The following is a 115,343-nucleotide window of genomic DNA, read 5'->3' as shown; positions in this document are numbered from 1 at the left end:
GAGCTAATGCCTATCCGCCAAGTGGACTAGTGCCTGAAGGCAAATGGGTGGGTGACTCGATGCCGTGACAAGCAAAGGGGAAAGTGAATTGTTGTCATATAGGTAACGCTCATAAAAAAAGCCGTCACAAAAGTGACGGCTTGTCAGCCCAAAAACAGGAGGGGAACTTATCCGCCCCGACGCATCATTTCAAAGAACTCTGCGTTGTTTTTCGTGGCCTTCATCTTGTCGAGGATGAACTCCATCGCTTCGATTTCATCCATGCTATACAGCAATTTGCGCAAGATCCAGATCTTCTGCAGCTGATCCGGCTTGATCAGCAATTCTTCACGACGGGTGCCGGATTTGTTGAGGTTGATGGCTGGATAGACGCGTTTTTCGGCAAGGCGGCGTTCCAGGTGGACTTCCATATTGCCTGTGCCTTTGAATTCTTCGTAGATCACATCATCCATACGGCTGCCGGTTTCGATCAGTGCCGTGGCGATAATGGTCAGGGAACCACCTTCTTCGACATTACGTGCAGCACCGAAGAAGCGTTTTGGACGTTGCAGCGCATTGGCATCCACACCACCGGTCAGTACCTTGCCAGATGCAGGGATGACGGTATTGTAGGCGCGCGCCAGACGGGTGATGGAATCCAGCAGGATGACCACGTCTTTTTTCATTTCGACCAGGCGCTTGGCTTTTTCCAGCACCATTTCAGCGACTTGTACGTGACGGGTGGCGGGTTCATCGAAAGTCGATGCAACCACTTCACCGCGTACGGAACGCTGCATTTCTGTTACTTCTTCCGGACGTTCGTCGATCAGCAAAACGATCAAAGTAACATCAGGATGATTGGTGGTGATCGCGTGTGCTACGTGTTGCAGCATGACGGATTTACCGGATTTGGGTGATGCCACCAGCAAACCGCGTTGGCCACGACCGATAGGGGCAATCATGTCGATGATGCGGCCGGTGGTATTTTCTTCGCCGCGCATTTCGCGTTCGAGTGTCAATACCTTGTTCGGGTGCAACGGTGTCAGGTTTTCAAACAGGATGCGGTGCTTGGACGCTTCCGGCGATTCGCCGTTGACCTTGTCCACCTTCACCAGTGCAAAATAGCGCTCACCATCTTTGGGAGTGCGTACTTCACCTTCTATCGAATCGCCAGTGTGCAGGTTGAAACGGCGGATTTGAGAAGGGGAAATATAGATATCGTCAGTGGATGCCATATAGCTGGCATCGGGCGAGCGCAGGAAGCCAAAGCCATCAGGCAATACTTCAAGGGCGCCATCGCCAAAAATTTGTTCGCCTGATTTTGCACGTTTTTTCAGGATCGCGAACATCAATTCCTGCTTGCGCATACGCGCAGCGTTATCGATATCGAGTCCGATGGCCATCTCCAGCAAAGCGGATACGTGTAAGGCCTTTAATTCAGATAGATGCATGGTGAGTGTCCCGGGATGGGATTATGAGGTGGGGGAGTGAGCGGAGGAACTACAGAATAAACAGGATAGAAAGAAGTTCTGTCGTGGTTTAAATTTTAGTTTGAACTCGGGTCTAAATTAATCGCAACCGGGTAATGGGTAATTACCGCGAAGCTGTATTTCACATGCAAGCGCCGTAAGTAAAGTTCTTTTAGTTCTTTTACTTACGGTGTTTGCTTCAGACCGTGATAATACCTTAAATATTACTGTCAATGAAAGTGGTTAATTGCCCTTTTGCCAGCGCGCCAACTTTTTGCGCTGCAGCAGTACCATTTTTAAACAAAATCAGGGTAGGGATGCCACGAATGCCGAATTTGGCTGGAACAGCCTGGTTGGCATCAACGTCCATCTTGGCAACGATGATTTTGCCATTGTATTCTTTGGCAACTTCTTCCAGGATAGGGGCGATCATCTTGCAAGGGCCACACCATTCGGCCCAGAAATCGACCAGGACTGGTACATTGGAATTGATTACGTCAGCTTCGAATGAAGCATCGCTTACATATTTGATGTTTTCGCTCATGGAATCCTCAACGAGAGGGAAAAATTAAGGGGGTAACAGCGCCACTGAATGTCGGTCTATCGAACAGCGCCGCATTCTGGTATGAATCTGGGGGTGATAATCACGAATTCAATGGTATTGAACAGTGTATCAGCATGACTACAACAAGAGTCGGGCGTGGCTGGCTATGCGGTGATAATAACCTATTTTTAAATAAAGTGTGATGCCCGCAGCTAAATTGCCTATGCTGTCGCATAGTATACTTGCTCTACAGACAAAATTCATCTTTGCTTATTACTGTACTTATTACTACCCTCTCTATGCTGCGTCCACCCGAACTGATTCCTGCTTCTCCTGATTTTTGGCCCCGGCTTGCACAAGCCTTCCTGCGTATGGCCAGGGCCGAGGGCTGGGGACTGGAGCAGGGACGTGATTATTCCGCCGTGCGGATAGTGGTGCCTACTTACCAGCATGCCAATTCGCTGCTAAGGGCATTGGGTGCCAGTTTGCAGGGGAATTTTATTCCGCCACGTATCCATACCCTGTTTGCTCTGCTTGAAATGCAGGCGCCCGATAGCCAGGGCCAGCCAGGTACAGATGCCAGTGAGCGTTTGATGGGTTTATATGCCGAATTGCGGCAACACCCATGGTTGAAGAAATTATTCGGGGCGCGCAGCAATACTGATTTATTGCCGCTGGCACAGACTCTGTTGACCCTGTCTGACGAACTGACCGCCGCCCTGTTGCCGCTTGCGGTCAAGGGCAGTGCTACCAATAGAACTGCGGCCAACAAGGCAAAGCTGGAACGCGAATGGCAGGCGGCGCTGGCACAGTTGCCTGCACCGGCGCAGGCCATGCTGTCAGAAGAATCGCAACTGGTGTGGTCAGTCTGGCAGGGGCAACTGGATGGCAATGACCCCATGCTGCAACGCTATGGCCGCCTGATGCAACTGGCCAGCCAGGCCGCCGAGCCTTTATTGTGGATCAGCCCGACAGCACCAGATGCGATGGAAGCAGCGTTTTTGCAGGCATGGGCAAAAAACCAGACTGTCATGCAATGCACGCTGGACTGGCGCGCCGAAACCCTGCCGCAACCGTATTACCATGCCTGGCCGGGTTTGCAGGATGCAGGCGGCCCCAGCCATCAGCAAGCCCTGACGGAATATGTGGATACCTCGCATATACGTCTGTGCTGTGCCGCCTCGCTGGAAGATGAAGCCGTACAGGGCGCACAGACCATCATCAACTGGCTGCAGGCGGGCAAGCAAAATGTGGCCGTGGTGGCGCAGGACAGGGTGGTGTCGCGCCGCATGCGTGCGCTACTGGAAAGAGCACAGATCATGGTCGCCGATGAAACTGGCTGGAAGCTGTCAACCACCCGCGCTGCTGCCGCCATCGCCGCCTGGCTGGAAGTGGTGGCAACACGTGCCGATACCATGACCCTGCTGGATTTTCTGAAATCACCTTATGTGATCTGGAAAGACAGTGAACAGGATACAGAATTAGCCGATGCTGATGTCGAAAGCCGCGACAAGGCTGACATCGTTATGCGTATAGAAAGCGTGCTGCGGCGCGCGAATATTCTGGGTGGATGGGAGGCAGTATTGTCTGCGCTGGATGGGGCACAGGACACGGTGGCAGCGCGCCGCTGGCTGAGAGCGATTGCCAGGCAGGCGAATCAGTTCACAGGTCGTCGCAGCCTGCCGGAATGGTGCGCGCTTAGCCTGCAGTCTTTTTTTGATCTGTCCATGTTCAATGCCTTTCAGGCTGATCCTGCCGGCGCGCAGATTATCCAGCTACTGCAAAAAATGCAGATGTCTTGTGAAGACATGAAAGCCGGGTTCACTTTTGCAGAATGGCGCTCGCTGATGAGTCTGCAAATGGAAAGCACACCCTTTGTCGTTACCCATGCCGACAAGCGGGTAGTGATGCTGCCTTTGAATGGTGCCCGCCTGCGGTCTTTTGATGCAGTCTTGCTGGTTGGCGCCGATGCCCGGCACTTGCCGTCTCAGGCCAGCGAGGTCTTGTTCTTTGCCAACGCCGTGCGGCGTGAATGCGGTCTGGAAACACGCGAATCCCGTCAGCAACAGCAGTTGAGGGATTTTGCCGAACTGCTGTTAAGCAATACCGATGTGGTGCTGTCCTGGCAGGGCAGTTTGAATGGCGAACACAATCCCGTCAGCCCCTGGCTGGAACAACTGGGCCTGACGCTGGAAAGAACTCAGCAGGCTATGCTGGATAGTCTGCCGCTGGCCTTGCCTGTCACGTGCCTGCCAGTTTTGCCGCAACAAATGCCGGCACCATCCGCCGCAGCACTATTGCCAACCAGCCTGTCTGCCAGTGGCTATACCAGTCTGGTGGTGTGCCCTTACCAGTTTTTTGCCGGCCGCATGCTGGGGCTGAGTGCCATGGATGAATTGTCCGACATGCCTGAAAAACGGGATTATGGCGACTGGCTGCATGCAATATTGAAGCGCTTTCATGAACAGCTGAAAACCGCCATGCAGGAGCAGGGCCAGGAGCAAGGCCAGGTGGACAAAGAAGCCTTGTTAAGATCAGTGTCTTCTGAATTTTTTGCTGATGTGCTGCAAAAAAGCCCGGCAGCACTGGCCTACAGTGTGCGCTGGGAAAAGGTGATACCTTCTTACATTGCCTGGGTGCAGGCGCGTGAAGACGATGGCTGGCAATTTGATATGGGTGAAATCAAGGCGGAGAAAATGCTGGAATGGTCAGGCGGGAGCCTGACCCTGAAAGGGCGTATAGACCGTATCGACAAACATCAGAGTGGTGAATTGGCTGTGCTGGATTACAAGACAAAAAATGCCAATGATTTGCGCAAGCGCCTGAAAGATGGGGAAGACCATCAGTTACCGTTTTATGGCCTGCTGACGGAATTGCCGGTCAGTTCTGCCAGCTATGTCGCGCTGGAGCTGAGTCAGGGTAAAACCGGACAAACCGATGCCGACGACTTTGAGCGCTGGGTGTCTGAGCTGGCGCAGTCAATCAGGAACAGCATGGCCGCCCTGCAGCAGGGTGCAGCCTTGCCTGCTCATGGGGTAGAGCAGGCCTGTCAATATTGCGAGATGCGTGGTCTGTGTCGTAAGGGAGCATGGTAATGACGGACATGACATCTGCCACATCTGCCACATCAAGCACATCTACCATCCAGGCTACACATGCCTATGAAATTGACGGTGCAGCGGTTAGCCATGCACAGTTCACGGGGGCTGCCTGCAATCCGCGCCATAGCGTAGTGGTGGAAGCCTGTGCCGGTAGCGGCAAGACCTGGCTGCTGGTATCGCGCATGTTGCGCCTGCTGCTGGCGGGCGCGGAACCCGCAGAGCTGCTGGCCATTACCTTTACCCGTAAAGCGGCGCAGGAAATGCGTGAGCGCCTGATGAGCCTGCTGCATGAACTGGCCTTGGCCGATATCGCCCAGGTACATCAATTGCTGGCAGAGCGTGGCGTACAGGAAGCCGAAATGCCACAACTGATACCGCTGGCGCGCAGTCTGTATGAAAAGGTATTGTCCAGCCCGCAATCCCTGTCCATGGATACTTTCCATAGCTGGTTCGGGCGCTTGCTGCAACTGGCACCGCTGGCTTCCGGTGTGCCGCATGGCTTTAGCCTGGTCGAAGCCAGTGGCGACATACAGCGTGAAGCCTATGGCCAGTTGATGCAGATGATCGCCCGGGAAGAACATATTGAGATCAGGGAAGCACTGCTGTTTCTGTATCAGGAAATCGGTGATTTTACTGCCCGCGAAATGCTGGAAGCATTTCTGGACAAACGGGCAGAATGGTGGGCATCAAACCAGGCATCCGATGCTGGCGATCCGCTGCAATGGTTGCAGGATTTATGCGGGGCCGATGCCTACCGCGATGCCCGTCTCAGCCTGTGGGAAGATGCCGGTCTGTATGACCGCATCAGCAAACTGGCGCTGATTCTGGGACAGGGTTCGAAGCAGAATCAGGGTAATGCAGTCAAGATTGAACAGGGGCTGAGTGAAGGGCCGTCATTGCCAGCGTTTGAGTTATTGTGTACAGGCTTTTTTGACAGCCGTGGTTCTGCACGTTCACACAATACCAAAGGTAAGGCATTGCTGGTATCCATAGACAAACATCTGGGACCAGACCATGTACTGGCATTTGAAGATGAATGCCAGGCCATCGTGGATGCATTGAATTCCCTGCAAAAACGCAGCGCTGAAAAAATGGTGCTGCAACTCAATGAAGCTCTGTTCAAGGTCGGTGCGGCTTATCTGGATTGTTATCAGGACTTGAAATCAGACCAACGGGTTTTTGATTTTGCTGACCTGGAATGGCAGGCCTATCGCTTGTTGAGTAATGATGAATATGCCGCCTATCTGCATAGCCGGCTGGATTCACGCTACAAGCATATCTTGCTGGATGAATTCCAGGATACCAATCCTTTGCAGTGGGATATCGTGCAGGCATGGTTGTATGCCTATGGTGATGATGCATCCCGGCCTACGGTATTTATTGTGGGTGACCCCAAGCAATCGATTTATCGTTTCCGGCGCGCCGAACCACGGGTGTTCACCGCAGCCCGCACCATGCTGGCACAGCAGGGAGCCAGGGTCTTGCGCACCAACCAGACCCGCAGGAATGCACCTGCAATCGTCAGCATGTTGAACCTGAGTATGCGCGGCAACCCCCTGTTTGCAGCGCAGACTACGGCGTCTGATCAAACCGGCGATGTCTGGCGTTTGCCACTGATAGGTATAGATACCGCAAGCGTCGAAGGCACATCACCCGATGCTGCCGATGCTGCCAATGCTGATATGGTGGCTGTGACCAAAGGACGTTTCCCCTTACGTAATTCACTGACGACCCCGCTGGAAGAGGCTGAAAACCTGCAACGCTATGAAGAAGGGCGTCAGCTTGCACAAACTCTGCTGGAACTGCGTGCGCAGCAGGGAGCAGATACTTTCCAGTGGTCGGAAGTGATGTTGCTGGTCAAGCGTCGCACCCATCTTTCTGCCTATGAAAAAGCATTGCGGGAAGCGGGCATTCCCTTTGTATCAAGTCGTCGTGGTGGTTTGCTGGATGCGCTGGAGGTGCTGGACCTGATTGCCCTGCTGGGCTTTCTGATGACGCCGGGGGATAACCGGGCGCTGGCGCATGTCCTGAAATCACCCATCATGGCTGCCAGTGACGCCGACCTGATGCTGATGGCCCAGGCAGATGGCACAACCTGGTGGAAGCGTCTGCAAGCCTGGCATGGACATGCAAGCCACGATAATCCGCGTTTGCAGCGAGCCTGCAGCCTGCTGCAACAATGGATGGAAGCTTCCCGCTATCTGCCGGTACATGATTTGCTGGACCGCATCCTGCATCAGGGCGATGTGCTGCAACGCTATGCCCAGTGTGTGCCGGCAGCGCAGCGTTCACAGGTGACAGGCAATATCCATAGCTTTACTGAACTGGCATTGAATCTGGATGGCGGACGCTACCCCAGTCTGCCAAAATTTATCGCGGCTCTGCATGCCCTGCGCCGTGCCGGTGACAGTGATGCGCCGGATGAGTCTGCAGTGGACAGTGCGGCCGATGCCTTGCGCATTTTGACCATACACAGCGCCAAGGGACTGGAAGCAAATATCGTGGTGATGCTTGATACCAATCACAGCGAATCACTGAAAGACAAGATTGGTGTCCTGTGCCAGTGGCCTTTACAAGAGGGGGAGACACGTCACTTCTCCGTCTTTGGCAAGAAAGACCAGCGTGGTGCCGCGCGTGACCACTTGTTTTTGCAGGAGGAACGGCAGGCCATGCAGGAAAATTGGAACCTGCTCTACGTCGCAATGACCAGGGCCAGGCAATTATTGATCATCAGTGGCGTGGTCAGCGGCAAGAAACAGGCCAACCCCAGCTGGTATGGCTATCTGGAAGGTGCAGAACTGAAAACCCCAGGTGCAGGCATGCAGACTTTAGGTAGTCATACTAGTGCAGAATTCAGCCTGGCTGTGTTTAACCCGCCTGCCATGCCGGTTGCGGACCTGGAGCCAGAAACCGTCAGCGACGAGCAGATTGAGGGTATCGCCCTGCATACTTTGATGGAACGTCTGACCAATCCTGGCCAGCCCTGGCCAGTGGTGTTGCCGGCAGCAGAGACCATAGCCGCCTGGTTACCCTGTGCGACCAGCGTCGCCCAGACCATACGGCAGCAGGCAGAAGGTATTTTTGCGAACACACAGTTGCAGAAATTTTACGATAGGGCTGGATTCGAGTATGCACGCAATGAAATGGATGTTTTGGTAGACCAAAAATTGATGCGGTTGGACCGCGTGGTGGTTTTTTCTGATACGGTATGGGTGCTGGATTACAAACGTCAGTTATTGGCTTTAGAGGAAACTGTCTATCGCAACCAGTTACAGGCCTATGTCAGTGCCTTAAAGCCGGTATTTTTCAATAAAAGTGTCCACGCCGCACTTATTTTGAGCGATGGCAGCATGCGAGAACTGCTCTGAAGGAAAATTTACTCGTATAATTAAAGGCTGAGTTCCAGATCCTTACTACCGAGACATGATGATTTCCGATTTCGAATTGCTTGCAGAAAAAGTAGCGCGGCTTGCCGAGCTGGCTCATGCCTTACGCAGCGAAAATGCGGGGCTGAGGAATGACGTGACGTCCCTGACGACGCAAAATGCAGACCTGCAACAACGCATGCATCAGGCGCACGATCGTGTTGCTGCCTTGCTGGCCCAATTGCCAGCCGAGGTATTGAATGACAAGGAAGCAGCATGAGCGAAGCCAAACTGATACAGGTCGACGTCACCATCATGGGGCAAAGCTATAAGCTGAGTTGCAAGGAGGGCGAAGACCGTGCCCTGCGTGAAGCCGCTGCCTATCTTGACGGCAAGATGTCGACCATACGCGATGCGGCCAAGGTCAAAGGCAATGACAGGATTGCTGTCATGGCTGCACTGAGCATGACGACCGAGTTGCTGGCAACCAAATCACCCGAGGGCCCGCTCTCTGGTATGTCATTGGCAGAAGTCAAGCAAAAGATTAATGACATGCACGAGACCATGGATCACGCGCTGACCCCACAAGAAAAACTATTTTGATTGCATCCGCTATTATTTAATTTAATCAAAATAGCTGGCAGAAAACTGCCATTTGGGGTTACACTTTAGATCCCTACCGTGTTCGCCAATGCCATATATTCCTTGAACCATTTATGTGCATAGGCCGTGGAAATTGTTCGATTGGTGTGAGCGTCGCTAGTCCGATGAACCCGAAGTTGAACTGACTGTGGCCAACTTGAACCGCCAGGTTCAGGATGCCGGCATAGCGGCATCGGTGGGGACTTATATCAGAACGGCTGTCATTCAATGACAGCCGTTTTTCTTTGCCTGTCTATTTTTTCGCGATATTGCTGATGACGGCATGTGATCGTATGACCTCTGTCACTTCCGGTATTCACACGGAGCATATAGCCGTCATGTTCTGATGTAAGGGGGGAGAACGTTGTTCTGGATTTGGTGGGCACGCGCGGGAGACTGTCTGCAAGAGCGTGCGGCTTATTTCTGTCCATCCTTGTGCCTTGAATGAAAAAACATTAAGAAATGTGCGACAATTTCCTTTTGATTTTTCAACTATTCTGCCATGGCCTATTGGTTAATGAAGTCTGAACCGGATGAGATCAGCATCGATGATGTGCTGGCGCTGCCCAGCATCCCCTGGTTTGGTGTGCGCAATTACCAGGCGCGCAATTTCATGCGCGACGGCATGCGTGTCGGTGATGGCGTGCTGTTCTATCATTCCAGTTGCCCTGAACCTGGTATCGCCGGTCTGGCTGAAGTGGCCAGCACGGCTTACCCGGATCACACCCAGTTTGAAAAAGACAGCAAATACTTTGACCCCAAGGCTGCGCAGGAAACCCCGCGCTGGATGATGGTGGATGTCAAGGCCAAACGTAAAACCCGTTTGCTGAGCCTGGCCGAACTCAGGACCTATCCGCAATTGGAAAACATGACGGTGCTGCAAAAAGGCAGCCGTTTGTCGATTACCCCGGTAACGGCGGATGAATGGCGTTTCATCCTGAAACTTTTGGAGAAAACGGTTTGAAGTTCTTGCCATTTAACGCTACCAGCGCCACAGACCTGACAGACATGGCCGAGCCCCTGGCTGCCGCCAAATTCATCAAAGAGATAGGGCGCGGCAAGGATGGTGCACGCAGCATGACACAGGCCGATGCCGCCACCTTGTATACCGCCATGCTGGCGGGCAGGGTTTCTGACCTGGAGATGGGCGGAATCTTGCTGGCCATGCGAATCAAGGGCGAATCGATAGAAGAAATTGCAGGTTTTTTGCAGGCAGCGCAGCCGTATATGTTGCCCATGCAGGCACCGGCAGGCAGCGCTTATGCACCAGTCATCATTCCTACGTATAACGGAGCACGCAAAAAAGCCAATCTGACGCCTTTGCTGGCCTTGCTGCTGGCAAAACGTGGCGTGCCGGTACTGGTACATGGGGTTCGTACCGACACGGGTCGTGTCGCCACTGCTGAAATATTCCAGGCTTTGGGTTTGCCCCTGGTAACGACCGCAGAACAGGCGCTGGAACAGATGCAGCAACTGCAGCCTGCCTTCATGCCGGTTGATGTCTTGTCGCCTGCCATGGCCCATTTGCTGAGCCTGCGGCGTATTCTGGGGGTGCGCAATTCCACCCACACGCTGGTGAAGATCTTGCAGCCTTTTGCTGTGCCGGCCCTGCGCCTGAGTTCCTACACGCATCCGGAATACCTGATCATGCTGAAAGACTATTTTTCAGGTTGCGCACCGGTTGAAGCCGGTGATGTCTTTTTGATGCGTGGTACCGAAGGCGAAACCGTTGCCAGCACCGGACGCGCACAACAAATAGACTGGTTCCATCAGCGGCAACTGAGGACTCTGGTGCCCGTGCAACAAGAACCCCTGGCGGAAGTGCCACAGGTGCCCGAAAGCATTGAGGCAGCTACCACCGCGGCCTGGATACGGGCCGTGCTGGCAGGTGAAGTTGCCGTGCCAGAGAATATCGCTGCCCAGGTCGAGCATTGCGTCACGGTGGCGCAATCACTGCAAGAACAGACGTAACCCCCCGACTTAAAACCCGACTTAAAACCCGACACATCATGGAACTGGATTTGGCCGATACCAACATCAACCCCATCAGGGATGACCCGCGTCTGAAAACAGTCCTGCGTTTTCTGGACCGGATCGGTGTCGAGGTCATAGAGCGCGAGTTATTGCACACCACATTTTTACCTGGCCTTGATCTGGGTCCAGGCTGTATTTATGTAGACTATGGCCGGCTGAAATATCCCGGTGACATGGTGCATGAAGCGGGGCATCTGGCGGTGACACCCTCATCCCAGCGTGCCTTGATCGGCAGTGCACAGCAGGATAAGGACTGGCCACCGCAGGGGGAAGAAATCGCCGCCATATTGTGGTCGTTTGCCGCTGCGCGCGAACTGGATTTGCCGCTGGATTTTGTGTTTCATGGCGACGGATATAAAGATGATTCAGCCTGGTTGATCGAGACCTTCGAAGCGGGAACATATATTGGTTTGCCGTTTTTGGAATGGGCGGGATTGAGTCTGGGAGCGGTGCGGGCGGAGAAGGAAGGGAAAGAAGCTTTTCCTGCCATGATAAGGTGGATGAGGGAGTGAGTTGTTGAAGGCAATACTCAACTAAACTCAACCAAAATCAACTCAACTTAACTAAATGACTGATGTACAGACATAAAAAAACGCCGGAATAATCCGGCGTTTTTTATGCTTAACAGACTATCAGAAGTTGGCCTTGAATTGCACGCCGTAGCTGCGTGGTTCGTTCAGGATACCTGTGAGGTTGTTGAAATCAATAGCGGCAACGACCTGTTGCTTGTTGGTGATGTTGCGACCATAAGCTGCCAGTTCATACTTGCCGTCTGCCCACATATAGCCTACACGTACACCGCCTTCCAGCAGGGACTTGGCACGGTATTCCTTGGCTTCATACAGGAACATGTTGTAGCTGTCCTTGTAAGACCAGTCGGTGTTGGCGTACAACATGCCTTCGCCGATCTGTGTGGAATAACGCAGTGAGAAGTTACCTACCCACTTCGGTGCGCGTGGCAGAGGATTGCCACCGATCAGTACCGTGCCTTTGACCGGACCGGCAGGATTGGTGACTGTACAGCCGTTACCGCATGGGGCGACGAACAGTTTGTCGTCCTTGATTTCAGTATCGTTGTAGCTGACGCCAACTGTGGTTTTCCAACTGCGGTTCAGGTTGGCCTGCAACTCCAGTTCAAAGCCCTGACCGACGGCTTTGTCAGCATTCACCAGTTTATTCTGGTTCACGCCGCCGCTACCTGCGGTCAATTGCAGGTCTTTCGCTGTGTACTGGAATACCGTAGCGCTGACACGTGCTGTGTTATCCAGGATGTCTTTCTTGATACCGGCTTCGAAAGACAGGGTTTTCTCAGAGTTGGCTACAGAGATGCTGTCACCAAACAGAACGCGGCCCTGGATACTTGGGGCACGATAGCCGGTGGCGATACGCGCAAAGACGGACGTTGCCTTGTCCAGCGTGTAATTGGCACCCAAATCCCAACTAATGTTGGTGGCAGATGGATTGGCCCTGAGTACTGGCGTGCCTGGTGTACCGAATGCGGTGCCCGGTGTCCAGGTACGTTGTGCATCAAAGTCTTTTTTGTCGCTGGTATAACGCAAGCCGCCGCGCAGTTTGAACTGTTCAGTTACTGCATAGTTGACAGTACCGAAGGCTGCCCAGGATTTGGCATTCTGATGTTGTACTGCATAACCATCTTGTGGATTGCCCGGTGCCAGGGAGTTGAAATCAAAACTGTCTACTTGCAGTTCTTCGCTGAAATAATACAGACCACCTATCCATTGCAATGGGTCTTTGGTATTCGATTCAACGCGGAATTCTTGCGTGATCTGTTTCAGACTAGGCAAGCCATCGGCTGTTTCAGATGGGAAGGGAATAAAACCTGGGCCCATGGTGGATGCGAAGGATGCGCCGTAACCACCGTCAACGTCAGCGCGGCTGTAGAACTTCGCTTTGTCATAAGCTGTGATGGAATGCAGGCTGATGCCTGGCAAATCCCAGCGCAGACGCAGACTGCCGCCGGACGATTTCAGGGTCTGAGTGTTCAGACCGTCAGTCGGGTAGCTGCCATAGTCGAAACCAGGCACCAGTTCATTCGTACCCTTTTGAATGATGTTGGCGCGAAACAGGGTTGCATTGCCGGACATGTCACGGCCATGCAGATTGATCAGGGCGCTGAAGTCACCATTTTTGTACGCGAATTGCAGGCGTGCTGCATTATCGCGATAACCTTCGAGGTTTTTCTCACCGGTGGAACGTGGATTGGTGACGCGGTCATCACGGGTCTGTGACTGACCAGAGAAGCGCATTGCCCAGTCTGGACTCAAAGGAACGTTGACGGCACCTTCCAGATTGATGGCCTTGTAATTACCAAAACCGACGTTGGCATAACCTTCAAAGCGGCGGGTTGGTTTGGCAGAGTCAAACTTCAATACACCGGCAGGGGAGTTACGGCCAAACAATGTACCTTGTGGGCCCCGCAGAATTTCAACCTGATCCACGTCAAATACAGGGAAGCCTTTCAGCATCGGGCTTTCCTGTACGACATCATCATAGACCAGACCTACTGGCTGGGATGCATTCAAATCGAAATCGGTGTTACCCAGGCCGCGGATATAGAAACGCGGGAAAGTACGACCGAAGTCGGATTCCACGTTCAGGCTGGGTACGCGGGCTGCAAGGAAGCGAATATCCTGGCCGCTGGCATTGTAGGTATCCAGTGCTTCGCCTTTGATGGCGGAAATCGACATCGGAACTTCTTTGATGTTTTCTGCGCGGCGGTTAGCAGTAACGATCACTGTTTCCAGTTGTGTGCCGTCATTTTTGGCTTCAGGCTTGGCGTCCTGGGCCCAGGCAGCTTGCATGGGGAAGGCGGCGGCAACGGCCAAAGCGATGGCGCTCAGTCCGACTCCCTTGTGTAGTTGCTGAGAAATAGTTTTGCGCATAGGTATGTTCCCAAAATGATGTTAATCGAGGGTGTTCCGGCATGGTGCATATGCACCATCCCTGAAATGGGGCGTGGTGAAATCAAGATTTCGCTACAGGAGCCATCGCAATCGTTTGCGTAATCGTTTGCGTGGCTGCGTTGTTGTTATCTCTCTTGGCCAGAAACAAGTCAAGAATTACTTATTTGATTATAAGTAAATGCGCTTTTTGGAAGAAATATGTTGTGTATTTCAAACAGGGATACGCTTGATTTGACGCAAAATTGCTTTGCGTTTTTTTGGTGCGTCAGGCGGGTGATTTGGTGCGTCTGATTTAATGGATACGCGAAACGATGACACAGTTTTCAAATCAATTATGACATTGGAAAAATGAGCAGCATTTGTGTATCAAGATGTTACAGCAATGGGTTTTGTTTTCTGATGCATGCAGGGGATGAGTGCTGTAAAAATCAGGCAATGAGTTTGCTTGCCAAGTAGCTTGATCGGTAGCTCTATAACCGGCTCTATAACCCACTCAATCAGCTTGATTCGTACTCAGGAATTATTCCGGATTGGAATGTAAGGCTTCCTGTTTGCGGACGAGCCCGCATGCCCTGCGCTACAATCTCGCCTGAATTTTGTGAAAGTAAAAAGCCATGAGCAAACAGTTTGATCTTGCCGTTATCGGCGCCGGTGCTGCCGGTTTGATGTGTGCAGCAGTCGCTGGTCAGCGTGGCAAGCGCGTGGTGTTGATAGACCACGCAGATCGCCTGGCAGAAAAAATCCGTATCTCTGGTGGTGGCCGCTGCAATTTTACTAACCTGCATGCAACACCTGCTAATTTTTTGTCAGAGAATCCGCACTTTTGTAAAAGTGCACTCTCACGTTATACCCCGCAAGACTTCCTGACGCTGATGAAGCGTCATCACATTGCATGGCATGAAAAGCACAAGGGGCAGTTGTTTTGTGATGACAGTGCAGAAGATGTCATACGCATGCTGAAAGCTGAATGTGATGCCGGTAAAGTGGAATGGCGCATGGGCTGCAAGGTGGACGATGTACAGCAAGATGGCCAGGGATTTATCTTGCATACTGGAGCCGGTGAAGTGAAGGCAGGGCAGGTGGTGATTGCTACTGGTGGCTTATCCATACCGAAGATAGGTGCAACTGATTTTGCCCATAAAATTGCGCGTCAGTTTGGCCTGAAAATCATAGAGACGCGCCCGGCGCTGGTGCCATTGACTTTTGACGCCACTGCATGGGAGCCATTTGTGCCCTTGTCCGGTATTTCGCTGGAGGTGGATATAGAAACCGGTGAGAAAAAAGCACGTACCGTATTCAGGGAAGATTTATTGTTTACCCACCGTGGCTTGTCTGGTCCGGCGGTCTTGCAGATATCCAGCTTTTGGGAGCCGGGCAAAGCCTTGCGCATTAATCTTTTGCCCGAAATCGATGTGGCGCAGGACCTGGTGGAAAACAAGACCATGATCAAGAAAAATCTGGCCAATCATTTATCACAATACCTGCCGGCCCGGCTGGTGGATGGCTTGCTGCTGGCGCACGGTTTTACCGGTGACGCAAAGGTGGCCGATATGCCTGACAAGCGCCTGCGCCTGATAGGTGAAAAACTGAATCGCTGGGAACTGGTGCCGAATGGTTCTGAAGGATATCGCAAGGCCGAGGTGACACGAGGTGGTGTTGATACGCGTGAATTGTCACAGCAAAGCATGATGAGCAATAAAGTGCCTGGCCTGTATTTTATAGGTGAGGCGGTGGATGTGACTGGTTGGCTGGGGGGATATAATTTCCAGTGGGCCTGGGCATCGGGTAGCGCTGCTGGCCTGTCGGTGTAATGGAGCCTGAGGGGACCTGGCGTTGTGTTTTTGCATAAGACCTTGATTTGCTTTATACTGTAGGGAGTATAAATTTCAGGCTATTGTTGCAGGAGGGGAAGCGGTTAAGTATTTTCCTATACTCCCCCATAAATCAAGGAAGAACAGGGATGTTTATCTGACGTTGCGCAGGCTTTTATTACCCGGCCCTGCAAGTATTTGCGCAAGATTTAATCAAGCTTCTTCCATTAATCTATTTTTCCTGTTAATATCTCGGTCTTCCTATAAATCTTTCCATGGTTTGAACTTACATGACCACAATTCGCCTTAAAGAAAACGAGCCGTTCGAAGTCGCCATGCGCCGCTTCAAGCGCACTATCGAAAAGACCGGTCTGTTGACCGAATTGCGCGCTCGCGAGTTCTACGAGAAGCCAACAGCGGAACGCAAGCGTAAGCTGGCTGCTGCTGTTAAGCGTCACTACAAACGTATTCGTAGTCAGCAATTGCCTAAGAAGATGTACTAATCCTGTTGTTGTGTTCGGCGGTCGGTTTGCCGGGTACATCGCGGTTATCTGCTTAGGTTTGCATGCCCGCTCCGGTCAGCCGCAGCGGGCTTTGTTGTTTTTGTCGAAATGTTATTCGACGATTGTTTGACTACTATTTGATTAATTGATATCAGGGGTTGGCCATGACTTTAAAAGAACAGATCACCGACGACATGAAGGCCGCAATGCGTGCCAAAGAAACAGCCAAACTGGGTACTATTCGCCTGCTGACTGCCGCCATGAAGCAAAAAGAAGTGGATGAGCGCATAGAGCTGGACGATGGCATGGTGTTGGCGATCATAGAAAAAATGATCAAGCAGCGCAAAGACTCCATCACGCAGTTTGAAGCCGGTGGTCGCCAGGATCTGGCAGACATAGAAAAAGCTGAACTGGAAATTTTGTCGAAATACATGCCTGCTGCACTGTCAGATGAAGAAGTGCAGGCTGCTGTGGCCACTGCTGTCGCTGAAACCGGTGCTGTTGGCCCGCAAGACATGCGTAAGGTCATCGATGTATTGAAAGCCAAGCTGGCCGGTCGTGCCGATATGGGCAAGGTGTCTGGTTTGGTCAAGGCGGCATTGGCAAAATAATTTGCCGGCGTCGCGCGTGTTGAATTCATTTGCTGGCATCCTGCTTTGATACCTCAGAGTTTTATCCAGGATCTACTGGCCCGCGTTGACATTGTCGACGTGGTGGGTAAATACGTGCAATTAAAAAAAGGTGGCGCAAACTACATGGGTTTGTGCCCCTTTCATAATGAAAAATCCCCCAGTTTTACAGTAAGTCCAACCAAGCAGTTTTATCATTGTTTTGGTTGTGGTGCGCATGGCAGTTCCATCGGATTTTTGATGGAATATTCCGGCCTCAGTTATGTCGATGCGATTCGCGATCTGGCGCAAAGCAATGGCATGATCGTGCCGGAAGAGGATCGCATGCTGCCGGCACAAAGGGCAGAAGTGCAGGCAAAAAGTCTGGCCCTGTCCGAAGTCATGACCAAGGCCGGTGAATATTACAAGCAGCAATTGCGTACTGCGCCACAAGCTATTGCGTATCTGAAAAAACGTGGTTTGACCGGTGAAGTGGCGGCACGTTTCGGGCTGGGTTTTGCACCTGATGCCTGGGATGGTTTGCGTTCTGTCTTCAATGATTATGGCGATGCTTCGCTGGTTGAGGCTGGTCTGGTGATAGACAAGAGCGAAGAAGAGGGCGGTGGGCGCAAGCGCTATGACCGTTTTCGTGATCGCGTCATGTTCCCGATCCGTAATACCAAAGGGCAGGTGATCGGTTTTGGCGGTCGCATTATGGAGCAGGGCGAACCTAAATACCTGAATTCGCCAGAAACCCCCTTGTTTCAAAAAGGCTTTGAGTTATACGGTCTGTTTGAAGCGCGTCAACCGATACGCGAAGCTGGCTATGTGTTGGTGACAGAAGGTTATATGGATGTGGTGGCATTGGCGCAAATGGGTTTCCCGCAAGCCGTGGCCACCTTGGGAACGGCCTGTACGCCGACTCATGTGCAAAAACTCTTGCGCCAGACGGACCACGTGATTTTCAGTTTTGATGGTGATAGTGCCGGGCGTCGTGCTGCAAGGCGTGCGCTGGATGCCTGTCTGCCGCATGCAAACGACGACAAGATTATCAAGTTTTTGTTCTTGCCGACCGAGCATGATCCCGACAGTTTCATTCGTGAATTTGGTACCGAAGCCTTTGAGCAGGAAGTGCATGATGCCATGCCGCTGTCGCAATTTTTCATGCGTGAAACCATAGGCGATAATGACCTGACAACGGCAGAAGGGCGAGCCAGAACCCAGTTTGATGCCAAGCCTTTGTTGCAGGCGATGCAGCCTTCCGGCCTGCGTTTGCAACTGGTGCGTAATTTGGCGCAGGTGACGCAGACCAGTCCGGCAGAAATTGAAACCATGTTTGAATTGAGTCAACCCGTGGCGCGCCAGAAACTGGCGCCGCCCAAATCCAAGCGAAGTGCGCCTGTGGGGCTGGAACGACAGATTATCCGTATTCTGGTGGCGCATCCTTCATTGGCGTTGATGCTGGACGAAAACATGCTGGCCGATGCTGCCATGCTGGCACCGGATGGTGCGGCCATGCTGGGGCAACTGGTAGCCATTGCGCAAAGCATGGGTGAGCACGCCCAGTTTGCTGCCCTGGCAGAACAGTTGCGGGCCAGTGGGTCTGATTTTGATGCGCTGATTGCCGAAGTGGCTGAGCAGACTGAAACCGATATCGACATGGTCAGGCAGGAATTGTCTGGGGCCATACGCCAGGTGCGTTTTCAGGTATTGCGGTCAGAGCTGGACGCGCTGGCTGCGCGTGGCCTGCGTGAAGAAGCAGATATTGCCCGCTATCGCGAAATTATGTTGTTGCAGGGGCAATTGCGTAAAGAGGCAGAGGCTGAAGCCGCCAATCGATGAAGTGGTGGTTTGAGCTCGTTTATCCTGCCTCTGTGTTGCTTTTAGATAAATTCCAGAGGTTTTTTCGTTGCTGGCTTGATGATTGCTTGACCTGGCCCTTGTTATTGCGGCTTTCGCCATCAATTGCTGTGCATACTTGAAGAATTAACGCGCTGATTGCACATTTTGCTAAACCATTTGGCAATTTTTTGTGTGCAAAACTGTATTGAAATGCCTGTAACTGCTGTGATATTGCCTAAATTTTGTTCAGGAAATAGCTATATGGCATAGTCTTGGGCTGGAGTAAAGTACGCTCGCGTGTTATAATTAAAGGCTTTCGATTCAAGGTCTTAGGTTGTTTCATTCTGGGCAAAGCTCTTGGCATTTGCGTGGAATGTGTTGTTTAGGTGAGTGTAATGCTCCTCCGAGTAACCCAAAACACTGGCGCTGAGACTCGGGAAGTCTGAAACAAACAAGAGTTTGCTCTGCGATGCAGGTCGCAAGATCTGATGGCAGCGCATTTTCTTTTTTGTGAAATCCAAACAGGCGACTTCCTCAGTTCCGGATGGTTTGATTCAATGGCTAACGCAATGAAGAAACCCGCGAAAACCCTGGCATCCACTACGGTTAAGAAAACCGTGACTACCGCGCCCAAAAAAGCGCAGGCCACGGCCGTAACAAAAACGGTAAAGACCGTTGCCAGCACCGCGAAAGCGGCAAGTGCAGGCAGCAATGCAGCAGCGAAGGCATCTGTAAAGGTGGTTGCCGGCAAGCCGGGTAAAACCGCTGTCGTTACGCTGCCCGCATCAAAGTCCGGTAGCAAGCAGGTGAAGACTGCGGAAAAAGTGCTCGAGAAAAAAGGGGTTGCGAAAGACGTTAAAGCGCCTAAAGTAATAAAGAATACGGTTGCAGTGACACCACAGGCAACGAAACAGGTAGCAAGTAAAGCAGTATTGAAGGCGGCAGCAAAAGCCAAAGACGTGGATGTTGAAGAGTCCAGGTCTGCGACAAAAACGGCTGGTAAGGACGTGAGCGGCAAGAATGCGAAACCCCCGGCAAGAAAAGAGAATTTGCCTGCAGAAGCGGCCAGTTCTCAGGCAAGTGGAAAAGCCAAGAGTGCAGCACTAGCCAGGCCTCAGCCAGAACCAGTATCCGTATCATCGAAAGCTTCTGTGACAATTAACAAAACCGATTCAAAGACAGTGACTAAGCCAACCAAGAATTCAGCAAAAGCTGCACCAGAGGTGCAGGAAATCAAGACCGGTTCTGCGCCTACCGTAAGCCAGACTACCGATGCTGCGGTGCTTGCCGCCATTGACACTTCCGGCTACGTATTGCCTGGAGTGAAGGTGCCTGGTCGTCGTGGTCGCAAGCCTAAAGAATATCAGCCTGAGAATGAAGAAATCGCTGCATTGAACGCGGTAGAACGCGCCGAGATGAAAGCCATAGACAAGGCCAAGGCAAAAGATCGCAAAGCCAAGGAAAAAGCCTTGCTGAAAGATGCTTTCTCATCTGATCCGGAAGCCACAGAAGAAGAGCTCGAACGTCGTCGCCAGAAACTGAAAACCCTGATCAAACTGGGTAAGGATCGCGGCTATCTGACGTTTGCTGAAATCAATGATCACTTGCCGGAAAACGTCGTTGATCCGGAAGCGATTGAAGGCATTATCGGTACCTTCAATGACATGGGTGTGGCTGTGTATGAACAGGCCCCCGATGCAGAAACCCTGTTGTTGTCGGATAACGTTGTCACTGTCACGACCGATGATGACGAAGTGGAAGCCGCTGCTGAAGCTGCGCTGTCCACGGTCGATTCCGATTTTGGTCGCACCACTGATCCAGTACGCATGTATATGCGTGAAATGGGTTCGGTTGAGTTGCTGACGCGCGAAGGCGAGATCGTCATCGCGAAAAAAATCGAAGAAGGCCTGAAAGACATGATACAGGCGATTTCTGCCTGTCCAACCACGATTGCTGAAATCCTGGCTGCGGCTGACCGTATTGCTGCCGATGAAATCAAGATCGATGAAATCGTCGATGGCCTGGTTGACCCGAATGCGTCTGAAGAGTCTGCACCTGTCGTTGCTGCTGTCGTCGTCGAAGAAGAGTCAGAAGAAGACGAAGAAGAAGACGAAGAAGAAGACGAGGAAGATGATGATGGCGGTGCCGCTGGTGCTGCTGCCATCTCTGCAGAACAACTGGAACAACTGAAACGTGATTCGCTCGCAAAATTCGAAATCATTGCGACGAATTTTGAAAAAATGCGCAGATCCTTCGAAAAAGAAGGGTATAACTCCAAGGCTTACATCAAGGCACAGGAAGCGATTTCCGGTGAATTGCTGGGCATACGCTTTACTGCCAAAGTGGTTGAAAAACTGTGCGATACCTTGCGTGGTCAGGTAGATGAAGTACGCCATGTGGAAAAACAGATACTCGAAGTAGTAGTTAATCGCTGCGGTATGCCGCGTTCGCATTTCATCAAAGTCTTCCCTGGTAATGAAACCAATCTGAGCTGGGTTGAAGGCGAAGTGAATTCCGGTCATTCCTACAGTGCTGTGCTGGGTCGTAATATCCCTTCAGTACAACAACTACAGCAAAAACTGATCGATTTGCAGGCCCGCGTTGTATTGCCTTTGCCTGATCTGCGCAACATCAATAAAAAGATGTCTGCCGGTGAAATGAAGGCGCGCAAGGCCAAGCGTGAAATGACCGAGGCTAACTTGCGCCTGGTAATTTCCATCGCTAAGAAATACACGAATCGCGGTTTGCAATTCCTGGATCTGATCCAGGAAGGCAATATCGGTTTGATGAAGGCAGTGGACAAGTTTGAATACCGCCGTGGTTACAAGTTCTCGACGTATGCCACCTGGTGGATACGTCAGGCGATTACCCGTTCTATCGCTGATCAGGCACGTACCATCCGTATTCCAGTGCACATGATAGAAACGATCAATAAAATGAATCGTATCTCGCGCCAGATCTTGCAGGAAACAGGTGTTGAGCCTGATCCGGCTACCCTGGCGATCAAGATGGAAATGCCGGAAGATAAGATTCGCAAGATCATGAAGATTGCGAAAGAGCCAATTTCCATGGAAACACCTATTGGTGACGATGATGATTCGCACCTGGGTGATTTCATTGAAGATAACCATACACTGGCTCCGGCTGATGCGGCTCTGCATGCATCCATGCGTAATGTCGTCAAGGATGTGCTGGATTCGCTGACACCACGTGAAGCGAAAGTACTGCGCATGCGTTTTGGCGTTGAAATGTCTACCGACCATACTCTGGAAGAAGTGGGTAAACAATTTGACGTGACCAGGGAGCGTATTCGTCAGATAGAAGCCAAGGCATTGCGTAAATTACGTCATCCTTCGCGTTCTGATAAGCTGAAGAGCTTCCTAGAAGGTAATTAATGTTGTACAATGGGCGTCGGTTTTTTCGGTGCCCATTCAATTGATATTGTGCTGAGTTTTTAGTAGGTAGGCACAGTATTTTGCAGGTGGCAGCATCGGGCTTTTCCTGCAAACCTGAAGTATTTTTCCAATCCTGGATTATCCTCAGATTAAAGCAGGCAGAGCTTGCAGAAAGAATTGGGCCTCTAGCTCATGTTGGTTAGAGCAGCGGACTCATAATCCGTTGGTACCGTGTTCGACTCACGGGAGGCCCACCAAATACCATGACTGATATCAAGTCCCCAGCTATACCTGTCCCCGAGCAAACTACGCCAGACGTGAAGTTTGCTGATTTCGGCCTGTCGCCGGATATTTTGCGTGCCCTGACTGATCAGGGTTATGTCCACCCCACACCCATACAAGAACAGGCTATTCCGGTTGTTCTACAAGGGCGTGACGTCATGGGCGCGGCACAAACCGGCACTGGCAAGACCGCCGGCTTTTCCCTGCCTATTATCCAACTGCTGCTGGCCCATGCGAATACCAGTGCATCACCGGCACGCCACCCGGTGCGTGCGCTGATACTGACGCCTACCCGTGAGCTGGCTGATCAGGTCGCTGAAAACGTGAAAGCCTATTCTCGTCATACGCCCCTGCGTTCTACCGTGGTGTTTGGCGGCATGGACATGGCACCGCAAGTTGCGGCACTGCGTTCCGGCGTTGAAATCGTGATTGCCACTCCTGGGCGCTTGCTGGATCACGTGCAGCAAAAAACCATCAACCTGTCACAGACCGAGATCCTGGTCATGGACGAGGCTGATCGCATGCTGGACATGGGCTTTTTGCCTGATCTGCAACGCATCATCAATCTGCTGCCTAAAAAGCGCCAGAATCTGATGTTCTCCGCTACCTTTTCACAGGAAATCAAAAAGCTTGCAGCCAGTTTTTTGACCAATCCGCAGACGATAGAAGTGGCGCGCAGCAATGCCACGGCTGACAATGTCACGCAGATTCTGTACAAGGTGTCGACGGAAGAAAAACGCGATGCCGTATCCTTTATCATCCGCGAACGCGGCTTGAAACAGGTCATTGTCTTTTCCAATACCAAGATAGGTGCATCACGTCTGGCCGTACATCTGGTCAAGCAGGGTGTCAAGGCATCGGCGATTCATGGTGACAAGTCACAGCAAGAACGCATGGCAGCACTGGAAGCCTTCAAGCAGGGCGAAGTTGAAGTGCTGGTGGCGACTGACGTGGCTGCACGCGGACTGGATATTGCAGAACTGCCTTGCGTCATCAATTTTGATTTGCCATATAACGCCGAAGACTATGTACATCGCATAGGCCGTACTGGCCGTGCCGGTGCCAAAGGGGATGCGATTTCTCTGCATACCGATCAGGATGAGCGTCTGTTGATCGATATCGAAAAAATGATCAAGCAAAAGATCGTGCGCCTGAACCTGGCTGGTTTTGTTGCTACATCCCTACATCAGGCTGAACACCGTGCGCCGCGTGAACGCGCTGACCGCAATGGCGACAGAGGTGCTGATCGTTCTGCTGAGCGTCCTGAACGCACAGAACGGACTGATCGTGCCGACAGAAGTGACAGGCCAACACGCAGTTTTCAACCGCCAAGAGAAAAAATTGACCCCTGGTTCCTTAAGCCTTACGAACCTAGCGCCTCTGCCGCCACACCAGTGGTAGATGCAACAGACGGCAAGGCAGGCACTACAGCCAAGCCACAAAGAAAAGCAGCCTTGCTTGGTGGCTTCTCCAAGACCTGATCAGCACTGCCCCATCTGGCTACTCAGCCATGCTGGCTGACTTGAACGAAAAATGGCTGCATGACGCTCAGGCGTTGGCAGCCAGACTTTCCCAAACCAGGTTGGCGGCACATAAATCTTCTATCGCCGTTCCCACCGATTTAAACACACTGATGTCTGTTGCTTGCGTTCTTCCGGGATGTTGGCCTGCACAGAGTTCGGCCAGTTCCGCAACGATGGCTGATCTGGCAAGGCTGCCATTGGTCAGGGTTTGTGTCAGGTCCCCCGCTTCTGTCAGCGCGCCTGCATACGTATCCACGTAGACAGTGGCCTTGTGCATCAGGGCATCGTCCACTTCACGCATATCGGGGCGAAACCCACCCACCAGATCCACATGTGTGCCTGCCTTCACATGTTCTCCCAGTACCACCGGGGTCTTGCTGGTGGTTACACAGGAGATGATGTCGGCCTGCGCGCAGGCAGCTGCCAGGTCACTTACCACTTCAATATGGACAGTTGCAGGCAGCTCGGCATGTTCACGCAGCGTCCTGGCAGTCAGTGCAGATTTATCGCCTGATCGTCCCCAGATGCTGATATGGCTGACAGGCCGGGTATGGCAATGTGCAACCGCAATGTGTGGAGCCAGGCTGCCATTGCCGACCAGCAGCAGACGCTGACTGTCGCTTCGGGATGCAAACGATGATGCCAGTGCTGAAGCGGCAGCAGTACGACGCAGGGTCAGTTCTTCGCCATCCATCAGGGCCAGCGGCGCACCGGTTTGCGTATCAAACAAAACAAAGATCGCATGTACCGAGGGCAGGCTGGTATTGTGCGGGGCAACCGTCACCAGTTTCACTCCCAGGTGCCCATGGCTTTGCCAGACCGGCATCAGCAAAAGACTGGAACTATCCGCCTCTGACAGGGTATGCGCATGTCGCCTGGGGGCGATCATGTCTTCGGTGAACGCCTGGCGCAAGGCAGGAATCAGTCTTGCGTAGGGCAATGCAGCACGGACTTGTTGCTGGCTGTAATGGGGAATCATGGTCTTCATCTGGTCTGTCTGGCTTGTCTGATCTATCAGGTGAATCTATATTAAGGGCTGGTAATCGACCATGCTGGTTCTTGCTGACCTTGCTTGCGTACTCCAGGGACAATAACACTCGCAAACCAAAGCTTGGCTAGCATGCGACTATGAGCAATTGTAATTGAACGCGTTTTGCTGGTGATGGACTCAATGGCTGGATGTCGCATTAGTTTTGCTTTCCGCAGGCATTGCTTCAAACTGTGCCAGTGTCTTTAAGAAATGCCTGGTCTGTTTATAATCTTCGCCTGCCAGCGAATCGGTAAGCGCCTGGAAGCTTGTCGAGCGACTCAGCCGTCCTGACAGCAGCTTGGAAATACCTATCGCCAGCGGGATGAACATCAGGCTGACCATCAGGCTGGGGAGGATGAAGTTCTCGGTTTTTTGATACAGGTCCACGCCAAACACACCCTTGAAAAGCACCAGCAAAAACGGAATGAACCAGACAATTTGCCCCAGCAGGAACGCCCATTTGAATAGCTTGAGCCGCCCGGCTTTTAGTTCTGCCAGTTGTCTTTGCACGCTAGTGATGGGCTGTGCAAAATCCAGGTCTTGCAAGGCATGCCGCTGTTGATGGTTAAGAAGAGGCATGGCGATGGTCCATGCCAGTATGGTCAGGGCAGGCAGGGCAAATTTCAGGTCCGTGATGTAATGCGACAGAAACCAGATCAGGTAAATCAACACGGGGGTGCCGGCAATGATTTCATATTTGTCTGTCCAGCCCCATTTGCGGATGTCGCGCCTGTGCTGTTCCAGCAGGGATAATCGCAACATCTGGGTATTCAGCCTGACAGCCTGTTCCAGGCCCTTATCCCTGGCTTGCCATTCGGTTTTTAAAAGATCGAGATTCATCTTAATTTCCTTCTGCAAAACGACTTTGTAATTTCTGTTTGATACGACTCATGCGGGTCGCGACATTGCTGGTAGTCAGTCCCATAATGGCGGCAATTTCATCATTGCTGTAACCATCCATGAAGAGCAGGATCAGGGCGCGATTGAGTTCATCAAGTTCGCTGATGAGTTTGTCCAGGGTGCGCATATTGTCGCTTTGTGCATTGAAGAGCTGATCTGCTTCTGCAATGTCCAGGCCAAATTCTTCCAGTGGCAAGGTGTCACGCAATTGCCGTGTTTCGCTGCGGTAGTGCGAAATGGCGACATTCATGGCGATGCGGTACATCCAGGTGGAAAACAGGACGCGCTGGTCAAAGCTGCGAAACGAACGCCACAACTGCATCACCATGTCCTGCACCAGATCGCGCCGGTCTTCTGTATTACGGCAATAACTATAGGCAACCTTGTACAGCAGACGCTTGTGCGCTGCCAGTTGTTGCAGGAAGAGTGCTTCATCCATGTTATGGGGCCCTGTTTGTTCGCTGGGCACGTTTGCCATTCAACACAGCACCCAGCCAGGTGTATCTTACCAGCCAGTGATAGCTGAGCAGTGTCAGCAATAAAGTGTTGCCCATAATTACCGTCAGTTTGAATAGCCAGTGCCAGTCGCTGCGTGACACACATGCCTGGGCTGCCATAACCAGCGGCAGATGCATCAGGTAAATCCAGTACGACGCATCAGCAATATAGCGCAGTACCGGCTTGTACTGGTTCAGGTAGCGCAAGCCCAGACCCGTAAGCCCAAAGCAGAAATGCCATGCAGCAGCGGCATACAGGAAGGCGTATAGCAGCTTGTTCAAGTCGTGGGGTGCTGGCATCAGTCGTGGCACCATGCCAGCAAGCAGCAGGCAATAACTGGTGAGAGAAAATGCCATCAGCAGATGCCAGGCCCAGCGTTTTTTCCATACAATAAAAACACTTTGCTCAGACCATAGCAGCCAGCCAAGACCGAACGCCATACCGAAACTGACCCAGGCCGCTCGCCCCGGATAGAGTGACTGATCTGGTGTGGGTACACCAAACCAGTTGATCCAGTAAGGCGTATAAAACAAAGCCAGGGCAACCGGCAGGGCCAGCAGGAAAGGGGCCGCCCAGCCAGTCAGGCTGGCCATGATCAGTGTATCGGCCTTGTTCAGCCACCTGACCATAGCGCTGGTTTGCCAGCGTGTCCAAATTGCCCACAGCGCTACAGATGGTATATACAACAGCAATAGCATGTACAGAAACCACAGATGAGCCAGCGGGAAACTGTCAGGTGTGAAGCGCGGGCCTGGTGGAGATTGCCTGGACAAGTTGCCGCCCGATTTGATCCAGGTTGCCAGCACCACGGCTGCAATGATGCCGCTGAAGATCAGCGGCCAGCCTGCGAGCAAGGGCAGGGCGATGCGTCGGCCCCTGTCTTTGATGAAACCGGACACACCTTTTTTCTGTAAACCCATATGCGCAAAAAAACCGGCAAGCATGAAAAACAAAGGCATCCTGAAAACATGAATCATGAAAAATACAGGTCCCAGGACAGCACTTTTTTCATGATCACTGACTACCCAGAAAAACTGTGCACCCGGCAGGAAAGACATGCTTGCATGCAAGAGTACACCCAGTAACAGGGCAAATGCGCGCAGGGCATCCAGCCCATGCAGACGGTCTGCACTGCTGGTGGCTAAAGCGGTATGCTGCGCGCGCGTATGTGTGATGGAGTGCATGGCAGTGTGCATGAAAGTTTCCATGTCAGAAGTAAGGTCTGTGGCAATTCAATTGCCCGCCGGGCGCTGAAAACGGGAAGCTGCAATCACGGGGTTGTTCTCTACCTTGTCTATGATCATGCGCATGCGCTGACTTGCACCTTTGGTACCGATTTCTATGCGAAAGGGTAGTTGCAGTCCATCCTGCTTACGGTAATCCATGCTGAAGATTTCCAGCTCTGTCATCTGTCCCATCACAGATCGTTTTTGTACCCGTTTTACTTCGAGAAAATTGCTGGCATCCAGATAAATGCTGGATTCACCTGTGCCCGGTAGGCTGACTTTAATGACATGGACAGACTTGCCGTCAAGTTTTTCTTCCCCCTGATAGCGTAGCGGGAATCCGGATTTTTGTGCCGCTATCAGGATGCCGTCAAAATAGGCTTCTTCAATCAGCGCAGGCAGTTCATCAGTGGGCATGTTGACGGCTTGTTTGCCGCTGGAAAGAAAAGGGTCTATTTTCCAGGCATCCTTACCATCGTAGGCGCTGCTTTGCACCTGCCCCTGTAGAAAGACATCACGCCGTAACAGATTGGGGCGCTTTGCTTCTATCGTGCTTGGTATTTCAAACGGCGCCATACCGATGATGCGCAATTTGACACGTCTGGACTGTAGCCTGGAAAAATCACCTGTCGCTGCATAGTGTTGTTGCAGGATAGAGTCCAGGTTTGGTAGAGCAGTGCCAGCAGCTTGTCCGTTTGCATGGATAACATGCAGGCAAAGAAAGATGAAAAATACAATACGGTATAAAACAGACATGACTTCTCCCTGTCGCATGTGATATGCATCAAATGCGTGTCAAATAAGAAAATAAATGTTCAGCGGCCTATTCGATTGCTGTAATAACTACAAGTGCTGCAATTGCCGAACTCATATATATTTATTCGCCAGGGAAGAGAAAAATTCACAGCTGCTTGAAAATAAATTTTTAATCTTTTTACCGGCAGACTGGCATCAGGCGTCGCCAAGCTGCCATCTTGGTTATAATCCTGCCATGCGCATTTCCTACCGACTCCGGCACTTCACCATATGGCTTGCATGTTTTGCATTGCTGTTCAGTGGATTGTTGCCATCGCTGGCGACAGGTATGGAGTCAAGCTCTGCCGCTGCTGGTCGAGTGTCTGGCCTGATTGAGTTGTGCAGCGCCAGCGGTAAAAAACTGCTCGATACGGCAACCGGTAAAATCGTCAAACTTGCTGAAGACAAAAGTGATCAACCGAAAGGCCATAGCTTCAGCCACTGTGGGCTGTGCCTGCCGCTGAATGATCATTCCGTTTTCCTGCCGCCTTCATTTCCTGAGCGTGCTGACAGCAAGTTCAGTGAACATTTCCCCCCTCTGTTTTATCATGCGCCGGTCACGCTGACCGCTTGGACGCATGCACAGCCGCGCGCCCCGCCCGTCTTTCATAGCTGATTCCCTCAAGTACATGCCGGTGAGCATGGCATGGCCGCATTGCTGCCATGCGCGCTGCCATCTGGCATAGGATCGCTTCAATTCAAGCCTGGATGGGCTTGTTAAGACGGATATGCAAAGGACAAAGAAATGAAACGTCGCTCTGCCATGGAGTTGCTTGGTCTGCTTGGACTGGGCAGCATGGGTTTGCTGGCCTGTCAACGCACGCCGTTGACATTTAACGGTATTGATATTACGGGTGCTGAGTATGGGGCAGATTTTCATCTGCAAGGACATGACGGCAAGGCCTATTCCCTGAAAGATTTCAGAAACAAATACCTGCTGATCTTTTTTGGTTTTACACAATGTCCGGATATTTGCCCTACTGCCTTAAGCAGGGCAGTATTGATACGTAAATTGTTGGGCAAGGATGCCAGCCGTTTGCAGGTCATCTTTATTACCATTGACCCAGAACGTGATACCCCGGAATTGCTGGCGCAGTATATGCGGGCATTTGATCCCGGATTTTTGGGTTTGTGGGGTAATCTTCAGCAAATAACTGAAGTGGCCAAGGCTTTCCGTGTGTTTTTCAATAAGGTGCCAAGTGGAAGCTCTTACACCATGGACCACACTGCCATCAGTTATGTTTATGATGGCAATGGAAAAATTCGCCTTGCTCTGAAGCATGAACAAACGGCCGAACAATGTGCAGAAGATTTGCGTAATCTGATGCAGTCTGCGGCTTAGAAATAAAATATTCATCATGCTGGAAATTGCATGAATTCTGGATTACTTGAAAAGGAATAAATAAATGAAAAACTTCAATAAACTGGCAGTACTTGCTGCCTTGTTTTCTGGCCTGATCACTTCAGTGCAGGCGCAGGTAGCCGTAAAAGAAGCCTGGGCGCGTGCAACTGTGGTCCAGCAAAAAGCCAGTGGCGCTTTCATGCAGATCAGTTCTGTCAAAGATGCAAAATTGGTAGAGGTGCGTTCACCGGTCGCTGGCATTGCAGAAATGCATAAAATGGAAATGAGTGACAACATCATGAAAATGCGCCAGGTAGACAGCATTGATTTGCCCGCTGGTAAAACGGTGGAGCTGAAACCAGGTGGATTTCATATCATGCTGATGGATTTAAAGAGCCAGATCAAGGATGGTGACATCGTACCGCTGATACTGGTCGTCGAAGGCAAGGACAAGAAACGCGAAACGCTGGAAGTGAAGGCAATCGCAAAGCCCTTGAACCAGACTACGCATCATTGATTGGCGGCTACCATGAACATGATGAAAAACAAGCCGGGTCACTTGTTACCAGCACTGCGCTGTTTCAATGTAGCGGCTATCTGCGCCCTGGCAGTCTGGCATGCCTATGCGTTTTATTTGCACCAGGCCATAGCACGCGAGTCTGTAATGCCGGGACATGAATTGCGTTTGTTGCCTCAGTTACCTCAGTTACCTCAATTACCTGAACAGACAATACCTTCAGATTTAAGGAGAACAGTATGAAAAAAACGGGTTTCATTTTACTGGCCGCCATGTTCGCGCAGGCCGCATCTGCACACATTACCCTGGACCAGGCAAAAGCGCCTGCTGGCAGTTATCAGAAACTGACATTCAAGGTGGGACATGGTTGCGATGGCAGTGCCACGCATACCCTGAAAGTCATCTTGCCGGAAACCGTGAGTGGTGCCAAACCCATGCCCAAGGCCGGCTGGAAAATTGACACGTTGATTGAAAATCTCAGCACACCTTATACCTCACATGGCAAGACCATCAGCCGTGACGTACGTGAAGTCAGCTGGACCGGAGGTCCTTTGCCGGATGCTTACTATGATGAATTTTCCATACAGGTAAAGCTGCCTGATACTGCAGGCAAGCTGGCTTTCAAGGTGCTGCAATTATGTGAAAAGGGCAGGCTTGACTGGGTGGAAGTACCTGCCGAAGGGCAGAGCGGCAAGAGCCTGAAAACACCGGCTCCGGTACTGGAACTGGTGAACCAGCCTGAGGCCGAGCATCATCATTGATGTTTCCTAATGCAGGAGTCTCGTCAACGGAACCTCTTGCAAACTGTTTTAAAAAGCGGTGGACTGAGCACGCAAATCCATGCGACCGTTGACGCGCTAGGTAATTAGATAATCCAGTCAATTTTTGTGTAACACAAGGCCAAGTGTCTGACCTGAAAGGAGCCGAAGTATTGATTTCTGAATTAGCGGCACCCGTAGTACTAGCAGACAAAGCTTATTATGCGCGATGCGCACATAATAAAACCGCTAGTGGCTGCGGGAAGTAGGGTGGTCTTTCCGCCAAAAAAGAACAGGAAACAAGTGCGTGAGCATGACAAACATCTTTATAAAGAGTGTCATCTGGTTGAGCATTTCTTTTGTGAGCTAAAACAATTGAGAGCGATTGCAACACGCTATGACAAAACCGCACAAAATTTCCTGGCCGCGATTTATTTGGCTGCTGCATTCATATGGCTCGCTTATTACAGCGAGCCATCTCTGAATTCTCAGAAAATAGCGCCTAAGAAACGTTGCTGAATGCAATAATATAACGGCAAGATCAGCTTCTGCGGGAGGTAAGCCACTGGTTCGATGTCAGTGCTGCGGCCGTGACGCGCAATTCGCCTATTTTCCCAAAAAAGCCGTCTGCACGAGCGCCATCCCACGAACCGCCACCCACCACCCATGGAGAAGAAGCCGATAATGTGGCAAGACCAACTACGTTGCTGCTATTGCGCAGTACAGGTGCGCCTTCCACATACATGATGGTGTCATGCGTCGTTGGATCGTTGACGATAGCAATATGTACCCAGTTCCCTGCGATTATCTCACCGGACCAGCTCGCCAAAGCGTCGCGTTGACCAGTAATATCTGGTACGACTTCCCATTGGACTTCGCGTAGACTAGAAATAGCAAACAGTAGCGGCGGCGATTCTGGATCGCCACCGTTGAAACCTGCCAAATCCCCGCGTTTGCCATCCCGTGTCATGATGTTCATCCAAGCGTGTTTAGCCTTGACCCATGCCGGGTCGATCTTGATGAACGCCTCAATTGTGTAACCACTGGAGGCAAAGGTCTGCCTATTGATGACCGCATTAGCGTCCGTCAGGAAGTAGCTGAGGCGAGGGGCATTTTTGTCCGTGTTGAGGAAGCTGGCAGAGCCCGGCGCAGAGGAAAGTCGGTGATGATCGTTGCTCCATACAATGTCACCCGCGTCAGCACCAACGATACCACCCTGATTGAGTTGGTCACGCGTCAAAGGATTAGCACCAGTGACATCCGCGATTCGCGTGCCTGGCGCAATGGCCGCGCCATCAACACCACCGTAAAACCGCCAGTGCGCTACTGTCGATGCCACTTTAGGGTAGTCCTCAGTGTCTTTGGGCAAGACTTGTTCAACCACTGCCTGCTCGGTGTAACCCTTTAATACCAATGCCTTCGCCTGATCAACTAGAGACGAAGTTACGATTGCCTTACCAGCATTAAATGTGGTGTTGAAGCGGGCAAAGCGCTTCGCGAAATTGATGTTGATGGTGAAGTTGTGATTGCTTTCTGTTAACACTGCTCGATCGAAAGTATTTAGCGTAACTGTTGGCTTCATCGGCACCCAAGGAGAGAATGACAACACCTTGATCTGATTATTAGTTAGATCAAATTCATAAAGGCGCATAAGGCCGTTGCCACCTTGGTAGGCCATCTGGTAATCGACCACCATTTCTTCAACAGCGTTGCCGAAGTCGTTAATCTTGGTAAGACGCGCGCCGCCGTGATGGTGACCGTTAAGCGTCATAAATATTTGATCGTTATCACGAATAAGCTTCTCCCACAACATTTTCCCGTATCCGGTTTCAAGTGGGCTAACAGCGTCTGCCGCTATATTAAGTAACTGATGGTTGACTAAGATCACAGGCAAAGTCGGATGATCAGCCAATACCTTACGCGCCCAGACGATACCTGCGTCAGAAATACGCCATGACAACGACAGCACCAGAAACTGCTGATCCTGAGCAGTGAAGATGTGATACTCATGGAAGCCAGTGCTGTCTCGAGCGCCAAACGTGGCTTGGCGTTGTGCTCGCTTGGTACTGAACCATTGCAGGTAAGGCTCATTAGTCAATACTCGTTGGGTGTCTGTGCCCTTGGTTGTATCAGTATCAAAGTCAATGTCGTTCAGGACGTCATGGTTACCTGCCAGAATAGAGTATGGAATTTTTGCCACCTCTAATACTTGCATGGCGCTGTCGGCAACCTTCCATTGTTCCGGTTTTCCGACTTGATCGACCACATCACCAAGGTGAATCAGAAATGGAATATTTAGTGACTGCGCATTGCGAGCGACCCAATTGGTCTGCGCAGAAAACGGTTCGTTGCCATAATGGCGTTCATACTGATTGCTTTCGGCCGAAGTTGCGTACCGAGAATAGAACTGAGTATCCGGTAAAACCGCCAGCGCGAAACTAGATATCATCTTATTGGTTACAGCTGTATCAGCTTTCGTTTCGCTACTGCCGCCGCAACCGGTTAACAAGCCACTAACAGCCAAGCTTGACGCAACACCAAGTTTTAATACTGAACGTCGTTGTGTATTTTGCATTTTGCAAGCACTATCTTTTTTCATTCTCAGCCTTATATATTTTAAATATATTTAAAGACTGATATGTTATTCACTTAAAGTTACGATAGCGTGACAAGTAAAGTACAGCAGTTGTAGCATCTCTATGAGGTTCTAAAGTGAGCGTACTGTCTTCGCTTTCTTGAGCGTGGAACTGATTTGATTGATTACCTCAGTACTGGCGGACAAAGCTTATGACGCTGATGCGTGCATGATGGAGCCGCTAGAGGCAACGGCAAGAATGATGTTCATTCCACCGAAAAAAAACAGGAAGCAAACGCGTGAGCATGACAAACATCTTTATAAAGAGCGTCATCTGATTGAGCTTTTCTTTTGTAAGCTAAAACAATCGAGAGCGATTGCAACACGCTATGACAAAACCGCACGAAATTTCCTGACCGCCTATTCATTGGCTGTTGCATTCATATGGCTCGCTTAACACAGCCAGCCATCTCCGAATTCTCAGAAAATTGAAAACCTGTTAATTGAGCACAGCTTCTGGTGTAGTAGCATGAAAAAATCCCCAGTCAGATCAATATTGATCATTGCTGACGGGGGATTTTTTACAGCTTATGCCGTCATCAGGCGGCATATTTTTCTGCGGTATTACAGAATATTCAAAGTCACATCAATATTGCCGCGTGTGGCGTTGGAATATGGGCAGACTTCATGTGCCTTGTGTACCAGTGCTTCGGCTGCTGCATGATCCAGGCCAGGCAGGCTGACATTCAGTGTCACGGCCAGACCAAAACCACCCTTGCCATTCGGGCCTATGCCCACCAGGCCATTGACGGATGTATCTGCTGGCAGTGCTGTTTTCTGGGCTGCTGCGACAAATTTCATGGCACCGATGAAACAGGCGGAATAACCGGCAGCAAACATTTGTTCTGGATTGGTGCCTTCACCACCTGCGCCACCCAGTTCTTTTGGGGTCGTCAGTTTGACTTCCAGCTGATTGTCGCTGGAAACGGCGCGGCCATCACGACCACCAGTGGCTGTTGCATTTGCTGTGTAAAGTACTTGCATTATCTTGCTCCTTGTTCGGGTTGATTGAGTGGCTACGAATGCCATGGATGAACTATATCGCGCAATTAAATTGTGTGCAATCTAATTTTTCATTGTTTTTTCTATAGGCATCATAGTAGGCATATGTGTTTATTCAAGGGCTTGTTACACAATCAATAGAAAAAGTCCTTGTTGAGTGCATCTCATGACCTGAGAACCTGCCTACGATCTGTAGCGAGCAAGCGAGCGTGCTTCAGCGGGATGGGGGCGGTAATATTCATGACAACCAAGCGCAGCGCAAAAGTGGAATGTACTCTGATGTACTCTGGTACATGCGCATTTTGATCAGCACATGAACCCTGCGTGAACTCTATTGCGCACATTCGCTACAGATCGCAAACGGGTTCCAAGATGCTTCAGGTATTGAGCAACTCTGTCCTCAAAGCGCTCAGGCTGGTGCGCAGGTCTATCAGGGTTTCCTTGCTTTGTCCGCTGGCACAGAGGATTTTTTGCGGGATGTCCATGGCCGCCTTCCTCAACTCCCTGCCAGCTGTTGTCAGTGTAATTCTGACCTGGCGCTCATCTGCGTCATCGCGCTGGCGCTGCAACAAACCATTTGCTTCCAGCCGTTTCAGCAAGGGGGTCAGGGTGCCGGAATCCAGGAACAGGGCGTTGCCGATCTCCTTGACCAGTAGCTTGTCCTGCTCCCATAAAACCAGCATGACCAGATACTGCGGATAGGTAAGTCCCAGTTCATCCAGCAGGGGCTTATACGCCTTCGTCAGGGCCAGGGATGAAGAATACAGGGCAAAGCAGAATTGATTTTCCAGTGCCAGCATGTTGATGGGGGGATCAGCAGGTTTTTTCATCATGGCACTCGTGGTGATAGGGGAGCCGTGGGGCGGCAAAAAAGTCTTTGTCAGTCATGATAAACAGTTTCTTCAAGCTGTAGCAAACTTGCTGCAAGATGTTTGTTCGCCGGGATGGGCCCGGTTTGAGATTGGCCAGGGGCGGCAAGGTATAATGTCGGTCATCATGCGTGGCTTTGCCACCGTCTACCGTATGAGGACAATGTGAGCTTTATCGAGAAACTTTCTGCCGCCTGGACGGCAAACAATTCCCTGCTGTGTGTAGGGCTGGACCCGGATGTCAGTCGCTTTCCGCCAGAGCTGGCAGGCAAACCGGATGCCATATTTACATTTTGCAAAACCGTGATTGATGCGACGGCAGACCTGGCCTGTTCATTCAAGCCACAGATCGCCTATTTTGCCGCCCTGCGTGCAGAAGATCAACTGGAAGAAATTTGCCGTTATATCAAGACGACGTATCCGCATATCCCTGTGATTCTGGATGCCAAGCGTGGTGATATCGGCGCAACTGCCGGTCAGTATGCACGTGAAGCATTTGAACGTTATGCAGCCGATGCCGTGACCGTCAACCCCTACATGGGTTTTGACTCCGTTGCGCCGTATCTCGAATGGCAAGACCGCGGCGTCATCATACTTTGCCGTACATCGAATGCCGGTGGCTCTGATCTGCAATTTCTGGATGTCGGCGGCAAGCCTTTGTACCAGCATGTGGCGCAATTGGTGGCCGATAAATGGAATACCAATGGCCAGTGTGCCCTGGTGGTCGGCGCGACTTTCCCAAATGAGCTGGCGCAGGTGCGTGCCTTGACGGGGGATATGCCCTTGCTGGTGCCAGGCATCGGTGCACAGGGAGGAGATATTGCTGCGACGGTGCAGGCTGGCAAGACAGCAAACGGTACTGGCATGATGATCAATTCTTCACGCGCCATTTTGTATCCGGTACAGCAAGCAGGTGAAAGCAATGTCGCTGCGATTCGCCGGGTTGCGCTGGAAACCCGCGACACGATCAATACTTACCGCTAAGTTGCTTCGGTAATACAACAAGCGTAATACAACAAGCTTCTTGTATTTGCTGCCTGGACGCTTGTTGTAAAAGATCATACGTGTCACCGGTCCACTCACTTTTTATACGTGGATCGGTAACGTGAAGCGCATTTCCACAAACATCCTTGTGAAATTTTGCTGAACGCACTTCACTGCCTGACGTTCTTTTTAAAACTTGTTTACGGTCTGTAGCGAGCGAGCGTCAGCGGGGTAAGGGTAACCAAGCGCAGCGCAAAAAGCGGAATGTACTTTGGTACATGAGCATTTTGAGCAGCACATGAGCCCCGCACAGACTCCGATTGCGCCCGCGCAGTAAGATCGTAAACAGGTTTTTAGAAACTGTGGCGTACGCCCAGATGCAGGGCCTTATCACCAGAACCGGCTTCAATGGCACTACCTACGGTATAGCCGGCACCATTCTTGTTATCTATCTTGGCATAAGCCGCATACAGATCAGTACGCTTGGACAGAGAGTACAGGTAGGCCACAGCCAACTGGCTGGTATCCTGGTTTTTTACTGTCTTGTCGTCTTTGCGGATATAGGAAGCCAGTATCTTGTTGCTGCCAAACGGTACCGTCACACCTACCAAAAAATCAGTGGAATCTGTTGATGCTGTTGGTGCCACCAGGCTGCCGAAAGGATTGGCGGTATTGCGCAGTGGTGAGCTGTTCAGGCCCTTGTTGATACCGTAGGCCAGATGCGCTTTGGCCACACCAAAATCATAGGTGGCAGCCAGCAGGGTGGTTTTGCCATCTTCCGTATTTTTAAGTGTTGCCGTGTCATTGTTGCGGTTGTGGTAGCCCAGACGTACTGCAAATGGGCCGGATGTATAGGCAATTGCCGCACCCAACTGACGACTGGCAGAGGTATCGCCGGCAGTTTCGCCAAAGCCGTAGGCCAGTTCACCAGTCAGGCCATCAAAAGAAGGCGTGACGTATTTCAAGGTGTTGTCCATACGGCTGGCACCGGTGCCAGAGTTAGGCATGATATTGGCAGCATCGCCAGCAAAGCCGGTACCGAAGGGATCAGCAAAAGCCAGTGTCAGGTATTCTGGCGTGTACTGACGACCTGCAGTCAATGTACCAAAATCTCCCTTGATACCCAGATAGGCCTGGCGACCAAACATCAAGCCACCCTGGCCTGATGAACCGGTATCGACGTTGATGCCGCTTTCCAGCAGGAAGAAAGCAGACAGACCGCCACCCAGGTCTTCAGTGCCTTTGAAACCCAGACGCGAACCCGAACCAATGCCGCTGGTCAGCTTGCTGACAGAACCGGCGCTGCCGCCATTTTCTATGGCAATGCCGGTATCCACGATACCGTAAATGGTGACGGAAGACTGGGCCGAAGCAGAGCCGGAAAAAGTGCCAATAACGCCAAGTAAGGCAAGTGCAAGAAACGTCTTTTTCATTTGATTCTTTCAAAAAATAGGTAAGGAAACAATTTCGCTGCCAAAAGAATCGCCTGTTGCCGGGATGCCCCATCGTATGAATGCGACATCTGTGCTGCGGTGTTCAAGCTATACCGGCAATGCCAACAACAAGGGCGATATGGGTACTGAGGGTGCTAATGGTGATACAGGTACTTACCGACAGGATTTCCTGTCATCGCAGTCGGTAATTTATTATCGATGAAAAATAATATGTTTACATATATATTATTTATAAATCGTTGATAAAAAATAGATGAAACGTTGTTAAAAAGTTGAAATTGAGTTTGGGGAAATATTTATGGAATATCCGTATGCTGGCGACGGAGGGTAATTATTTTGTCGCAGATGATGAAAATAAAAATGGCCGGTGATGACTTCATCACCGGCCATTTCTTCAGGCGCCTTCAGTTAATGCAAAGGTAGTTGGTAGTGCCGCTTGCAATGCTTCTGGCCATGCGCATCATGCTTTACCGTAGCCACCCCCACCTGGCGTTTCAATCACGAAGATATCGCCTGCCTGCATGTCGGTGCTGGCGACAAATCCCAGTTCCTCAGTCTTGCCATCATTTCTGATGACATAGTTTTTACCGCAGGCGCCGTCACCGCCGCCTGCTGTACCAAACGGCGCATACACACGATTATTAGACAGGATGGAAGCAGTCATGTTTTCCAGGAAGCGTATCTTCCTGACGCCACCATTACCACCATGCCAGCGACCTGCACCACCTGAACCTGGCTTGATTTCATAGCTTTCCAGCCTGACCGGATAACGCCATTCCAGAATCTCCGGATCGGTAAGACGTGAATTCGTCATATGTGTCTGCACCACATCCGTACCGTTGAAACCTTCGCCTGCGCCTGAACCACCAGAGATAGTTTCATAGTATTGATAATCATCATTACCGAAGGTGAAATTGTTCATGGTACCCGGGGATGATGCGACCACACCCAGCGCACCATACAGTGCATTGGTAATACAACTTGAAGTTTCCACATTGCCGGATACCACCGCAGCAGGGTAACGCGGATTAAGCATCGAACCTTCCGGGATGATGACTTTCAGCGGTTTCAGGCAACCGGCATTGAGCGGGATATCGTCATCGATCAATGTACGGAATACATACAACACCGCTGCCATGCAAATCGCGCTGGGTGCATTGAAGTTATTATTCAGTTGTGGTGACGTGCCGGTAAAATCTACTTCGGCAGAACGTGAAGCATGATCAACCCGGATGGCAACCTTGATGATGGCACCGTTGTCGAGCCTGTATTCATAGTGGCTGTCCTGCAAGGCCGTGATGACACGTCTTACAGCTTCTTCTGCATTGTCCTGTACGTGACTCATATAAGCCTGTACCACATCCAGCCCGTAGTGCTGCACCATCTTCAGCAACTCATCGACGCCTTTCTGGTTGGCGGCAATCTGTGCCTGGAAGTCGGCCAGGTTTTGATGGATATTGCGGCATGGGTATTTACCTGAAGAGAGCAGGGCGATGGTTTCTTTCTCCAGGAACTTGCCAGCACTGACCAGTTTGAAATTATTGATCAGTACCCCTTCTTCTTCCACCACTGTGCTGTCTGCCGGCATTGAGCCTGGTGTGATGCCACCTATGTCGGCATGGTGGCCGCGTGAGCCCACATAGAACAGAACTTCGGTGCCCGCGGCATTGAAGGCCGGGGTGATAACCGTAACGTCAGGCAAGTGCGTGCCGCCGTTATACGGGTCGTTGAGCATATACACATCGCCCGGCTGCATGCTGCCGGCATTGGCGCGGATGATGGTCTTGATGCTGTCACCCATAGAGCCAAGATGCACAGGGATATGTGGTGCATTCGCAATCAGATTGCCTTCTGCATCAAACAGTGCACAAGAAAAATCCAGGCGTTCTTTGATGTTGACCGAGAAGGCTGTATTTTGCAGGCGCAGGCCCATCTGTTCGGCAATACTCATGAACAGATTATTGAATACCTCCAGCATCACCGGATCTGCTTTGGTGCCTATGGCCTGGCGTTTCGGACGTGCTTCCAGGCGCGTGAATACCAGGTGATCCAGGGCCGTGACTTCGGCACCCCAGCCTGGCTCTATGATATTGGTGGCATTTTTCTCGGCAATGATGGCCGGACCCCTGATGTGATCACCCGGGCGCATGTCTTCCCGTGCGTACAGACCGGTGTTATGCCATTTCCCGCCAGAAAAGAGCTGGACGATTTCTACCGGTTTCAATGCCTGATTATTTTCTCGGGGTGGCAGATAGTCGACGCTTTCATTACCTTCCCCCGAATTGCCTATGGCTTCTACCGAAATTGCTTCGATCACCAACTGCTTGTTCGGCATCAGGAAGGAATAGCGTTTTTTGTAGGCAGATTCAAACTGATAAATCATGCCGGCGATATCCTGCATGCCAACCACGATGACAGAATCTGTGCCTTCATAGCGCAAATGCACACGCTGTTTGACACTGAGGTTTTCTATTAACACGCCTTGCTCAAGCAAATCATTTTTTGCCGAGACAGACAGACGGGTCAGGTGTTTTTCCAGTGACGGCAGGGAAGTCGGTGCCAGCGGCAATTCCATGGCCTGCTCGCGCATCGCAGTCTGGTCTGCCAGGCCCATGCCATATGCGGACAGTACGCCAGAGAATGGATGGGCAAATACTTTTGTCATGCCCAGTGCATCTGCCACCAGGCAGGCATGTTGACCACCGGCACCACCGAAAGTGGTCAGAGTATAGTCAGTCACATCATGGCCGCGCTGTACCGAGATGAATTTGATGGCATTGGCCATATTGCCGACGGCAATTTCAATAAAGCCTTCGGCTACTTCTTCTGGTGATTTGCGTATGCCGGTAGCTTTTTCTATTTCTGCAGCCATGGCAGTAAATTTTTCCACCACGGCGTCGCGGTCCAGCGACTGGTCGGCTTTCGGGCCAAACACCCTGGGGAAATAAGCTGGCTGGATTTTCCCCAGCATGACATTGCAATCGGTCACAGCCAGTTGGCCGCCACGCCGATAGCTGGTGGGGCCAGGATTGGCACCGGCACTGTCAGGGCCAACGCGATAGCGGGTTCCATCAAAATGCAGGATGGAACCACCACCGGCGGCGACCGTATGGATGCTCATCATTGGTGCCCGCATCCTGACACCGGCAACCTGGGTTTCAAATTCACGTTCAAATTCACCGGCGTAATGGGATACATCCGTCGATGTGCCGCCCATGTCAAAGCCAATGATTTTATCGAAGCCGGCAGTCTGCGCCGTGCGTACCATGCCAACGATGCCACCGGCCGGACCGGACAGGATGGAGTCCTTGCCCTGGAAACGATGGGCATCTGTCAGACCACCATTGCTTTGCATGAAGAACAGACGCACGCCATCCATCTTGCTGGCAACCTGATCGACATAGCGTCGCAATATGGGCGACAGATAGGCATCGACCACCGTGGTATCGCCACGCGAGATCAGCTTCATCATCGGGCTGACCTTGTTGGAAATGGAAATCTGTGTGAAACCAGTTTCCGCCGCCAGCCTGCCTATACGGTCTTCATGCTGGGTATGGCGATAGCCATGCATGAGCACAATCGCCAGCGCGCGATAACCGTCCTTATATAAGGCAGCCAGTTCTGTTTTGACGGCATCTTCATCCAATGCCTGCAACACATTGCCCTGGGCATCGATGCGTTCATCGACTTCCACCACTTTTCCATACAACAGTTCTGGCAATACGATATGGCGGTCAAACAGGCGCGGCCGGTTCTGGTAGGCGATGCGCAAGGCGTCACGAAAACCTTTGGTTATTATCAGTGCAGTCGGGTCGCCCTTGCGTTCCAGCAAGGCATTGGTGGCAACCGTAGTTCCCATCTTTACGGCAGAGACCAGTGCGGGTGAAATATTCTGTTCTGAACTTAAACCGAGCAGACCCTGTATACCAGCGACGGCAGCGTCTTTATATTGCTCTGGGTTTTCTGACAATAATTTATGTGTCAGTAGTTTTCCATCCGGACGGCGCGCCACGATATCGGTAAACGTACCACCGCGATCTATCCAGAATTGCCAGCGTTGATCTTCAGGCAGATCTTCGTGCGCTTGTTTCTGTTCGTTCATTTTGCAACCACCTTTCATAAAGAGATGTTGCCGTCCACCGGCAAAGTCTAATCTCGGTTTGATCCGTCATCCACATCCAGGGCAACAGTCCTTGTGTCAAAAATCAGACAGTTCCCATATTTAACTGTTGCACGAAGGCAGCAAGTGGAATGGATTTCCAGTACTAAAAAAACAAAAAACATCACTGTTCTTGTGCATCTCCGCCAAAGCGTGGTGCAGTTTTTTAAAACAGATTCAGAGTAGGAAAAAAACTTTATAAACATCTTGTGGATTTTTCCTTTAATGATATTTTAGTGTTTATTGAGATTAAATGTAATATATTTTATTGACGTTTTATCGATAAAACGTTTACGATATAAAACATCGAAAGGGTAAATGATGTCTGACTTAAAGCAATATAAGTTGATCTTGTCCTCGTCATATGCCCGCTTTCGATCAGGTATCAAAGGGTTTGCAGGGCTATCCGTCGCAGTATCAGTAACCGTATCAGTAACCATATTGATGATGGCCTTGCCCTGTCAGGCAGAAGAGACAGAGGTACGTTTCGCCACTGCTTATGCTGCCGATAATTTTCAAACCTTGAATTTGCAGCAATTTGCCAAAGACGTCATGGCAAGCACCGGGGGAAGAGTGAAGATGAGTATCTTTGCTGCTGGCACCTTGTTGAAGCCGGCAGAAATTTTTGCCGGTGTCATCAGCGACAAAGCCGAGGCAGGGGAAGTCATCATGTCCAGCCTGGCAAAAGATATACCGGTATTTGGTGTGGATTCGCTGCCATTTACCGTCAGGGGTTATGAAGATGCTTATAACCTGTGGATGGCGTCAAAACTGGAAGTTGAAAAAGCGCTCAATAAACGGGGTTTGAAGTTGCTTTATACAGTGCCATGGCCACCGCAGAACCTATACTCAAAAAAGCCCTTGAGTTCACTGGCAGATTTCAAGGGCATGCGCATGCGCAGTTATAACCCGGCCAGTGAAAGGATCGCTGAATTGGCGCTGGCGACGGCAGTACCGGTGCAGGTGATTGATCTGGAAAAGGCGATTGCCAGTGACAAGCTGGACCTGATGATCACCTCAAGCTGGACCGGGGTGGAAACCAGGGCGTGGAGCAAGATGCAGTATTACTACCGGGCCAATGCATGGATACCAAAGAACATGGTCTTCATCAGTCAAAAGGTATTTGCCCGATTTGACGCGGATACGCAAAAGAAAATCATGGATGCGGCCCAGCATGCCGAAAAACGTGGCTGGGATATGAGCAGGGACAGTGATGCCGGTTTTGAAAACCAGTTGCGTAACAACAAGGTCAAGGTAGACCGGGTAGACGCACTTTTAAGAAATAACCTGGACAGGCTGGGTGAACAGTTTGTCAGGGAGTGGTTGAAAACAGCAAGCAGTGAAGAAGTATCGATTTTATTGAAATACACGACCGAAAGGTCGATGAAGTAAATCTTTGGCTGGCAGGTCCGGTAAATGCGGACCAATGCAGGCAAGGACAGGAGTTGCAGCATAGGAAACGGCTCTCATCACGGTAGCAGAGGGCTTACATTTAATTAAATTGGAGCGTTTAATAATGTTTACAAATACCATCAAGAGAATTGCCCGCGCCGGTCTTCTGGCCAGTCTGGGATTGAGTTTTTGCTACTCTGCCTATGCGCAGCAAGAGATCAAGATAGGCGTCATTTATCCATTGTCCGGTGCTGCGGCATCGTCAGGTAGTGAAATGAAAAACGCGCTGGAACTGGCCGCCGACATCGTCAACAATGGCGCAAAAAGCGTTCCCAATCTGCCATTTTCTGCCGGCGGTGGTTTGCCAAACCTGAAAGGTGCCAAGATCAAATTGGTATTTGCTGATCATCAGGGCAACCCGCAAATTGGTGCGACTGAAACCGAAAGACTGATCACCCAGGAAAAAGTGGTTGCCATTGTCGGTGCCTACTTCAGTAATGTGACGGCGACCTCCAGCCAGGTGGCTGAGAAATACAAGATTCCCTATGTCAATCCGGAGTCTTCTTCTTCCACACTGACACAGCGCGGCTTCAAATGGTTCTTCCGTACCACGGCCCATGATGATTTGTTTGTGCATAATTTCTTTGACTTCTTCAAGGAGCTGGAAGCCAAAAAAGGTATCAAGGTCAAGCAACTGGCAACCTTCAATGAAAATACCCTGTGGGGCAATGAAACCACCAAGCTGGAAACCAAGCTGGCAGCAGAAAAAGGCTATAACCTGGTGAAGACCATAGTCTATCCGGCGAAAAGCACACAACTGACATCCGAAGTGCAGCAATTGAAATCAGCCAGCCCGCAAGTGGTGATGCAGTCTTCCTATCTGGGTGACGCCATCATGGCGATGAAAACCTATAAGGAACTGGGTTTTTCACCTGACATGATCCTGGCCAACAATGCCGGGTTTACCGATACAGAATTCCGCCGCACCCTGGGCAAGGATGCTGATTATGTCATCACACGCGAAGTCTGGTCGCCAGATTTGGCGAAGAATAATCCGCTGATCAAACAGGTCAATGATTTGTTCAACAGTAAATACAAGATCGACTTTACCGGCAATTCTTCCCGCACCTTTACTGGTCTGATGACTCTGGTTGATGCCATCAATCGCGCCGGTTCCACGGAACCGGAAGCAATCCGCAAAGCCCTGACGGAAACCAATATTCCTGCCAACAAGCTGATCATGCCGTGGAAGGGTGTGAAGTTTGATGAAAATGGTCAGAACGTCCTGGGTTCCGGCATTCTGGTACAGATCATCGACGGCAAATACAACACGGTCTGGCCTTTCGACCTGGCGACCAAAGATGTCGTCTGGCCTATGCCGAAGTGGGATCAACGCAAGTAACAAGCACAACAAAAAAGAAGCATGTTTGCCCGGCCATCTGGCCGGGCAAGAGAAAAGATATTCAGTAAAAAATACCTGGCGATACCTGACGTCGGTTTTACATAGCTATACATAATAGGAAGTGCGAGGAGAAATATGTCCCTTGAAATTATTATTCAAACCCTGGCGTCAGGGATCTTGATCGGATTGATCTATGCGCTGGTCGCGATTGGTTTGACGTTGATCTTTGGCGTCATGGATATCGTCAATTTTTCGCATGGTGAGTTTCTGATGTTCGGCATGTATTCCAGTTTCTGGATGTACTCGCTGTTTGCACTGGACCCCATGTTTACCCTGCCATTGACCGCATTGTTTCTGTTTGCGCTTGGCGTGATCCTGTACAAACTGATCATCAGAAAAATCACCAATGCGCCGATGCTGTCGCAGATTTTTACAACCTTCGGCCTGATGATGCTGTTCCGCGGTCTGGCCCAGTTTTTCTGGAAGCCGGATTTCAGGACAGTAGACCATTCTGTCGTATCCGGTGCGGTGCAGGTATTCGGCATACAGGTGGGTATGCCGCAGGTGACTGCAGGTGTCGGGGCAATTCTGGTGACGATGGGTATTTACCTGTTCCTGACCAAGACCCGTGCAGGGGCAGCGCTGGAAGCGACTGCTGCAGATAAAGAGGCAGCACAACTGATGGGCATCGACTCACAGAAAATGTTTGCCATGGCCTGGGGCATTGGTGCTGCATGTGCGGGCGTGGCCGGGGCATTGCTGTCGACCTTCTTTCCCATCTTCCCTGAAGTGGGGGCGAACTTCATCCTGATCGCGTTTGTGGTGGTGAATCTGGGTGGCTTTGGCAGCGTCATCGGTGCATTGTTTGCCGGAATTATTGTCGGTGTCATTGAAGTCATGGGTGGCTTTTTGATTGGGCCGCAATACAAGCTGGCATTGGTACTTGGATTGTTCCTGGCGGTGTTGATGTTCCGTCCGCAAGGACTGATGGGTAAGCAGTAAGGTGAAAAATAAGGTGAAGCTATGAACATACAAGAAAAAACCGTGACATCGGCGCATGAATTGCTGGCGCCAGATTCTCATGGAAAATCCTCGGTTAAATACATACTGTTATCGCTATGTGTAATTTGTGCTTTGCTGGTGCCCGTCGTGGTCAAGGATCCGTCGCACCAGAATCTGGCGATATTGATTTTGATGGCGGCGCAACTGGGTGTGGCCTGGAATATCGTCGGTGGTTATGCCGGTCAGGTGTCGCTAGGGCACGTCGCCTTTTACGGACTGGGCGCTTACACCTCAACACTGCTGCTGACGCAATGGGGCATGAACGCGTGGCTGGCAATGTTATGTGGCGGCATACTGGCAGCACTGATTAGCCTGGTCATAGGCTGGTCATGCTTTCGCCTCAACGGTCATTACTTTGGCATGGCAACCATCGCCGTGGCTGAAATCATCCAGATCATTTTTACCAACTGGGAATATGCAGGTGGCGCCGTCGGCCTGACCCTGCCCATGGATCAGCAAGGCTGGAGCAATATGATTTTTACCGACAAGGCACCGTATTACTACATTGCCCTCGGTCTTTTGTTGCTGACGCTGGCGGTGAATTACTGGATAGAACACAGTTACCTTGGTTATTACTTCCGCGCCATCAAGGATGAGCCGGATGCCGCACGTAGCCTGGGTATCAACCTGAGCCGCTACAAGCAGATTGCCTTTGCCGTCAGCAGTTTTTTTACCGCCATCGGTGGCAGTCTGTATGCACAGAAGGAATTGTATATCGATCCGGGTTCGGTCCTGCATACCGGCCTGTCGATCAAGATGGCCCTGGTATCCATATTGGGCGGAGTAGGCACTTTGCTGGGCCCCGTCATCGGTGCAGGTGTCTTGACTTTCATTGAAGAAGGTACACGTGCCCTGTTTGGTGGTTCTGGCCGTGGTACGGATCTGGTGATTTATGCCGCATTGATCGTGGTGATTGCGGTCTACTATCCGACCGGTGTGATGGGCTGGATCAAGCAATTTTTTGCGCGCAGAAAAGCGGTCAGAGCGCAAAAGGTACAAGATGCACAAGATGCACAAAACACGACAGGCACACAAGCCGGCAAGGAGGCAGCATGAGCTTATTGCGAGTAGAAAGCGTCAGCAAACGCTTCGGCGGTATTACCGCCAATCAGGATGTGTCATTTGAAGTCGGCGCTGGCAAGATCGTTGGTCTGATAGGCCCCAACGGTGCTGGCAAGACCACCATGTTTAACTGTATCGCCGGTTATGCACCACCGACTACCGGTGAAATCTGGATGAATGACATCAAGGTATCCGGCATGAGCCCGGAGCAATGTGCGCGTGCCGGTATAGGCCGCACCTTCCAGGTGGCAAGGACCTTCACCAGCATGACCGCTCTGGAGAACGTTATGGTTGGCGCATTCCTGATCAACAAGAATGTGGCTGATGCCAGACAAAGCGCCGCGAAATTACTGAGCTTTGTGAATCTGGGGCAGTTTAAAGACAAACCGGCAGGCAGCATGACCATCAGTGAGCAGCGCCGTCTGGCGGTTGCCCGCGCACTGGCAGTCAGGCCACGCCTGTTGCTGATGGATGAAGTGATGGCTGGTTTGAACCCGACGGAAGTCAAAGAGACGGTGGATGTGGTCCTGAAAATTCGTGAAGAAGGTATTTCCTGCCTGATAGTTGAACACGTGCTGGAAGGCATCATGCCGATTGCCGATGCCATCGTCGTACTCGATTACGGTAAGAAGATCGCCGAAGGCAGTCCTGAACAAGTATCGAACGATCCCAAAGTGATCGCCGCTTATCTGGGAGATGAATGATGCTGCAAGTAAGAAATCTGAGAGTCAGTTATGACGGTGTGCTGGCCTTGTCCAAGGTCGATATTGATGTCGAAAAGGGCAAGATCGTTGCCCTGGTTGGCGGTAATGGCAATGGCAAATCCACCACCTTGCGTGCCATCGCCGGTTTGAACACGGCCGATGCCGGTCAGATCATATTCGATGGCAAGCCACTGGAAAAAATCCCGGCCAGCAAGCGCGTGGGCCTGGGTCTGTCACTGGTGCCGGAAGGACGACGTATCTTCGCGCGCCTGACGGTAGAAAGAAATCTGCAACTGGGTGCCTATACCCGTCGTGACGATGATGAAGTGGCTGAATCCATAGACACCATGTACAGCCTGTTCCCCATTCTCAAGGAAAGACGCCACCAACTGGCTGGCACCATGAGTGGTGGTGAACAACAGATGCTGGCGATTGGCCGTGGCCTGATGGCAAAACCCAAATTGCTGTTGCTGGATGAACCTTCCTGGGGAATCGCTCCCAAGTTTGTCACCAAGGTGCTCGACACCATACAACTGATCAATGAACAGGGTATGTCTATCCTGCTGGTGGAGCAAAACCTGCACAAGGCGCTGGCGATTGCCCATCACGGCTATGTGATACAGACAGGTCGCATCGTCATGCAGGGAACAGGGCAGGAACTGCTGAACAATGAAGATGTCAAGAAAGCCTATCTGGGTGTCTGACATCGCTTAAACAATCGCGAGCAAACCAAGGGGCAAGTCTCTTACTTGCCAGGGCGCCCCTTTGCCTGCGTTTTTGTTTTTGATTACACCTTTGAGGATTCGCCATGCTGAACAAATACATCAAAAATTGGAAGATAGGTCATAGGCTGGGCCTGGGTTTTGGTTTTGTAATTTTGTTGATGCTGGCCCTGACGGTGACCGGTTTCACGCAGTTGGGACGTGTCAACCAGGGCGTGAATCTGGTGGTCAAGGAAGTTTATCCAAAAACGGCGGTTGCCAATCGCATCAAATCTGATCTTGATCACATCGCCCGCAGTCTGAGAAGTCTGTTGCTGCTGTCTACCCTGGACGAGAGAAAGCTGGAACAAGCCGCCATAGACAAGGCTGCGAGGCAGATTGATCTTGATCTGGCAAGGTTTGGCAAGCTGGCCAGTTCCGATGAAGAGAAAAAACGTTTGCAGGCAGTGCTGGCTGCCAAGCAGCGTTATCAGCCTGTGCTGGACAAATTCTTAAAACTGGTCGCAGACAATGAAGTGGAGCAGGCCAAGGATTTGGTCTTGCCTGAAATTGCGCCCTTGCAGGATCAGTATTTTTCTGCGCTGGACCAGCTGGTGGCCTGGCAGGCCGGATTGATGGAACGCAGTGGCAGTGATGCCGCAAGCATATCTGGCGCAGCCCAGGTGCTGATGATTATCTTGCTGGCGATTGCCGGTGTGGTGGCGATACTGATCGCCATCATTACCACGCGGACGATTACCTCTTCACTGAATGCCGCGATCCTGGTGGCTGAATCGGTCGCTGGTGGTGATTTACGGGCAGAAATAGAAGTCAGAAACAATGACGAAACCGGCAAGCTGCTGGCGTCGCTGAATCAAATGAGTCAAAGCCTGATCAGTACCGTAGGACAGGTCAGACAAAGCTCGGAAAAAATTGGTACTGCTTCGCGTGAAATGGCGAATGGCAATCTGGATTTATCCAACCGTACTGAGCAACAGGCGTCGGGCTTGCAGGAGACTGCCGCTTCGATGGAACAGCTCACCGCTACCGTAGGGCAGAATGCAGAAAATGCTGCCCAGGCGCATCAACTGGCCGACAAGGCTTTCCAGCATGCAGGCAAGGGTGGCAAGGTGATACAACAGGTTGAACAGACCATGGGGGCGATCAAATCCAGTTCCAACAAGATCGTTGACATCATTGGTGTGATTGACGGTATTGCGTTTCAAACCAATATCCTGGCACTGAATGCAGCGGTCGAAGCGGCGCGCGCAGGGGAAAATGGTCGTGGTTTTGCCGTCGTGGCAGCAGAAGTGCGCAATCTGTCACAAAGATCGGCCAGTGCTGCAAAAGAAATCAAGGCCCTGATCGCTGATTCCGTCGATCAGGTGGATGCTGGTGGCAAACTGGTGCTTGAGGCTAGCGCCACCATGCAGGATATCGTCGCCTCTGTGCAGCATGTGGCCAATATCATCAGCGAAATCAGCTCGGCCAGCCGGGAACAGAACACCGGCATTTTGCAGGTTAACCATGCCATCAGCATGATGGATGAGATGACGCAGCAAAACGCCGCATTGGTGGAAGAAGCAGCAGCCGCTGCCAAAAGCATGCAGGAAGAAGCAGAAATACTGGTGCATACCGTGGCGGTATTCAAACTGGAAAAATCCCGGCAAGCCGTGCCGGTGTTTGCGCGGCCTGTACCGGTGCTGGCGATATCCTGATTTTGACCAAACTTGATCAGGTTTGATCGGGCTTGACAATTAACAGATGTGTAAAAAGACGAATTACTGATTATTTATTGATAAATTGATAGAAAATAGATGCTATTTTTCTCAAAAAAGCTAGAATTAAAGGATGAAATCTCGCCATCTGCTTACCTATTTCAATTTATCTTTTAAAGAGTCACTATGTCCACTACCAAGCCTGCAAAAAAGACCAGCCTGAGTTCACCTGCATCACCCAGGGTGCCGATTGTTTCTTCCTCACACCTGGCGGAGGGGCGCAGTGCGGAACTGAGTGAGTTTGAATTTGGCATGATCATTGCCGGTAATGCCTTCAATCGCTGGGCCGTCAGGTGCATGGCTGCCGTTGGCATGAAAGACATGACGATTACCGATGTACTGGTATTGCATCATATCAACCACCGCGCACGCGAAAAGAAGCTGGCGGATATTGCCTTCATCCTCAATATTGAAGATACCCACATCGTCAATTATTCCCTCAAGAAATTGCAGGCCCTTTCGCTGGTACAGACAGAAAAACGTGGCAAGGAAATTCTGTATTCCACCAATGAAGCGGGCCGCGATGTCTGCCAGCGCTATTACGCCGTACGCGAACAGGTGCTGGTATCAGCGCTGACCGGTGATGGCACTGAAAGTTTTGAACTGAGCGAACTGGCACGGTTTTTACGTGTGCTGTCCGGTTTGTATGAGCAGGCTGCAAGGGCAGCCACCTCTTTATAAATTAAGGTTCCTGCTGTAGCTGTTTTGACTGCTGGCGGTTCTTTTTCAGACTGACTGCCAGCAGGACGACAAGCACTTTGAAGATCAGGAAGGCAATAAAAAGACTCAGTGCCAGTGGCAGTATGGTCAGCGCAAGCGCGATCGCCACACAGATCAGCAGCAGGTGTGGCAGCGGCAGCCCCATCAGGACGGCAAATGCTTTGCGACAAAGATAATAAAACTCGTGTGCGCTTTGGCGCAGGAAAGTGATCAACTGATCGGTATCGGTAAATTTCATAGTGTTGGCTCGTCTCTGGTAAGCGTGTGGACAGACAGAGAATACGCTGCCATAACGAGCAATGCAGCCCGCATGCGACGAAATGCCGGAATCGGGGAATAAGCGGGGGATTAAGCGGTGACAATGGATAATTCATGTCAGCGGTGGCGGCCCTGTCTACATGAAAATGATTTCCCAAGGTACAATAAAAAATCGTCAGCAAATTTATTGCCATCATGACAGACCAAAAAAATACCGAATTCGCTTTCCTGGAAGCTTTTACCGCTGAACTATCAGCAAAAAAGCTGGTATTTCCCACTTCGCTGGGGGCGACCATGAAAATCCGCAAGGCCTTGGGGCAGGCGGACATTTCTACTGATATGGTTGCCCGCATCATCGGTACCGAGCCGGTATTGTCGGCCAAGGTGCTGCATCTCAGCAATTCTGCCTCGTTCAATCCGCAGGGCAAGAAAATTGCGGATTTGCGTGGGGCGACAGTGCTGTTGGGCTTTGCTGCCGTGCGCAATATCGCCATCTCTGTGGGCATGAAGCAATTGGCAGAAAACAAGTACAACGGCAGCCTGTCTGCCCAGATGGATGGCCTGTGGCGGCGCAGCCTGCGGGTGGCTGCTCTGGCCATGGTGATTGCCAAGACCCATACCCGTCTGAGCGCAGACAAGGCCATGCTGGCCGGTCTGCTGCACGATATAGGTAAATTTTACATACTGAACCGTGCCAACCATTACCAGGATCTGTTCACGTCCGAACAGTCGCTGTGGGATTTGATTGATCACTGGCATGCCAGCATAGGCTCGGCGATACTGGAAGATTGGGAAATCTCTGACGATATACGTATCGCCGTCATGGATCATCGCGATCATAATCCTGGCCCCATGCATAAGCTGGGTTTGATCGATGTGGTGGCCGTGGCAGATTTTCTGGATGCCCATTTCGTCAACGAGACGATTGCTGAACTGGATTGGAGCAAGGTGCCCGGCAGCTTTAAATTCCTTGACATCAATCCGGACAATATTGATGAGCTGATGCAGGCTACCAGGACAGAACTGGCTCTGGTTCTGAAGGCAATCAACTGAAAATCTGTTGGTGGCTAAGTTATCGCTAAGTTATGACTAAGTGGCAGTTAAGCGATGGCTAAGCCGGATTATCCAGACAAGCCCTGATACGCTCATGGCCAGCGCGGCTGACCGGAATCTGCACGCCGGATTTGAGTATTGCGATGTGACTGTCTTTGCTGACCCGCTCTATATTCCTGAGCGCGGTGATATGCAATAAAAACGAGCGATGTATACGCACGAATTTGCTGGCATCCAGTTGCGCTTCCAGTTCTGACAGGCTCTGGGTTTTCATATAGGACTTTTGCGCTGCGTGGATGGTGATGTAATCATCCTGCGCCTCAACATATTCTATGCTGTCCAGTGGTACATGGTGTACCTGACCACGGTCACGTATCAGCAGGCGCTGCAGTTGATTGCCTTGTTGTGCTACCAGTCGGTCTAATTTACCCGGGTTCTCGCCTCCGCCTCCACCTTGCATCGCATCGGCTGATTTTTCAGTGCTTTCCTGTGCCAGCAACTTGCGCGCCTTCGCCAGTGCTTCGTCAAAGCGTTGCTGGGAAAATGGTTTCAGCAGGTAGTCGACAGCATGTAAATCAAAGGCTTTCAGCGCATACTGGTCATAGGCCGTGGTGAAGATGACACCGCTGCGCCGGCCTGTCACTTCCAGTACTTCCAGACCGGATAATTGCGGCATCTGTATGTCCAGCAAGACCAGTTCCGGTTCCAGTCTGCTGATGGCTTCTACTGCCTCCAGCCCGGTTTCGCATTCGCCAACGATCTCTATGTCGGTATGTGGGCGCAGGTATTCGATTGACAGCCGGCGTGCCAGTTCTTCGTCATCAACGATCAATACCCGTAAGTGCTTGTTCATGCCTGTCTGTCCTGTTCATATGGCAAAGCTATTTCAAGTAAGAATTCATTTTCTGTTTGCTGCCAGGTAACACGCGCCTGTTCTGCATAGATGGCTGCAAAACGCTGGCGCAAATTGTGCAGGCCCAAACCATTGCCAGTACTATTGCTGCCAGCGCTGCCTACTGGATTTTGTACCGAGATATGCAGCCACTGGTCACGTCTGAATACGGTAACGGTGATGACGCCGCCTTGTGGCAGATTGCGTATGCCATGTTTGATGGCGTTTTCCAGCAGCGGTTGCAAAATCATGGGCGGTATCAGGGCCTGTCCTGCATCCTGGCTGACATTGAATGTGCTACCCAGTTTTTTACCGAAGCGGATTTTTTCCACAGCCAAAAAATTTTCACACAGCCGCAGTTCATCATTCAGGCTAATTTTTTCTTTTTCGGCAACCGACAGTGTCTGGCGAAAAAAATCAGCCAGCGCTATGGTCATGCTGCGTGCGCCGGCCGGGTCTATCGCTGTTAGTGCGCTGATAGAATTGAGGCTGTTGAACAGAAAATGTGGATCAATCTGCGAACGCAGGACCTGTAGTTCGGCATCCCTTGCCAGCAGGCGTGATGCAGCTTCCCGCCGTTCGGCTTCACGCATATTGTCAAAGGCGATATACAGGTCAAAGGCGAGCAATGCCAGCAGATACAAGGCAAAACCCGCCAGGAAAAACAGTACCGACAGGTGTGGTGTGATCTGTAGCGCAGTTCCGTCTTCCATCAGGAACATCAATACCTTATTCCAGCCGTGGCAGATGCCCAGCCAGATCAGGCCGGAGATCAGCGAGGCACTGCCAAAGACCAGCACGGCTGTGGCCATTCTTCTGTGTGCGATCGGTAGCGAACGGCAGACAAAATAGGCGGATGAAGCAAGAAAGCCACCGAGCAGGACCAGGGGCAGGGACAGCAGCAGTGCGTAAGACATTGTTGTCAGTCCCGCCACCACCAGCAATCTGGCGATACCGGCGCCCATCAGCAGACAGGCGACGATATACAGCAGGAAGCGACGGAAATCTGACAATATGGGATGCATGCAAGTCCAGGCGCTTCAGTTTTTGATTTCTACGCCACCCATGACGGCGTAGCCCTTGATATACAATTTTTTTGTATTCAGCATAGGTGGCACGGTTTTATCGTCAAAGCCACCCAGTATCGGTGAGCCATGGCTGATTACTGTCCAGTCATTCGGTATTTTCAACTCTATCCCGCCCCACATGGCGAAAACATTCAGCGTTGCTTCTGACTGTATGGATGCCTGGCGCAAATCGAGCTCTACGCCACCCATGACGGCATTGATTTCGCCTCCCTTGAAATTTTGCGAGCTGTTTTGCAACTTGTTGCCGCTCATGACGGCGACGATATTGCATACTGAATCCTGATTTGCCTGTCCATTCAGATAGTTATTCTTATCACCCAGTTTGCCTTTGAAGATCACCATCAGGCCAGCGAAAATCAGGAAAACCGGCCACAGGTCGCGCATGCGGAAGTGGATGATGCCCATGTATTGCAAGGTCAGCATGGTACCCAGAACGATGAAGCCGCCGCCGATAATATACCCGGTAGTACTATCGCTTTTTGAAATTTTCAGCACACCGACGATGATGAACACCATGGGCCAGAAGTGGAAAATGTCGCGGGTGCTGAAAATATCCAGATTATCCAGCAAGGCCAGCGTGCCAAATAGCAGTAGCATGGCACCTACCAGGATGCGGCCTTGCCCGTTATTGTTGTTCATGATGATAGTCCTCAGTTGAAATGTCTTTTTATTTACGTGCAGCCAGCAATCCGCCAATGAAATGCTGTAACCCAAAAGCAATCAGCAGCAATGGCCAACTGGTACGAAAACTCCAGCCCCACATGTGTTCTATCGACACATACAACCAGAATGCAAATACCAGGTTGAAGCAGCCTTTGGCGATGTGCTGGGGTTTGCCGGGGCTGATGATATCGACCAGGCCGCTGACGGCGATCATGGCGGGTAACAGGAACCAGTAATCCATGGCATTGAGCATGTCCATATGATCCATCAGGAACACGCAACCGGCAACGATCAGTGTCAGCCCAAAGAAGAAATTACCCTTGCTGAGGCTTTGATTATCTCTTTCACTTGTCATACGATTTCCTTTCTTTAACTGTTTGCGAACCCGCCGAATCCTGCTGACCATTCAAGGGCGCAAGCATGTTGGCATTGAAGACAGATTTTTGGATGAGCGCTGGTGCAGGTACGCTTGAAATCTGCCGGTTTTTGTCCGGTGAAGTCAAGATAACCAAAGCAAACGAGTTTGTCGCGCCTGTGTCGGCGAATGACGCAAATCGTCGGTAATTGGCGCTGGAGGGGCGTTTTGCCGGGCAGCACTGACTAGCTGCCGGCTTTACCATTGCCGCTTCCGGCAATGGTGTTGTGGCTGCCGCTTTAGCTTAGCAATTGAATGAAATGCTCGGCGGTGCGTACGATACGCTTGGATTCGGTGCCGAACAGGTCATGGGTTTCCTGCACGATGTATTCGTTGGAACCTTTGGTGCAGTACAGCAAACCACGAAAATTTGTACCCAGATAGACAAACGGGGCGGCTTTGGTCCTGACCGGTACATCACTGCCTATCAAGCTGCGTAATTTACGCTCGACGTCATACAGGCTTTTTTCATCGAGAGTAACGGTGGTGCCCTTGGGTGTTGGAAAACTGCTTTGAAACGAAGGGTTTTGACCCATGGGATTTTTAAACGTGATTTTGATGCCCAGTTTCAAGAACTTGGATACGGCAGTGAAGTCATTTTCATCGTACATGGCGAATTCCTGAAAAGCTGCGATGCCAGCCAGGGTGGCATCATCCTGTTTTTGACGACATGCGCTAGTTGAAAGCAATGTCACTTTTTAGGAAAGCTTGCCAGAAGTCAGTCGTTTGTACAACTTTTCTTCCATAACTGTGGCTTGGACGCTGTTAGCCAGTAAAACCGGCACCTTTCGCCATCAGCACTGCACCCAGAACAATGATGACGACGCCTGCCAGTTCCAGATGCAAAACCCTGCGTATATTCCTGGCCTGGACCGGGCTCATCAGGGGCAACTGATTTTGTTTTAATGCCGGGCCCCAGCGCAGGAAGATCATGGTTGGATAGACAGACAGCAGGCCGACGATGATAAAAGCAGTCATCTTCAGCATGAAGGCATGATTGTGCAGATAGTAGGCAGTACCTTTTTCAAAGTAGATAACGCGCAATATGCCCATGACCACGATGAGCATGGCGCTTACCCCATAGATGCTATCGAGGGTACGCAGGCTTTTTGCGGTTGACAGGCTCAAAGGCTGACGTATCAGCACCATTTCCGCAACCAGTGAACTGACCAGGGTGAATGCAGCAAGGTGGTGTAAAAAAGCGACTAGCAGATTCATTTGGCTGGCTCCTGGCAAGATGGTTGGTCACAACAGTGCATACAGAAAGTCTAAACTATCTGTCTTGTACTTGCGTTAAAACTAAGACCAAGGCCGTCAAATTTGTCGCCAAGTCCCCATAAAACGGTGTGAAGCAGTTTTAAAACTATTGCAGGCTTTCACACAGCGGCAGACTGACTGCCTGCAAGATATTGCCTTGCCTGTCTTGCGCAAATGCCAGCAGCGACAGGTTCTTGCGTTTGGCGCTGGCAGGTATGCCCAGTTGGGCGGCATAGCTTGCGGCCTTGCCTGCGCTTAGCCTGTAGGCTTCACCCCATTCCCGGGCGACATAGTCATGCTGCAAGGTGGCACCACGGTTTTCACCGGCCTGTATTTTGCTGACCAGGCCCTGTTCTACCAGGCTGAAGTACAGGCGGGCGTCCTGCATACTATTGCCTTGCAGATTGACATATAGCTTATTGTCGGCCAGTTTTTCTATGCCCAGGCGCAGGCTGGCCGTAGCCGGTTTTTGATTGATACGCTTGATGTCGTCAGTCAGGCCATTGCGCCAGTTGCGCATTTCCTTGCCTGCCAAAAAGATTTCAGGTGTGTACACCGAACGACTGCCCGCCAGGTCTGCCAGGCTGTGTTGCCTTTCGGTAAAAAGCTGTTTGGCAAAGATATCTTTCCAGCCCAGATAATCCCAGTAATCTACATGCAGGGATACAGGTATTACCTGATCGCTGTTCAGTCCCGTGCTTTGGTACAGGCGGCTGATGGTTTTGTCGGCAGGTGGGCAACTGTCGCAACCTTCGGAGGTATACAGTTCCAGCAGGGCAACAGTGTGGTTGGGGCTGCTCTTGCTGCAAATATCGGCAGCTTGCAAGGGGTCGCTTGCAACACTGGCAAGCAGGGTGATCAGGACGAGGGGTTTCATGCGTGCTCCTTCAGACTAAGTTTCAGATTAGTCGAAAAAGCCACGGTTAACTTACAACTGCTGGTGTGTGACCAGTTTTTTCCAGTCGGCATAAGTCTGGGGGACTTTGTCATCCGCTACCATGATGCTGGCCAGGCTGTGCTTGAGAGCCTGTAATTCTTCTTCTGGCTGTTCAAATGAGACATCGGGATCAATGCTGAGCAGGCGTGTTGTCAGTTGCTCCAGTTGCAACGTGGGGTGCTGGTCTGTGTTTGCTGGCCTGGATGGATTCTTGTCCTTTGTTGCAAAGACGATGAGGTTGTAGCTGTCTTCAGAACGGCTCCACCAGACCTGACGATCAAATACATGGCGCAGGCGACTCAGCATGCCAGCCAGTGCGCTGGGCTTGCCCCAGACATTGGCAACCAGCACGCCGTTGGCAGTCAGCTGACGCTGGCAGGTGGCATAAAATTCTGCTGTGTTGAGTGCCGCTACCAGACCGTCTTCGTCGTAGGCATCCAGCAGGATGACATCGGCGGTATAGGCATGTTCCTGCAAATGGCTGATGGCATCACAATGGATGATGCGCAGGCGTTCATCATCTACTGGCAGCATGAATTGCTCACGCATGGCGATTACGTCAGCATTGATTTCCAGCACGGTGATGCGGCAATCAGGCAGATGGCGATAACAGTATTTGACGAGGGAACCGCCGCCCAGGCCTATCAGCAGGATATGCGAAGGCCTGGGGTGAAACAGCAAAAAGCCCATGACGGCGCGCGAATAGGCACAGACCAGTTCATCCGGCGCATCCAGTTTCATGACGCTTTGCATGCATTTGGGGTCCAGGTACATCATGCGCAGATTGTCTTCATCGACATAAAAAGCCCGGCCCTGATGCACCTGTTGCAAGGCTTCGAGGCGACGCATATGCTCCAGCTCGGCACCGGATGGCTTGTTTAAAAACAGGCTGGACAAACTTGCGCGCTTTTTTGCCATTTTCCTATCCACGGTTTTGTGCGGTTGCTACTTGTTGGCAATACGGATAATCAGGCCGCCAGTTGCTCTTTCAGGGCAGCGATCTGGCGTTGCAACTCACTGTTTTCCATTTGCAGGTTTTGTACTTGCTGGCGCAGGGTGCTGACTTCATCCTGGGTCTGCACTCTTGTAGTCTGGTGCTCTGCCGTGACTTCGGCAGCAGCTTCGCTGACTTTGGGTGGTGCTTTGTGCTCGCGCGCTTTTTCGCGGATCTGGCGGGCTGCCTGCTGCAATTCCTTGCGGCCACCTGCTACCGCTGCGACTTGCTCGTCACTGGGCAGGGAAGCGATGGCCGCAGCAGCGCTGATGGAAATGGTGCCATCGCGTACCGCCTGTACCAGTTCTGGTGCTGCTGCCTTTTGTATTTTTTCTATCTGTACCACGGCATTGCTGCTGATGCCTGCAAGCCGGGCGATTTCCTGGCGGCTTTGGGTGGGTTTGATGACGGGAACGGCAACTTCGCTCTCAGGTGTATCTGGCGCGGGTTGTTCTTCCTGAGCCTTCATGCGGCTGGTGACGATTTCTTTCTTGCGCAACGCCAACATGCCGCGCTGGAAGTCAGACACACTGCGACGTCCAAGGTGATTGTCTATCATCCACAGTTGCACGTCTTCAATATTGCTAAAATTGTCATTCTGTACGGTTTTGTAGGGCAGATCATGGCGCTGGCAGATGGCGTAGCGATTATGCCCATCGATCAGGATGTCACCCCAGCATACCAGTGCATCGCGGCAACCTTCTGTGAGGATGCTGCGCTCCAGCGCGGCGAATTCGTGTTCGGTCAGGGGGTCGATATAGGCGCGCAGCGCCTCATGGATGACTATGCTCATGCAATAACTCTTGTGGGATATTTCCTGGAAGGCGGCATTGTAGCCGAGATTTCACAGCTTACCGTTGTGAGCAGACAGCACGTGTACAATACTTCACCTTTGTGCAGACTTTATTGATAAAGCAGTAGTCGACACAGCCCAAATACACTTGTGCCAAAAGCAATGATTGTGTAGTTGGCACAGCTTATGTATCTTTATGGCTATTTTTATATCCATTTGATGCATCAGCGCCAAGCACTTCATAACAGACAGGAAAAAATACAATGATGACCTATGAAGAATATCTGGATGAAGTCACCACTTTAATGACAGAACGATTTGATCTCAGCGACGATGAAGCCATCAAGCACGTGATGCGCGCCCAGGCTGCCGACTTTTTTACCCTGCATGACGATATTCCCGCCATGCGTACGCAAGAAAGAGCAGAAATGGATGCCAAGGCTATTTACGAACTGCGTAACAAATCACGCGGCCATGCACCGGTCAAACTGGTGAAAACCGGCGGCAAGCCGCGCAAGGCCTGAGCAGCATCCACGAATGAAAACACCAAAACGACTGCAGCCCTTGCAGGAAGAGGGTTTGCTGGACGAAGTCATGCGCCAGCTCATGAGCGGCAAAGAAGCGACCGTGTATGTAGTGCGCTGTGGCGAAGAAATCCGTTGTGCCAAGGTCTATAAAGAAGCCAGCCAGCGCAGTTTCAAGAATGCTGCTTCGTATCAGGAAGGACGCAAGGTCAAAAACAGCCGGCAGGCGCGCGCCATGGAAAAAGGTACACGCTATGGCCGCAAGATGCAGGAAGAAGTCTGGCAGAACGCCGAAGTGGATGCTCTGTACAAACTGGCTGCTGCTGGTGTCAAAGTGCCACGGCCTTACATCTGTTTTGAAGGCGTGCTGCTGATGGACCTGGTCACCGATACCGATGGTAATGCCGCACCGCGCCTGAATGACATAGAACTGTCACCAGTGCTGGCGCTGGATTATCACGCCCAGTTATTGCATCAGGTAGTGCTGATGCTGTGCGCCGGCGTGATACACGGTGATCTGTCTGAATTCAATATTTTGGTCGATGCCGAAGGCCCGGTGATTATCGACCTGCCGCAGGCGATTGACGCAGCCAGCAATACCGAAGCCGCAGTCCTGCTGGAACGCGATGTACGCAATCTGGCGACTTATTTTGGTCAGTTTGCCCCTGAACTGCTGGATACCCAGTACGGCAAGGAAATCTGGAAGCTGTATGTCGCAGGCTTGTTGACACCGGAAACCGTATTGACCGGCAAGGTTGCCATCGACAAGCGCCCGGTCGATGTCGGTGCTGTGCTGGAAGAAATCGAATCTGCCATCCTGGAAGAAAAAGAACGGCAACGGCGCCTGCTGGAAATGTAAGCCCCCGGTAATGCAGGTGATCGGGGCAGGGCGGGAACTCTTGCCTTATTTTGCATGTCCATACCTGTTCATTGGCTACCCCATGCAGCGGATTCGCATGGATGGCATCAATGTCTTATGGATACTTGTAGAGGAGTATATGCATGATTAAAGGAAGCTGTTTTTACCTGCGCCATGTCCGGAAAGAAGATGTGGCGACCCTGCTTGATCTGATGAACCATCCGGATAGCAAGGGCGATTATCTGCCGCTGGATATCATGTTGCCAGGCACTGCCGAAAAGAAATTTGATGATGAATCGCGCTCCAAGGATGTGTCAGAGACATTTCTGATCATTGACGAGAATGAAAAGATCATAGGGCGGGTCTTTCATTTCAAGACCGTGCCGTATTTCAATGCCAGGGAAATCGGCTATGGCCTGTTCGTCAAAAACCTGCACGGCAAAGGTATCATGACCGAGGCAGTCAAACTGCTCACCGATTACCTTTTCAAAACACTGTTGATCAACCGCCTCGAAATTCACATGAGTGTGGGTAACACTGCATCAGAAAAAGTCGCCATCAATTGTGGATACATCAAAGAAGGCATTGCGCGTGGCGCCATTTTCTGCCGTGGCAAGCATGGCGACATTGCGATGTATGCCTTGTTGAGACATGAATGGGAAGCACTTTGATATCTGGCCATCACTAAACAGCATGATCAAGCTGATGGCCGGTATTATTTCTTGCCCCGGAACACTTTCTGTATTGCCGCGTTAATTCTCTGCATTTGTTCGGGTGGCATGTCTTTGCTGCAAACGATGTAGCGGTTTAACCCTGCCGGCATTCCTGCCAGATCCATCTGCGTGCTCTGATGCAGACTGTCTTCTTTGTCTTTCAAGTATTCCCAGTCTTCACGATCAATCAGCATATAGGAGGCGCGGTTGGCACCGACCATGCGTGCCATGATCATCGGCAGGGTAGTGCTGCGTTCTATTCTGTTTTTGCTTGATTTGATCAGGGCATCCAGTTCCGGCCCATAGGACACGGCATCGACGACACCCAGTGTCAGGCTGCGGTCAGCCATCAGGCTGGCAAGGCTGCGATGGGCTGCCACCTGCCTGATGGCGACGGGGCTTACCAGCAGTGTATGCGGTGGATCAGTGTGGAAGATATCGGAAAACTGCACCAGCGACTCCCGTTCGGGAATTCTGTACCAGCCAAATGAGCAATAATTTTTTGTGCCACTGGAAAAATTGCTCCAGATGCGTTTCGCTGGTTCTTCCACAAAATTGGCTGGTATTTGTGCCTGGGCGAAAACCTGTTTGGCACGTTCGAGCAGGATTCCTTTTTCGACGCCGTTTTCTATGTACTGATGTGGTGGCTTGATGCGCCAGGCGACGGTAACGGCGTCTTCTGCCGCCACCGTATGCACAGCGTGGATGAGCATCCAGATTGCTGCCAGACTTGTGAATGGAAAGAGTTTCATTTTGTGAATGCAAAGATCAATGATGCATTTTACTGTGCTGACGCCAGGGAGTTGCTGTATTTCAATTTCAATACTGTGTAATTGTGGTTTTACTGTAGGTGCATGTAAAAAGACCGCTGTCGTGCATCAGCACTGACAGCGGTCTTTTTATAAACGGGGCTGATTTATTGACGTACGCGTTTCTTGGCACCCGTGGCAGAGCTGGATTTTGCCTTGTACGCTGGGGCGGCAGCACCAGGGAAGGCTGGCGCGCTGGCTTTCAGTTTTGGCGCGATAGGGAAAGGAAATTTCACTGCGGATTTTTTCTCTGGCGTTGTTGCCGTTGTTGCTGCTGTGTCCGCTGTTGCGGGTGTCTGGACAGGGGCGGCATCAACCGGGACTACCGGCTTGGCGGCGGTTTTTTTGGGGGCTGCCTTGGCGGGCGCGCTAGTCGTTGTGGCAGTGATACTGTCAGCGCTGCTGGCTTTGCTTGGTGTTGTAGCTTTTTTCAAGGGTTTCTTTGCGGTAGTTTTTACGGTAATTTTTTCTGCTATTGCCGGTGGCGCCTTGGCGGCTGTTGCTGAAACCGGCTTGCCAGTCCTGGCAGGACTTGCTTTCTTTGCCGTCTCAACAGGCTTGGCAGCGACTGGTTTTGCGATTGGGGTTTTGCTGGTCTTGCCAGTATGTGCATTAGTCTTGACTTCGGTTTTGACTTCGGCCTTGACATCAGTTTTCGCGCCAGCTTTAGTGGTAGCTTTGTCGTTCGCTTTTGTTGCCGGTTTTGTTTCTGGCTTGCTGTTGGTTTTTACCTTGGCCTTGGGTGCAGATTTGGATTCTGGTTCTGCCAGCAAAGGCAGTTGCCTGGTCGCTGCGATGGGTTTTGCCGCAGCCGGTTTTTTTGTTGCGACTTTTACTGTTGGTACGGTAACTGCTGTCGCTATTTTGGCTATTGTTGCGGCTTGTGTCGGAGCGCTGACGGCTTGCCACAACTCTGCCCGCGTATTGCTGGTGATGCTGGCCAGCTCGCGGCCATAAGACAGGATTTTTTCCAGCTGAGGCTGGCTGTGGGCGCGGCTCAATGCCAGGATATCTTGCGGCTCTTTGATGGTGAAGAGCTCATGCGTGACGGTATTTGCATTGTCGAATGACTGTTTTGCCAGATTGAAATTCAGGGCAATCAGTTTTTCCAGTCCACCAAATGCAGATTGCGAGAAAGCCCGGAAAACCGCGATTTGTGTCGCAAACTGGTTCTGGGCAGCAGATGATAATTGTTCCGTAAGCAAAGACATGAAACTCTCCAGAGTGGATAAAGGTGGACCGACTATGCTTTACTGCCGCGCCCAGGGGTTTCATTGGCGCAATGCAGCATTTGCATATGGTCTTGCATTTTATCGCTTAAATGCTTAATTTGTAAGCACTATTTTTTGCATTGCAATATCTGGATCTTGCCACTGTCATGGACACAGGCTGCCATAGCCTGTGTCAAGTCGGGATTTAAAAAGTGGCTTCTGAAAACTGTTTCTAAAAAGCTGCTTCACAGACCAGGCGACATTTTGCAAGGTCAAATTGATTATTGCTGCGCACGCTGGATTCCATGTCCAGCCAGTATGGTGCGCCAGGTGTGATGACCAGTTTCTGCAAAACATCCCTGATGGATGCCGGGCCAATGCCGCCAGAAAAGCCGCAGAAAGGGTGGGCGCTTTGCAACGGTGGCCACACGGACGGTTTGATGCCATTTCCAAAAGACACATCATAGAGCCAGTCCACCCTGCCATCGTCAGGGAAAACGCCCTGGGATTGCAATGCAGGGCGCACGCCATGACGCACGCCAAACAAATAGCAGTTTTGAATTTCCTGCTCGCTGCTGCCAGCGCGGCCATGGTTAATCTGCACACGGGAATATCCCGAGAAATCAAACCCAGAATCTCTGCCTTCGGCAATCGCCTGTGCCAGTTCACCGCAGACATGGGCGGAGAGACGCAGGCCGCTGCGTTGCATCGCCTGGCGGGTTTTGTGATCTGGAAATAGAGGAATTCCTTGTCGTGCGGGATCAATGAGTATGCCCCATTCAACTGGATATTGACTGGACAGTGCTTGCATCCCGGGTATCAGATCCATGCTGTCTGCGCCGGTAAATGTAATAAAGACGGGAGTTGAGGTGGATAGAGGCATATCAGAATGAATGTTGGTTGGGTGTTTTATATGGTACGTACCAAAAATGATTTTTGTCAAGAAAAATAGATACGCGGATCAGAGTAGTTAATGCACATGTAATTTCATTCTATGTAAATTGTAAATTTCGCAGGAAAAACAACACAATATGCATTGTTAACTATTAAATGGTACATACCAGTGTATTATTAATTGGCGTGATCGAATGTGGGATTTCAACAATTGCTCAAGGGGGAATGTTATGCAAAATCATATTGATAAAAAAAGCATGCTTGCGTATGGCTTCGTGCTTGTACTGTCCGGGAAGTTGGTCGAAGCAAGCGCGCAAGATGCAGTTGCGACTGTTTCGGCAGTCGCTGCACCAGCGGTGAAGTTGCAGTCGGTTACTGTGACGGCAGAGCGCAGGGAAGAAAATATCAAGAATGTCCCGGTATCTGCATCCATAGTGGCCGATGAGCAACTGGCTGTTCTGAACTCTGGTGGCCAGGATATGCAAATGCTCGCCGGCAGGGTGCCCAGCTTAAATGTGGAATCTTCATTTGGACGTTCTTTTCCGCGCTTCTACATTCGTGGTTATGGCAACGTGGATTTTCACCAAAACGCTTCTCAGCCGGTGTCACTGATCTATGACGATGTGGTACAGGAAAGTCCGGTGCTGAAAGGTTTTCCCGCATTTGATCTGGAACGCGTTGAAGTGCTGAGAGGACCTCAAGGCTCATTGTTTGGACGAAATACGCCTGCCGGTGTAGTCAAATTCGATTCGGTTCAACCTGCCCCTAACCGTAATGCTTACATTTCCATTTCTGATGCCACGCACAATACGGCTAATTTGGAGGCAGCCATGAACCTGCCCGTGGGGACTGACCTGGCGGCCAGGCTTTCCATATTGCACCAGCATCGCGATAACTGGATTGATAATTCATATACAGGGGAGCAAAACCGCTACGGAGGATATGATGACAGTGCCATGCGCTTTCAGTTGCTATACAAGCCAAATGCCGATTTCAGTGCGCTTGCCAACATCCACGCACGGACGCTGAACGGTAGCGCGTCTTTGTTTCGCGCCAATATCATTCAGCCGCGCAGCAATGCGCTTGTCCCCAATTTTGATATCGGTAGCCTGGCCACTGATGGAGGGAACGGACAGCATCTGGAAAATTACGGCGGCAGTATGAGACTAAAGTGGCGCTTCGGGGATATGAGTCTTCATTCGATAACAGGCTACGAAACGGTACGCGTATTCAGTCGCGGGGATATTGATGGCGGCTATGGTGCTGCGTTTACGCCGGTTTCGGGTCCGGGGTTGATTCCATTCCCGGTTGAATCTGCGGATGGAACATCTGGTCACCATCAATTTACCCAGGAATTTCGCCTTGAATCCAGTCCAAATGCAGGGCTCAAATGGCAAACCGGTCTGTTCTATTTTGACGAAAAATACCAGATAGATAGTTATAGCTATGATTCCTTGTCCGCTGGTATGCTGACCAGCGACGTACGCTCACATCAAAAAAATGATGCCTGGGGAGTATTCGGTTCGTTTAATTATGATGTCAGCGATCGTTTCAATCTGCGTGCCGGTTTACGTTACACGCGAGACCGGAAGTATTTGATGACAGAGGCATCTAACAAGCCGGATGGCAGCTCGGATATTGACCGGTCTGCCGGGCTGGCAGCGAGTAATACTGTTTCCAAGTTTAACTGGGATGTCAGTGGAGTTTATAAATTGTCTGACACAGCCAATCTGTATTCGCGTGTTGCAACTGGTTTTCGTGGGGCAACGATTCAACCTGCGGGATCTTTTAACCCGATGTCCGTGGCGCAACCCGAAACCATTACTTCTGTTGAAGCCGGATTCAAGGCCGACTTGTTCCAGCGCCGGGCGCGTTTAAATGCGGACATCTATGCTTACAATGTGAAGGGATTGCAATTAACGGCAGTAGGGGGCACATCAAATTCTGCAATCTTGCTGAATTCAAAAAAGAGTGTTGGCCGTGGTGTTGAAATGGATTTTGAAGCGTATTTGACAGATGACCTGCTCATGACCCTGGGCGGTAGTTATAACTTCACACGAATAGACGATGCTGCCCTGGCAGTAGGTGTATGTCGCTCTTGTACTGTGCTCAATCCTACTTATGTAAGCGCAGGTGGCAGCACGCTAGCGCTTATCGATGGCAATCCTTTGCCGCAGGCACCGAAATGGGCTGCCAACTTTACATTGCGCTATAGCGTGCCGTATCGGAACGGGGAGTTTTTTGCCTATACTGACTGGGTCTATCGCAGCCAGGTCAATTTCACACTATACAAATCGACGGAGTTCTCTGGTAAGCCGCTCCTGACTGGTGGCCTGCGTCTTGGTTACAAATGGAATGGCGACCGATACGAGTTGGCCATGTTTGGACGTAATATCACGAATCGGGTCCAAATTGTTGGCGGTATTGACTTTAACAACCTGACCGGTTTCGTCAATGATTACAATCCGCGCATAATTGGCTTGCAATTCACTTCGCGGTTTTGACCGTATATGAATTTTTTGGAAGGGGGCAGTGGCCCCATCTGTCAACAGACCTAGCGAATGCTGTTTAAACAAGGAGAATCAGATGCTGGAAGAAATGGGATTGCCGTCGCCGCGACGATGGGATATGTTGGCTTTTGGCGATCCTAATGTCGACCTGGTTTTTGCCGTTGATCATGCGCCTGGTGCGGATCAGAAGGTGTTGGGCCGTCGGCTCGGACAATTTGCCGGTGGCACGGTGGCGAATGTGGCCTGCGCAGCAAGCAATCTGGGTTTGCCGACGCAAGTTTATGGGCGTGTTGGTGATGACAGTGAAGGGGTATTGCTGACGCGAGAATTTTCCCGCTTCGGTGTCGGGCTTGAGCAACTGAAGAAGATTCCGGATACCGCCTCATCAATGGCGATTATCATGGTGGAGAGCAGTGGTGAAAAAGCCCTTATCTATTCACCGATGCAGGGCACTGTGCCGTTGGGATCATCTTTTCTTCAGGCCCTGACGCAAAGCCGCTTACTGTATGCCATGCCTTACGACATGGAAGAATTTACCCTTGTCCACGGTCTGGCGCGCGAGGCCGGGGTTATCATCGCCATTGATGTCGAAGCAGTCATGATCACTGACCTGGCGCATATGCGCAGGCTCATGGCGATGTGCGATATCGTATTAATGAATGAAGCGACCTATCTGAGCATTTTCAATGAAGCGCCGCAGTTGAAGGCGATGCAGGAGAGGCTCCATTTCAGACAGCAGATACTGGTGGTTACGCGCGGTTCTCATGGCGCAATGGCGGTTAGTGGTGATGTCGGGGTTGAAGTAGCCGCATTTCATACAACGGTGATTGACACTACTGGCGCGGGGGATTGTTTTAATGGGGCTTTTCTCGTGGCCTTGTTTGATGGTCTGTCACTGACAGCATCCTTGCGATTTGCTTGTGCTGCGGGCAGCTTTGCGCTGGAAGCGACAGGGGCACGTTCTGCTTTGCCTACCAGGGCACAGGTGGGCGCCAGGCTCGCTTTGTACGTGTAATAATCCGGCGCGGTTTCTCAGTGCCCCTGCACGCCGCGTTGCAGGGGTATCATATTCCTGATCGCACATTCCTCATTGCGCATTCCTCATTGCCTACTCCTCAATGTCTCTTAGCCATTACTCCATTTGTTGATGCGCGTCTTGTAGCGATACGATGGGACATACTTCATTTCGCAATATTCTATCGGTTCACGCCTGTCTGACAGCATGACGCGTTCACACACCAGCAGAGGGGTGCCAGGTCCCACTCCCAGCAATAGCGCATCATCCGCAGAGGCGGCGATGGCGCCGACGCTCTCAAGGCTTTCTGACGGCTCGATAGAAAACTTGTCGATCAGTAGGCGATACAGTGAACCGGCCCGCTCAAGCTCTTTACGCTCCAGCCGCGCACCCTGTGGAAGATGCAGATAAGAATCCTGCAAACCTACCACCGCGTCATCCATCAGACGCAAACGTTTGATGCGCATTAAGGGCACATGCGCTTCTACATGCAACAGGCTGGCAATTGCCATATTGGCTGCTACGTTTTCCATGGACAGAATCTTCTGACCCGGCGTGCCGCCGCGTTTGAGCGTGTCTTCTGAAAAACTGTCCAGGAAGCGGGACATCTGGCGCACGGCAGCTGGGGCCGCGAAAGTGCCTCGCCCGTGATCGCTATACAGGACACCGCGTTCTTCCAGCAGGCGGATAGCCTTTCTGACGGTATCCCGGCTTACTTTAAAGCTGATGGCAAGATCTCTTTCTGCGGGCAGGGGTTCATTGGGTGCAATTTTTCCGGACTCCATATGCAGTTGCAAAGTTTCGGCCAGTTGTCGATACAGAGGGGCGGACGATTTTTCGACCGGATTCTGGTTGGTCGGGATGGTCTCGCTACTTTGTCTCTTGGTACGCATGGTTTCGTCTATTCCTTTAAAAAGCACATTTCCTGATTTGGACGCTTTCGCCTTCGTATTGATGTCCGCTGCATCTTGCATGTCAATGAATGGGCTTGAGCTTACTGAGGTCTGGCCGCATCAGTTGTATGTAAGGTGCATACCAATTTTCACACATTTCAGAGCTAATTAACATATTTTCTATGGAATAAGCACGATTTTCGTGCATTGGATCGTACCAACCAAGAAATTTCTCTGCAAGCATGCAAATCCCTTGGAGCCTTTACTTAAAAATCTATCATTTTGGTGCAATAATGGCTCATTTTTATTTGTGAGGTACGTACCAATATAAAATATTTATACTGAATAAGGTATGAGATTTTCTAATTATTTTTTCAAGGAAAACGTTATAAACCATTAAATACAAGGGTTAATTGGTGAATTGAAGAAATAAGAAAGAATTTTTAATTTTCTATTGATTAGTGGTACATACCAATATAAAATTAATTCAGCGGTTATCCATTATTTTTCTTTCCGTCGAAATTCAGATGCAAATCAAGTTAGCTTAAGAATCGAAAACTTCACATGTCAATCGGGGGGTATCATGTATCGTAGGATAGGAATGTTTGCGGCAGGAACAGTGGTGGCGTTTCAGTGGGGTGGTGCAGCCAATGCGCAAGAGGCTGTCAATGCGGCTACTGCTGCTACTGCTGTATCGGCGGAAAATCCGGTTACCGTTGTCGAGGTCACCGGTAAAGTGCTGGGTAAAGGCGAGGCCCGGGCGAATAGCGTTATCGATAAAGAGACCATACAGCAACAACCTGCGGGTCTTGATCCACTCAAGTTGCTGACCCGGGTGCCGGGTTTGCAGGTAGGGTCAAGTGATGCGTTGACAGGCAGCTTTTCAATGCGGCTGTCCATGCGTGGACTGAACAAAGAACAGATCGGTATATCAATCGATGGCATTCCTAACGGTTCGACCCTGTCGAATGGCGGAACCATGCCAAACCGTCTGATGGATACGGCAAATATTTCCAGAGTTGATGTTTCCCAGACTGCCGGTGATCTTGGTACACCTTCCAATCAGGCCCTGGGTGGTTATATCGATTTCAGAACGCGCGACCCCAGTAAGGAGCGTGGTGGTGATGCCGAGATATCGATCGGTGATTATGGCTATCAAAGAGCGTTTGTCCGTTACGACACTGGCCGGTTTGATAATGGGATCAGCGCCTATGGCGACTTTTCGCATGAATATGTAAGAACCTGGCCAGGAGATCAGTCTGGCCGCAGCAAGCGCGATCATGCCGATATTCGTGTCCTGAAAGACCTGGGCAATGGTTCCAGTGTGCGCGCCACAGTCAGCTACAACAAAATGGCTGACAATGATTATGATGCCGTTGCATTGCGTGCCGTCAGTGCGCCATTCTATAAATCAAACTTTGAAACCAATTCTGGCACAGACGGCTTGACTGATCACTGGACCGGCAATCCGGCCATCGATCAAAATTACCGTGGAACACGCGGTATCGCGAGCACTGAAGTATTTTCCCACATTGACTGGATTCAAAAGCTGGGTGATGCAAGCAAGCTCACAATCAAGCCCTATTTCCATCATCAGGAAGGCGATGGATGGTTCTATGTTCCCTATAAGCAGAGACCAGTGAACGGTACGGTCTACAGTGCCGTGGCACCTGGTGGTTCGCCTGTGTCTACCGTGCAGGAATGTTATGTGAATCAATACCAGACTTCTGCATCGGGTGGTTTGGTCCCGATAGCTAGTGCGGTGGTGACTGCGGATGCCAGCGCCAGGCTCCTGGCTGGTGCTTGTCCGGCGGCGGCTAAATATGCCATGAACCCAGTCAGTCAATGGGGCGCACGCGAGGCGACCACCCGGCGCGGTGGCTATGAAATGGATAGAAAAGGTACGCTGGCTGAATTGGCTACCAACCTCGATAGTGGTCACTCGCTCAGGGTAGGTGGCTGGTACGAACATATCAGCCGTGCAAAGACACGTAACTGGTATCAGACCACAGACCCGACCGTCAGTTCGTCATACTCTGACAGTAATTTATATTCGATTACGCAAGATCGTCACTACAATTCCAATGCAGGAATGATGTATGCGCAAGACAAGATGAATTTGCTGGATGATCGTTTCGAGCTGGATATCGGTGCGACTTACCAGCGCTTCAGTGAAACTTATAGCTCACCGGTTGAATTTAATGGTGAACGCCAGTTGTCGGTTTCTTCAGGTATTTTGCCGAAAATTGCCGCGCTGTACAGGATCAATGACGATTGGGAATTCTTTGTCAGTGGTTCAAAAAACTTCAGCGCAATTCCCGATAGTGTTTTTGAAGGCACGGCAGCAGTCGATGCGAAGAATGGTATCAAACCAGAAACCTCGATTAATAAGGATGCCGGTATTCGCTGGATGAAAGGCCCCTACGGGCTGGGTATGACTGTCTATGCGATTGATTACCGTGACCGCATTTCCATCCAGAATGGCAATCCTAACGGAGATATTTTTTCTCGCGATGCAAAAACAACATTCCAGAATCTGGGTGGCATTAGTTCACGCGGCGTTGAACTGACTGCGCGTGCCAGTTTTGAACATCTGGAACTGTATGCCAATTATGCGTTCAATGACGCGCACTATGTAGAAGATACATTGGCGGAAGGCATTAAGGCTGGCGACCCTGTACTGGGCGCGGCGCGGCACAATGCCTTTGCCGAAGTGACATGGAAATCATCTGCCGGCTGGCGTTTGACTGCCAATGCCAAGTATGTCGGCAAAGCAGCCGGTACCTACAATGTCGTCGCAAATACGGTTGTCAAAGGCGGCCCTGATTTCTATCCCAGAGAGTACATGCCTAATTACACCCTGATTGGTCTTTCTGGCAGCTATCGCCTGAATGGCAGTTTCCTGGGTGCTTTCACCAAAACAGAGCTCGCTTTCAATATCGACAATCTGTTTAACAAACAATATCTTGCCGGTGTGGGGTCTGAGCTGACAACGTCCAATCCTTTGACATCAGGACGATATTTTCTGGGGAGCCCGAGAACGCTGTTCGTAACGATGCGTACTCATTTTTGAATTTCTGGACTGAATTTTCAGTCTGAATTGTTAGCTTTGGCTGCCGGGCAGAACTTTGCTGGCTGAGGATGAGGAGAATGTCAGAGCGTGGTACTCAATCGCCAGGGTTCGCCCAAAAGATGAGAACCACGTTCTGCGCAGCCGAGATTCTACCGGCAGCGCATCGCCAAAAAACACCATGAAATGTTGTATGAATGTACGATACAAAAATCACAGGCATATTGAAGGATTCCGGCAATGCGGATAGTCAAAGAATTCTTTTTTCAGGTGGCATGCTTTGCTGCAATTATGGCATTGCTCTACCTGTTGCTTGCTGTGACAGCGCGTACTGATATCCGCAAGCCAGGCAATGCGCAACTGCGGGTTGCCTTGTTCATCAACGGAACACTGGGGGATAAATCCTTCTTTGATTCGGCGGCGCATGGCATAGACCAGGCCAGGAAAACATTGCCCGTATTTGCCAAGGTCATTGAAGGTGGTGTTGATCCTACACGTTGGGAAGCCGCGTTGACGGATCTGGCCGACAGCGGAGAATATGACCTGATTATCACCGGTACATTTGCCATGGTGCCCTATGTACAAAAGCTTGCCGAAGATTTTCCGGAGAGTCATTTCATGGTATTTGATGCCGCAGTGGATTACCAGAAGTGCCGCTGTAAAAATGTTCATTCCATGCTTTTCAGGCAGAACGAAGGCGCTTATCTTGCTGGCTTTTTTGCTGAAAAGCTGATGCAGAATGGCTTGCCGGATGTTGTTCCTGGCAGTGGTCTGGGAGTGATAGGCGGTATGCAGATTTCTGTCATAGAAGATTTTCTCACCGGATTTCGTGCGGGTGCAAAAGCCGCATCGCCTGATGTGCAGGTTTTGAGTCAGTTCGCCAATTCTTTTTCTGATCCCGCCGCAGGCAAGGATATCGCCAAAGCGCAATATGCGCGGGGTGTGGGACTTATTTTTCATGCAGCGGGTGCAACCGGGCAGGGCGTGAATGAGGCTGCGGCAGAGGCACGCCGCTATGCAATCGGTGTGGATATAGATCAATATGCCTTGTACCGGGTATCTAATCCGCAACGCGCAGCACGGATAGTGACGTCCGTCATCAAGAACGTGGATGTCGGTATTTTACGTGCGGTACAGCAGCAACTGGCAGGCAGCCTGGCATATGGACAGATTGAATCGCTCGGTCTGGCCGAAGGCGGTGTGCGTCTGGCGCGCGATTCAGACGTCATGGCGAAGGTGCCTGCGGAAGTGCTGAAAAGTCTCAATGAAGCAGAACGTGCAGTTATTGAAAAACGTGTCCAGGTTCCTGGTGTTTTTACACAAATGCCCATTGCGAGCGGCGACGCATCCGTAAAGAGCAAGCCCTGATGCCATAGAGCAGACCATGCAAACTGATTACCCTGACAACAAGCTGCCTTACATCCTGGAATTGACGGGCGTATCGAAGCAATACGCTAACGGTATTCTGGCCAATGACAGAGTCAGTTTTGGTATCCGGCGCGGCGATATCCATGCGATTGTCGGTGAAAACGGTGCCGGAAAATCTACGTTGATGAAGTTGATTTATGGTCTTGAACAGCCGGATGCAGGGAATATTCTGTTCGAAGGCAGGCAATTGCAATTCCGTACACCACGCGATGCGATCGCTGCTGGGATCGGTTTGGTTCCACAGCATCTTAAATTGGTGCCATCGTTTTCAGTGGCGAGAAATATCGTGTTGGGTCGTGAACCCATGCGTGGCCTGCTGGTTGACGATGACAGAGCGATTGCCGATGTGCATGCAGTCTCGGCCAGGTTTGGGCTGGAGGTGGATCCTTTGGCGACAGTCGCAGATCTGTCGCTGGGCGAGCAACAGAAGGTTGAAATACTGAAAGCTTTGTATCGTGGTGCCCGTCTGCTGCTGCTGGATGAACCGTCCGCAGTGCTGACACCGCAAGAGGCAGGTGCGCTGTTCACCGCACTACGCAAGCTGGTTGAATTGGGTCTGACGGTCGTGATCATCACCCACAAGCTCTCAGAGGTGCGCGAGGTGTCGGGCCGCTATACCGTACTGCGTGGCGGAAAAGTCGTAGGCCAGGGCGATGCCAAAACCGTCAGTGAAGTTGAACTGACTGAACTGATCGTAGGCAAGGCATTAACGCCGCTCCAGATTCAAAGAAGCAGCAGAGATGCGCTTGATCCATTGGTAAGCGTACGCAATCTCAGCGTGGTTCGTGATGACGGGCGACATGTCTTGCAGAATATATCGTTCGATATCGCACCGGGAGAAATACTGGGTATTGCCGGCATCGAAGGCAATGGTCAATCCTTTCTGGCCGAAGTTTTGTGTGGATCGCGCCGGCCTTCCGGGGGGCATGCGGCCATAGGCGGGCATATTTATACAGGACAGGGGGTGCGTTCAGCACGTTCGCACAGGGTCGCCAACATACCGGAAGACCGGCTGCATGATGGTGTTGCCGCAGACATGAGTATTGCAGAAAATGTCATGGCGGTTGATTACCATAAACGGCCTTTTTCCAGATTCGGGAGCCTGAACAGAGCGAGCATCCGGAATTTCGCCAGCCAGCTCATTCATTACTACGGTGTCGCCGCCGAATCGGCAGAAACCATCATTGGTGCGCTGTCAGGCGGGAATATGCAGAAACTGGTTTTTGCACGGGAAGTCGCCACGAAACCGCTGTTTTTGATCGCCTGCCAACCCACGCGTGGAGTCGACATTGGTGCCAGTGACATGCTCCGGAAGTACCTGATCGAATTGCGCGATCAGGGAGCATCCATATTATTGATCTCTGCTGAACTGGATGAAATCCTTGCGCTCTCCGACCGTATTGCGGTGCTGGCGCAGGGTCAGATCGTCGGTCAATTTACCGGTGGACAGGTAAGCGCAAATGAATTGGGACTTTATATGACAGGGGCAAAACGCCAGTCAGGAGCCGACGCCGGTTTGAATGTGACCTCGGGTGTAGAAAGTGTTGAGGTGTTGGCATGACGGACATCATCACAAGTAATGCCTCACCCTCGATGGCAAGGCATGTCGATCCGGTCTGGCAACAGCGTCTGCGTTTGGTTTTCGCCGTGTTTTGTGCTTTGCTGATTGGCTTCATGGTGACTGCCACGGTCAGCAAGGAACCTGTCCGTGCCTACCTGACCATGCTTACCGGGCCACTGCCTGAAATCCGCTGGAGCGATCTGCATGGATGGCAATTGCGGCGCATGGTGCGTTTTGGTTCTGTCATTGAAGATACCATTACGCTGAGCTTTCTCGGTCTTGCCGTTGCCATTCCATTCCGGGCGCGTCAGTTTTCACTGGGTGCAGATGGACAATTGTTTTTGTCGGCACTGGCTGCGGCGGCGGTCAGTCTTTATCTGGGCGATGGATTCCCTTTTCTTTTGCCCATCGTTTTTGTAGCGGCCATTCTGACCGGCTTCACCTGGGGCCTGCTACCCGGGGTATTGAAAGCGCGTTACCAGGTCAACGAGATTGTGAGCACGCTCATGCTCAATCTGATCGCCGTGCAATTGTATCGCCTGATCATCTCTGAATACATGCGTGACCCCGGGGCCGGTTTTCTGGTAACGCCAGTGTTGCCTTCTTCTGCCATCTTCTCGGGTCTGATCGCGCATACCAATGTCAGCACCATGTTGTACCTGCTGCCCTTTGTTGTATTCGCAGCCTGGTATTTGTTGATGCGTACAACGACAGGTTATGAAATACGCACCGTTGGTTCTGCCCCGGCTTTTGCCCGTCGGGTGGGTATGCCGGTAACGCGCTCCATCATTCTTTCCATGGCGTTCGGCGGCGCGTTTGCTGCATTCGCGGGCCTGCACATCAGCAACGGTCTGTTAAAGCGGCTACCGGTTGAATTATCGCCGGGGCTGGGCTTTGATGGATTGGTCGTGTCCTTGCTGGCGCGCAATGACCCGAAGGCAATTCCAATGGCAGCATTTTTCTATGCCTATCTTCGTACCGGTGCCCAGGCGATGGAACGCACGACCGATGTGTCACGCGAAGTAGTGCAGATCGTCCAGGCCCTGATCATTCTGTTCGTTGTTGCCGAGCACCTGATACCGGCAGGCTTTTCTTCCAGGCTGAGACAATCCTGGAATTCTTTTCTGCAAAAATTCAATTACATCCATCGTTTGAAGGGCCAGAAATGATGAGCTTTGATGCGATTGCACTGGCAACATTTGCCGCCACCATGCTGGTGGCTGTTATGCGGGCGTCGACACCCATCGTGTTTGCTGCGCTGGGTGGATTGATTTCTGACCTGGCTGGCAGTATCAACGTAGCACTGGAAGGCATCATGCTGGTCGCCGCATTTTTTGGTGTCATCGTATCGGTTTATTGCCAGACATGGTTGCCAGGATTGTCGCCCTGGATCTATCCCTGGGCAGGCGCCTTTGCAGGCATCCTGGCTGCCTTGTTTCTTACTGGCGTGCTGGCAGTGTTCCATCTTGAATTGAAAGCAGACCTGATCGTTGCAGGTATTGCCATCAATATTCTCGCGGCGGGGCTGACCGTGTTTTTGCTGGTATCGATAGTCGGTGACAAAGGCTCGACCGCCAGCCTGAACAGCCCAAGCTTGCCTCTTATTCATATCCCCGGTCTGGCTGGCGTTCCACCACTGGACGTATTGCTCAACGGAGATGGTGGACAGGGCCACCATGTTTTGCTGTATCTGGCGTTTGCCAGTGTAGTCCTGGTTCGCCTGTTTTTAGGACGTACCCAATATGGCACCTGGTTACGTGCGGTAGGAGAAAACCGTGACGCGGCTCTCATCGCAGGCATACCGGTGAAGCGTGTCCAGTACCTGGGTTTTTTCCTCAGTGGTTTTCTGGCCAGCCTGGGCGGTATTTACTTGAGTATGGGTTATCTGTCCCTGTTCCAGTCAGACATGGTGGCAGGTCGTGGCTTCCTGGCCCTGGCGGCGATTTTTCTGGGCCGCAGGTCTGCACCTGGAACCTTCATCGCTGCCTGTGTGTTTGGTGCCTCGTCGGTACTGGCGACGCAATTGGGAATGTTCAAAATTCCTACGCAACTGGTGTACATGATACCGCCTGTCATTACGGTTATCGTGCTCGTTTTTGCTGGCATGCGCCAGAGAAAACTATCTGTTTCTTAAGAGGATAAAAATAAAATGAAGGAGCAATTTTTGAACAAGCTGATATTCCAGGACCGGATCCATGCTTCGCTGCTATTGGCAGGCATGGGTGATGCACTGGGTGCGCCGACTGAACAGTGGACCATAGAAGAGATTTTTAAAAAATATGGCGGACTTGTGCTTGATTTCGACATTCCGCCTGAAGATACCTTTGCGGGTGCAAATGCCGGTAAACGCGGAGAAGTCACTGACGATGCCAGCCAGATGTATTACCTGGCGCGTGCAATGATAGCGGCTGATGGCGCGCTGGATCAGGCAGGCTGGGTTGCCTGCCTGCTGGACTGGGCAAGCAATAGTCCCAAGGCCAGTTTCATGGGACCAAGTACTGCCGGTATAGTCAAAGCGCTGCAAGAGGGAAGCGATACCGCATTGGTCGGGGTGATTGGCACTTCCCGCCGCAAGATGACATCTGTCGGTACCACCAATGGGGCGGCAATGCGGGTTGCTCCAGCTGGTTTGATATACCCTGGAAATCCCGATGCGGCATGTCGTCAGGCTTTGATTACCTGTCTTCCATCCCATGACACGAATGTCGCCATTTCTGCTGCCTGCTCTGTCGCTGCAGCAGTGTCGCAAGCGCTGGTATCAAACAATCTCCATGATGTGATCAACGGCGCGATAGAGGGGGCACATATTGGTGAACAGCTTGCCAGTGAACATGCGCGCATGGTCGCTGGTCCACAATATATAGCGCGACTTGAGATGGCCTTAAGCATCGCAGCAGAGGCGACAAACGATTATTCCTTCCTGACCCGAATGGAGCGCATGGTTGGCAATTCAGTGCTGGCGGCAGAGTCAGTTCCAGCCGCCCTTGGTGTCGTCGCTTATGCCAAAGGCGATGCGTTGCGCACGATAGCCCTGAGCGCATCGATAGGCAACGATACAGATTCCATCGCTACCATGGCTGGGTCTATTGTCGGTGCGCTGGTTGGTACTGAAAAGCTGCCTCAGAATCTGGTCCAGGAATTCAAGCAGGCGAATAAGGCCGATTTTGATCTTGACAAGCTGGCGCTGGCTTTGGCTGCGATTGCTGGTCGCAATCATGGATAGAACTATTGTTGCCAATAGCTCTGGGCAGTGAACAACATGAAAAAAATCATTATTGACTGCGACCCAGGCATTGACGATGCGCTGGCGCTGTTCCTGGCAGCTTCCAGCGATCAGCTGGATCTGCTTGCAGTGACCACGGTTGCAGGTAATCGCCCGGTAGCAATTACGGCAAGGAATGCACGCCGGATACTGGATGCCGCCGGAAAAATGCGTGTGCCAGTGTATGCCGGTGCCGCCTTGCCACTGGGCCATGCAGAAGCCCGCTGCAATCTGGTACATGGTGAAGACGGACTGGGTGGGGTTGTATTTGGGGCGGACAGGTCAGTCCAGACTGGTCATGCGTCAAACCGCCTGATTGAATTGCTGCTGGAACATGAAGAGGGAAGCATAACGCTGGTAGCGATAGGTCCGCTGACCAACCTGGCACTGGCAGAACGCCTGTCGCCTGGTATTTTAAAGCGGGTAAAGCAGTTACTCATCATGGGCGGAGCACTGCGATGTCCTGGCAACGTAACGCCTGCAGCGGAATTCAATTTTTATGCAGATCCGGTTGCGGCAGAAATTGTCATCACGGCGGAAGCCAGTCTTGTACTGTTTCCTCTGGATGTGACACATCAGGTGGTCATGTCACCAGAGTGGATACAGTCGTTTTCAACTATTGACACGCATTGTGGCCAGCTGGCTGCCGACATGCTGGAAGCCTATGCGAAACTGGACCCACTGCTCCACGATGCCTGTCCGGTCGCGTATTTATTGGACAGCAGCTTGTTTGACGGTGAACCATGTGCTGTAACGATAGATTGCCGCCCTGGTCCTACCGAAGGGTATGCCATGTCCTGGTTTGGTTCCCAGATTGAAGGGCGCAAGGAAAATGTATGGGCAATTACAAAGGTCCATGATGAAGCCTTGCTGACGCTGGTGCGTTCTTCCATTAACATGCTTTCCTGATGTCATTGAGAGAAGTTTGAATGTTTTAATTAGAACTCATTTCATCAATAGGGGTGAGATGCGTTTGTCTTATAACGTGGGCTGGCAAGGCGGACGAGGCAGTCAATAGCTGGTCTATTGACAACGAGTCCAACGCAGTCCAGCACGCGTTATAAGACAAACCCTTCGGGAGCTGGCGATTCGGGCGCATTGCAGCGTTGTGCCGCTTGCTAAGGCACCAGCCTTAGCTGCAAGTGTCACCCTTGACGCCTTGCACTGCATCCCGAATCGCCTTGCTCGCACTCATCCCTATTGATGAAATGAGTTCTAGATGTAATCAGTGTTGAGGAAATAATATGACTGCATTGGCAAAATTATCTGGACGGACTATATCCATGGCATCTGCAATTCAAGGCATCAAGTCACTGGTGATGCTGTGCACGCTTGTGCTGATCTCTGCTTGCGCTAGCGACAGTACTGTAGGCAAAGTAGCTAACAAGGAGGTGAAGAAGACAAGGGAAAGCACAGTGCAACATACTGTGGGCAGTCTTCGTTTCATTGGTGAACAGCGCATTCCTTTAAAAGCAATCTACGCTGATACCGTGGTCGGTGGGCTTTCTGGAATTGACTATGATGCACGTACAGAAACATGGATTCTGGAAAGTGATGACAGGTCAGAATATAGTCCCGCACGTTTTTATACTGCCACACTGAATTATGACCAGCATGCCTTTACCTCAGTGACACTGACTGGCGTGCATTTTTTTAAACAGGCCAACGGAAAAAACTATCCGGATGCGAAGCTGTTTGAAAAAGAAGGTGGTGAGGTAGCAGACATAGAATCGATACGCTTCGATCCCCAGGATGACAGTATCTGGTATGCCAGCGAAGGCAGCCGGAAATTGGGACTTAATCCATTCATCAGACAGGCGAAGCGGGATGGCAGTTACCTGTCCACCTTACCCACGCCTGCGATGTTGAATGTTTCACCCAATGAAGAGACCGGATCACGGAATAATTTGAGTTTCGAAGGACTGAGTTTTTCTCCGGATGGTAAATATCTCTGGCTGGGCATGGAAACAGCCATATATCAGGATGGACCGGTAGCCACAGTCGATAAAGGGGCGGTCAGTCGCATTACACGTTTTGACCGCAAGGGTAAGGTGTTTGAACAATATGCCTATCCACTTGATCCAATTCAGGCGGTAGCCGCACCTGGCCGGTTCAGTGATAACGGTTTGTCTGAAGTGCTTGCTGTCAATGAACATCAACTGCTGGTACTGGAACGATCCGGTGTTCAGGACGCAGCAGGGGTTTTCAAATTTTATATTCGTCTGTATGAAATGGATATTCATGGGGCAACAGACATCAAGGAGATTGCCTCATTGAAGAATGCAAAGTATGTACCGGTTCAAAAAAGACTGATCTTGAATTTGAATGAAGCAGGCTTGCCAAAAATCGACAATATAGAAGGAATCGCGTGGGGACGTAAATTGCCCAACGGCCATGACACCATTGTACTTGTATCGGATGATAACTTCGATCAGACCCAGGTGACACAACTGCTGGTTTTTGAGGTGCTACCAAAATAACAGGACACCTCAATCAGTCTCTTCTAAAACATCAAAGACTGATTGAGGGCACCGTTTATTGGAACCAGCTTGCCAATAAAAAGGTAATACCCATCTGGTGTTTTTAACTCGCCTGGTGTTCGGCGAAACTCAGTGCGCCAGTCAGATCACCTGGCGGCAAGGCACCCCGTTCAATAAATGCAGCGTTACGTACTTTGATCCCCTCTAACAAGGGTAAGCCATGCAGGCGGGTAATGAAACGCATGATGGATGTCGTGTCGTAGAAGCTATGATCGACATTTCCCTTCTTTGCATACGGGGAAACAATAATCGCAGGAATGCGTGATCCTGGCCCCCAGCGGTCGCCTTTGGGTGGTGCCACATGATCCCACCAGCCTCCATTTTCATCGAAGGTAACGACGACCAGCATGTTTTTCCACTGTGGGCTTTTCTTCAAATGTTCCAGCACATTGGCGACGTGCTGATCGCCAGATTCAACATCAGAATAACCCGCATGCATGTTGAGATTGCCCTGTGGTTTATAAAACGTCACAGCAGGCAATTTACCGGCAATAACGTCTGCCAGAAACTTGTTGGAAATGGGGCTGTCACCCAGGCCGCCATCACGTAAATGTTCTTTGCGTGCCGCAGTGCCTGGCGCGAATTGCCTGAAATAATTGAACGGTTGATGGTGATACTGGAAATTTGGTTTTTCACCGCCCCCCTTATATTCCAGGGCGACTTGCCAGGCACCGCCATACCAGGCCCAACTGACACCTTTACGCGATAGCAAATCGCCTATCGTGTCATAGCTTTGTGGTGGCAAGGTACTTGGATCTTGCGGGTCTGCCAATGTGGTATCACCACCAGGCGCTGGCTTGATATAGCTGGGCTGGTAGGGTGGGGCCATGGTGTTGACTGCGTAGCCATCCGGAGTCATTGCGCCATCGCTGACGAATTTGGGCTTGCCATCCATTGCTGATGGCGGGCAGCCTTTGTCTATGGCCAGTCTCACCCCGGTCGGGCCATCTTCAGTGACAGCTATTTTCTTTTTTGCCGGGGTATTTGGCGCATCAAAGTATTCGGGTGTTCTGCCTGAGATCAGGAACTGGTGGTTCAAGTAAGAGCCACCAAATGCTGCCATGAAAAAGTTATCGCACAGCGTATATTGCCGGGCGATTTTCCATAAGTCCAGATTCTTTTGCGTTTCGCCATAGTGGCCCATGGTTAGCGCGCCGGAATCTGCCCAGGCGACGAAGCGGTCATTTTTGCCGCCGTTTATCTGCATTTGATTTTGATAAAACAAATGCCACAAATCCCGGGTGATCACTGATTCAGGAAGGGGCAAGCCCTCTGCATCCTTCAAGGCAAATGGCGCATTTGGCAGACCAGTGATCTTGTCTTCAGCAATCACATAGTTTTTACCGGCCAGGTTTTGTGCACGCGGCACCATCCCACCCCAGATTTTGGGCAAGGTATTCATGACAGTACCATCTCTGTCTTTTTGTGTAAAAACAGAAGCAGGAACATCCGACAACGGCTGGCTGACACCGGGGAAATTGCCAAACAGATTATTGAAGCTGCGGTTTTCCAGATAAATTACCACCACATTCTTGATATGTGCTTTCAGCTTGGTGTCCAGAGAACCCGCTACGATTTTATCCGCCTTGTGCGTAGCAGCTTCTCCCACGACAGGCAAGCTTCCCACAACGCCTGCAACCGCTGCACCTTGCAGCAAACGTCGGCGGGATGGATCTGTTGGAAGACCGGATTCTCCCGCATGAATGGGCTGCTGTTTGTCTGACATGTCTGCTCCAGAATGGTAATAAATTCAAGTCAAAAAAGCTTCAAAAAAGCTTCAAAAAAAGCCTCAATACATAGCTGTGATTTTCGCTCTTGATTATATGATAGTGCTCGCTTATTTGTTGAAAATTTGCTGAATTAATATGTTTCATTTTCTCATTCAATTCAGAGAAAAAGCAGTCTGCCAAAAACAGTAATTTGCATGACAACATGGAAAAAACAACTTCAAAAATACCTGACCCATGCCTGCCCGGATTGCCGCTTGAAGCGGGCAAAACTGCGGCAGGGATAATACAGGGCTGGTATCAACGCTGCGGAGATCAGCCATAGCTGCCAGACATGATCGACACCAAAACGCTTACCGTGGTTGGCGCCGAACAGGTTGACGAACAGGATTTGCATGAACAGCAATACATACAAATGCAGCAGGTAGTAAAACATGGGGGCAGCACCAAAAATGCTGCATACGCGGCTTAGCCAGCCATGCCCGGTTTCCAGCCAGGCCAGACATAACATACCTGCACCCAGTGTCAGCAAGGCAAAATCCAGTGAGGGCGGGTATTTGGTCAGGTTCAGGAAGGACATGATACTGTGCAGACTGTCTTCACCTGTTTGCCACGGCAGGTTTTCTCCATAGCCGTTCAGGCTGCGCAATACTACAAACAATAGCAATGCCGTTGCACCCAGTAGTGTCAGCATGCGCTGGCGTCGCACTGGCGTGATGTCATTTGCATACAGCCTGCCAGCCACATAACCCAAAAGGATAATGCCTATCCAGGGTAACAGAGGATAGCTGACCTTGATCTTGACTGCACCTTCCGCCACCAGAAAACCACGATGTAAAAACACTGTCCACAAGGCATGGGCAATACCACCGGGTGCTACCGTGAGCGAGGCCAGGGCATTGTGACCTGCGACGATGATGATACCCGTCAACCCCAATACCATGGCCGGCAGACGATGCAGTAAACCCAGTACGATCATGCACAGACCGATGACCCAGATCACCTGCAGATACAGGATAGGCGGTGGAAATTGTCCTGACCAGGCAAAGTTCACCACCAGCAATTCCAGCAGCACCAACAGCAGACCACGTTTGATCAGGAAGCCGCTGGCATTGCGCGGGCCAGATGCTGAATGTGTAGCCGAAGATGCAGCCGAAGGTGCAGTCGAATGCGCATACAGCCAGGCAGACAAACCGGTCAGGAACACAAAGACGGGGGCACAGATGTGGGCTGCCAGCCGGCTAAAAAACAGGGCGGGTTCGGTCTGGCTGACATCCATGGGATCACTGACCTGATGGTGCAGGTAAAAACTTTCGCGCACATGATCAAGCAGCATGATCAGCATGACCAGGCCGCGCATGGCATCAATCGCAGTGATGCGCATGCGGCCCTCGGTTCTATTGGTAGTGGCAAGACTGCTCATCGTTTTAGAACTGCTGGTGCAGGTTCAGACTGACACTGCGTTCTGTGCCGGGCGCCACCCATAGCTGACTATACGAACTGGCGTAATAGCGCTTGTTGAACAGGTTATCCACATTCAATGACAGGCGCGTGGCTTTGCTGGGACTATAGGACGACATCAGCTTCACCGTGGTGTAGGCGGGCAGCGTGAAGTTGGAAGATACCGCCACGTCACCCAGGCGTTCACCCACATAGTTGATACCTGCGCCCAGGCTGGCCCTGGCTGTACCTATGGAAAACAACTGACTGAGTATCAAATTGGCGCTATGTTTGGCGACATTCGGAAAACGGCTGCCGGTGACAATGGTATTGTCGCCCTTGGTGACGGTCGCATCGGTATAGGCGTATGCGGCTGACAGGCGCAGATTGGGGATGATATCGCCCGCCACATCCATTTCCAGCCCCTTGCTGCCGACTTCACCCGCAGCGATGGAAAAGTCGGTATTGGCCGGATTGGTTGTCAGTACATTGGTTTTCTTGATACGGTAGAGAGCGATGGTGGCGCTGGTCTTGTTGTCCGGCGTATCGAATTTGACGCCGACTTCATACGAGCGGCTTTCTTCTGCCGGGAAGGCGGTGTTGCTGATACTGATGCCGCTATTCGGACGGAAACCTTTTGCTGCGCTGGCATACAGCGATACACCAGACATGGGCTGATACACCAGGCCCGCACGCGGGCTGGTGGCACTGAGCGACTGGCTGGTGGCAACGGCAACGCGATAATTGGTCAGAGTCTGGTCATAGTGGTCGCTACGCAGGCCGAACAGCGCTTTCCATTGCGGGGCCAGATCAAGCTGGTCTTGCAGGTAGAGACCACGGGCTTTCTGGTTTTCCAGCGTATTGACGGACAGCGCCAACGGGTCGGCTGTTTTGCCATACACGGGGTTGTAGATATCGATGGCATACGCATTCGTTGCTGAAGGATTGCGGCGCAATTGCACGCGGCTGTCGTCAAACTGATAACTATCAATACCCAGCAGCACATTATGCCTGATGGCTGCCGTATCAAACTTGCCGACCAGTTCAACGCGGGCCGATCGGTCGGTCGCAGAAAAATCACGGTAGCGGCGCTGGCGTCGTAAAGTACGTTCATCAGCCAGTAGATTATTCGCCTCGGTAGAAAAACCGCGCAGCTCACTGTCACGGTATGAAAGGCCACTTTGCAGGGACCACTGTTGGTTGAAATCATGCTGTATAAAGACCTGGTGACCCAGGGATTTGACGGTTACCGGGCCATCGCCAGGTTCGCCAAGGAAGCGCGAATTCGGTATCAGGCCCAGTTTGCCATTGACGGCCAGCACACCCCGGTCAAACGGTGTCTTTTGTTCGCTGGCTTCCAGTTCATACGACAGCGTGGTGCGCTCACCGATTAACCAGACCAGCGAAGGTGAAACGAAACTGCGTTTGCTGCTGATAGTGTCGCGATAGCTGTCGCCCTGTTCTACCGCTGCATTGATACGGTAAGCAATATTCTCACTGACTGGCCCGGTCAGATCGGCGGCCACGCGATATGTCTGATGGCTGGCGAGGCTAAGGTCGATATCATACTCGGGCTTGAAGCGTGGTTTCTTGGTCATGATGTTGACCGTGCCGCCAGGTTCGCCACGACCATATAGTGCAGATGATGGCCCTTTCAGGACTTCGATGGACTGGGTGTTGGCCGTATCGCGCAAGCCGTTATAGCCACGGCTGGAATTGAAACCGTTGACCATATAATCGGAACCAAAATTCGGGTCACCAGTAAAGCCGCGCATGGCATAACTGTCCCACAAGCCCCCCAGATTACTTTGCCGGGCAATGCCGCTGGTGAGGTCAAGTGCATTATTCAGACTGGTGACGCCATTGTCCTTGAGCAGATCTGCTGTCAGTACCCGCACGCTTTGCGGCAAGTCTGCCAGCAAGGCATCGGTCTTGGTCGCACCGGTGGCCGAGATGCCGCGGTAATTCTGTCTTTGCGACTGAATCAGCACTTCGCTACCAGCCTGGTCGTTTGCTGTGTTGCTGTCAGCGGCGGTTGCCAGCAAGGGACAGGTGGCAGCCACCAGGATACTCAGACGGGGGTAAAACTTGTGGGACATGGAATTTCCTGTAAATATAAAATTAAAAATGGGGAGAGCGGACGTGGCAGCTTGTTGCCTGCTCAGGCACTTAGCCTTTGACAGGTTTGGGATAGTTTTTCTGTATCTCCAGTGGCTGCGCATAGGGCGATTGCCAGGTTTGTTCATGCAGTTCTGCCAGGCGCTTTGCCATGGCTTCGTTACGCAGAACGATTTCCAGATTGCGTGAATTGTCCAGATACCCGCCACTCCAGTTACTGGTACCTATCCATGCCAGCTTGCCGTCTATCGACATGGTTTTACTGTGGACGACGCGAGCAAAAGGGATGAAGCCGCTACTGGCCTGGGGCAGGGTGACAATCCTGATTTCCATGCCCGGCAGCAGGGCCAGACTTTTCAGGTGATGAATGGCAGGTTCTTCGGTATTCCAGTTTGATACCATGAGCTTGACCCTGACACCCCGTGCCAACGCCGCGCGAATCGCGTTGTCGATCACGGCGTAATAAGGGCGCTTGCGTCCGGGGGCATAGCTGAGCGGCACATAGTCAAGTAAAGTGATCCTGACTTCAGATGTAGCCGTTGCCAGCAGCCTGACCAGTTCTGATTCTGAATCACCGACACCTGGCGGGTTAAACGCATTCGGGCTGGCGACCAGATAGGCTGACTTGAACTGGTCAGCCAATACCACCGACTGGTTCAGCGTGGGCACCGCTTTACCCTCGGTCAACAGGGTCTGCGCCTGCCAGTCGATGTCGAAAATACTGTGTAACTGCCTGACCATGGCCACATCACTGATACGCAAGCCGGTTTCATGGATATGATTTAATGAACGCCAGTCGAAATTCTGACTGCCGACATAGGCGACGGTTTTATCCACAACCATATACTTGGCGTGGATAATGCCTTGTCCACGCAGCTTGCCGAACTCCATGAAGCGGAAATCAAGATGGGGAATACTTTTCAGGCGTTCTATGCTCGCCATCTCGGACGCAGATTTACCTTTTTCTTCCATCAGAAAACGGATCTTCACGCCGCGTTCGCCAGCCGCTGCCAGATGGGCAATCACCTTGTCCAGCGCTTCTCCCGTTTTGCCCGCAACGTAAAACTGCGCGATATCAATATCTGTTTTTGCTGCATCCAGCATTTCGCACCACACGGTGGCCGGGTCGCGTAAATCGGGGTTGGTCAATGTGGTTTCTGCTGGTGTGGTGTAGACCAGTTCAAAGCCGGGGATAGCGAAATCTGCTTTTGCCGGACCTGACAGAGCAAATGCTATCGCCAGCAATATACTGAGTTTGCGCATGGTTTTACCTTGTGAAATTATTGTTGCTTATTTTTGCTTGCATTCTGTTTTAACTTGCCTGCTGCCGGTTCATTTTTGTTGTTCGTTTTTTCTAACATAGGGTGTGACACTCATCCCCGTCAGGCGATAACCCGCACTACCCATGGAGGTGTCGCTGCGTGTGGTTTCCAGCACCCCCGTCACCCAGACTGCATCCATCATTTGTATTTTGGCCGGTTTTTCTAGTGTGACATCAATGATCTGGTTGGCCGGTGGTGGTGGCGTGTGGATGCAGCCGCCAAAGTAGGGCACCAGCAGGAATTGCCTGAGTTTTCCACGCTCACCATCCAGCGGCACGATGAAGCCGGGGATTTTTATGTGTGTACCATTGAGACTGGGTTCAACCGGTGCCTTGTCCCATGCTTCACGCATGGCTTGCAAGGCTGCCATGGCGCGTGGGTCACCATCATTCAAAAAGTTCATGTCCAGATTTTTGAAATCTTTGCTCGGATCCCAGTTTTTGGGGATCAAGGCTTCCCAGGTGATTTCCTTGAAACTGTCGCCGGCTACAGCAGCCGGCGGGGCTGCTGATTTTTCTGGCACTGGTGCTGGAGCTTTTTTCTGCGGCAATCTTTCGCCGAGTTTATATTGCGCGCCTGCTTCTGCTGCTTTGGCTGATGTACTGCCAGACATCAACAACCAGGCAGTCAGCATGAATAACAACAGGCAAGTGCTGCCCAGCCAGAATTTGTAGCTAGATGGAGATGGTTTCATGATTTTTCTATCGCTTCCTATAGTTCCTATCGTTCCTATCGTTCTTATAATCGGGGTGTCAGGCCATCGGCCAGAGAATTACGGTAAGCGAGCCAGGCCGGGACCAGGCTGGCCAGCATGCCAGTCAGCACCACCAGACCCAAAAGAGGAATTTCTGTCATGTTGATCAGGCTGGCTTTGATCAGGACGCCGTAATGCATCTGTATCCAGTTCTTGCCTGCCAGTGTCAGCACATCCAGCAACAGCAGGCCACTGATTGCACCGGCGATAGTCAGGCCCAGGCTTTCTGCCATCAGCATGAAAAACAGATGACCAGGGCCAGCACCGGCAGAACGCAGAATCGCCAGTTCGCGACGGCGTTCATTCAGGCTGGCCAGCATGACTGCCAGCAAGCCCGCACTACCCAGCACCACCAGCAGTGACGACATCGCCAGCAAGACCCGCTCCATGATGCTGATGACTTGCCACAACTGGTCTAGTGCAACGCCCGGCAAGACCGCCAGCAAGCTGTCTGAGCTGTCGGTATTGATTTGTCTTTGCAGGCGAAACACCGTGCTGCGGTTATGCAGGCCCACCAGGACGGCGGTAATTTCCTTGGGTTGCAGATCAAACTTGCGTGCATATTCTGCGGCGATGGAAAACCCCGGAACCGGCGCGCCGCCCTGCCAGTCCAGATGGATTGCCTGCATCGATTGCAGGCTGATATGCACGCTGCGATCTACTGGTGTGCCGGTGCGCGCCAGGATGCCGACTACCCTGAACGGTTTGTCTGCATGCTCCGCCAGTGCCGCGTCGCCGGTGCCATGGCTTAGTGTGATTTTGGTGTCGATTTTGTAAGCCAGGCTGTCAGCCACGTCAGCACCGATGACTGCGGCAAACAGATGGTCTGGCCCATCGCCAAAAGCCTGGCCCTGTGCCAGTTGCAGGGCTTGTCCATCGCCATAATGGAAGTGCCTGAAATAATCAGCCGTAGTCCCCACCACGGCAAAGCCGCGATGCGAATCACCCAGTGACAAGGGTACGGCCCAGGCGACGACAGGGTTCTTTTGCAGGTCCTGATAGCTTTGCCAGGAAATATTATTGGTCGCTTCGCCTATGCGAAAGACGGCATACAGCATCAGTTGTACCGGACTGGTGCGGGCACCAACCACCAGATCAGTGCCAGATACGGCATGCGAAAATCCCTCGCGTGCGTCATTGCGCAGTCTTTCCACTGCCAGTAGCAAACAGACGGACAGGCTTATGACGAATAGCATCAGCCCCAGTGTCAGGCGACGGTTCCAGGCACTTTTCCAGGCCAGTTGCAAAAAATAGGGCATCAGTGTTGCTCCCTAAGGTTGATGCTTTGCAAATCCAGCTCACGCGTGAAGTGGCTTGCCAGACGGTGGTCATGGCTGACAAACAGCAGGCTGCTGCCATGGCTGGCGCATTGCTGCAAGATGAGTGCGATGAAATCTTTTTGCCTGTCGGCATCCAGTGCCGAAGTGGGTTCATCGGCGATGATGATTTCTGGTTGACCTATCAGCGCGCGGGCCGCAGCGACACGCTGTTGCTGACCTATGCTGAGGCCGGTAACGGTGCGCTGATATAGACCTGCATCCAGCCCCAGGGTGTGCAGCAAAGCGGCAGCGGCAGCATGCGGGCTGCCGTGCGCTTCGCTGGCACGTTGACGGCGTCTGGCGGACAGCCGGCAAGGTAACAAGACATTGTCCAGCATAGACAGGTAGGGGATGAGGTTGAATTGCTGGAAAACAAAACCTGCATGATCGACGCGGAAACGATCCCGTGCTGCGCTGGACAGTGCACCCAGGTCTGTACCCAATACGGTGATCTGGCCACGTTGTGGCGTGATGATGCCGCCCGCCAGTGACAGCAGCGTGCTTTTACCGCTGCCACTGGGGCCATGTAAAAATACGCTTTCGCCGCGATTGATACGCAGGTCTGCTATGTGCAGACAGGGCGCTTGTCTGGCCTGCCAGTGAAACAGCACATCGCTGAAACACAGTGCCGGGCCAGTGTCTGCATTCTGCATTGACGTCACCATGTCAGCAGGCGTTGTTTGGTCGTCAGTGTGGCTGCCGCCTGCCCGCGTGGGCCAGCCATTTGCGCTTCCACCTGCCGAATGGCGGGAAAAGCATCAAACAGGCTGAGTTGCAATGACTTTAATGCAGCTACCCTGGCACAGGTGTATTCATACTCGGCATGCAGGTTGGCGTGTTCATCCTTGCTGGTGCTGGCCTTCCCGGTTGCTTGCAGGATGGGGGCCAGCAATTTTACGGTATTCAGTTGGCAATCGGCTTCGGCTGTCAGTTTGATCAGCGTGGCTGGCTTGTGCATCAGATCAAGCAAATCCCTGGCACCCTGTTTTTGCTTGTCGGTACGTGGTGCATGTTCAAAGCCCAGCAGGTTGTCCAGCGGGCTGTCAAATTCCAGAGTCAGCTTGTTGCCATCCTGCGCTAGCGACAGGGTGGCAATGCCATGGACATGGGCTTCGTGGGCTTCGTGGGCTTCATGGGCGCTGGCCCATGCTGTCAGTGACTGCAAAAAAGTGAATAGGGCGATGGGTATCAGTTTTTTCATGTGAACTCCAGAGGGTATGGCTATCATGTTTTTACCGGGAAAAAGCCAGAGCCTGTCCATGGCAAGGCTCCTGCAACTGGCCCTGATGCCAGGCAAGCTGACCAGAAACAATGGTGGTATTGACGCGGTAATGGAAACTTTCCTGCTGCAAGGCAGACCAGCCGCAGCGATACAGCACGGGGCTGGAGTGCACGCTCTGGGCAAGTTGCTGGCGTTCCAGCAAGACCAGATCTGCCCAATAACCTTCGCGCAGATAACCACGGTCCTTGATGGAAAACAGGTCAGCGACACGATGACTGGTTTTTTCAACGATGGTGCATAAATCCATTTTTCCGGTTTCATACAACTGCATCAGCAAGGGCAGGGCATGCTGCACCAGTGGCAAGCCGGAAGGTGCTTCAAAATAGTTGCGTGATTTTTCCCGGCGGGTATGTGGTGCATGGTCACTGCCGATGACATCTATGCGGCCATCTGCGACGGCTGTCAGCAAGGCCTGGCGATCTGCTGCTGTCTTGATGGCAGGATTGCATTTGATCAGGTTGCCCAGGCGTGCATAGTCTTCATCGCAAAAATACAGATGTGCCAGGCAGGCTTCGGCAGTGATGCGTTTGTCGGTTGCAGAACCCGCATCAAACAAGGACAGCTCGCGCGCAGTGCTGATGTGCAGCACATGCAGGCGGGTGTTGTGACGGCGCGCCAGTTCCACTGCAAATGAAGATGACAGGTAGCAGGCATCTGCATTGCGTATCAGCGGGTGACAATCGGGTGGCACTTCGCTGTGCTGGCGTTCATAATGCTCGCGGAACCGGGCTTGCTGGTGTTCTATCGTTGGCGTGTGCTCGCAGTGCGCGAGTAAAGGCGCAGGAGCAATGCGGAACAGGCGTTCCAGCACGACTGGATCATCCACCAGCATTTGCCCTGTCGACGCCCCCATGAAAACCTTGATGCCCGCTACCGAATTTGGATCAAGCGCTGCGATGGTGTCGAGATTATGGTGACTGACACCAAAATGAAAACCATAGTTGGCCACGGAGTTGCGTGCTGCCAGCGCTTTCTTGCGCTCCAGTTCATCCACGCTCAGCGTGGGTGGCATGGTATTGGGCATGTCCATGAAACTGGTGATGCCACCGGCCACAGCAGCCCTTGATTCACTGGCGATGCTACCCTTGTCGGGCATGCCGGGTTCACGGAAATGTACCTGGTCATCGATCATGCCCGGTAACAGCCAGCGGCCTTCGGCATCGATTTGTATGTCGGCATGTTGACCCAGATGGTCGATATGGCTGGCGATGCAGGCAATACGCCCCTGTCGTATCAGCATATCGACGGCCCTGATCTGACCCTCATTGACCATCATGGCATTGCGGATCAGGATGACTGGCAGCGCTGCGGTCTGAGGTGTCATGACCAGTCTCCGGCAAATAACGGGGAGCCTGATCTGCTTTGTGCATAGGCATCATGCGGATGCAGGCTTTCCAGGTGCCGTACCCGTATTTCTACATTGTCACTGAGACTGCTCACTACATGCTGCAAGCGTCTGGCGGCATCTTCGACATACATCAGGTTTGCCCCGTTGCGTTTGGCAAAGGCTTGTTCATCGATGCGTTTGACGGCAGTTTGTACCGGGGTTTGCAAACTGTCTTCCAGCAGATTGATGAGAGGCAGTATGCCAAATTCTGTTGCGTCTGACGACAATAGCAGGCTGACCTCGGCAATGCTGCGCTGGCTGTGCGGTGTCGCCAGCGTGCTGTTGATGTTGAGCCAGTCAGCCACTTCGGTGGCAGACAGCGTGTTACGCTGATCCAGCGTGGCCATAAAGCCAGCGCTGATCAACTGGCGGCTGAGTGCGGCAGAGCAGGGACAGGTGGATGAATACAAGACCGACACGCCCAGTTGCAATTGCAAAACCCCGGCAATCAAACTGACATCCAGCCTGACCGGATACGACCGCCAGCCTGCCAGATGCAGGCTCAGCAAGGCCGGGCGGCGATGCAACAGATTAAAGCGGATACTGACACGCGCACTGTTGGTGCCGCAATCATGGTGACTGTTGACCATTTCCCGCAGCAAGTCATGCAGGCTGGCAGGACGCAGGCTTTCTATGTCGGCAAAACTGTCGAGCAAGAGGTACAGGCGCGACATGTGTATGCCCTTGATGTCCGGGTCAGGCAGATTGACCTCGGCATTGATATGCGCGTGAACAGGATGGCCCTGACTGGTCTCTGCCAGACGCAGCGGCATTTCCACACCCTGCATGCCAACCCAGTCCAGTGCACCGGGCTGGCTGACGATGCCATGTCGGGCGACGTCAGGTAATTCTTTGCTGTTCATGATGTGCTGTTGCTTCATGGATTGATAGTTGCTGTAACTGCGGTCTGGTTTGGCGTGTTACTGCATGTCAGACTGCAGGCGTCGCCTGTCATGCCGCGTTCAACGCTGACCTTCACCAGCGCCGGCAAATTTGTCTGCAATTGTCGCCAGATATAGGTGCACAGGTTTTCCAGCGTTGCCGGGCCCAGCCCGGCAACTTCATCGAGAAACTGGTGATCGAGTTGTTGACGCAGGTTCTGCATATGTCTGTCCAGCACTGCCAGGTCGAGCAGCATGCTGCTGTCTGACGCAAGCTGACCTTGCAAATGTACGCTGGCGCGATAGGTGTGACCATGGATGCGCTGGCTGCTGTCCCCATGCAGGGGGCGCTGCAAGGTATGCGCAGCTTCAAAAACAAAGCTTCTGGACAGGGTATGCAGCATTGCGCCAGGCTGAACATCAGGCATGAATCAAGACCTCATGCTGTTTGCTGATATTTGTGTCTTCGCCATTACTGTCCTCATCAACATTACCATCGTCGTCGCTATGTAACCAGGATGGAAATGGATCGGCATAGCTGGCCCACAGCACCGGTCCTTCTGCCATTTCGGCTGTCGTCAACAGACAGGCATCCAGTGTTGCCTCTATGCTTGCCTGATCCATCTCCATGCCGATGAAAACCAGTTCCTGACGGCGGTCGCCATATGGTTCTATCGATTTGTTGAGAATGTGCTGTTGATAATCGGGATCTTGCGGCCATTCGGACTGACTGATGGCAGACCACCATAATCCGGCTTCGTGATGACGGCAGATGCCACCGGCTTGCGACCATTCACCTGCGATATCCATGCGTGTGGCCAGCCAGAAATAACCCTTGGAACGCACTACGCCCTTGAAGCCCTGATGAATGCAAGACCAGAAACGTTGCGGATGAAAAGGTCTGCGGGCGCGATAGGCAAAGCTGCGTATGCCGTACTCTTCACTTTCCGGCACATGTTCGCCGCGCAGTTCTTTCAGCCAGCCTGGTGCTGCCGAGGCTTGTTCAAAATTGAAACGACCCGTATGCAGGATGCGTTCCAGCGGGACCTTGGAAAAACTGGCCGGTACAATGTCGGCACGCGGATTCAATGCCTGCAACATGATGCTGAGTCTGGCGTAATCATCAGCACTGACCATGTCCGCCTTGTTGAGAACAATCACGTCACAGAATTCGATCTGTTCTATCAGCAAGTCGACGACGGTACGTTCATCATCTTCGCCCATGGAACTGCCACGCTGGTTCAGGCTGTCGCCCGACGCGTAGTCACGCAAGAAATTATAGGCATCCACGACCGTGACCATAGTATCCAGGCGGGCAATATCGGACAGGCTGCGGCCTTCTTCATCACGGAAAGTAAAGGTCTCTGCCACCGGCATGGGTTCGGATATGCCGGTCGACTCTATCAACAGATAATCAAAGCGATTTTCACTGGCCAGGCGCTGGATTTCTATCAGCAAATCTTCACGCAGGGTGCAGCAGATGCAGCCATTGCTCATCTCTACCAATTTTTCATCGGCACGTGACAACTCGGCACCACCCTGGCGCACCAGGTCGGCATCGATATTCACTTCAGACATGTCATTGACAATGACAGCGACCCGCTTGCCTTCGCGGTTGTTGAGTATGTGATTAAGCAGGGTAGTCTTACCTGCACCCAGAAAACCTGATAGCACGGTTACTGGCAATAAGGGGTTCTGTGGCATGGCATCATGTCCTGTTTGTATAGACCAGTCTTGGGTCCATGATTAAATGCAACTTTGTTGCATTATTGAATTAAAAAAACAGGCATTATCGTGACGCGAAACTGTCTGTAGTTACAGACAGCTTATTGCATGGGCGATAAGCCGCTGGTGGTGCTTGTGTTGACGAGTCAGGCAGTCCATCTGCATATCAGCATGCCATTGGTAAAGATCGATGACTAAGCAGCGATGTCCGTCACGATATTAGTCACGATATCCGTCACCACATCCGCCACCATATCTGGCAGCTAGATACAGACGACTTTTCAGTCCAAAACGAAAATCTATTTGCAACACAATTGCATTTTCTTATAATAATGCAGTCTCTTTTTAAATGCAACATTGTTGCAATTAAAAATAAAAGATTTCTTTTTGGGCTGATGCCATGGCGCGAAAAAGTGTAATGAGTCAGAGTCAGCAGAAACTGGCGGCAATGCTGGATGGGGTACGTGATGGCTGCATGGTGGCTAGATGGTAGTTAGATGCGGATGATGATGCATAATGCTGGTCAGCACAGATCAGCATTTGCCTGGAAAAATCATGTCCTTACCAACGACCACTACAGTTACGCCTCAAGATATGCCAACAGATGCCAGCCTGATTGTCAGGGACAAGCTTAGGCAATTTGTGGCTGAGCGTGACTGGGGGCAATTTCACACACCCAAAAACCTGGCCAGCGCATTGACGGTTGAGGCCGCAGAGTTGCTGGAAAATTTTCAGTGGCTGCCTACCGGCAAACCGGAAGAGTTGAATGAACAGGCCAGAACCGCCATCCGTCATGAGATGGCAGATGTGATGAATTATCTCATCATGCTGGCGGATACCCTGGATGTGGATTTGTTTGCCGCCTGCCAGGAAAAAATTGCCCTGAATGCCTTGAAGTATCCTGCACCTCTGGTCAAAGGGGATGCCAGGAAATATACACAATACAAGAGGTGATAAAAAACTGGGTAGGAAAACCCCAGGCGTAGGAAAACCTGGGGTAGGAAAAAACCTGGGGCAGGTGAAATCCTGAATTACCTTGTCTTCAATGCCGCCAGATAAAACGCCAGCGAAGCAATCGAAAATAGCAGCAGACAGGCAAAAATGACATCAGGTGAAGAGGCGTGCTGCACCAGGCTGGCAATGATCAGCGGGCCAGCGGCTTTTGAAAACAGCGCCGGACCGGACATCGCGCCAGAAATCGCACCGTAGTTTCTTGTACCGAACAGGGCTTGCGGGATGGTGCCGCGTACGATGGTCAGTATGCCATTGCTCAAGCCATAAAAAACACAGAATAGCGCGATTGCCCAGGCGTGCGTGCCAAATAATATCAGCGTCAACAGCGCAGCCGGCAAGGCGGCGAAGGTGAATTTGCCCACAGTTTGCGGCAGGACATTTCTTGCCAGCGTCATCTCACCTATGCGGCCTGCGACCTGCATCGGGCCTATCAGGGCTGCCATGAATACTGCCAGCGTAACCGGGTGACCCACCTGGCCCAGTAATGGAATCAGGTGTACCGACAGCGCAGAAAAAACGAAGCTGTTTGCAGAAAAAGCAAATGCCAGTTTCCAGAAAGTAGGATTACGCAAGGCTTCTTGCAGACTGTGACTGCGCTGGGTATCTGGTGCTGTTTTTGCTTTTGCTATCTCTACGTGAGGTACAGCTCTTTTCTTTTGCAACAGCAAATGCAGAGGCAGACATACCAGAAGCTGGGCAATACCATAAGCCAGATAGGTGTCGCGCCAACCGATCATGCTGTTCAGTTTTTGTGTCAGCGGCCAGAACACGGTACTGGCAAAGCCACCGAACAAGGTCAGGGTAGAAATCGCCTGCCGGCTGTGGATGGTGAAATGATGGGTGATGGTGGCAAAAGCCGCTTCATACAGCGTCATCGCCATGGCCAGACCCAGTATGCTCCAGGCCAGAAAATAAATCGGCAGTGTGTGTGCGCTGCTCAGCAGTATCAGGCCCAGGCCACAAGTGGCCGAACCCATACCCATGACCAGCCTGCCACCATGGCGGTCCAGCAGCATGCCGGAATAGGTGGCGATCATCCCCGCCACCAGCAGGCTCCAGGAAAATGCACCAAATACCAGTTCGGCCCGCCAGCCCATTTCTTTTTGAATTTCTGGTGCCAGGATGGCGATGGCGTAATACAGTGATCCCCACGACAGAATTTGTGTGACAGCCAGAATGGCGATGGTTTGCAAGGCGTGGGGAGTGTGTTTCATCGTCAAAATAAGGTGGATTGGATTGATCGCGCAGATTTTCCTGAGTGCGTTGCCAGATCAATATGCCCGGCATTCATTGCTGCGAATGAATTATGCCGGGTGTGCATTTCGTTTTGTTTGTTCTGTTTTGTTTTGTTGCGTTTTATGACGGGCCCTGATGGCCTGTCATCAGGTCGCAGGTTTATCAGGAGCAGTCTCATCCGGCCTTTTGCTGCTGCCTTCCAGCTTATAGAAGAGCAGGGCCATGCCGGGGGCGAAAATCAGCCACAGGAAAACTGTCCACATCTGTGACTGTTTTTCACCCGAAGTTGGCAAGGCGAGATAAGCCTTGTTGACATCGGTTTTGGATACCATGACGCGTATGGGGGTGCCGGGTACCAGCTCATTTGGTTTCAGGCCCGTCATTCTCAACACATGATGTGCTTCGCAACGACTACAGATGGGGGAAATGGTATCGGCTGTTCTTTCGACGCCATTGACGATGTAAGAAAAGGTGATCTGTATCAGTTGCTTGTTAAAACCACCGGTCACGACATAGCCTGGATTATCGTCAACACCATGCACCATCAAAACGACCGTACCATCAATCTGCTCAAACTCAGTGTCTGGTATGCGCATGACATTAAGCTGTTGTAAATTGCTGATGCCAAGATAAATGGAAATGATGGCAAAAATTACAGTGAGTGTTCGGACTATCATCTGATGTGTTCTATGAGTATTAAGCAAGTTGCAAGCCTAGCTTGCAACACAAGCTGAACAGGAATTTTAACCTTGACGGGCGATAAGTGGTGATAAGTGTCGATAAATTGCACGACCACGATCCGTGCGGATGACGTGCTTCTCTATTTGGAGGCAGGTTTTTCCGGGGATGCCGCGGGAATTTTTTTCCTGATCTGCAAATTTTGTCCCAGGCTTTCAAAATTGCTCGCTGTCTGCAAATGCTTCAGGCTGATTTTTTCCCAGTCTGAAGCCGCAGTACATTTGTGATTGTCTGCTTTTGCATTCATGGAAAAACTGGCGTTCTTGTCTTTGCCCAGCATGATCAGGCGACAGTAGGTACTGTCCTTGGCAGTTTCCAGCACATAGGGATGTTGTTCATCGTCATAAAAGGCAATGTTTGCCGGTGTTGGCAAGTCTTCCCACTCATTGGCTGGCATGTTGAAAGTCTGCATCAGTTTACCGTTCAGGCTCAGGCGTTTGACGATGCGTTTCTTGTCTGAACTGACATCCGTGCAGTCTATGAAGCTGACATTGACTGGTGCATTGATGGCCGTTGAGGACGTGCAGACATCAATGCCACGGCTATCGTGTTCAGTCATGATCCTGGCGTGCGTATCGGCAGACATGGCCTTGGCAAAGCTGACTGACCGGGCAAGCACAATGGTTTTATCGTCGATGATACTGACTTCGTCATAGTCCAGGTCTTTCCAGACAGGAAAAGAAACCAGCCACCATTTTTCTTGCTGGCGGATTGAATAGCTCACTGACGACTTGCTGTTGCCATTGGCAGCGCCCGTCGCTTTGTCTGCCTCGTGCATTTTCAACCAGGGTAGCAATGTGACAGTCTTGCCGCCCCTGGTTTGCTCACAGCCAGTTAAACCTGGCAATGCAGCAAGTACAGACAATAGCAGGCCCGTGTGCAACAGGCCCCTGCACAGGAATGCAAAATGGAATGGATGTTTTTGAAATGCCTGCAAGCCAGTCTTTCTATGGAAACTGCATTGAAACTACAAAAACGCAGAAAACACAGATGTTGCCACAACTACTGGTCAACACGGCTATATTCCATGGCAATGGGCACAAAAACGACTATGTGCCCAGTTTGGCTGCATTCTACAGACAAGCAGCTAAGGCAAATACAGGCTGAGCTGGCCTGTAGTACTTAACCCGGCCTTCAGCATATCCACATGCGCATTCATAGCCACTTCCATGTTTACCTGCATGGCGGCAGCAATGATGTCCATATCGTGGCTGCTGATTTCAATGATGCCAAAGCGGAACTGGTAAGCCCAGTTGCGCACGCCGGCAGAAAATTCCATTCTGTCCAGTAACGGGTGGATAGCTGCCACCTGCGACGGCAGCCACAAGACATCACGACGGTAAGGCTGAAATCCTTCCCCCATGTCCACTTGGTAAGTTGAGCGTTGCTGGATGATGCCCAGCGCGGTAAACGCCTGTAGTTTGATCTTGCTGCCAAACACCTGGCTGGGGGAGTAATACACTACTCTGTCGCCAGCCTGTAGGCGACGCAAAGGAGCAGCCTTGCCATGGCATACCTGCATGAAGCCATCGCGCTGACCACCTTGCACGTGGTCAGCCGAGGCAACTGCGATCCAGTTGCGTGCCATGATCAGCCCGGGGTAAAAACGCGCAGGCGGTGACCGTCTGCATCCAGTGCCACGAAGGTGTAGCCAAAATCCAGCGCACATGGGGTTTGTACAATGGTCAGGCCGCGTGCTGCCCACTGTGCATGGGTGGCATCAACGGTAGCCTTGTCAGCGACGCTGAAAGCCAGTTCGCTGCCGCCAACGGCGGTGGCTGCCGGTTCAACTGTGGCAGCTGACCACAAGCCCAGCATGACGCCGGAAGTGAGTTTGAACAGGGCAAAGGTGTCCGAGTTTTCTATCGGCGTCAAACCCAGCAATTCGCTGTAAAAAGCGGCGCTGGCTTGTGGACTGGAGACATACAAAAGAATATAGCCGGGATTAAACATGAAATGACACTCCTGATAATTAATATTGGACATGGGGTAAATACCTTGAGCCATGTGCTCAAGGCCTGGCCATGGTATGCCCGGCTAGTGTCAGTTTCTGTCAGTAGTGTTTTGCAGGACGAAGGCGGTGAAAACGATACGGGCACCAGAATCCGGTGCCCGCATTGTGTTTGTGAATGCATGTTGGAAATGCGCGGTGGAAATGCGCGGTGGAGATGCATTAGGGACCGCTAGCCGGGCCCGTCAATTTGAGAACCTGCTTATTTGCCCGAGCAGATAAAGGGATAATGGGTGTTGTCTATCAGCGGTATGACACCGAAGAAATCATTCAATACCGATTCTGCCGTGCAGTAAGCGCCTTCTACCCAGGCCTGGTCATTTGAATAGGCTTCACCGACGATGAAGATATTGGTATCCGCTCCCGGTATCAGTTGTGAAGGCTTGCGGATTTTTTGCTGTACGTCGCCAATATCATAATGCGCAGCCCAGGCATGATAGCCTGCATTGAATGGCGGCAGTGACCAGTCTATATAGGCGGCGTCTAGCGGTTCTGGCACGGCAGTAAAATCAGCATTCGGGCCGAAATGAATATTTGCTAACTGCTTGCGCACCATCTTCAGCATGCGTGGCGGCAGCTTGCGCGGACCTTTCAGTGGTTCGGTGTTTTCAGATATGGGTATATGCCTTTGCTCATCTGGTCCCAGTTCCAGTTCTTGCCAGAAGGTGGTGAACATTTCATCGTCATAGGCGGCCAGCAGGCCGTACACCGGTTCAGTCGTCTTGTCGGTGGCATTGTTGCCAAAATAGACTACCATGCGCACCGGATTATCCGTGACGCTGGGGCCTATGGTATTGCGTGTTGAGGCTGCCAGTAGTTGTTCTTCCTGTGGCACGGTCAGGCGCTCCTGCAGACGCTGCTCGACTACTTTCAACAGACTTTCGGCGCTGGAATATGGCGTGTTCATGATCTCTGCCTGAGCATCCACTGCCGGTTTGGCAATTTTCAGCAAATACCTTTCAGGGAATTGCTGTTTTTCCAGCGTCAGCAAGACATCCTTGGTGACTTCATAGCTGGTCAGTTGTGGTGCATAGCTGGCCTGGGTCAGCCACCACGGGTCTTTGAAAAACATGCCTATCTTGTACGAAGGCTGCATGATGGATGCTTCCATGTACAACTGTACTTTCTGCGCGTTCAATACATCCAGCCCGGCGTGGCTTTCATAGCGTGTCGCCTGTGCCACCAGTTCCAGTGCATAGCGCGGCATGGCCAGCCAGGCGGCATCGGTGGTGCCACTGGCAGATTTCTTGTTCGGGTTATCGCGGTTGGCGATGTTGTAGTGGATGACATGATCGATGTCGAGTATGGAATGCAGGCGGCGGTTGGGTTGGTAATCAAAAATCACACCCTTGTCTTTTGCCAGTTGTTTGACGGTTTCGAACAGGGTCTTGAACATGCCCGAATAACCGGTCGTCAGGGTTTTGTACTGGTTGCCGGGTGTGAATTCATTATTGGCCTGGAAAGCCACTGCGGCATTCCAGTTGATCACATTCGATGTGTAACCGTTGCCGTCGGCAGCATAGTTATAGCCTTCAGAACCCAGTTGGTCAAACATCAGGTTCCAGTATCCGATATCCTTGAGTTTGTCACCTTTCTGGAAGATGGATGATTCCGGCAATTCAGCCGTGATTTTGCCATGCTGGTAAAAGTGATCCCATTCACGCCGGGTTTGTGGCCCTATGGTCGCGGTGACGGCCAGGTCTTCAACCACAGTAAACCCCTGATTCGGGGACAGACTGGCAAGATAGTTGTTGGCGTTATAGGGTGCGGGGTTACGCGAAGTCACATCTTGCAGGTAGAAATTTTCGCTGCGCAGGTAATACAGGGGATTGTCAGATTCATTGAAGGGAACTGAATACTGATCCAGCCCCAGCTTGGCAATCACGGTTGTCACCAGTCTGTGGCCCGGTGCCTTGCCATTATTTGCATCCTTGGCTTTACTATTCCATTCCGAATAGCGCATGCCACCCAGTTCCACATACGATTTGCCGGGGTCATCCTGATAATGCCAGGTACAGACGCGGGCACCCGGCGCGCGGCTGCCGTGGTCTTCTTTGCTGAAATCGTACTTGCCCCAGTCAAACAGTTCAAGCTTGTCACCTTTGACCAGCAGCTTGTGATGTTCATGTTCCCTGGTTTGTCCGCTTAACAGACGCCAGGCAGTGTACAGGCCAGCTGCGCCGGCCCCGAAGATGGAATAGGTTTTGGTTGTCATGATGTCGTGTCGCCGTTGTTGTTGAGTCGATGAGTGCTATCGTGAATGCTTGCTTGGCTGCTCATTCCCATTATTTCAATTGCGTAAAATATTTGTAGCCGGTTGAAAAATGCGAGATGTCAAATGGCGTGTGGCCATCCAGGGCCAGGTCTGCCAGTATTTTTCCCAGCAGTGGTACAAATTTGCCTGCCCAACCTGTGGCATAAATGACGATGTCCTTGTGTGCGGGCACATAGGCCGGGGCGAAATCGATCAGCAATTCCTTGTTGGGGATTTTGCTCAATGCCACCAGACAGGTGGAGGTGTAATGCGGTACCGGGTCCAGGCCCGACATATGGTTTTTAACCCACTCTGCCGTGTAGGCCAGCTCTTGCGGATTGGGCACCAGGCTGCGTTGTCCTGGAGAGTCTAGCGGTGTGATCACGAAATCAGATGCAACCCGTACATAACCAGGATAATTCCAGCTGACTTCAGGGAAACCATAAAACTGGTTGCCATTGCTGCCCACAGGATTTTGAAACACGAACCAGGTCGGGTATTGAACCTGCGGTGAAGTCTTTTTATAAAATGCTGATGCCATATTCCAGTAAGTGGCAGCAACCTGAAACTTGAGCAATTTGAAAACAGCATCGGCATACGGCCCCGGAACCAACACCAGTTTTTTTGCCGTGAAATTACCCAATGGCGTAGTCACTTCAAACTGATCATAGCGATGTTCTATTTTTGTGACTGGCGCTTCTTCCTTCAATGTCACCAGGCTGGATTTGCGATTCCAGTTGTACAGGGTTTGCTGGGTCGCCTTCAGGTCTATGCTGGCACCCTGGGGCTGGAACAGGCCTGTGTAGGTGGATGGCAGATCCTTGAAATGGTATTGACTTTCAAGCTCGCGAGCGCTGACGGTGGTGTAAGGGACATTCTGTGCTTTCAGGGCAGTTTCTGCCTGTTTGATATTGCCCTCGGTGGAATGTACATCTGGGTCACCAAACCACAAGGTACCGACTTCATCCATCAGTGGTGCCGGTGTCAGGCTTTGCAATTCATCCCAAAAAGGGATGGATTGTTTGACCAGCTTGACCATGTATTCATCAGGGTAAGGAATGCGGAACTGTCTTGAAACCCCGGCAGAACTACCCAGTTGATTGATGAAGGTGAATTGTTCAAGCACCAGGGTAGTGACCTTGCGCTTGCTTAAGTGCCAGGCGGTTGACAGACCCATGGGGCCACCACCGATGACGATCACATCGAAGTGTTTGTCACTGTTCATAGCATGTCCTCTCTGTGTTCAATGTGGGCTGCCAGCACCGCTTTTCTGCATCAAGGCATCATGTCCTGATCAATGTGCCGACGGAGATATGCGGCCAGTCTATATCCAGGAAATTCAGTATCACCGTTTGCGTGTATTGCAGTTGCAGGAAATGGCTGCCATCCAGGCGTTGTACCGTTTCTATCCAGAAAATCGCCTCCATCTTGGTGGCATTCGCATTGATGGTCACGAAGGGGATATTCACAATTCCGCCTACCGGTATCGAGGCGACTGACAGCACTGTATTGCTGATGATGTTCTGGCCCTGTATGGCATCCACCAGTGCCTGGTTCATGTTGACGATGTATTCCTTTTTCATGCCGGGTGGCAGTTTCGTCAACGTGTACGGATCAAGATAGCCCAGCATCTTGTGCGCCAGGCCCGGTCCGGTGGGCTTGGCGCTGACCGGTGCAATTTGCGGGCCGCCTTTGGCACCAAAGCCTGTGCCCTGCGCCAGCAGAGAGTCACCATGCGGTATGGTCGATTGCCGGACTATGCTGGGTTTGCCCGGTGGCGCTGTGGTTGCCGGTACGTTCAGCCAGATGCCGGGTTCGATATGGATGCCTTCCATCGTTTGCGCATCATTGACCTGTTGCAGGTAAGTCAGACCAAAGATGTTGATGTCATTCTGGGCCGAGCCACGATTGGGTACCGCACCACCGATGGCATTGAACTGTATTCTTTCCGTCGTCGTATTCAGGATCAGGCGAAAATCCTGCCCATTTTGCTTGTCGGGTACGGCAATCAGGTTAAAGCCGCGACCAGACCAGCTTCCTTCCAGTTCAGACAAAAATCCCAGCGGTGACGTGGCCTGATGGCTGGGAGCTGCGGCGCGCAAGGGTGAATTGGCATTCATTGATGACATCCTTTTGAGGTTTTACTGCGTGAGAAAATCCGGATTTGTCCTGAAGAGTAAATACAAAAGCCTTAAGCAAGCTGATTCAGGCGACACAGGTTTTCCAGTATGCAACGATCTGAATTTGATTGCTTAAAATATAATTTAATTATTCAATAGTATAGTAAAAAAATTAACTTGTGAAGCGGGATTTTACGCAATTCCATGATTGGCGTTAGCAAAATAACTGACCATTTTTGACACACACCGCATACAACAAAGGAATGCGGCAGTGACGTGACAGGAAATGACTGCTACAACCCAGGCAGGTGGCTGTGCAGTATTTTTGCCGGAGCGGAAGCGGAAGAGTGAGGGAGATGGCAGAGGGGAGAGGGCAGACTCGGAAGAAGCCTGCCCGGCCGCTTTAATTCGCGTTTTGAGGTTGCTGCCCCGCGCTGTGATAGAGCGAAGGGATTTTATTCTTGCTGAGTATCATCATGCCCATGCTGGCTGCTGCCAGCAGGGCCCAGTTCAATCCAGGCAGGTGCAGGGTCTGGGCCAGATCAAACAGTATGCCGCCTGCCATGCTGCCGACCATGGTGCCCATGCTTTGATAGAACATTTGCTGCGACATCAGCCGGCCGGTATCAGTTGCCGATTTGTTGGCGAAACGGGCGATCAGCACGTCCAGCGAAGGCCCATAAAATACCTGGCCGAAGGACAACAAAATCGCTGATGCGACGACTGCCGCTGCACTGTGGGTAAATACGACCATCAGTGCAAAACTCAAAAACAGGCAGGTATACCCTATCTTTAAAAAACGGAAATGGTCACGCGTACGCACTGCACGACTGGAGATGGGGATCTGGAAGAAAATGATCACCAGTGCCGCCAGCCAGAAGGGCGTGGATACCGGGATCTCGGGTGTGAACTTGGGGATGTGCAGGCTGAAGCCTATCATGGGCTGTACCGCAAAACACCAGAACACGGCATTTGACAAATGAAACATCAGCGGTAGCTGCGAAGGGGCAACGTTTGCGCTGTCCGCGTTGTCTGTATTTGCCGACGAGCTTGAGCTTACCTCAATGCTGTTTTGTTGTTCCAGTGCAACGCTGTGTGCCTCATGGTCGCTGATGGCGCGCATGGCTACCAGCATGAACAGGCCGTAGACAATGAAAGTGATCAGCACGATCAGGAACACCAGTTTCAATTGCTCATGCGGCACCCAACTGGCCGTCAGATAGCCGCCCACCAGGCCCATGCGTATGGCAAATGCCAGCTTGCTGAACAGGGTGGCCTGATCGAGTTCTTTCAGCTTCAGCAGATAATTTTTTAAACCGGGAAAGGACAGGCCGCTGCCCAGACCCGCCAGCAAGGCAAACAGTGCCAGTGCCCAGGCCTGTTGCAAATACGCCATGCAGTACAGGGCAATGCCTTCCAGCAGAATATTGCCTGATACCGCCAGCGGATGCGCTGCCAGACGGGGAAAACGGCTACCCGCATAAGAACCCAGCACACGTCCGAGGTTCAGCCCGAATAAAATCGATGCAGCCCAGAAGCCGGAAAACGCCTTGCCAGTTTCAGAGACAATGATAGGTGTATACAAGGCAACGCCGCCAGAGGCAATCGCCACACCAACATAAATCAGATAGGAATTAAAAGCGGGATTGAATTTCTTGTTTTGCATAGTGATCATGAGCGACCAGGGCGCTGTCATCACCTGAAAACAGCGAATAACCGGGGTCTGCCAGTGAGGATGACATCGGCTACACGCCAAAGTTCACAAAATTGAATATCTTTGTGAATTCAGGCAAGACGAGGGTGCATCGTGGAAGTCCTTGATTGTACGCTTAATTGATGTGGGCTGTTGCCGCATCGAAAGAATAAATGCCAGACAAAGTTAAAAATGTCCAAGATAGAGCCAGGTCCAGCCTGCCAGCAAAGCCAGGCTCAGCACAAACAAACCGCCGGCACCATTGGGGCGCAAGACCCCAAAATAGCCCAGGGCAACGGTTGCCACGCCTTTTTTTGCCCGTTTCATGCCGCGCCAGCGCTGTATCACTTTCAGGCCGGACAACACAAAGGTAAAGGTGGCACAGGACAACAGCGAAACCCGGAATACATTGAGCAGATTGACTTCGCCCAGTGATACCTTTTTATAAATGAGGCCAATCATCGCCATGATGAGTGCCGCACCAATGGAGATGGCGACATTCGCATACATGGTCTTGCGGCTGGTGATGGCGGCATCTTCCAGTTCACATTTGAGCATGTCGACTTTTTCGTTGATGAGGGTCGAAGTTTCATGCTTGATGGCGATGATGCGCTGATCTATTGCGGCACCTATCTGTGCGGTGGAATAATCAATGAGCGACTTGATGTCTTCCTTGGTCATGCTGCGCTGGTTATGTATTTCGTCTGACAGCAGGGCGATATTCCTGTCCACCTGTTCACCCGCCTGACGGATGACATCTGACAATTCCTTGCTGACCTGGCCGATGGAACGATCAACCAGCGGCGCTACCCGTTCATCTATGACGCGGTTAAGACTGTTTTCAAAATGCTCGGAAGCGTTTTTTAATTTCAGTGGGTCAAATGCCATTCTTTCTCCGGTGCTTGATGTCGTGAGGCTGTCTGCAATGTCTGACAGGACGATACCTACGAGATCGAAATACAGTACTTGTCAAAATTAATTTCAGTATTGTTATTTCTTTCTATACGCTTGCCTTTACTGTCATTCGTTGCTCGACTGCCTACTGCGACAGAATTTTTGCAAGACCCGTTGCTGAACTGGGGCGTGCTTGATTTGACAGAGCTTACGCAAAATCATTTATCTACAAAGGCTTATCATGCTGATGAAAAAATTATCCCTTGCCGTAGTGGTCATTGCTACGCTGACCGCACATACTTTTGCTTCTGCCCAGGCTTATACCGGTGCGACGATTGGTCGTAGCGATCAGTCATTGAGCTGCAGCTCCGCCACTACATGTGACACCAAGTCGAATAATTTCAAGGTCTTTGGTGGCTATAATATTGACAAGAATTTTGCAGTGGAACTGGCCTATTTTTCTTTGGGTTCTGCAAATTATTCTTATCCCGCTTCGATTAGTCCTTATGGGAATGTCGCTGCACCTGGAGCGATGTTTAACTCCAAAGTCAAACAAAGCGGCGTTAGCCTGGCCGCCATCTACAAACTGGAATTTAATGAGACCTTTGGTGGCTTTGCCAAACTGGGCATAGCCAATGTCAAAGAGGAGCAGTCGTTTTCCGTTCCCGGCATTGCAATCGGTGATTCTTCGTTCCGTTCAAACAAGGCCTTGTTTGGTGTGGGGCTGACGTATAAGTTAAGCCCGGACTGGACCTTACGGGCAGAGGCTGAAAAATTGAATCCCGGTACCTTCTCTGGTAAAGGCAGGGCTGCAACCAATTTCAATATAGGCGCGCAATACAATTTCTAATCGCACAGACAGGTTGTCATTGCCAATGAAAAAGCAAAACCTGTAATCAGGTTTTGCTTTTTGTCTTTTTGGGTTTCTTGACAGGCACAGGCAACGCAGAGATCGTTATTGTGGCCAGTGCTGTCAAACGGTCTCTGTCATCAAGAATATCGCTGTCTATCAAAAACCAGAGTTTGGCCTGGGGATAAGGCGGTGCTTCGCTCAAGGCACTGGATGCTTCGAGCAGGTTACGACCCTCGACCGTTGGTTTGATAAATAACTGGTCATCACAAATCAGGGCAAACATTTTCTCGCCGGAATATACGGCATATTCACCAAACATTTTCTTGGTAAGAATGCCTTCACAAGTGCTTAGTTGATCAAGTATGAACTCTACAAAACTTGCCTGCGATGCCATTCTTTTTATCTCCAATTCTTACCAGCCCTGAGTCCCGTTTTAAAACTATAATTTATTCCGGCTTGCGAAACTCATCTGCTATCCAGGCCCTGGCATTTTGCTGGTTCAATTTGTAGTTCGGTGCGACCCTGACTTTGGCCAGTTCCACATTATTGGCATCCTGGGCACTGAGCCAGGCGTAGGGATCATCTTCATCCGGTACGATATCAAGCATGATTTTAAAATCAGCTTCGACTGTCGCCACCATCAAGCTCTTGTGCAGTTGCGCATGCAATTGCTGTTCATGCCGGCGTATGACTTCAGATGCGGTTTTTACCAGGGTGCCAAAGGCATTGGCATCCAGCGGCTTCGGATTTTTCTTGTCCCGGCCCATGGTCCAGGGGCCGACCAGGGCTGGTTCTGGTTCACCATCCTTGATCATGGCGACGGCCCAGCCCTCATCGTCGTCATTTTTAATGACGCGGGCGGTCCAGCCTTTGTCACGCCACAGGCGGGCTTCACGAATGATTTGCTGTTCATCGGGCATGGCATCATGCGCTTGCTGGTTGTCGGTATCGCTAGGCAAAAGAAATTCTCGCTAATGTAATAAATCAGGCTGCATCCTACACCTTATGCAGACATGTTGTCTGGAAGCGTATCTGAAGGGGCATGTTGAGAGGGCGGGCTGGGGAGATGCAGCTTGTACAGTCTCTGCGCAATAACATGAAACACGACAGCTGACGCAGCAAGCACGCCATGTCAGACCGCGATTATTTGCGGCCATCCGGGCGAGCCAGCATATGCAATGAAGTATCTGGCGTAATAGGTGTATGACGGACTTGCCAACTCTGTCATTGAATTTTAGTGACAAAACAGGCTGATGTCCCGTTCCGCTATCATGCGGTCATTGTCGTCCGCTTTGGTACCGGATGAAATGGTCCGGTGATAGGCGCGGCCTTCCTTGATGGCCGGCAGCAGACGTCGCGCCTCAGCACAACGGGTGGCATCCGTTTCTACCTGATTGCCGGTGTTGGCCTTGGAGCCAGGATTGATGCTGGGTCTGGTGTTGTCGTGCTTGCGTTCGGCCTGGCGTTGCCTGAATGCCTGTTCCTGCTCTTGCCAGCTTTGTGCTGATCCTGTGCCTGCCTGGGTGCTGACTTTTACTTCTTCGGTTTTGGCATTGCCAGCATCCTGCTTGTTTTCAGAATAGTGAGTGTGTCCGCTGGCATCTTTCCATTTATAAATTTCTGCCTGTGCCAGAGGGGCCAGCATGGCCATTACGGCAGTCATTATGCCAAGCTTGCGGGCCAGGCTAAAAGCAGAGCGAGAAGATGTTTGCATTCGGGTTTATGGTGTCAGCGAGTCAGTCATGCCATTGTATCAATGGCGCAGGCACATTGTACTAGCTCTTATGAATAATCCAGCAAATGAAGTGTCTTCTCGTTAATACTCTACCGCGTACTGGCTGTAGTTCTCAACGATAAAAACAGTCCGCCTGATATCAGCAGGGCACCAGCCAGCAGGGACAGGCTCATGGCTTCCCCCAGCACCACAATCGCCAGCGACACGCCAACCAATGGCATGAGTGCCGTGAACATGGATGCCTTGGCCCCCATCTGCTTTACCGCAAGATTGAACAGCAATACGGATACCACACTAACCAGCAAGCCCTGATATCCTGCCTGCACCGCGATGGCACCCAGGTCTTTGTCAAACAGCGTGCCTCCTTCAAATAGAAAGTACAAGGGCACGTAAAGCAGGGCACCGACCTGTATCACACTGACTACCGACAGTGGGTCGGTATTCCAGCGTCGCATCAGGACCGTGTAAAACGACCACATCAGTGCTGCCAGCATGAACAGCAAATCACCACGCCAGGCATCTGTATACACCTGGGCTGGTGCCTGCAACACACTGCCGATTTTAACCACCAGCACACCCAGCACCAGCAGGCCAAGTCCGAATAGCGGGATGCGATCCTGCCTGCCCAGCATCAGCCTGGCCAGTATCGAAGTGAACAAAGGCGTGAACGCCGGATAGATGAGCGAACTATGGGATGCCGGTGCCCAGTGCAAGCCACCAACCAGTACCATGTTGTACAAGGGCCCGGCCAGCAATAGCAGCACTAGCGCCCGGGGCCAGCCTATGCCACCCGCATTCCAGACACCACGCCGTAAAAACAGCGGTAACATGATCAGGCCACTGACGGTAAAACGCAATAAGGTCAAGTCCAGTATCGTCAGCGATGCACGATAACCAAACGTGGCCACCACCGGCTGCGCGCCCCAGATAATGGCCACCACCAGGCCATACAGTATGCCCATGCGATTTGCTCCGGGCTGGTTAAAAAATGGAGTAGTCAGAGTTGCGCAAATCGGTCAGCAACATATGACCGGGGGCATGGGTAATACAAAGAGCAGGCCTGGCTTTTGCCAGTGCAGCCTGTGGCGTCACGCCACAAGCCCAGAACACCGGCAATTCATCAGGCTGCACGTCCACCGCGTCACCATAATCCGGTTGCGTCAGATCCTTGATACCTATCAATGCCGGGTCTCCGATATGCACAGGCGAACCGTGTACACCCGGGAAGCGCGACGTGATCTGTATTGCCCGTATCGCATCCGCAGCCTTCATCGGGCGCATGCTTACGACCAGTGGCCCGTGGAAATTGCCTGCCGGGGTGGTTGGTATCGTTGTGCGGTACATGGGTACATTGCGGCTTTGTTCTATGTGGCGAATGGCGATACCATTTTCTATTAATGAATGTTCAAACGTGAATGAGCAGCCGATGGCAAACGTCACAAGGTCGTCACGCCAGATATCCATGACGTCATTCGGTTCCGCAACCAGTTCGCCATGATGGAAGACACGGTAACGCGGTACATCGGTGCGGATATCAAGATCAACGCCCAGGGCAGTGACATGTGGGTCTCCTGCTTCAGAAATGGCAATCAAAGGGCAGGGCTTGGGATTGTTTTGGCAAAAGCGATGAAAGTCGCTTGCGTCTGACGCAGGCAAAATCACCAGATTGACTTGCACAAAGCCCGGTGCCATACCCGATGTTTCCTTGTTCCATTCGCCACGGCGTATGGCCTGGCGCAATTGGGTAGGTGATTGAGAATCAAGAGAAGATGAGGGCATGTACTGCTCCAAAGAATATGAATGGTAGGAATGATAAGAATGGTAGTAGGGGCCAGCAGGGAATGATGACCGCAAGTGCAGCCAGTATAAAATGCAGTCTTGATAGAAGATAATTGAAACTATTCTCAATAGTTGATAAGATTTATCTATCATGCGACCATCATTGCAGCAACTTGAAACCTTTTACTGGATAGCCCGGCTGGGTGGTTTTCATGCTGCCGCCAGACACCTGCACCTGACACAGCCGACTATCAGCGCCAGAATCCAGGAACTGGAAGACATCCTTGGCCTCAAGCTGTTTGAGCGTGGCGGTCACCGTGCCGTCATCACCCCGGTCGGGCGCGATGTGCTGGTGCAGGCAGAAAAAATGCTGCGTCTGTCTGACGACCTGGAACAAATCAGCAAACGGCGCAACCCCATGCGCGGCCTGCTGCGTCTAGGCGCAAACGAATCTACTGCCATGTCCGGCCTGATTGAATTGCTGGGGCGGCTAAAAGCGCAATACCCTGATGTGCGCATAGAGCTGACCATTGATGTGGGTGCCAGCCTCAGCCGCAAATTGAATGCGCGCGAACTCGACATCGCCATCCTCAGTGACCCCGTCTCTGCACCGCATGTCGTTGATGTTGCGATAGGGCATGTGGACCTGGCATGGGTGGCATCCACCCAAACCGTGCTGAACGAGCAAGCACTTCATCCCTCAGGCATGGCCGCGTTGCCGGTTGTCGCCATGCCTTCAACAACGACGATCTGCAATGTCGTGATGGAATGGTTCAGGCTGGCAGGTCATGAGCCAGAAAATCTCAGTATCTGTAATTCCATGGCCATGATGATCAAGCTGGTCGCCGCAGGCCATGCCATCGCTGTCTTGCCACGCGCCGTGGTCGATGCAGAAATCAAGAGCGGGATTATCCGTGTGCTGACAGTAAAGCCACCACTCAATCCCTTGATGTACTACGTTTCGTACTTACGCCAGGAGCCCGGCCTGGCTGATGGCACGCTCGTCACCATGACGCGTGAAGTATTGCAGCAAAGCGGACTGCTGCTGCCATTGACAGCAGCACGTTAAGGTCGTCAACACCTTTTAATATCGCCAGGAGCTGCAATACAAAGGGGTGGTTTTGCCTAAGCCCTGATGCATTTGGTTCCTCAAAATTTCAGTTTCAATCCCTTAAATTGCGCTTCCGTCTCAATCTGGCCACTTGCAAGACAGGTATTGCCTATATTGCGCCATGTGCATGCAAGAGGCTGCACCGGCGAAGGGAATCGTGGACTGTCACAGTCCACTAGTTTGCCTTTGCACAGTTTTCCAGTGACCTCTCCAGGAGCAGGTCCGGGTTTCTCAATCCTGAATCAGAAAGCACATTGAACATGAAAAATACTTACCGCCTTCTCCCCGTAAAATTACTGATGGCAACGCTGGCATTGGGGGCAATTCAGGCACATGCAGCGACATCCATGTCAGACGCAGATATCATGAACATCCTCAAACAGCGCATTGATACCGACAAGAAAGGCGTAGGCATGGTGGTCGGCATTGTCGATGAAAAAGGCAGCAGAGTAATCAGCTATGGCTATGCCAACCTGGCAGAGCGCCGCCCGGTTGATGCTGATACCCTGTTTGAAATTGGCTCCATCACCAGCGCATTTACTGGCGTGGCCATGATGAATATGGCGGAAAAAGGTGAAATCAGATTAAAAGATCCACTCGCAAGCTATCTGCCAGCTAGTGTCAGGGTACCCTACTACGACGAGAAGAAAATCACAATTGCTGACTTGTCTTCCCACCGCTCGGGATTGCCTGCCGTGCCCGGCAATTCCACCCAGAGTGGTAGCGATAATCCCTATGCAGGTTTTACTGCAAGCAAGGCGTATGAATTTTTGTCCAGCTACGACATGAAATACGATGTTGGTAGCCGTTTCGTCTATTCAAGTTTTGGTAATGGCTTGCTGGGTCTGGCACTCAGCCAGCGTGCCGGTACAGACTATGACACTCTGATCAAGAATCGCGTCACCACACCTCTGGGCATGACAGCCACTGGCGTCAATCTCAACGCAGACATGCAAAAACGCATGGCAACGGCTTATAGCGGCAAAGCGCAATTTACCACCGTACCAGCTTGGAACTTTACTTCATTCGAAGGTGCAGGCGGCTTGCACTCATCTGCCAATGACATGCTCAAATTCCTTGCTGCCAACATGGACCAGACCAAGACAGCCCTAAATGGCACCATGCATAAACTGCAGTTGCCGTTCGAGTCAGGCAACCGCCTTTTGCTTGTATGGGGTGGCTATAATAATAAATTCGACAGTTCCATCCTGGGCCTGGAAGGCAGGACAGGTGGCTACAGCAGCTATATTGCCTTCGATAAAAAAGCTGGCAAGGGTGTCGTGATACTGTCGAATTCCGATACCAGCGTCAGCGATATCGGCAACAAGATCATCAATAGCGATTTTCCGCTGGCGCAGTAAGATCGTAAACTGGTTCTAAGTGAATGGCTGCGGGTGCATGCGCCCGCATTTTTGTTTAGTGGATACATGCATGGTATCAGTACAGCAAGCATTGCATAAAAGTAGCCCTGTCCGGATAGGGCCTCTGATTGCCATTCTGGTGCTGCATATCCTGTTGTTCCTGGTTTTATCGCGTAGCAATGTCCTTCAAACAGACAAAGATATACCAGGAACGGCAGTAGCCTTTTTGGTACCTGCGACGACGCCTGCAAATCCATTGATACAAAAAACTGAGTATGAAAGACCAGTGCATCAAAAGCTTGCACTTGCTTCCCAAAAAAAATCTGTGCGATCACCCAAGGCGATTGCGAGTCCAGCATCCATCGAGAAATTGCCCGCGCCTGTTGCAATAGCAAAATCAATTACCGATATAAGCGCAGGCGTCGAAGCGGATGCGCCCAACAAAACCACAATCAATCTTGCCCAACTTCGCTCACAGGTCGCATCACTAGCCAGGGAGCTGTCACAAAGTGACGCCACTGAATCTGGTAATACAGGTATTCTTGGCAATTATTACGGTAGTTACAACGGTGCCGATACAGGTACGTTTTATATCCATGTTGATCACATCGGCAACATCTTTGGTTCAGCCGATTCCAGCACCGCCCATAGCAGTTTCACGATAACCGGTAAAGTATCGACCAACGGTGTCGTACAAATGACAGGGAAGGGGCTAGCAGGTTCAGCCAGTTTTGATGGAAAAATCAATCTCAAGACAGGTGGCGTGTCCGGTCACTGGAATTTGACCGGTTTTGGAAAAGGGCAGTTCGCCGGTCAACGCGCCAAAGCTGGCGGTGGCAGAGCGTATTGATGGGCGGATGCAATAATCTGGAGTACTCGAATTAGTCGAAGGTACTTTCGTCACTCAAGCATTTCACCGGGATCACGCAATATCGATCATAGCCAATGTCAATGGCCAGGATTGACATAATCAATTTCGCCGCAGAGGCAGGCCATGATTTAATAGCGGGCCTGATCGCTATAGGGTAGTGTTTATACGGTAATTTCATAGGGTAATTAAAGGCAATACCCGTGCATGCATCAGGCAACTTGAAGAAAAGAAAAGAACTGCCACGACTGTTTTACCTGTACATTGACTTGAACTATTACCATAGCAGAGACAACATCATGAAATTTCAATTCAAAAAACCTCATGCACCCCGTATCAGCTACCTGGCAGCACTGTTATTGACTCTGCCTTGCCTGACCTATTCAGCCAGTAACACCAAGCCCGTCGCTATCGTCAATACACCAGACTCCACCATTTGTAGCAGCAGTGCGATAGAACGCACCCTGCCTTTTCCTGTGGGTGACAAGACACTGTATTTTCTCAACCTGCGTGATGGTGACAAAGTACATTCGCCATTCAGGGCCGTGTTTTCCGTCTCTGGCATGGGTGTCGCACCGGTGGAAGCAGGCAAGATTGATGGTACCGGCCATCATCACATCCTGATTGATCTTGACCTGCCACAAGACATCAAAAAAGCCATTCCTTTTGACCGCGCTGAAGAATACCAGCACCAGCATTACAAACACTTTGGCAAAGGCGAAACCGAAACCGTCCTTAACCTGCCGCCCGGCAAACACAAGCTACGCCTGATGTTCGCCAACCATCAGCACGTGCCTTACTACATCGCCAGCAAGGAAATCACGATTGAAGTCTTGCCGAGTAAGGGGTAGGCTCAACTTAAGATGTGCGTGTCGCCCCGTAGGGTGCGCCACGCGCACCATTTTCCACCCTGTCACTCCGATTCATCGAGACGGTGCGCGGGGCGCATACATGGACGCCCCCCATTTGCAAGAGCATTTTCAAATTAAACCTGACGTAGTCGATTGCAGCCATACATTCGGTCTTTATTGCAGCCGCTTGATGACTGCTGACGCATGATGAAATACGCT

General features: G+C 51.5%; 105 protein-coding genes, 1 tRNA gene and 1 other RNA gene. 52 read left to right on the top strand and 55 right to left on the bottom strand.

Annotated elements, in window-relative coordinates; all coding sequences use genetic code 11:
* Nucleotides 1–167: 167 nt before the first annotated feature.
* Together rho and trxA are read right to left on the bottom strand one after the other, a co-directional pair.
* Nucleotides 168–1,430, bottom strand: a complete 1,263-nt coding sequence (gene rho / locus ACO0LK_RS20290) for a transcription termination factor Rho (protein WP_110257254.1) — start codon at nt 1,428–1,430, stop codon at nt 168–170.
* A 235-nt stretch (nt 1,431–1,665) separates the two neighbouring features.
* Nucleotides 1,666–1,992: a thioredoxin TrxA gene (trxA, locus tag ACO0LK_RS20285; RefSeq protein WP_186948515.1), complete on the bottom strand. Its 327-nt coding sequence runs from the start codon at nt 1,990–1,992 to the stop codon at nt 1,666–1,668.
* A 299-nt stretch (nt 1,993–2,291) separates the two neighbouring features.
* Between trxA and ACO0LK_RS20280 the strand changes: the two genes are divergently transcribed.
* The 8 genes from ACO0LK_RS20280 to ACO0LK_RS20245 all read left to right on the top strand — a co-directional run bounded on the left by ACO0LK_RS20280 (nt 2,292) and on the right by ACO0LK_RS20245 (nt 11,646).
* Nucleotides 2,292–5,087, top strand: coding sequence for a PD-(D/E)XK nuclease family protein (locus ACO0LK_RS20280; protein WP_422978232.1), 2,796 nt, complete (start codon nt 2,292–2,294; stop codon nt 5,085–5,087).
* Complete coding sequence (locus tag ACO0LK_RS20275; protein WP_422978230.1) at nt 5,087–8,461, top strand: UvrD-helicase domain-containing protein; 3,375 nt, start codon at nt 5,087–5,089, stop codon at nt 8,459–8,461. The genes ACO0LK_RS20280 and ACO0LK_RS20275 overlap by 1 nt, the downstream gene beginning before the upstream one ends.
* 58 nt (nt 8,462–8,519) lie before the next feature.
* Nucleotides 8,520–8,738, top strand: a complete 219-nt coding sequence (locus ACO0LK_RS20270; protein ID WP_186948517.1) for a DUF904 domain-containing protein — start codon at nt 8,520–8,522, stop codon at nt 8,736–8,738.
* A gap of 11 nt (nt 8,739–8,749) precedes the next feature.
* Complete coding sequence (locus ACO0LK_RS20265; RefSeq protein ID WP_422978330.1) at nt 8,750–9,061, top strand: cell division protein ZapA; 312 nt, start codon at nt 8,750–8,752, stop codon at nt 9,059–9,061.
* A 67-nt stretch (nt 9,062–9,128) separates the two neighbouring features.
* Nucleotides 9,129–9,307, top strand: a non-coding RNA gene (gene ssrS, locus ACO0LK_RS20260) — 6S RNA.
* A gap of 295 nt (nt 9,308–9,602) precedes the next feature.
* Nucleotides 9,603–10,064 carry an EVE domain-containing protein gene (locus ACO0LK_RS20255; RefSeq protein ID WP_422978228.1) on the top strand — a complete coding sequence of 154 codons (462 nt, stop codon included), beginning with the start codon at nt 9,603–9,605 and terminating at the stop codon, nt 10,062–10,064.
* 44 nt (nt 10,065–10,108) lie between these two features.
* Nucleotides 10,109–11,071, top strand: coding sequence for a DNA-binding protein YbiB (gene ybiB, locus ACO0LK_RS20250; RefSeq protein WP_422978328.1), 963 nt, complete (start codon nt 10,109–10,111; stop codon nt 11,069–11,071).
* A 38-nt stretch (nt 11,072–11,109) separates the two neighbouring features.
* The gene (locus ACO0LK_RS20245; protein WP_422978226.1) at nt 11,110–11,646 is read left to right on the top strand and encodes a hypothetical protein; all 537 of its coding nucleotides are present in this window, start codon (nt 11,110–11,112) and stop codon (nt 11,644–11,646) included.
* Between the two features lie 120 nt (nt 11,647–11,766).
* On the opposite strand, the gene ACO0LK_RS20240 is transcribed toward ACO0LK_RS20245, so the two are convergent.
* A complete protein-coding gene (locus ACO0LK_RS20240) occupies nt 11,767–14,037 on the bottom strand; it encodes a TonB-dependent receptor (protein ID WP_422978224.1) in 2,271 nt (756 codons plus the stop codon).
* 635 nt (nt 14,038–14,672) lie between these two features.
* On the opposite strand from ACO0LK_RS20240, the gene ACO0LK_RS20235 reads away from it, so the two are divergent.
* The 7 genes from ACO0LK_RS20235 to ACO0LK_RS20205 all read left to right on the top strand — a co-directional run bounded on the left by ACO0LK_RS20235 (nt 14,673) and on the right by ACO0LK_RS20205 (nt 23,980).
* Nucleotides 14,673–15,869, top strand: a complete 1,197-nt coding sequence (locus tag ACO0LK_RS20235; RefSeq protein ID WP_422978222.1) for an NAD(P)/FAD-dependent oxidoreductase — start codon at nt 14,673–14,675, stop codon at nt 15,867–15,869.
* A gap of 290 nt (nt 15,870–16,159) precedes the next feature.
* Nucleotides 16,160–16,372: a 30S ribosomal protein S21 gene (gene rpsU, locus ACO0LK_RS20230; protein ID WP_005877634.1), complete on the top strand. Its 213-nt coding sequence runs from the start codon at nt 16,160–16,162 to the stop codon at nt 16,370–16,372.
* A gap of 164 nt (nt 16,373–16,536) precedes the next feature.
* Nucleotides 16,537–16,983 (top strand): GatB/YqeY domain-containing protein, encoded by a 447-nt coding sequence (locus ACO0LK_RS20225; RefSeq protein ID WP_422978220.1) that lies wholly within the window; start codon nt 16,537–16,539, stop codon nt 16,981–16,983.
* A 45-nt stretch (nt 16,984–17,028) separates the two neighbouring features.
* On the top strand, nt 17,029–18,822 hold the full coding sequence (gene dnaG / locus ACO0LK_RS20220) for a DNA primase (RefSeq protein WP_422978218.1): 1,794 nt from the start codon (nt 17,029–17,031) through the stop codon (nt 18,820–18,822).
* 1,223 nt (nt 18,823–20,045) lie between these two features.
* Entirely contained in the window at nt 20,046–22,217 is a 2,172-nt protein-coding gene (rpoD, locus tag ACO0LK_RS20215) for an RNA polymerase sigma factor RpoD (protein ID WP_422978326.1), read from the top strand.
* Between the two features lie 179 nt (nt 22,218–22,396).
* Nucleotides 22,397–22,474: transfer RNA gene (locus ACO0LK_RS20210), tRNA-Ile, on the top strand.
* 6 nt (nt 22,475–22,480) lie between these two features.
* Nucleotides 22,481–23,980 carry a DEAD/DEAH box helicase gene (locus ACO0LK_RS20205; RefSeq protein WP_422978216.1) on the top strand — a complete coding sequence of 500 codons (1,500 nt, stop codon included), beginning with the start codon at nt 22,481–22,483 and terminating at the stop codon, nt 23,978–23,980.
* A 67-nt stretch (nt 23,981–24,047) separates the two neighbouring features.
* On the opposite strand, the gene ACO0LK_RS20200 is transcribed toward ACO0LK_RS20205, so the two are convergent.
* The 5 genes from ACO0LK_RS20200 to ACO0LK_RS20180 form a co-directional block, all read right to left on the bottom strand.
* Nucleotides 24,048–25,001: an ornithine cyclodeaminase family protein gene (locus ACO0LK_RS20200; RefSeq protein ID WP_422978214.1), complete on the bottom strand. Its 954-nt coding sequence runs from the start codon at nt 24,999–25,001 to the stop codon at nt 24,048–24,050.
* Nucleotides 25,002–25,190: 189 nt separating this feature from the next.
* Nucleotides 25,191–25,892, bottom strand: a complete 702-nt coding sequence (locus tag ACO0LK_RS20195) for a hypothetical protein (RefSeq protein ID WP_422978212.1) — start codon at nt 25,890–25,892, stop codon at nt 25,191–25,193.
* Nucleotide 25,893: 1 nt separating this feature from the next.
* Nucleotides 25,894–26,391, bottom strand: a complete 498-nt coding sequence (locus ACO0LK_RS20190) for an RNA polymerase sigma factor (protein WP_422978210.1) — start codon at nt 26,389–26,391, stop codon at nt 25,894–25,896.
* 1 nt (nt 26,392) lies between these two features.
* The gene (locus tag ACO0LK_RS20185) at nt 26,393–27,658 is read right to left on the bottom strand and encodes an acyltransferase family protein (RefSeq protein WP_422978208.1); all 1,266 of its coding nucleotides are present in this window, start codon (nt 27,656–27,658) and stop codon (nt 26,393–26,395) included.
* Between the two features lie 24 nt (nt 27,659–27,682).
* Nucleotides 27,683–28,432 (bottom strand): LolA family protein, encoded by a 750-nt coding sequence (locus ACO0LK_RS20180; RefSeq protein WP_422978206.1) that lies wholly within the window; start codon nt 28,430–28,432, stop codon nt 27,683–27,685.
* 55 nt (nt 28,433–28,487) lie between these two features.
* Here ACO0LK_RS20180 and ACO0LK_RS20175 point away from each other — a divergent pair, with 55 nt between their 5' ends.
* The 6 genes from ACO0LK_RS20175 to ACO0LK_RS20150 all read left to right on the top strand — a co-directional run bounded on the left by ACO0LK_RS20175 (nt 28,488) and on the right by ACO0LK_RS20150 (nt 31,607).
* On the top strand, nt 28,488–29,087 hold the full coding sequence (locus ACO0LK_RS20175) for a DUF2946 domain-containing protein (protein ID WP_422978204.1): 600 nt from the start codon (nt 28,488–28,490) through the stop codon (nt 29,085–29,087).
* Nucleotides 29,088–29,216: 129 nt separating this feature from the next.
* Nucleotides 29,217–29,813: an SCO family protein gene (locus tag ACO0LK_RS20170; protein ID WP_422978202.1), complete on the top strand. Its 597-nt coding sequence runs from the start codon at nt 29,217–29,219 to the stop codon at nt 29,811–29,813.
* A 64-nt stretch (nt 29,814–29,877) separates the two neighbouring features.
* Nucleotides 29,878–30,330 carry a copper chaperone PCu(A)C gene (locus tag ACO0LK_RS20165; protein ID WP_422978200.1) on the top strand — a complete coding sequence of 151 codons (453 nt, stop codon included), beginning with the start codon at nt 29,878–29,880 and terminating at the stop codon, nt 30,328–30,330.
* 12 nt (nt 30,331–30,342) lie between these two features.
* The gene (locus tag ACO0LK_RS20160; RefSeq protein ID WP_422978198.1) at nt 30,343–30,573 is read left to right on the top strand and encodes a hypothetical protein; all 231 of its coding nucleotides are present in this window, start codon (nt 30,343–30,345) and stop codon (nt 30,571–30,573) included.
* Nucleotides 30,570–31,091 carry a YcnI family protein gene (locus ACO0LK_RS20155; RefSeq protein WP_422978196.1) on the top strand — a complete coding sequence of 174 codons (522 nt, stop codon included), beginning with the start codon at nt 30,570–30,572 and terminating at the stop codon, nt 31,089–31,091. Before ACO0LK_RS20160 ends, ACO0LK_RS20155 begins: the two co-directional genes overlap by 4 nt.
* 219 nt (nt 31,092–31,310) lie before the next feature.
* Nucleotides 31,311–31,607, top strand: coding sequence for a transposase (locus ACO0LK_RS20150; protein ID WP_422978194.1), 297 nt, complete (start codon nt 31,311–31,313; stop codon nt 31,605–31,607).
* A 22-nt stretch (nt 31,608–31,629) separates the two neighbouring features.
* Here ACO0LK_RS20150 and ACO0LK_RS20145 read toward each other — a convergent pair whose 3' ends face one another.
* Nucleotides 31,630–33,687, bottom strand: a complete 2,058-nt coding sequence (locus ACO0LK_RS20145) for a LamG-like jellyroll fold domain-containing protein (RefSeq protein WP_422978192.1) — start codon at nt 33,685–33,687, stop codon at nt 31,630–31,632.
* A gap of 157 nt (nt 33,688–33,844) precedes the next feature.
* Between ACO0LK_RS20145 and ACO0LK_RS20140 the strand changes: the two genes are divergently transcribed.
* The gene (locus tag ACO0LK_RS20140) at nt 33,845–34,120 is read left to right on the top strand and encodes a transposase (protein WP_422978190.1); all 276 of its coding nucleotides are present in this window, start codon (nt 33,845–33,847) and stop codon (nt 34,118–34,120) included.
* 167 nt (nt 34,121–34,287) lie between these two features.
* On the opposite strand, the gene ACO0LK_RS20135 is transcribed toward ACO0LK_RS20140, so the two are convergent.
* Both ACO0LK_RS20135 and ACO0LK_RS20130 read right to left on the bottom strand, forming a co-directional pair.
* Nucleotides 34,288–34,707: an organic hydroperoxide resistance protein gene (locus tag ACO0LK_RS20135; protein WP_422978188.1), complete on the bottom strand. Its 420-nt coding sequence runs from the start codon at nt 34,705–34,707 to the stop codon at nt 34,288–34,290.
* Nucleotides 34,708–35,102: 395 nt separating this feature from the next.
* Nucleotides 35,103–35,555 carry a MarR family winged helix-turn-helix transcriptional regulator gene (locus ACO0LK_RS20130; protein WP_422978186.1) on the bottom strand — a complete coding sequence of 151 codons (453 nt, stop codon included), beginning with the start codon at nt 35,553–35,555 and terminating at the stop codon, nt 35,103–35,105.
* 1 nt (nt 35,556) lies between these two features.
* Here ACO0LK_RS20130 and ACO0LK_RS20125 point away from each other — a divergent pair, with 1 nt between their 5' ends.
* Together ACO0LK_RS20125 and pyrF are read left to right on the top strand one after the other, a co-directional pair.
* Complete coding sequence (locus tag ACO0LK_RS20125; RefSeq protein ID WP_422978184.1) at nt 35,557–35,763, top strand: hypothetical protein; 207 nt, start codon at nt 35,557–35,559, stop codon at nt 35,761–35,763.
* Nucleotides 35,760–36,578, top strand: coding sequence for an orotidine-5'-phosphate decarboxylase (gene pyrF, locus ACO0LK_RS20120; protein ID WP_422978182.1), 819 nt, complete (start codon nt 35,760–35,762; stop codon nt 36,576–36,578). The genes ACO0LK_RS20125 and pyrF overlap by 4 nt, the downstream gene beginning before the upstream one ends.
* 353 nt (nt 36,579–36,931) lie before the next feature.
* On the opposite strand, the gene ACO0LK_RS20115 is transcribed toward pyrF, so the two are convergent.
* Together ACO0LK_RS20115 and ACO0LK_RS20110 are read right to left on the bottom strand one after the other, a co-directional pair.
* Nucleotides 36,932–38,011, bottom strand: coding sequence for a porin (locus tag ACO0LK_RS20115; protein WP_422978180.1), 1,080 nt, complete (start codon nt 38,009–38,011; stop codon nt 36,932–36,934).
* A 481-nt stretch (nt 38,012–38,492) separates the two neighbouring features.
* A complete protein-coding gene (locus tag ACO0LK_RS20110) occupies nt 38,493–42,134 on the bottom strand; it encodes a hydantoinase B/oxoprolinase family protein (protein ID WP_422978178.1) in 3,642 nt (1,213 codons plus the stop codon).
* Between the two features lie 378 nt (nt 42,135–42,512).
* On the opposite strand from ACO0LK_RS20110, the gene ACO0LK_RS20105 reads away from it, so the two are divergent.
* The 8 genes from ACO0LK_RS20105 to ACO0LK_RS20070 all read left to right on the top strand — a co-directional run bounded on the left by ACO0LK_RS20105 (nt 42,513) and on the right by ACO0LK_RS20070 (nt 50,973).
* The gene (locus tag ACO0LK_RS20105) at nt 42,513–43,583 is read left to right on the top strand and encodes a TRAP transporter substrate-binding protein (protein WP_422978176.1); all 1,071 of its coding nucleotides are present in this window, start codon (nt 42,513–42,515) and stop codon (nt 43,581–43,583) included.
* A gap of 124 nt (nt 43,584–43,707) precedes the next feature.
* Nucleotides 43,708–44,985 (top strand): ABC transporter substrate-binding protein, encoded by a 1,278-nt coding sequence (locus ACO0LK_RS20100; protein WP_186948539.1) that lies wholly within the window; start codon nt 43,708–43,710, stop codon nt 44,983–44,985.
* Between the two features lie 135 nt (nt 44,986–45,120).
* Complete coding sequence (locus ACO0LK_RS20095; RefSeq protein WP_186948540.1) at nt 45,121–45,987, top strand: branched-chain amino acid ABC transporter permease; 867 nt, start codon at nt 45,121–45,123, stop codon at nt 45,985–45,987.
* A gap of 21 nt (nt 45,988–46,008) precedes the next feature.
* Nucleotides 46,009–47,103 carry a branched-chain amino acid ABC transporter permease gene (locus ACO0LK_RS20090; protein WP_422978173.1) on the top strand — a complete coding sequence of 365 codons (1,095 nt, stop codon included), beginning with the start codon at nt 46,009–46,011 and terminating at the stop codon, nt 47,101–47,103.
* On the top strand, nt 47,100–47,813 hold the full coding sequence (locus ACO0LK_RS20085) for an ABC transporter ATP-binding protein (RefSeq protein ID WP_186948542.1): 714 nt from the start codon (nt 47,100–47,102) through the stop codon (nt 47,811–47,813). The genes ACO0LK_RS20090 and ACO0LK_RS20085 overlap by 4 nt, the downstream gene beginning before the upstream one ends.
* On the top strand, nt 47,813–48,517 hold the full coding sequence (locus tag ACO0LK_RS20080; RefSeq protein ID WP_422978170.1) for an ABC transporter ATP-binding protein: 705 nt from the start codon (nt 47,813–47,815) through the stop codon (nt 48,515–48,517). The genes ACO0LK_RS20085 and ACO0LK_RS20080 overlap by 1 nt, the downstream gene beginning before the upstream one ends.
* Before the next feature lie 104 nt (nt 48,518–48,621).
* A complete protein-coding gene (locus ACO0LK_RS20075; RefSeq protein ID WP_422978168.1) occupies nt 48,622–50,232 on the top strand; it encodes a methyl-accepting chemotaxis protein in 1,611 nt (536 codons plus the stop codon).
* Nucleotides 50,233–50,418: 186 nt separating this feature from the next.
* The gene (locus ACO0LK_RS20070; protein WP_186948545.1) at nt 50,419–50,973 is read left to right on the top strand and encodes a winged helix DNA-binding protein; all 555 of its coding nucleotides are present in this window, start codon (nt 50,419–50,421) and stop codon (nt 50,971–50,973) included.
* A gap of 1 nt (nt 50,974) precedes the next feature.
* On the opposite strand, the gene ACO0LK_RS20065 is transcribed toward ACO0LK_RS20070, so the two are convergent.
* Nucleotides 50,975–51,250, bottom strand: a complete 276-nt coding sequence (locus ACO0LK_RS20065; protein ID WP_422978166.1) for a hypothetical protein — start codon at nt 51,248–51,250, stop codon at nt 50,975–50,977.
* 215 nt (nt 51,251–51,465) lie between these two features.
* Here ACO0LK_RS20065 and ACO0LK_RS20060 point away from each other — a divergent pair, with 215 nt between their 5' ends.
* Nucleotides 51,466–52,323 (top strand): HDOD domain-containing protein, encoded by an 858-nt coding sequence (locus ACO0LK_RS20060; RefSeq protein WP_422978164.1) that lies wholly within the window; start codon nt 51,466–51,468, stop codon nt 52,321–52,323.
* 58 nt (nt 52,324–52,381) lie between these two features.
* On the opposite strand, the gene ACO0LK_RS20055 is transcribed toward ACO0LK_RS20060, so the two are convergent.
* From ACO0LK_RS20055 to ACO0LK_RS20010, 10 genes are all read right to left on the bottom strand, one after another.
* Nucleotides 52,382–53,176, bottom strand: a complete 795-nt coding sequence (locus tag ACO0LK_RS20055) for a LytR/AlgR family response regulator transcription factor (RefSeq protein ID WP_422978162.1) — start codon at nt 53,174–53,176, stop codon at nt 52,382–52,384.
* Nucleotides 53,173–54,240, bottom strand: coding sequence for a sensor histidine kinase (locus tag ACO0LK_RS20050; protein WP_422978160.1), 1,068 nt, complete (start codon nt 54,238–54,240; stop codon nt 53,173–53,175). The genes ACO0LK_RS20055 and ACO0LK_RS20050 overlap by 4 nt, the downstream gene beginning before the upstream one ends.
* Nucleotides 54,241–54,255: 15 nt before the next feature.
* Nucleotides 54,256–54,942 carry a LiaI-LiaF-like domain-containing protein gene (locus ACO0LK_RS20045; protein WP_422978158.1) on the bottom strand — a complete coding sequence of 229 codons (687 nt, stop codon included), beginning with the start codon at nt 54,940–54,942 and terminating at the stop codon, nt 54,256–54,258.
* Between the two features lie 28 nt (nt 54,943–54,970).
* Nucleotides 54,971–55,321, bottom strand: a complete 351-nt coding sequence (locus ACO0LK_RS20040) for a LiaF transmembrane domain-containing protein (RefSeq protein ID WP_422978156.1) — start codon at nt 55,319–55,321, stop codon at nt 54,971–54,973.
* The gene (locus ACO0LK_RS20035) at nt 55,311–55,586 is read right to left on the bottom strand and encodes a hypothetical protein (RefSeq protein WP_422978154.1); all 276 of its coding nucleotides are present in this window, start codon (nt 55,584–55,586) and stop codon (nt 55,311–55,313) included. Before ACO0LK_RS20035 ends, ACO0LK_RS20040 begins: the two co-directional genes overlap by 11 nt.
* Nucleotides 55,587–55,620: 34 nt before the next feature.
* Entirely contained in the window at nt 55,621–56,070 is a 450-nt protein-coding gene (locus tag ACO0LK_RS20030) for a hypothetical protein (protein WP_422978152.1), read from the bottom strand.
* Between the two features lie 76 nt (nt 56,071–56,146).
* The gene (locus ACO0LK_RS20025; protein WP_422978150.1) at nt 56,147–56,599 is read right to left on the bottom strand and encodes a DUF2214 family protein; all 453 of its coding nucleotides are present in this window, start codon (nt 56,597–56,599) and stop codon (nt 56,147–56,149) included.
* A gap of 145 nt (nt 56,600–56,744) precedes the next feature.
* Nucleotides 56,745–57,515, bottom strand: a complete 771-nt coding sequence (locus ACO0LK_RS20020; RefSeq protein WP_422978148.1) for a DUF1223 domain-containing protein — start codon at nt 57,513–57,515, stop codon at nt 56,745–56,747.
* Between the two features lie 51 nt (nt 57,516–57,566).
* On the bottom strand, nt 57,567–58,493 hold the full coding sequence (locus tag ACO0LK_RS20015) for a fused MFS/spermidine synthase (RefSeq protein ID WP_422978146.1): 927 nt from the start codon (nt 58,491–58,493) through the stop codon (nt 57,567–57,569).
* Nucleotides 58,494–58,543: 50 nt separating this feature from the next.
* Nucleotides 58,544–59,362: a plasmid replication/partition related protein gene (locus ACO0LK_RS20010; protein WP_422978144.1), complete on the bottom strand. Its 819-nt coding sequence runs from the start codon at nt 59,360–59,362 to the stop codon at nt 58,544–58,546.
* Between the two features lie 266 nt (nt 59,363–59,628).
* Between ACO0LK_RS20010 and ACO0LK_RS20005 the strand changes: the two genes are divergently transcribed.
* From ACO0LK_RS20005 to ACO0LK_RS19995, 3 genes are all read left to right on the top strand, one after another.
* On the top strand, nt 59,629–59,886 hold the full coding sequence (locus ACO0LK_RS20005) for a hypothetical protein (RefSeq protein ID WP_422978324.1): 258 nt from the start codon (nt 59,629–59,631) through the stop codon (nt 59,884–59,886).
* A gap of 13 nt (nt 59,887–59,899) precedes the next feature.
* Complete coding sequence (locus ACO0LK_RS20000) at nt 59,900–60,745, top strand: PA4780 family RIO1-like protein kinase (protein WP_422978142.1); 846 nt, start codon at nt 59,900–59,902, stop codon at nt 60,743–60,745.
* Between the two features lie 143 nt (nt 60,746–60,888).
* Complete coding sequence (locus ACO0LK_RS19995) at nt 60,889–61,416, top strand: GNAT family N-acetyltransferase (RefSeq protein WP_422978140.1); 528 nt, start codon at nt 60,889–60,891, stop codon at nt 61,414–61,416.
* A gap of 44 nt (nt 61,417–61,460) precedes the next feature.
* Here ACO0LK_RS19995 and ACO0LK_RS19990 read toward each other — a convergent pair whose 3' ends face one another.
* From ACO0LK_RS19990 to ACO0LK_RS19980, 3 genes are all read right to left on the bottom strand, one after another.
* Complete coding sequence (locus ACO0LK_RS19990) at nt 61,461–62,210, bottom strand: hypothetical protein (RefSeq protein WP_422978138.1); 750 nt, start codon at nt 62,208–62,210, stop codon at nt 61,461–61,463.
* Nucleotides 62,211–62,374: 164 nt separating this feature from the next.
* Nucleotides 62,375–63,478, bottom strand: a complete 1,104-nt coding sequence (gene phaP, locus ACO0LK_RS19985) for a TIGR01841 family phasin (RefSeq protein WP_422978136.1) — start codon at nt 63,476–63,478, stop codon at nt 62,375–62,377.
* A gap of 232 nt (nt 63,479–63,710) precedes the next feature.
* The gene (locus tag ACO0LK_RS19980) at nt 63,711–64,361 is read right to left on the bottom strand and encodes a hypothetical protein (protein ID WP_422978134.1); all 651 of its coding nucleotides are present in this window, start codon (nt 64,359–64,361) and stop codon (nt 63,711–63,713) included.
* Nucleotides 64,362–64,602: 241 nt separating this feature from the next.
* Here ACO0LK_RS19980 and ACO0LK_RS19975 point away from each other — a divergent pair, with 241 nt between their 5' ends.
* Both ACO0LK_RS19975 and ACO0LK_RS19970 read left to right on the top strand, forming a co-directional pair.
* Complete coding sequence (locus ACO0LK_RS19975) at nt 64,603–66,876, top strand: TonB-dependent receptor (RefSeq protein WP_422978132.1); 2,274 nt, start codon at nt 64,603–64,605, stop codon at nt 66,874–66,876.
* Nucleotides 66,877–66,958: 82 nt separating this feature from the next.
* Nucleotides 66,959–67,897 (top strand): carbohydrate kinase family protein, encoded by a 939-nt coding sequence (locus ACO0LK_RS19970; RefSeq protein ID WP_422978130.1) that lies wholly within the window; start codon nt 66,959–66,961, stop codon nt 67,895–67,897.
* Nucleotides 67,898–68,007: 110 nt separating this feature from the next.
* On the opposite strand, the gene ACO0LK_RS19965 is transcribed toward ACO0LK_RS19970, so the two are convergent.
* Nucleotides 68,008–68,790 carry a GntR family transcriptional regulator gene (locus ACO0LK_RS19965; RefSeq protein ID WP_422978128.1) on the bottom strand — a complete coding sequence of 261 codons (783 nt, stop codon included), beginning with the start codon at nt 68,788–68,790 and terminating at the stop codon, nt 68,008–68,010.
* Nucleotides 68,791–69,391: 601 nt separating this feature from the next.
* Here ACO0LK_RS19965 and ACO0LK_RS19960 point away from each other — a divergent pair.
* The 8 genes from ACO0LK_RS19960 to ACO0LK_RS19925 all read left to right on the top strand — a co-directional run bounded on the left by ACO0LK_RS19960 (nt 69,392) and on the right by ACO0LK_RS19925 (nt 80,591).
* Complete coding sequence (locus ACO0LK_RS19960) at nt 69,392–71,863, top strand: TonB-dependent receptor (protein ID WP_422978126.1); 2,472 nt, start codon at nt 69,392–69,394, stop codon at nt 71,861–71,863.
* Between the two features lie 237 nt (nt 71,864–72,100).
* Nucleotides 72,101–73,228: a BMP family lipoprotein gene (locus ACO0LK_RS19955; RefSeq protein ID WP_422978124.1), complete on the top strand. Its 1,128-nt coding sequence runs from the start codon at nt 72,101–72,103 to the stop codon at nt 73,226–73,228.
* Nucleotides 73,229–73,244: 16 nt separating this feature from the next.
* Nucleotides 73,245–74,849 (top strand): ABC transporter ATP-binding protein, encoded by a 1,605-nt coding sequence (locus ACO0LK_RS19950; protein WP_422978122.1) that lies wholly within the window; start codon nt 73,245–73,247, stop codon nt 74,847–74,849.
* Nucleotides 74,846–76,018, top strand: a complete 1,173-nt coding sequence (locus ACO0LK_RS19945; RefSeq protein WP_422978120.1) for an ABC transporter permease — start codon at nt 74,846–74,848, stop codon at nt 76,016–76,018. The genes ACO0LK_RS19950 and ACO0LK_RS19945 overlap by 4 nt, the downstream gene beginning before the upstream one ends.
* Nucleotides 76,015–76,983 carry an ABC transporter permease gene (locus ACO0LK_RS19940; protein WP_422978118.1) on the top strand — a complete coding sequence of 323 codons (969 nt, stop codon included), beginning with the start codon at nt 76,015–76,017 and terminating at the stop codon, nt 76,981–76,983. Before ACO0LK_RS19945 ends, ACO0LK_RS19940 begins: the two co-directional genes overlap by 4 nt.
* A 15-nt stretch (nt 76,984–76,998) precedes the next feature.
* Entirely contained in the window at nt 76,999–78,072 is a 1,074-nt protein-coding gene (locus ACO0LK_RS19935; protein ID WP_422978116.1) for an ADP-ribosylglycohydrolase family protein, read from the top strand.
* A 36-nt stretch (nt 78,073–78,108) separates the two neighbouring features.
* On the top strand, nt 78,109–79,020 hold the full coding sequence (locus ACO0LK_RS19930; RefSeq protein ID WP_422978114.1) for a nucleoside hydrolase: 912 nt from the start codon (nt 78,109–78,111) through the stop codon (nt 79,018–79,020).
* A gap of 506 nt (nt 79,021–79,526) precedes the next feature.
* Nucleotides 79,527–80,591, top strand: a complete 1,065-nt coding sequence (locus ACO0LK_RS19925) for an esterase-like activity of phytase family protein (protein WP_422978112.1) — start codon at nt 79,527–79,529, stop codon at nt 80,589–80,591.
* Nucleotides 80,592–80,694: 103 nt separating this feature from the next.
* Here the strand turns inward: ACO0LK_RS19925 and ACO0LK_RS19920 are convergent, their stop codons facing one another.
* The 12 genes from ACO0LK_RS19920 to zigA form a co-directional block, all read right to left on the bottom strand.
* Nucleotides 80,695–82,377 carry an acid phosphatase gene (locus ACO0LK_RS19920; protein ID WP_422978110.1) on the bottom strand — a complete coding sequence of 561 codons (1,683 nt, stop codon included), beginning with the start codon at nt 82,375–82,377 and terminating at the stop codon, nt 80,695–80,697.
* 221 nt (nt 82,378–82,598) lie between these two features.
* Nucleotides 82,599–83,801 (bottom strand): DUF1624 domain-containing protein, encoded by a 1,203-nt coding sequence (locus ACO0LK_RS19915; protein WP_422978108.1) that lies wholly within the window; start codon nt 83,799–83,801, stop codon nt 82,599–82,601.
* Nucleotides 83,802–83,805: 4 nt separating this feature from the next.
* On the bottom strand, nt 83,806–85,917 hold the full coding sequence (locus ACO0LK_RS19910) for a TonB-dependent siderophore receptor (RefSeq protein ID WP_422978106.1): 2,112 nt from the start codon (nt 85,915–85,917) through the stop codon (nt 83,806–83,808).
* A gap of 70 nt (nt 85,918–85,987) precedes the next feature.
* Nucleotides 85,988–87,199: a phospholipase D-like domain-containing protein gene (locus ACO0LK_RS19905; protein ID WP_422978104.1), complete on the bottom strand. Its 1,212-nt coding sequence runs from the start codon at nt 87,197–87,199 to the stop codon at nt 85,988–85,990.
* A gap of 69 nt (nt 87,200–87,268) precedes the next feature.
* Nucleotides 87,269–87,952, bottom strand: a complete 684-nt coding sequence (locus ACO0LK_RS19900) for a DUF3299 domain-containing protein (RefSeq protein WP_422978102.1) — start codon at nt 87,950–87,952, stop codon at nt 87,269–87,271.
* A gap of 44 nt (nt 87,953–87,996) precedes the next feature.
* On the bottom strand, nt 87,997–89,271 hold the full coding sequence (locus tag ACO0LK_RS19895; RefSeq protein WP_422978100.1) for an ABC transporter permease: 1,275 nt from the start codon (nt 89,269–89,271) through the stop codon (nt 87,997–87,999).
* Nucleotides 89,271–89,996 carry an ABC transporter ATP-binding protein gene (locus ACO0LK_RS19890; RefSeq protein WP_422978098.1) on the bottom strand — a complete coding sequence of 242 codons (726 nt, stop codon included), beginning with the start codon at nt 89,994–89,996 and terminating at the stop codon, nt 89,271–89,273. The genes ACO0LK_RS19895 and ACO0LK_RS19890 overlap by 1 nt, the downstream gene beginning before the upstream one ends.
* On the bottom strand, nt 89,990–90,532 hold the full coding sequence (locus tag ACO0LK_RS19885; protein ID WP_422978096.1) for a DUF2796 domain-containing protein: 543 nt from the start codon (nt 90,530–90,532) through the stop codon (nt 89,990–89,992). The genes ACO0LK_RS19890 and ACO0LK_RS19885 overlap by 7 nt, the downstream gene beginning before the upstream one ends.
* A gap of 31 nt (nt 90,533–90,563) precedes the next feature.
* Complete coding sequence (locus ACO0LK_RS19880; protein WP_422978094.1) at nt 90,564–91,937, bottom strand: dihydroorotase; 1,374 nt, start codon at nt 91,935–91,937, stop codon at nt 90,564–90,566.
* Nucleotides 91,934–92,863 carry a GTP cyclohydrolase FolE2 gene (gene folE2, locus ACO0LK_RS19875; protein ID WP_422978092.1) on the bottom strand — a complete coding sequence of 310 codons (930 nt, stop codon included), beginning with the start codon at nt 92,861–92,863 and terminating at the stop codon, nt 91,934–91,936. Before folE2 ends, ACO0LK_RS19880 begins: the two co-directional genes overlap by 4 nt.
* 14 nt (nt 92,864–92,877) lie before the next feature.
* On the bottom strand, nt 92,878–93,309 hold the full coding sequence (locus tag ACO0LK_RS19870) for a 6-pyruvoyl trahydropterin synthase family protein (RefSeq protein WP_422978090.1): 432 nt from the start codon (nt 93,307–93,309) through the stop codon (nt 92,878–92,880).
* Complete coding sequence (gene zigA, locus ACO0LK_RS19865; protein WP_422978088.1) at nt 93,302–94,585, bottom strand: zinc metallochaperone GTPase ZigA; 1,284 nt, start codon at nt 94,583–94,585, stop codon at nt 93,302–93,304. Before zigA ends, ACO0LK_RS19870 begins: the two co-directional genes overlap by 8 nt.
* Before the next feature lie 615 nt (nt 94,586–95,200).
* On the opposite strand from zigA, the gene ACO0LK_RS19860 reads away from it, so the two are divergent.
* Nucleotides 95,201–95,560 carry a nucleotide pyrophosphohydrolase gene (locus ACO0LK_RS19860; RefSeq protein ID WP_422978322.1) on the top strand — a complete coding sequence of 120 codons (360 nt, stop codon included), beginning with the start codon at nt 95,201–95,203 and terminating at the stop codon, nt 95,558–95,560.
* Nucleotides 95,561–95,637: 77 nt separating this feature from the next.
* Here ACO0LK_RS19860 and ACO0LK_RS19855 read toward each other — a convergent pair whose 3' ends face one another.
* The 10 genes from ACO0LK_RS19855 to ACO0LK_RS19810 all read right to left on the bottom strand — a co-directional run bounded on the left by ACO0LK_RS19855 (nt 95,638) and on the right by ACO0LK_RS19810 (nt 106,560).
* The gene (locus ACO0LK_RS19855; protein WP_422978086.1) at nt 95,638–96,834 is read right to left on the bottom strand and encodes an MFS transporter; all 1,197 of its coding nucleotides are present in this window, start codon (nt 96,832–96,834) and stop codon (nt 95,638–95,640) included.
* A gap of 168 nt (nt 96,835–97,002) precedes the next feature.
* A complete protein-coding gene (locus tag ACO0LK_RS19850; protein WP_186948582.1) occupies nt 97,003–97,452 on the bottom strand; it encodes a hypothetical protein in 450 nt (149 codons plus the stop codon).
* Between the two features lie 224 nt (nt 97,453–97,676).
* Nucleotides 97,677–98,372 (bottom strand): hypothetical protein, encoded by a 696-nt coding sequence (locus ACO0LK_RS19845; protein WP_422978084.1) that lies wholly within the window; start codon nt 98,370–98,372, stop codon nt 97,677–97,679.
* Nucleotides 98,373–98,681: 309 nt separating this feature from the next.
* Complete coding sequence (locus tag ACO0LK_RS19840) at nt 98,682–99,182, bottom strand: EVE domain-containing protein (RefSeq protein ID WP_422978082.1); 501 nt, start codon at nt 99,180–99,182, stop codon at nt 98,682–98,684.
* 2 nt (nt 99,183–99,184) lie between these two features.
* On the bottom strand, nt 99,185–99,547 hold the full coding sequence (locus tag ACO0LK_RS19835) for a VOC family protein (protein ID WP_422978080.1): 363 nt from the start codon (nt 99,545–99,547) through the stop codon (nt 99,185–99,187).
* A gap of 260 nt (nt 99,548–99,807) precedes the next feature.
* A complete protein-coding gene (locus tag ACO0LK_RS19830) occupies nt 99,808–101,820 on the bottom strand; it encodes a hypothetical protein (protein WP_422978078.1) in 2,013 nt (670 codons plus the stop codon).
* Nucleotides 101,821–101,890: 70 nt separating this feature from the next.
* Nucleotides 101,891–103,084 carry an FAD-dependent oxidoreductase gene (locus ACO0LK_RS19825; protein ID WP_422978076.1) on the bottom strand — a complete coding sequence of 398 codons (1,194 nt, stop codon included), beginning with the start codon at nt 103,082–103,084 and terminating at the stop codon, nt 101,891–101,893.
* 58 nt (nt 103,085–103,142) lie between these two features.
* Nucleotides 103,143–103,979 (bottom strand): heme-binding protein, encoded by an 837-nt coding sequence (locus tag ACO0LK_RS19820; protein ID WP_422978074.1) that lies wholly within the window; start codon nt 103,977–103,979, stop codon nt 103,143–103,145.
* A 403-nt stretch (nt 103,980–104,382) separates the two neighbouring features.
* Nucleotides 104,383–105,654 (bottom strand): MFS transporter, encoded by a 1,272-nt coding sequence (locus tag ACO0LK_RS19815; protein ID WP_422978072.1) that lies wholly within the window; start codon nt 105,652–105,654, stop codon nt 104,383–104,385.
* Nucleotides 105,655–105,858: 204 nt separating this feature from the next.
* The gene (locus ACO0LK_RS19810) at nt 105,859–106,560 is read right to left on the bottom strand and encodes a hypothetical protein (RefSeq protein WP_422978070.1); all 702 of its coding nucleotides are present in this window, start codon (nt 106,558–106,560) and stop codon (nt 105,859–105,861) included.
* A gap of 253 nt (nt 106,561–106,813) precedes the next feature.
* Here ACO0LK_RS19810 and ACO0LK_RS19805 point away from each other — a divergent pair, with 253 nt between their 5' ends.
* Nucleotides 106,814–107,416: an outer membrane beta-barrel protein gene (locus ACO0LK_RS19805; RefSeq protein ID WP_422978068.1), complete on the top strand. Its 603-nt coding sequence runs from the start codon at nt 106,814–106,816 to the stop codon at nt 107,414–107,416.
* Between the two features lie 46 nt (nt 107,417–107,462).
* Here ACO0LK_RS19805 and ACO0LK_RS19800 read toward each other — a convergent pair whose 3' ends face one another.
* From ACO0LK_RS19800 to ACO0LK_RS19780, 5 genes are all read right to left on the bottom strand, one after another.
* Nucleotides 107,463–107,813 (bottom strand): TfoX/Sxy family protein, encoded by a 351-nt coding sequence (locus ACO0LK_RS19800; RefSeq protein WP_422978066.1) that lies wholly within the window; start codon nt 107,811–107,813, stop codon nt 107,463–107,465.
* A gap of 52 nt (nt 107,814–107,865) precedes the next feature.
* Complete coding sequence (locus ACO0LK_RS19795) at nt 107,866–108,339, bottom strand: hypothetical protein (protein ID WP_422978320.1); 474 nt, start codon at nt 108,337–108,339, stop codon at nt 107,866–107,868.
* A 314-nt stretch (nt 108,340–108,653) separates the two neighbouring features.
* The gene (locus ACO0LK_RS19790) at nt 108,654–109,133 is read right to left on the bottom strand and encodes a DUF4124 domain-containing protein (RefSeq protein ID WP_422978064.1); all 480 of its coding nucleotides are present in this window, start codon (nt 109,131–109,133) and stop codon (nt 108,654–108,656) included.
* A 110-nt stretch (nt 109,134–109,243) separates the two neighbouring features.
* A complete protein-coding gene (locus tag ACO0LK_RS19785; RefSeq protein ID WP_422978062.1) occupies nt 109,244–110,116 on the bottom strand; it encodes a DMT family transporter in 873 nt (290 codons plus the stop codon).
* Nucleotides 110,117–110,135: 19 nt separating this feature from the next.
* Entirely contained in the window at nt 110,136–110,933 is a 798-nt protein-coding gene (locus ACO0LK_RS19780; protein ID WP_422978060.1) for a putative hydro-lyase, read from the bottom strand.
* Nucleotides 110,934–111,084: 151 nt separating this feature from the next.
* Here ACO0LK_RS19780 and ACO0LK_RS19775 point away from each other — a divergent pair, with 151 nt between their 5' ends.
* From ACO0LK_RS19775 to ACO0LK_RS19760, 4 genes are all read left to right on the top strand, one after another.
* The gene (locus ACO0LK_RS19775) at nt 111,085–112,002 is read left to right on the top strand and encodes a LysR family transcriptional regulator (RefSeq protein WP_422978058.1); all 918 of its coding nucleotides are present in this window, start codon (nt 111,085–111,087) and stop codon (nt 112,000–112,002) included.
* Between the two features lie 302 nt (nt 112,003–112,304).
* Entirely contained in the window at nt 112,305–113,405 is a 1,101-nt protein-coding gene (locus ACO0LK_RS19770; protein ID WP_422978056.1) for a serine hydrolase domain-containing protein, read from the top strand.
* 70 nt (nt 113,406–113,475) lie between these two features.
* The gene (locus ACO0LK_RS19765) at nt 113,476–114,255 is read left to right on the top strand and encodes a hypothetical protein (RefSeq protein WP_422978054.1); all 780 of its coding nucleotides are present in this window, start codon (nt 113,476–113,478) and stop codon (nt 114,253–114,255) included.
* Between the two features lie 317 nt (nt 114,256–114,572).
* Nucleotides 114,573–115,124, top strand: a complete 552-nt coding sequence (locus ACO0LK_RS19760) for a DUF4399 domain-containing protein (RefSeq protein WP_422978052.1) — start codon at nt 114,573–114,575, stop codon at nt 115,122–115,124.
* Nucleotides 115,125–115,343: the final 219 nt, after the last annotated feature.

The sequence above is a fragment of the Undibacterium sp. Ji49W genome, from assembly GCF_049340205.1.
In the GTDB taxonomy this organism is placed as follows: domain Bacteria; phylum Pseudomonadota; class Gammaproteobacteria; order Burkholderiales; family Burkholderiaceae_D; genus Undibacterium.
This window is presented reverse-complemented; position numbering and strand designations above follow the sequence as displayed.

What these genes read in the sequence shown, in the direction of transcription:
- ACO0LK_RS19975 (WP_422978132.1), top strand. Translation starts at nt 64,603, where the DNA reads ATGCAAAATCATATTGATAAAAAAAGCATGCTTGCGTATGGCTTCGTG.
- ACO0LK_RS19940 (WP_422978118.1), top strand. Translation starts at nt 76,015, where the DNA reads ATGATGAGCTTTGATGCGATTGCACTGGCAACATTTGCCGCCACCATG.
- ACO0LK_RS19765 (WP_422978054.1), top strand. Translation starts at nt 113,476, where the DNA reads ATGGTATCAGTACAGCAAGCATTGCATAAAAGTAGCCCTGTCCGGATA.
- ACO0LK_RS19950 (WP_422978122.1), top strand. Translation starts at nt 73,245, where the DNA reads ATGCAAACTGATTACCCTGACAACAAGCTGCCTTACATCCTGGAATTG.
- ACO0LK_RS20145 (WP_422978192.1), bottom strand. Translation starts at nt 33,687, where the DNA reads ATGAAAAAAGATAGTGCTTGCAAAATGCAAAATACACAACGACGTTCA.
- ACO0LK_RS19965 (WP_422978128.1), bottom strand. Translation starts at nt 68,790, where the DNA reads ATGCGTACCAAGAGACAAAGTAGCGAGACCATCCCGACCAACCAGAAT.
- ACO0LK_RS19915 (WP_422978108.1), bottom strand. Translation starts at nt 83,801, where the DNA reads ATGAGCAGTCTTGCCACTACCAATAGAACCGAGGGCCGCATGCGCATC.
- folE2 (WP_422978092.1), bottom strand. Translation starts at nt 92,863, where the DNA reads ATGAACAGCAAAGAATTACCTGACGTCGCCCGACATGGCATCGTCAGC.
- ACO0LK_RS20195 (WP_422978212.1), bottom strand. Translation starts at nt 25,892, where the DNA reads ATGAATCTCGATCTTTTAAAAACCGAATGGCAAGCCAGGGATAAGGGC.
- ACO0LK_RS19835 (WP_422978080.1), bottom strand. Translation starts at nt 99,547, where the DNA reads ATGTTTAATCCCGGCTATATTCTTTTGTATGTCTCCAGTCCACAAGCC.
- ACO0LK_RS20020 (WP_422978148.1), bottom strand. Translation starts at nt 57,515, where the DNA reads ATGAAACCCCTCGTCCTGATCACCCTGCTTGCCAGTGTTGCAAGCGAC.
- ACO0LK_RS19895 (WP_422978100.1), bottom strand. Translation starts at nt 89,271, where the DNA reads ATGCCCTATTTTTTGCAACTGGCCTGGAAAAGTGCCTGGAACCGTCGC.
- ACO0LK_RS19945 (WP_422978120.1), top strand. Translation starts at nt 74,846, where the DNA reads ATGACGGACATCATCACAAGTAATGCCTCACCCTCGATGGCAAGGCAT.
- ACO0LK_RS20045 (WP_422978158.1), bottom strand. Translation starts at nt 54,942, where the DNA reads ATGAACAACAATAACGGGCAAGGCCGCATCCTGGTAGGTGCCATGCTA.
- ACO0LK_RS19860 (WP_422978322.1), top strand. Translation starts at nt 95,201, where the DNA reads ATGCCAACAGATGCCAGCCTGATTGTCAGGGACAAGCTTAGGCAATTT.
- ACO0LK_RS20225 (WP_422978220.1), top strand. Translation starts at nt 16,537, where the DNA reads ATGACTTTAAAAGAACAGATCACCGACGACATGAAGGCCGCAATGCGT.
- ACO0LK_RS20075 (WP_422978168.1), top strand. Translation starts at nt 48,622, where the DNA reads ATGCTGAACAAATACATCAAAAATTGGAAGATAGGTCATAGGCTGGGC.
- ACO0LK_RS20165 (WP_422978200.1), top strand. Translation starts at nt 29,878, where the DNA reads ATGAAAAACTTCAATAAACTGGCAGTACTTGCTGCCTTGTTTTCTGGC.
- ACO0LK_RS20280 (WP_422978232.1), top strand. Translation starts at nt 2,292, where the DNA reads ATGCTGCGTCCACCCGAACTGATTCCTGCTTCTCCTGATTTTTGGCCC.
- ACO0LK_RS19800 (WP_422978066.1), bottom strand. Translation starts at nt 107,813, where the DNA reads ATGGCATCGCAGGCAAGTTTTGTAGAGTTCATACTTGATCAACTAAGC.
- ACO0LK_RS19775 (WP_422978058.1), top strand. Translation starts at nt 111,085, where the DNA reads ATGCGACCATCATTGCAGCAACTTGAAACCTTTTACTGGATAGCCCGG.
- ACO0LK_RS19815 (WP_422978072.1), bottom strand. Translation starts at nt 105,654, where the DNA reads ATGATCACTATGCAAAACAAGAAATTCAATCCCGCTTTTAATTCCTAT.
- ACO0LK_RS20270 (WP_186948517.1), top strand. Translation starts at nt 8,520, where the DNA reads ATGATTTCCGATTTCGAATTGCTTGCAGAAAAAGTAGCGCGGCTTGCC.
- ACO0LK_RS20245 (WP_422978226.1), top strand. Translation starts at nt 11,110, where the DNA reads ATGGAACTGGATTTGGCCGATACCAACATCAACCCCATCAGGGATGAC.
- ACO0LK_RS19955 (WP_422978124.1), top strand. Translation starts at nt 72,101, where the DNA reads ATGCGGATAGTCAAAGAATTCTTTTTTCAGGTGGCATGCTTTGCTGCA.
- ACO0LK_RS19900 (WP_422978102.1), bottom strand. Translation starts at nt 87,952, where the DNA reads ATGAAACCATCTCCATCTAGCTACAAATTCTGGCTGGGCAGCACTTGC.
- ACO0LK_RS20010 (WP_422978144.1), bottom strand. Translation starts at nt 59,362, where the DNA reads ATGAGCATAGTCATCCATGAGGCGCTGCGCGCCTATATCGACCCCCTG.
- ACO0LK_RS20150 (WP_422978194.1), top strand. Translation starts at nt 31,311, where the DNA reads ATGCGCGATGCGCACATAATAAAACCGCTAGTGGCTGCGGGAAGTAGG.
- ACO0LK_RS20275 (WP_422978230.1), top strand. Translation starts at nt 5,087, where the DNA reads ATGACGGACATGACATCTGCCACATCTGCCACATCAAGCACATCTACC.
- ACO0LK_RS20055 (WP_422978162.1), bottom strand. Translation starts at nt 53,176, where the DNA reads ATGAACAAGCACTTACGGGTATTGATCGTTGATGACGAAGAACTGGCA.
- ACO0LK_RS19770 (WP_422978056.1), top strand. Translation starts at nt 112,305, where the DNA reads ATGAAAAATACTTACCGCCTTCTCCCCGTAAAATTACTGATGGCAACG.
- ACO0LK_RS20090 (WP_422978173.1), top strand. Translation starts at nt 46,009, where the DNA reads ATGAACATACAAGAAAAAACCGTGACATCGGCGCATGAATTGCTGGCG.
- ACO0LK_RS19890 (WP_422978098.1), bottom strand. Translation starts at nt 89,996, where the DNA reads ATGGTGACGTCAATGCAGAATGCAGACACTGGCCCGGCACTGTGTTTC.
- zigA (WP_422978088.1), bottom strand. Translation starts at nt 94,585, where the DNA reads ATGCCACAGAACCCCTTATTGCCAGTAACCGTGCTATCAGGTTTTCTG.
- ACO0LK_RS20000 (WP_422978142.1), top strand. Translation starts at nt 59,900, where the DNA reads ATGAAAACACCAAAACGACTGCAGCCCTTGCAGGAAGAGGGTTTGCTG.
- ACO0LK_RS19825 (WP_422978076.1), bottom strand. Translation starts at nt 103,084, where the DNA reads ATGAACAGTGACAAACACTTCGATGTGATCGTCATCGGTGGTGGCCCC.
- ACO0LK_RS20080 (WP_422978170.1), top strand. Translation starts at nt 47,813, where the DNA reads ATGCTGCAAGTAAGAAATCTGAGAGTCAGTTATGACGGTGTGCTGGCC.
- ACO0LK_RS20170 (WP_422978202.1), top strand. Translation starts at nt 29,217, where the DNA reads ATGAAACGTCGCTCTGCCATGGAGTTGCTTGGTCTGCTTGGACTGGGC.
- ACO0LK_RS20240 (WP_422978224.1), bottom strand. Translation starts at nt 14,037, where the DNA reads ATGCGCAAAACTATTTCTCAGCAACTACACAAGGGAGTCGGACTGAGC.
- ACO0LK_RS19885 (WP_422978096.1), bottom strand. Translation starts at nt 90,532, where the DNA reads ATGAAAAAACTGATACCCATCGCCCTATTCACTTTTTTGCAGTCACTG.
- ACO0LK_RS20015 (WP_422978146.1), bottom strand. Translation starts at nt 58,493, where the DNA reads ATGGCAAAAAAGCGCGCAAGTTTGTCCAGCCTGTTTTTAAACAAGCCA.
- ACO0LK_RS20115 (WP_422978180.1), bottom strand. Translation starts at nt 38,011, where the DNA reads ATGAAAAAGACGTTTCTTGCACTTGCCTTACTTGGCGTTATTGGCACT.
- ACO0LK_RS20050 (WP_422978160.1), bottom strand. Translation starts at nt 54,240, where the DNA reads ATGCATCCCATATTGTCAGATTTCCGTCGCTTCCTGCTGTATATCGTC.
- ACO0LK_RS19780 (WP_422978060.1), bottom strand. Translation starts at nt 110,933, where the DNA reads ATGCCCTCATCTTCTCTTGATTCTCAATCACCTACCCAATTGCGCCAG.
- ACO0LK_RS19935 (WP_422978116.1), top strand. Translation starts at nt 76,999, where the DNA reads ATGAAGGAGCAATTTTTGAACAAGCTGATATTCCAGGACCGGATCCAT.
- ACO0LK_RS20180 (WP_422978206.1), bottom strand. Translation starts at nt 28,432, where the DNA reads ATGTCTGTTTTATACCGTATTGTATTTTTCATCTTTCTTTGCCTGCAT.
- ACO0LK_RS20025 (WP_422978150.1), bottom strand. Translation starts at nt 56,599, where the DNA reads ATGAATCTGCTAGTCGCTTTTTTACACCACCTTGCTGCATTCACCCTG.
- ACO0LK_RS20110 (WP_422978178.1), bottom strand. Translation starts at nt 42,134, where the DNA reads ATGAACGAACAGAAACAAGCGCACGAAGATCTGCCTGAAGATCAACGC.
- ACO0LK_RS20190 (WP_422978210.1), bottom strand. Translation starts at nt 26,391, where the DNA reads ATGGATGAAGCACTCTTCCTGCAACAACTGGCAGCGCACAAGCGTCTG.
- ACO0LK_RS20070 (WP_186948545.1), top strand. Translation starts at nt 50,419, where the DNA reads ATGTCCACTACCAAGCCTGCAAAAAAGACCAGCCTGAGTTCACCTGCA.
- ACO0LK_RS20040 (WP_422978156.1), bottom strand. Translation starts at nt 55,321, where the DNA reads ATGACAAGTGAAAGAGATAATCAAAGCCTCAGCAAGGGTAATTTCTTC.
- ACO0LK_RS19785 (WP_422978062.1), bottom strand. Translation starts at nt 110,116, where the DNA reads ATGGGCATACTGTATGGCCTGGTGGTGGCCATTATCTGGGGCGCGCAG.
- ACO0LK_RS19920 (WP_422978110.1), bottom strand. Translation starts at nt 82,377, where the DNA reads ATGTCAGACAAACAGCAGCCCATTCATGCGGGAGAATCCGGTCTTCCA.
- ACO0LK_RS19970 (WP_422978130.1), top strand. Translation starts at nt 66,959, where the DNA reads ATGCTGGAAGAAATGGGATTGCCGTCGCCGCGACGATGGGATATGTTG.
- ACO0LK_RS19795 (WP_422978320.1), bottom strand. Translation starts at nt 108,339, where the DNA reads ATGCCCGATGAACAGCAAATCATTCGTGAAGCCCGCCTGTGGCGTGAC.
- ACO0LK_RS20160 (WP_422978198.1), top strand. Translation starts at nt 30,343, where the DNA reads ATGAACATGATGAAAAACAAGCCGGGTCACTTGTTACCAGCACTGCGC.
- ACO0LK_RS19980 (WP_422978134.1), bottom strand. Translation starts at nt 64,361, where the DNA reads ATGCCTCTATCCACCTCAACTCCCGTCTTTATTACATTTACCGGCGCA.
- ACO0LK_RS19810 (WP_422978070.1), bottom strand. Translation starts at nt 106,560, where the DNA reads ATGGCATTTGACCCACTGAAATTAAAAAACGCTTCCGAGCATTTTGAA.
- ACO0LK_RS20200 (WP_422978214.1), bottom strand. Translation starts at nt 25,001, where the DNA reads ATGATTCCCCATTACAGCCAGCAACAAGTCCGTGCTGCATTGCCCTAC.
- ACO0LK_RS20205 (WP_422978216.1), top strand. Translation starts at nt 22,481, where the DNA reads ATGACTGATATCAAGTCCCCAGCTATACCTGTCCCCGAGCAAACTACG.
- ACO0LK_RS20035 (WP_422978154.1), bottom strand. Translation starts at nt 55,586, where the DNA reads ATGGTAAAGCCGGCAGCTAGTCAGTGCTGCCCGGCAAAACGCCCCTCC.
- ACO0LK_RS19855 (WP_422978086.1), bottom strand. Translation starts at nt 96,834, where the DNA reads ATGAAACACACTCCCCACGCCTTGCAAACCATCGCCATTCTGGCTGTC.
- phaP (WP_422978136.1), bottom strand. Translation starts at nt 63,478, where the DNA reads ATGTCTTTGCTTACGGAACAATTATCATCTGCTGCCCAGAACCAGTTT.
- ACO0LK_RS19930 (WP_422978114.1), top strand. Translation starts at nt 78,109, where the DNA reads ATGAAAAAAATCATTATTGACTGCGACCCAGGCATTGACGATGCGCTG.
- ACO0LK_RS20235 (WP_422978222.1), top strand. Translation starts at nt 14,673, where the DNA reads ATGAGCAAACAGTTTGATCTTGCCGTTATCGGCGCCGGTGCTGCCGGT.
- rho (WP_110257254.1), bottom strand. Translation starts at nt 1,430, where the DNA reads ATGCATCTATCTGAATTAAAGGCCTTACACGTATCCGCTTTGCTGGAG.
- ACO0LK_RS19995 (WP_422978140.1), top strand. Translation starts at nt 60,889, where the DNA reads ATGATTAAAGGAAGCTGTTTTTACCTGCGCCATGTCCGGAAAGAAGAT.
- ACO0LK_RS19845 (WP_422978084.1), bottom strand. Translation starts at nt 98,372, where the DNA reads ATGCACGAGGCAGACAAAGCGACGGGCGCTGCCAATGGCAACAGCAAG.
- ACO0LK_RS19760 (WP_422978052.1), top strand. Translation starts at nt 114,573, where the DNA reads ATGAAATTTCAATTCAAAAAACCTCATGCACCCCGTATCAGCTACCTG.
- ACO0LK_RS19910 (WP_422978106.1), bottom strand. Translation starts at nt 85,917, where the DNA reads ATGTCCCACAAGTTTTACCCCCGTCTGAGTATCCTGGTGGCTGCCACC.
- ACO0LK_RS20125 (WP_422978184.1), top strand. Translation starts at nt 35,557, where the DNA reads ATGGCACTCGTGGTGATAGGGGAGCCGTGGGGCGGCAAAAAAGTCTTT.
- rpsU (WP_005877634.1), top strand. Translation starts at nt 16,160, where the DNA reads ATGACCACAATTCGCCTTAAAGAAAACGAGCCGTTCGAAGTCGCCATG.
- ACO0LK_RS19820 (WP_422978074.1), bottom strand. Translation starts at nt 103,979, where the DNA reads ATGAATGCCAATTCACCCTTGCGCGCCGCAGCTCCCAGCCATCAGGCC.
- ACO0LK_RS20060 (WP_422978164.1), top strand. Translation starts at nt 51,466, where the DNA reads ATGACAGACCAAAAAAATACCGAATTCGCTTTCCTGGAAGCTTTTACC.
- ACO0LK_RS20100 (WP_186948539.1), top strand. Translation starts at nt 43,708, where the DNA reads ATGTTTACAAATACCATCAAGAGAATTGCCCGCGCCGGTCTTCTGGCC.
- ybiB (WP_422978328.1), top strand. Translation starts at nt 10,109, where the DNA reads ATGGCCGAGCCCCTGGCTGCCGCCAAATTCATCAAAGAGATAGGGCGC.
- ACO0LK_RS19830 (WP_422978078.1), bottom strand. Translation starts at nt 101,820, where the DNA reads ATGACAACCAAAACCTATTCCATCTTCGGGGCCGGCGCAGCTGGCCTG.
- trxA (WP_186948515.1), bottom strand. Translation starts at nt 1,992, where the DNA reads ATGAGCGAAAACATCAAATATGTAAGCGATGCTTCATTCGAAGCTGAC.
- ACO0LK_RS20085 (WP_186948542.1), top strand. Translation starts at nt 47,100, where the DNA reads ATGAGCTTATTGCGAGTAGAAAGCGTCAGCAAACGCTTCGGCGGTATT.
- ACO0LK_RS19880 (WP_422978094.1), bottom strand. Translation starts at nt 91,937, where the DNA reads ATGACACCTCAGACCGCAGCGCTGCCAGTCATCCTGATCCGCAATGCC.
- ACO0LK_RS19870 (WP_422978090.1), bottom strand. Translation starts at nt 93,309, where the DNA reads ATGCCTGATGTTCAGCCTGGCGCAATGCTGCATACCCTGTCCAGAAGC.
- ACO0LK_RS19840 (WP_422978082.1), bottom strand. Translation starts at nt 99,182, where the DNA reads ATGGCACGCAACTGGATCGCAGTTGCCTCGGCTGACCACGTGCAAGGT.
- ACO0LK_RS20185 (WP_422978208.1), bottom strand. Translation starts at nt 27,658, where the DNA reads ATGGAAACTTTCATGCACACTGCCATGCACTCCATCACACATACGCGC.
- ACO0LK_RS20105 (WP_422978176.1), top strand. Translation starts at nt 42,513, where the DNA reads ATGTCTGACTTAAAGCAATATAAGTTGATCTTGTCCTCGTCATATGCC.
- ACO0LK_RS20065 (WP_422978166.1), bottom strand. Translation starts at nt 51,250, where the DNA reads ATGAAATTTACCGATACCGATCAGTTGATCACTTTCCTGCGCCAAAGC.
- ACO0LK_RS20095 (WP_186948540.1), top strand. Translation starts at nt 45,121, where the DNA reads ATGTCCCTTGAAATTATTATTCAAACCCTGGCGTCAGGGATCTTGATC.
- ACO0LK_RS19850 (WP_186948582.1), bottom strand. Translation starts at nt 97,452, where the DNA reads ATGCGCATACCAGACACTGAGTTTGAGCAGATTGATGGTACGGTCGTT.
- ACO0LK_RS20155 (WP_422978196.1), top strand. Translation starts at nt 30,570, where the DNA reads ATGAAAAAAACGGGTTTCATTTTACTGGCCGCCATGTTCGCGCAGGCC.
- ACO0LK_RS20130 (WP_422978186.1), bottom strand. Translation starts at nt 35,555, where the DNA reads ATGAAAAAACCTGCTGATCCCCCCATCAACATGCTGGCACTGGAAAAT.
- ACO0LK_RS19990 (WP_422978138.1), bottom strand. Translation starts at nt 62,210, where the DNA reads ATGAAACTCTTTCCATTCACAAGTCTGGCAGCAATCTGGATGCTCATC.
- ACO0LK_RS20255 (WP_422978228.1), top strand. Translation starts at nt 9,603, where the DNA reads ATGGCCTATTGGTTAATGAAGTCTGAACCGGATGAGATCAGCATCGAT.
- ACO0LK_RS19960 (WP_422978126.1), top strand. Translation starts at nt 69,392, where the DNA reads ATGTTTGCGGCAGGAACAGTGGTGGCGTTTCAGTGGGGTGGTGCAGCC.
- ACO0LK_RS20135 (WP_422978188.1), bottom strand. Translation starts at nt 34,707, where the DNA reads ATGCAAGTACTTTACACAGCAAATGCAACAGCCACTGGTGGTCGTGAT.
- ACO0LK_RS20175 (WP_422978204.1), top strand. Translation starts at nt 28,488, where the DNA reads ATGTTCAGCGGCCTATTCGATTGCTGTAATAACTACAAGTGCTGCAAT.
- ACO0LK_RS19905 (WP_422978104.1), bottom strand. Translation starts at nt 87,199, where the DNA reads ATGCGCAAACTCAGTATATTGCTGGCGATAGCATTTGCTCTGTCAGGT.
- ACO0LK_RS19790 (WP_422978064.1), bottom strand. Translation starts at nt 109,133, where the DNA reads ATGCAAACATCTTCTCGCTCTGCTTTTAGCCTGGCCCGCAAGCTTGGC.
- ACO0LK_RS20005 (WP_422978324.1), top strand. Translation starts at nt 59,629, where the DNA reads ATGACCTATGAAGAATATCTGGATGAAGTCACCACTTTAATGACAGAA.
- ACO0LK_RS19805 (WP_422978068.1), top strand. Translation starts at nt 106,814, where the DNA reads ATGAAAAAATTATCCCTTGCCGTAGTGGTCATTGCTACGCTGACCGCA.